105 protein-coding genes, 2 tRNA genes and 1 pseudogene (2 of these 108 cut by a window edge) are annotated in these 113684 nt (G+C 65.5%); 49 read left to right on the top strand and 59 right to left on the bottom strand.

Annotated features, from left to right (window positions below; translation table 11 throughout):
* Positions 1-746, top strand: the 3' portion of a protein-coding gene (locus EGD98_RS06610) for a DUF63 family protein (RefSeq protein WP_220587551.1). It extends 403 nt beyond the left edge of the window; 746 of the gene's 1149 nt are visible here — the last part of the coding sequence; its start codon lies beyond the left edge, outside the window; it ends in the stop codon at positions 744-746.
* A gap of 28 nt (positions 747-774) precedes the next feature.
* On the opposite strand, the gene EGD98_RS06615 is transcribed toward EGD98_RS06610, so the two are convergent.
* The 3 genes from EGD98_RS06615 to EGD98_RS06625 all read right to left on the bottom strand — a co-directional run bounded on the left by EGD98_RS06615 (position 775) and on the right by EGD98_RS06625 (position 5612).
* Positions 775-2478, bottom strand: a complete 1704-nt coding sequence (locus tag EGD98_RS06615; protein ID WP_220587552.1) for a YcaO-like family protein — start codon at positions 2476-2478, stop codon at positions 775-777.
* A 31-nt stretch (positions 2479-2509) separates the two neighbouring features.
* Positions 2510-3328 carry a transcriptional regulator TbsP gene (gene tbsP / locus EGD98_RS06620; RefSeq protein WP_220587553.1) on the bottom strand — a complete coding sequence of 273 codons (819 nt, stop codon included), beginning with the start codon at positions 3326-3328 and terminating at the stop codon, positions 2510-2512.
* Between the two features lie 208 nt (positions 3329-3536).
* A complete protein-coding gene (locus EGD98_RS06625; RefSeq protein WP_220587554.1) occupies positions 3537-5612 on the bottom strand; it encodes a CHAT domain-containing protein in 2076 nt (691 codons plus the stop codon).
* A 162-nt stretch (positions 5613-5774) separates the two neighbouring features.
* On the opposite strand from EGD98_RS06625, the gene glyA reads away from it, so the two are divergent.
* Positions 5775-7022, top strand: coding sequence for a serine hydroxymethyltransferase (gene glyA, locus EGD98_RS06630; protein ID WP_220587555.1), 1248 nt, complete (start codon positions 5775-5777; stop codon positions 7020-7022).
* An 81-nt stretch (positions 7023-7103) separates the two neighbouring features.
* On the opposite strand, the gene EGD98_RS06635 is transcribed toward glyA, so the two are convergent.
* The 3 genes from EGD98_RS06635 to EGD98_RS06645 form a co-directional block, all read right to left on the bottom strand.
* Positions 7104-7595, bottom strand: coding sequence for a redoxin domain-containing protein (locus tag EGD98_RS06635; protein WP_220587556.1), 492 nt, complete (start codon positions 7593-7595; stop codon positions 7104-7106).
* 398 nt (positions 7596-7993) lie between these two features.
* A complete protein-coding gene (locus tag EGD98_RS06640; RefSeq protein WP_220587557.1) occupies positions 7994-9439 on the bottom strand; it encodes a sulfatase family protein in 1446 nt (481 codons plus the stop codon).
* Complete coding sequence (locus EGD98_RS06645) at positions 9439-10896, bottom strand: sulfatase family protein (protein ID WP_220587558.1); 1458 nt, start codon at positions 10894-10896, stop codon at positions 9439-9441. Before EGD98_RS06645 ends, EGD98_RS06640 begins: the two co-directional genes overlap by 1 nt.
* 173 nt (positions 10897-11069) lie before the next feature.
* Between EGD98_RS06645 and EGD98_RS06650 the strand changes: the two genes are divergently transcribed.
* Positions 11070-11570 carry a hypothetical protein gene (locus EGD98_RS06650; protein ID WP_220587559.1) on the top strand — a complete coding sequence of 167 codons (501 nt, stop codon included), beginning with the start codon at positions 11070-11072 and terminating at the stop codon, positions 11568-11570.
* Between the two features lie 9 nt (positions 11571-11579).
* Here the strand turns inward: EGD98_RS06650 and EGD98_RS06655 are convergent, their stop codons facing one another.
* The gene (locus EGD98_RS06655) at positions 11580-13262 is read right to left on the bottom strand and encodes a sensor histidine kinase (protein WP_220587560.1); all 1683 of its coding nucleotides are present in this window, start codon (positions 13260-13262) and stop codon (positions 11580-11582) included.
* Between the two features lie 139 nt (positions 13263-13401).
* Here EGD98_RS06655 and EGD98_RS06660 point away from each other — a divergent pair, with 139 nt between their 5' ends.
* Entirely contained in the window at positions 13402-14295 is an 894-nt protein-coding gene (locus EGD98_RS06660; RefSeq protein ID WP_220587561.1) for a bifunctional methylenetetrahydrofolate dehydrogenase/methenyltetrahydrofolate cyclohydrolase, read from the top strand.
* Between the two features lie 64 nt (positions 14296-14359).
* Positions 14360-14725, top strand: a complete 366-nt coding sequence (locus EGD98_RS06665; RefSeq protein WP_220587562.1) for a DUF5789 family protein — start codon at positions 14360-14362, stop codon at positions 14723-14725.
* On the opposite strand, the gene EGD98_RS06670 is transcribed toward EGD98_RS06665, so the two are convergent.
* The 7 genes from EGD98_RS06670 to EGD98_RS06700 all read right to left on the bottom strand — a co-directional run bounded on the left by EGD98_RS06670 (position 14722) and on the right by EGD98_RS06700 (position 22802).
* Positions 14722-15441, bottom strand: coding sequence for a DUF7117 family protein (locus tag EGD98_RS06670; RefSeq protein ID WP_220587563.1), 720 nt, complete (start codon positions 15439-15441; stop codon positions 14722-14724). The two genes, EGD98_RS06665 and EGD98_RS06670, sit on opposite strands and share 4 nt — an antisense overlap.
* Positions 15442-15463: 22 nt before the next feature.
* Complete coding sequence (locus EGD98_RS06675) at positions 15464-16174, bottom strand: carbonic anhydrase (protein WP_220587564.1); 711 nt, start codon at positions 16172-16174, stop codon at positions 15464-15466.
* A 78-nt stretch (positions 16175-16252) separates the two neighbouring features.
* Positions 16253-17302: a flippase-like domain-containing protein gene (locus tag EGD98_RS06680; RefSeq protein ID WP_220587565.1), complete on the bottom strand. Its 1050-nt coding sequence runs from the start codon at positions 17300-17302 to the stop codon at positions 16253-16255.
* Between the two features lie 58 nt (positions 17303-17360).
* Positions 17361-18152, bottom strand: coding sequence for a 5'/3'-nucleotidase SurE (gene surE / locus EGD98_RS06685; protein ID WP_220587566.1), 792 nt, complete (start codon positions 18150-18152; stop codon positions 17361-17363).
* Between the two features lie 97 nt (positions 18153-18249).
* Entirely contained in the window at positions 18250-20259 is a 2010-nt protein-coding gene (locus EGD98_RS06690) for a hypothetical protein (protein WP_236039234.1), read from the bottom strand.
* Positions 20260-20649: 390 nt separating this feature from the next.
* On the bottom strand, positions 20650-22071 hold the full coding sequence (locus tag EGD98_RS06695) for a small ribosomal subunit Rsm22 family protein (protein WP_220587567.1): 1422 nt from the start codon (positions 22069-22071) through the stop codon (positions 20650-20652).
* Positions 22068-22802 carry a prephenate dehydrogenase/arogenate dehydrogenase family protein gene (locus EGD98_RS06700; RefSeq protein ID WP_220587568.1) on the bottom strand — a complete coding sequence of 245 codons (735 nt, stop codon included), beginning with the start codon at positions 22800-22802 and terminating at the stop codon, positions 22068-22070. The genes EGD98_RS06695 and EGD98_RS06700 overlap by 4 nt, the downstream gene beginning before the upstream one ends.
* A gap of 392 nt (positions 22803-23194) precedes the next feature.
* Between EGD98_RS06700 and EGD98_RS06705 the strand changes: the two genes are divergently transcribed.
* Positions 23195-23968, top strand: a complete 774-nt coding sequence (locus EGD98_RS06705; RefSeq protein ID WP_220587569.1) for a fumarylacetoacetate hydrolase family protein — start codon at positions 23195-23197, stop codon at positions 23966-23968.
* A 75-nt stretch (positions 23969-24043) separates the two neighbouring features.
* The gene (locus tag EGD98_RS06710; RefSeq protein ID WP_220587570.1) at positions 24044-25681 is read left to right on the top strand and encodes a GMC family oxidoreductase; all 1638 of its coding nucleotides are present in this window, start codon (positions 24044-24046) and stop codon (positions 25679-25681) included.
* On the opposite strand, the gene EGD98_RS06715 is transcribed toward EGD98_RS06710, so the two are convergent.
* Both EGD98_RS06715 and EGD98_RS06720 read right to left on the bottom strand, forming a co-directional pair.
* Positions 25678-26127 carry a transporter gene (locus EGD98_RS06715; RefSeq protein WP_220587571.1) on the bottom strand — a complete coding sequence of 150 codons (450 nt, stop codon included), beginning with the start codon at positions 26125-26127 and terminating at the stop codon, positions 25678-25680. The genes EGD98_RS06710 and EGD98_RS06715 overlap by 4 nt on opposite strands.
* Before the next feature lie 51 nt (positions 26128-26178).
* Positions 26179-26871, bottom strand: coding sequence for a chemotaxis protein CheC (locus EGD98_RS06720; protein ID WP_220587572.1), 693 nt, complete (start codon positions 26869-26871; stop codon positions 26179-26181).
* A 132-nt stretch (positions 26872-27003) separates the two neighbouring features.
* On the opposite strand from EGD98_RS06720, the gene hisC reads away from it, so the two are divergent.
* The 5 genes from hisC to EGD98_RS06745 all read left to right on the top strand — a co-directional run bounded on the left by hisC (position 27004) and on the right by EGD98_RS06745 (position 30591).
* Positions 27004-28086: a histidinol-phosphate transaminase gene (gene hisC, locus EGD98_RS06725; RefSeq protein WP_220587573.1), complete on the top strand. Its 1083-nt coding sequence runs from the start codon at positions 27004-27006 to the stop codon at positions 28084-28086.
* Positions 28083-28589, top strand: coding sequence for an adenylate kinase family protein (locus tag EGD98_RS06730; protein WP_220587574.1), 507 nt, complete (start codon positions 28083-28085; stop codon positions 28587-28589). Before hisC ends, EGD98_RS06730 begins: the two co-directional genes overlap by 4 nt.
* Entirely contained in the window at positions 28586-29194 is a 609-nt protein-coding gene (locus tag EGD98_RS06735) for a CDP-alcohol phosphatidyltransferase family protein (protein ID WP_220587575.1), read from the top strand. The genes EGD98_RS06730 and EGD98_RS06735 overlap by 4 nt, the downstream gene beginning before the upstream one ends.
* A gap of 127 nt (positions 29195-29321) precedes the next feature.
* On the top strand, positions 29322-29930 hold the full coding sequence (locus EGD98_RS06740) for a hypothetical protein (protein WP_220587576.1): 609 nt from the start codon (positions 29322-29324) through the stop codon (positions 29928-29930).
* A gap of 130 nt (positions 29931-30060) precedes the next feature.
* Positions 30061-30591, top strand: coding sequence for a multiprotein bridging factor aMBF1 (locus EGD98_RS06745; protein WP_220587577.1), 531 nt, complete (start codon positions 30061-30063; stop codon positions 30589-30591).
* On the opposite strand, the gene EGD98_RS06750 is transcribed toward EGD98_RS06745, so the two are convergent.
* Positions 30588-31145, bottom strand: a complete 558-nt coding sequence (locus EGD98_RS06750) for a response regulator transcription factor (RefSeq protein WP_328762241.1) — start codon at positions 31143-31145, stop codon at positions 30588-30590. The two genes, EGD98_RS06745 and EGD98_RS06750, sit on opposite strands and share 4 nt — an antisense overlap.
* Positions 31146-31256: 111 nt before the next feature.
* On the opposite strand from EGD98_RS06750, the gene tpiA reads away from it, so the two are divergent.
* Positions 31257-31904, top strand: a complete 648-nt coding sequence (gene tpiA / locus EGD98_RS06755) for a triose-phosphate isomerase (RefSeq protein ID WP_220587579.1) — start codon at positions 31257-31259, stop codon at positions 31902-31904.
* Between the two features lie 75 nt (positions 31905-31979).
* Here tpiA and EGD98_RS06760 read toward each other — a convergent pair whose 3' ends face one another.
* The gene (locus EGD98_RS06760) at positions 31980-33764 is read right to left on the bottom strand and encodes a helicase HerA domain-containing protein (protein ID WP_220587580.1); all 1785 of its coding nucleotides are present in this window, start codon (positions 33762-33764) and stop codon (positions 31980-31982) included.
* A gap of 211 nt (positions 33765-33975) precedes the next feature.
* Between EGD98_RS06760 and EGD98_RS06765 the strand changes: the two genes are divergently transcribed.
* Positions 33976-34323, top strand: coding sequence for a hypothetical protein (locus EGD98_RS06765; RefSeq protein WP_220587581.1), 348 nt, complete (start codon positions 33976-33978; stop codon positions 34321-34323).
* A gap of 25 nt (positions 34324-34348) precedes the next feature.
* Here EGD98_RS06765 and dinB read toward each other — a convergent pair whose 3' ends face one another.
* The 3 genes from dinB to EGD98_RS06780 form a co-directional block, all read right to left on the bottom strand.
* On the bottom strand, positions 34349-35728 hold the full coding sequence (gene dinB, locus EGD98_RS06770; RefSeq protein ID WP_220587582.1) for a DNA polymerase IV: 1380 nt from the start codon (positions 35726-35728) through the stop codon (positions 34349-34351).
* Positions 35729-35961: 233 nt separating this feature from the next.
* Positions 35962-36933, bottom strand: coding sequence for a patatin-like phospholipase family protein (locus EGD98_RS06775; RefSeq protein ID WP_220587583.1), 972 nt, complete (start codon positions 36931-36933; stop codon positions 35962-35964).
* 72 nt (positions 36934-37005) lie between these two features.
* Complete coding sequence (locus tag EGD98_RS06780; RefSeq protein ID WP_220587584.1) at positions 37006-38409, bottom strand: FAD-dependent oxidoreductase; 1404 nt, start codon at positions 38407-38409, stop codon at positions 37006-37008.
* 204 nt (positions 38410-38613) lie between these two features.
* On the opposite strand from EGD98_RS06780, the gene EGD98_RS06785 reads away from it, so the two are divergent.
* A complete protein-coding gene (locus EGD98_RS06785) occupies positions 38614-38973 on the top strand; it encodes a DUF7522 family protein (RefSeq protein WP_220587585.1) in 360 nt (119 codons plus the stop codon).
* A 44-nt stretch (positions 38974-39017) separates the two neighbouring features.
* Here the strand turns inward: EGD98_RS06785 and EGD98_RS06790 are convergent, their stop codons facing one another.
* The 6 genes and pseudogenes from EGD98_RS06790 to EGD98_RS06815 form a co-directional block, all read right to left on the bottom strand.
* Positions 39018-39299 (bottom strand): DUF8101 family protein, encoded by a 282-nt coding sequence (locus tag EGD98_RS06790; RefSeq protein WP_220587586.1) that lies wholly within the window; start codon positions 39297-39299, stop codon positions 39018-39020.
* Between the two features lie 85 nt (positions 39300-39384).
* Positions 39385-40116, bottom strand: a complete 732-nt coding sequence (locus EGD98_RS06795; RefSeq protein ID WP_220587587.1) for a hypothetical protein — start codon at positions 40114-40116, stop codon at positions 39385-39387.
* A 271-nt stretch (positions 40117-40387) separates the two neighbouring features.
* A pseudogene (locus EGD98_RS06800) lies at positions 40388-40731 on the bottom strand (DUF8148 domain-containing protein); the annotation flags it as partial.
* 122 nt (positions 40732-40853) lie between these two features.
* Positions 40854-41034 (bottom strand) — tRNA-Trp (locus EGD98_RS06805).
* A 50-nt stretch (positions 41035-41084) separates the two neighbouring features.
* Positions 41085-41312 (bottom strand): DUF5795 family protein, encoded by a 228-nt coding sequence (locus tag EGD98_RS06810; protein ID WP_220587588.1) that lies wholly within the window; start codon positions 41310-41312, stop codon positions 41085-41087.
* Positions 41313-41834: 522 nt separating this feature from the next.
* Positions 41835-42722: a DUF5794 domain-containing protein gene (locus tag EGD98_RS06815; protein ID WP_220587589.1), complete on the bottom strand. Its 888-nt coding sequence runs from the start codon at positions 42720-42722 to the stop codon at positions 41835-41837.
* A gap of 411 nt (positions 42723-43133) precedes the next feature.
* On the opposite strand from EGD98_RS06815, the gene guaB reads away from it, so the two are divergent.
* Positions 43134-44618 carry an IMP dehydrogenase gene (gene guaB / locus EGD98_RS06820; protein ID WP_220587590.1) on the top strand — a complete coding sequence of 495 codons (1485 nt, stop codon included), beginning with the start codon at positions 43134-43136 and terminating at the stop codon, positions 44616-44618.
* Positions 44619-44661: 43 nt separating this feature from the next.
* Complete coding sequence (locus tag EGD98_RS06825; protein WP_220587591.1) at positions 44662-45099, top strand: GNAT family N-acetyltransferase; 438 nt, start codon at positions 44662-44664, stop codon at positions 45097-45099.
* Between the two features lie 58 nt (positions 45100-45157).
* Here the strand turns inward: EGD98_RS06825 and EGD98_RS06830 are convergent, their stop codons facing one another.
* The 3 genes from EGD98_RS06830 to EGD98_RS06840 form a co-directional block, all read right to left on the bottom strand.
* On the bottom strand, positions 45158-45409 hold the full coding sequence (locus EGD98_RS06830; protein WP_220587592.1) for a hypothetical protein: 252 nt from the start codon (positions 45407-45409) through the stop codon (positions 45158-45160).
* A 586-nt stretch (positions 45410-45995) separates the two neighbouring features.
* Positions 45996-46069 (bottom strand) — tRNA-Lys (locus EGD98_RS06835).
* A gap of 119 nt (positions 46070-46188) precedes the next feature.
* Positions 46189-47223 (bottom strand): hypothetical protein, encoded by a 1035-nt coding sequence (locus EGD98_RS06840; RefSeq protein WP_220587593.1) that lies wholly within the window; start codon positions 47221-47223, stop codon positions 46189-46191.
* 167 nt (positions 47224-47390) lie between these two features.
* On the opposite strand from EGD98_RS06840, the gene EGD98_RS06845 reads away from it, so the two are divergent.
* Positions 47391-48845 (top strand): DHH family phosphoesterase, encoded by a 1455-nt coding sequence (locus tag EGD98_RS06845; RefSeq protein ID WP_220587594.1) that lies wholly within the window; start codon positions 47391-47393, stop codon positions 48843-48845.
* Here EGD98_RS06845 and EGD98_RS06850 read toward each other — a convergent pair.
* Positions 48842-49147 carry a PRC-barrel domain-containing protein gene (locus tag EGD98_RS06850; RefSeq protein ID WP_220587595.1) on the bottom strand — a complete coding sequence of 102 codons (306 nt, stop codon included), beginning with the start codon at positions 49145-49147 and terminating at the stop codon, positions 48842-48844. The two genes, EGD98_RS06845 and EGD98_RS06850, sit on opposite strands and share 4 nt — an antisense overlap.
* A gap of 121 nt (positions 49148-49268) precedes the next feature.
* Between EGD98_RS06850 and EGD98_RS06855 the strand changes: the two genes are divergently transcribed.
* Positions 49269-49709, top strand: coding sequence for an SRPBCC domain-containing protein (locus EGD98_RS06855; RefSeq protein WP_220587596.1), 441 nt, complete (start codon positions 49269-49271; stop codon positions 49707-49709).
* A 1-nt stretch (position 49710) separates the two neighbouring features.
* Here the strand turns inward: EGD98_RS06855 and EGD98_RS06860 are convergent, their stop codons facing one another.
* Positions 49711-50244 carry a DUF7504 family protein gene (locus EGD98_RS06860; protein ID WP_220587597.1) on the bottom strand — a complete coding sequence of 178 codons (534 nt, stop codon included), beginning with the start codon at positions 50242-50244 and terminating at the stop codon, positions 49711-49713.
* A gap of 194 nt (positions 50245-50438) precedes the next feature.
* On the opposite strand from EGD98_RS06860, the gene EGD98_RS06865 reads away from it, so the two are divergent.
* Entirely contained in the window at positions 50439-51125 is a 687-nt protein-coding gene (locus tag EGD98_RS06865) for a protein sorting system archaetidylserine synthase (protein ID WP_220587598.1), read from the top strand.
* On the opposite strand, the gene EGD98_RS06870 is transcribed toward EGD98_RS06865, so the two are convergent.
* Positions 51122-51904, bottom strand: coding sequence for an alpha/beta fold hydrolase (locus tag EGD98_RS06870; RefSeq protein WP_220587599.1), 783 nt, complete (start codon positions 51902-51904; stop codon positions 51122-51124). The genes EGD98_RS06865 and EGD98_RS06870 overlap by 4 nt on opposite strands.
* Positions 51905-52054: 150 nt before the next feature.
* Here EGD98_RS06870 and EGD98_RS06875 point away from each other — a divergent pair, with 150 nt between their 5' ends.
* From EGD98_RS06875 to EGD98_RS06925, 11 genes are all read left to right on the top strand, one after another.
* The gene (locus EGD98_RS06875; protein WP_220587600.1) at positions 52055-52300 is read left to right on the top strand and encodes a DUF7127 family protein; all 246 of its coding nucleotides are present in this window, start codon (positions 52055-52057) and stop codon (positions 52298-52300) included.
* Complete coding sequence (locus EGD98_RS06880; protein ID WP_220587601.1) at positions 52301-54562, top strand: CDC48 family AAA ATPase; 2262 nt, start codon at positions 52301-52303, stop codon at positions 54560-54562.
* A gap of 401 nt (positions 54563-54963) precedes the next feature.
* Positions 54964-55893 carry a hypothetical protein gene (locus EGD98_RS06885; RefSeq protein ID WP_220587602.1) on the top strand — a complete coding sequence of 310 codons (930 nt, stop codon included), beginning with the start codon at positions 54964-54966 and terminating at the stop codon, positions 55891-55893.
* A gap of 80 nt (positions 55894-55973) precedes the next feature.
* On the top strand, positions 55974-56792 hold the full coding sequence (locus tag EGD98_RS06890) for a cytochrome c oxidase subunit 3 (protein WP_220587603.1): 819 nt from the start codon (positions 55974-55976) through the stop codon (positions 56790-56792).
* Positions 56793-56916: 124 nt separating this feature from the next.
* The gene (locus tag EGD98_RS06895; protein ID WP_220587604.1) at positions 56917-57711 is read left to right on the top strand and encodes a hypothetical protein; all 795 of its coding nucleotides are present in this window, start codon (positions 56917-56919) and stop codon (positions 57709-57711) included.
* Positions 57708-58241: a PH domain-containing protein gene (locus EGD98_RS06900; protein WP_220587605.1), complete on the top strand. Its 534-nt coding sequence runs from the start codon at positions 57708-57710 to the stop codon at positions 58239-58241. Before EGD98_RS06895 ends, EGD98_RS06900 begins: the two co-directional genes overlap by 4 nt.
* Before the next feature lie 87 nt (positions 58242-58328).
* Positions 58329-59501 carry an outer membrane protein assembly factor BamB family protein gene (locus tag EGD98_RS06905; protein WP_220587606.1) on the top strand — a complete coding sequence of 391 codons (1173 nt, stop codon included), beginning with the start codon at positions 58329-58331 and terminating at the stop codon, positions 59499-59501.
* Between the two features lie 324 nt (positions 59502-59825).
* A complete protein-coding gene (locus tag EGD98_RS06910; RefSeq protein WP_220587607.1) occupies positions 59826-61082 on the top strand; it encodes an outer membrane protein assembly factor BamB family protein in 1257 nt (418 codons plus the stop codon).
* Between the two features lie 119 nt (positions 61083-61201).
* Positions 61202-62479 carry an outer membrane protein assembly factor BamB family protein gene (locus EGD98_RS06915; protein ID WP_220587608.1) on the top strand — a complete coding sequence of 426 codons (1278 nt, stop codon included), beginning with the start codon at positions 61202-61204 and terminating at the stop codon, positions 62477-62479.
* Positions 62480-62596: 117 nt separating this feature from the next.
* Positions 62597-63847, top strand: coding sequence for an outer membrane protein assembly factor BamB family protein (locus EGD98_RS06920; RefSeq protein ID WP_220587609.1), 1251 nt, complete (start codon positions 62597-62599; stop codon positions 63845-63847).
* 218 nt (positions 63848-64065) lie between these two features.
* On the top strand, positions 64066-65286 hold the full coding sequence (locus EGD98_RS06925) for an outer membrane protein assembly factor BamB family protein (RefSeq protein ID WP_220587610.1): 1221 nt from the start codon (positions 64066-64068) through the stop codon (positions 65284-65286).
* 58 nt (positions 65287-65344) lie between these two features.
* Here the strand turns inward: EGD98_RS06925 and EGD98_RS06930 are convergent, their stop codons facing one another.
* Positions 65345-65857 carry a DUF7979 domain-containing protein gene (locus EGD98_RS06930; protein WP_220587611.1) on the bottom strand — a complete coding sequence of 171 codons (513 nt, stop codon included), beginning with the start codon at positions 65855-65857 and terminating at the stop codon, positions 65345-65347.
* A gap of 1 nt (position 65858) precedes the next feature.
* Positions 65859-68126 carry a DUF6789 family protein gene (locus EGD98_RS06935; protein WP_220587612.1) on the bottom strand — a complete coding sequence of 756 codons (2268 nt, stop codon included), beginning with the start codon at positions 68124-68126 and terminating at the stop codon, positions 65859-65861.
* Between the two features lie 172 nt (positions 68127-68298).
* Between EGD98_RS06935 and coxB the strand changes: the two genes are divergently transcribed.
* From coxB to EGD98_RS06950, 3 genes are all read left to right on the top strand, one after another.
* Positions 68299-69096 carry a cytochrome c oxidase subunit II gene (gene coxB, locus EGD98_RS06940; protein ID WP_220587613.1) on the top strand — a complete coding sequence of 266 codons (798 nt, stop codon included), beginning with the start codon at positions 68299-68301 and terminating at the stop codon, positions 69094-69096.
* Positions 69097-69166: 70 nt separating this feature from the next.
* Positions 69167-69724: a DUF420 domain-containing protein gene (locus EGD98_RS06945; protein ID WP_220587614.1), complete on the top strand. Its 558-nt coding sequence runs from the start codon at positions 69167-69169 to the stop codon at positions 69722-69724.
* 45 nt (positions 69725-69769) lie between these two features.
* Positions 69770-70327, top strand: coding sequence for a DUF420 domain-containing protein (locus EGD98_RS06950; RefSeq protein WP_220587615.1), 558 nt, complete (start codon positions 69770-69772; stop codon positions 70325-70327).
* Between the two features lie 10 nt (positions 70328-70337).
* Here EGD98_RS06950 and EGD98_RS06955 read toward each other — a convergent pair whose 3' ends face one another.
* From EGD98_RS06955 to EGD98_RS06980, 6 genes are all read right to left on the bottom strand, one after another.
* Positions 70338-71042, bottom strand: a complete 705-nt coding sequence (locus EGD98_RS06955; RefSeq protein WP_220587616.1) for a DUF2270 domain-containing protein — start codon at positions 71040-71042, stop codon at positions 70338-70340.
* Positions 71043-71179: 137 nt separating this feature from the next.
* On the bottom strand, positions 71180-72622 hold the full coding sequence (purF, locus tag EGD98_RS06960; RefSeq protein WP_220587617.1) for an amidophosphoribosyltransferase: 1443 nt from the start codon (positions 72620-72622) through the stop codon (positions 71180-71182).
* Between the two features lie 9 nt (positions 72623-72631).
* Positions 72632-72805, bottom strand: a complete 174-nt coding sequence (locus EGD98_RS06965; RefSeq protein ID WP_220587618.1) for a 50S ribosomal protein L37e — start codon at positions 72803-72805, stop codon at positions 72632-72634.
* Positions 72802-72984: an LSM domain-containing protein gene (locus tag EGD98_RS06970; protein ID WP_220587619.1), complete on the bottom strand. Its 183-nt coding sequence runs from the start codon at positions 72982-72984 to the stop codon at positions 72802-72804. The genes EGD98_RS06965 and EGD98_RS06970 overlap by 4 nt, the downstream gene beginning before the upstream one ends.
* A gap of 78 nt (positions 72985-73062) precedes the next feature.
* Positions 73063-74217: an AI-2E family transporter gene (locus tag EGD98_RS06975; protein ID WP_220587620.1), complete on the bottom strand. Its 1155-nt coding sequence runs from the start codon at positions 74215-74217 to the stop codon at positions 73063-73065.
* A 127-nt stretch (positions 74218-74344) separates the two neighbouring features.
* Positions 74345-75403: a M20/M25/M40 family metallo-hydrolase gene (locus tag EGD98_RS06980; protein WP_220587621.1), complete on the bottom strand. Its 1059-nt coding sequence runs from the start codon at positions 75401-75403 to the stop codon at positions 74345-74347.
* A gap of 159 nt (positions 75404-75562) precedes the next feature.
* On the opposite strand from EGD98_RS06980, the gene EGD98_RS06985 reads away from it, so the two are divergent.
* Together EGD98_RS06985 and EGD98_RS06990 are read left to right on the top strand one after the other, a co-directional pair.
* Positions 75563-75823 (top strand): hypothetical protein, encoded by a 261-nt coding sequence (locus EGD98_RS06985; RefSeq protein WP_220587622.1) that lies wholly within the window; start codon positions 75563-75565, stop codon positions 75821-75823.
* A gap of 43 nt (positions 75824-75866) precedes the next feature.
* Positions 75867-76817 carry a zinc-dependent metalloprotease gene (locus EGD98_RS06990; RefSeq protein WP_220587623.1) on the top strand — a complete coding sequence of 317 codons (951 nt, stop codon included), beginning with the start codon at positions 75867-75869 and terminating at the stop codon, positions 76815-76817.
* Between the two features lie 9 nt (positions 76818-76826).
* Here EGD98_RS06990 and EGD98_RS06995 read toward each other — a convergent pair whose 3' ends face one another.
* Complete coding sequence (locus tag EGD98_RS06995) at positions 76827-77195, bottom strand: hypothetical protein (protein ID WP_236039236.1); 369 nt, start codon at positions 77193-77195, stop codon at positions 76827-76829.
* Positions 77167-77712, bottom strand: a complete 546-nt coding sequence (locus EGD98_RS07000; RefSeq protein WP_220587624.1) for a hypothetical protein — start codon at positions 77710-77712, stop codon at positions 77167-77169. The genes EGD98_RS06995 and EGD98_RS07000 overlap by 29 nt, the downstream gene beginning before the upstream one ends.
* A gap of 117 nt (positions 77713-77829) precedes the next feature.
* On the opposite strand from EGD98_RS07000, the gene EGD98_RS07005 reads away from it, so the two are divergent.
* The 8 genes from EGD98_RS07005 to EGD98_RS07040 all read left to right on the top strand — a co-directional run bounded on the left by EGD98_RS07005 (position 77830) and on the right by EGD98_RS07040 (position 89042).
* Positions 77830-80532 (top strand): DUF4129 domain-containing protein, encoded by a 2703-nt coding sequence (locus EGD98_RS07005; protein ID WP_220587625.1) that lies wholly within the window; start codon positions 77830-77832, stop codon positions 80530-80532.
* Positions 80529-81431 (top strand): DUF7269 family protein, encoded by a 903-nt coding sequence (locus EGD98_RS07010; RefSeq protein WP_220587626.1) that lies wholly within the window; start codon positions 80529-80531, stop codon positions 81429-81431. Before EGD98_RS07005 ends, EGD98_RS07010 begins: the two co-directional genes overlap by 4 nt.
* Positions 81431-82738, top strand: coding sequence for a DUF58 domain-containing protein (locus tag EGD98_RS07015; protein ID WP_220587627.1), 1308 nt, complete (start codon positions 81431-81433; stop codon positions 82736-82738). Before EGD98_RS07010 ends, EGD98_RS07015 begins: the two co-directional genes overlap by 1 nt.
* Entirely contained in the window at positions 82739-84184 is a 1446-nt protein-coding gene (locus tag EGD98_RS07020) for a DUF7519 family protein (protein WP_220587628.1), read from the top strand. It begins immediately after the preceding gene.
* Between the two features lie 105 nt (positions 84185-84289).
* Positions 84290-85636 carry an AAA family ATPase gene (locus EGD98_RS07025; RefSeq protein ID WP_220587629.1) on the top strand — a complete coding sequence of 449 codons (1347 nt, stop codon included), beginning with the start codon at positions 84290-84292 and terminating at the stop codon, positions 85634-85636.
* Between the two features lie 44 nt (positions 85637-85680).
* Positions 85681-86055 (top strand): DUF2237 family protein, encoded by a 375-nt coding sequence (locus EGD98_RS07030; protein WP_220587630.1) that lies wholly within the window; start codon positions 85681-85683, stop codon positions 86053-86055.
* Positions 86045-86263, top strand: coding sequence for a hypothetical protein (locus EGD98_RS07035; protein WP_220587631.1), 219 nt, complete (start codon positions 86045-86047; stop codon positions 86261-86263). The genes EGD98_RS07030 and EGD98_RS07035 overlap by 11 nt, the downstream gene beginning before the upstream one ends.
* 52 nt (positions 86264-86315) lie before the next feature.
* Complete coding sequence (locus EGD98_RS07040; protein WP_220587632.1) at positions 86316-89042, top strand: AAA domain-containing protein; 2727 nt, start codon at positions 86316-86318, stop codon at positions 89040-89042.
* A 13-nt stretch (positions 89043-89055) separates the two neighbouring features.
* On the opposite strand, the gene EGD98_RS07045 is transcribed toward EGD98_RS07040, so the two are convergent.
* Both EGD98_RS07045 and EGD98_RS07050 read right to left on the bottom strand, forming a co-directional pair.
* Entirely contained in the window at positions 89056-90639 is a 1584-nt protein-coding gene (locus EGD98_RS07045; protein ID WP_220587633.1) for a PH domain-containing protein, read from the bottom strand.
* A complete protein-coding gene (locus tag EGD98_RS07050; protein ID WP_220587634.1) occupies positions 90636-91097 on the bottom strand; it encodes a PH domain-containing protein in 462 nt (153 codons plus the stop codon). The genes EGD98_RS07045 and EGD98_RS07050 overlap by 4 nt, the downstream gene beginning before the upstream one ends.
* A 150-nt stretch (positions 91098-91247) precedes the next feature.
* On the opposite strand from EGD98_RS07050, the gene EGD98_RS07055 reads away from it, so the two are divergent.
* Positions 91248-92255: a spondin domain-containing protein gene (locus EGD98_RS07055; protein WP_220587635.1), complete on the top strand. Its 1008-nt coding sequence runs from the start codon at positions 91248-91250 to the stop codon at positions 92253-92255.
* Between the two features lie 76 nt (positions 92256-92331).
* On the opposite strand, the gene EGD98_RS07060 is transcribed toward EGD98_RS07055, so the two are convergent.
* Positions 92332-92955 carry a beta-class carbonic anhydrase gene (locus EGD98_RS07060; protein WP_220587636.1) on the bottom strand — a complete coding sequence of 208 codons (624 nt, stop codon included), beginning with the start codon at positions 92953-92955 and terminating at the stop codon, positions 92332-92334.
* 69 nt (positions 92956-93024) lie between these two features.
* Positions 93025-95763 (bottom strand): ATP-dependent helicase, encoded by a 2739-nt coding sequence (locus EGD98_RS07065; protein ID WP_220587637.1) that lies wholly within the window; start codon positions 95761-95763, stop codon positions 93025-93027.
* Between the two features lie 112 nt (positions 95764-95875).
* Here EGD98_RS07065 and EGD98_RS07070 point away from each other — a divergent pair, with 112 nt between their 5' ends.
* Both EGD98_RS07070 and EGD98_RS07075 read left to right on the top strand, forming a co-directional pair.
* Positions 95876-96712 (top strand): helix-turn-helix domain-containing protein, encoded by an 837-nt coding sequence (locus EGD98_RS07070; protein WP_220587638.1) that lies wholly within the window; start codon positions 95876-95878, stop codon positions 96710-96712.
* Positions 96713-96900: 188 nt separating this feature from the next.
* Positions 96901-97662, top strand: a complete 762-nt coding sequence (locus EGD98_RS07075; RefSeq protein WP_220587639.1) for an MBL fold metallo-hydrolase — start codon at positions 96901-96903, stop codon at positions 97660-97662.
* A 3-nt stretch (positions 97663-97665) separates the two neighbouring features.
* Here the strand turns inward: EGD98_RS07075 and EGD98_RS07080 are convergent, their stop codons facing one another.
* The 6 genes from EGD98_RS07080 to rqcH all read right to left on the bottom strand — a co-directional run bounded on the left by EGD98_RS07080 (position 97666) and on the right by rqcH (position 104701).
* Positions 97666-98823, bottom strand: a complete 1158-nt coding sequence (locus EGD98_RS07080; protein ID WP_220587640.1) for a sensor histidine kinase — start codon at positions 98821-98823, stop codon at positions 97666-97668.
* Between the two features lie 106 nt (positions 98824-98929).
* Entirely contained in the window at positions 98930-99997 is a 1068-nt protein-coding gene (locus EGD98_RS07085; RefSeq protein WP_220587641.1) for an mRNA surveillance protein pelota, read from the bottom strand.
* A gap of 38 nt (positions 99998-100035) precedes the next feature.
* Positions 100036-100761 carry a DUF4013 domain-containing protein gene (locus tag EGD98_RS07090; RefSeq protein WP_220587642.1) on the bottom strand — a complete coding sequence of 242 codons (726 nt, stop codon included), beginning with the start codon at positions 100759-100761 and terminating at the stop codon, positions 100036-100038.
* Between the two features lie 129 nt (positions 100762-100890).
* On the bottom strand, positions 100891-101631 hold the full coding sequence (locus tag EGD98_RS07095; RefSeq protein ID WP_220587643.1) for a DUF4013 domain-containing protein: 741 nt from the start codon (positions 101629-101631) through the stop codon (positions 100891-100893).
* Positions 101632-101753: 122 nt separating this feature from the next.
* Positions 101754-102455, bottom strand: coding sequence for a DUF4013 domain-containing protein (locus EGD98_RS07100; RefSeq protein ID WP_220587644.1), 702 nt, complete (start codon positions 102453-102455; stop codon positions 101754-101756).
* A 104-nt stretch (positions 102456-102559) separates the two neighbouring features.
* Positions 102560-104701: a ribosome rescue protein RqcH gene (rqcH, locus tag EGD98_RS07105; RefSeq protein ID WP_220587645.1), complete on the bottom strand. Its 2142-nt coding sequence runs from the start codon at positions 104699-104701 to the stop codon at positions 102560-102562.
* A 91-nt stretch (positions 104702-104792) separates the two neighbouring features.
* Here rqcH and EGD98_RS07110 point away from each other — a divergent pair, with 91 nt between their 5' ends.
* A complete protein-coding gene (locus EGD98_RS07110; protein WP_220587646.1) occupies positions 104793-105170 on the top strand; it encodes a truncated hemoglobin in 378 nt (125 codons plus the stop codon).
* A gap of 44 nt (positions 105171-105214) precedes the next feature.
* Here the strand turns inward: EGD98_RS07110 and EGD98_RS07115 are convergent, their stop codons facing one another.
* The 4 genes from EGD98_RS07115 to EGD98_RS07130 form a co-directional block, all read right to left on the bottom strand.
* Complete coding sequence (locus EGD98_RS07115; protein WP_220587647.1) at positions 105215-106543, bottom strand: glycerate kinase type-2 family protein; 1329 nt, start codon at positions 106541-106543, stop codon at positions 105215-105217.
* Positions 106544-106568: 25 nt separating this feature from the next.
* Positions 106569-107603 (bottom strand): NAD(P)/FAD-dependent oxidoreductase, encoded by a 1035-nt coding sequence (locus EGD98_RS07120; protein ID WP_220587648.1) that lies wholly within the window; start codon positions 107601-107603, stop codon positions 106569-106571.
* Between the two features lie 51 nt (positions 107604-107654).
* Positions 107655-108368 carry an MBL fold metallo-hydrolase gene (locus tag EGD98_RS07125; protein ID WP_220587649.1) on the bottom strand — a complete coding sequence of 238 codons (714 nt, stop codon included), beginning with the start codon at positions 108366-108368 and terminating at the stop codon, positions 107655-107657.
* Positions 108369-108687: 319 nt separating this feature from the next.
* Positions 108688-110346 (bottom strand): tRNA uridine(34) 5-carboxymethylaminomethyl modification radical SAM/GNAT enzyme Elp3, encoded by a 1659-nt coding sequence (locus EGD98_RS07130; RefSeq protein ID WP_220587650.1) that lies wholly within the window; start codon positions 110344-110346, stop codon positions 108688-108690.
* Between the two features lie 141 nt (positions 110347-110487).
* Between EGD98_RS07130 and EGD98_RS07135 the strand changes: the two genes are divergently transcribed.
* The gene (locus EGD98_RS07135) at positions 110488-111264 is read left to right on the top strand and encodes a hypothetical protein (protein WP_220587651.1); all 777 of its coding nucleotides are present in this window, start codon (positions 110488-110490) and stop codon (positions 111262-111264) included.
* Positions 111265-111272: 8 nt separating this feature from the next.
* Here EGD98_RS07135 and EGD98_RS07140 read toward each other — a convergent pair whose 3' ends face one another.
* Complete coding sequence (locus EGD98_RS07140) at positions 111273-111761, bottom strand: cupin domain-containing protein (RefSeq protein WP_220587652.1); 489 nt, start codon at positions 111759-111761, stop codon at positions 111273-111275.
* Between the two features lie 39 nt (positions 111762-111800).
* Positions 111801-113684, bottom strand: partial view of an OB-fold nucleic acid binding domain-containing protein gene (locus EGD98_RS07145; RefSeq protein WP_220587653.1) — the 3' portion only. The gene runs 348 nt beyond the window's last position; only the last 1884 of its 2232 coding nucleotides appear in the window; its start codon lies off the right edge, out of view; the stop codon is at positions 111801-111803.

Genomic DNA, 113684 nt, shown 5'->3' on the forward strand with positions numbered 1-113684 from the left:
TGGGCGGCGCGCTCCGGGTCGTCGAGGACGGCACTGACAGGGCGGTCGGCGCAGGTGTCGAACCCCTCGTGCAGTACCCCCTGAGCTCCGTCATCATCAGCCCCGTCATCTACGGGACCGTCTTCCTCATGACGCTGGTCTCCTTGCTCGCCTGTCTGGAACTCGACCGCCGTGGCGTCGTCGACAGCTACTACCGAGCGACCGCCGGCGTCGGCGTCGCGCTGGTCGTGGCGACGATGGCCTACCTGACGATGGGGGCGCTGACCACCGACTACTCCACGCTGTACCTGTCGGTGCTCGTCTCGACGGTGGCCATCGCGTCGGTGCTCTCCTACGGACTCTACTGGCTGTTCGAGAACTACGCCCCCGAGGTCAACAGCGGCACGGGCGCAATCGGCCTGCTGGTCATCTGGGGCCACGCCATCGACGGTGTCGCCAACGTCATCCTGGCCGACTGGCTGGACGCCCTCAGCGTGCCGCTCACGTACTACCCCAAACACCCAGCCAACGCCTTCATCATCTCGACGACAGAGGCGCTCCAGCCGGCCGGGCTGACCGCCGCCATCGGCACGTCCTGGCCCTTCCTCTTCGTGAAACTCGCCGTCGCCTCGCTCGTGGTGTGGCTGTTCAACGACGAGTTCCTGGACGAGAGTCCGCGCTACGCGCTGCTGTTGCTCATCGCCGTCACCGCGGTCGGACTCGGCCCCGGCACCCGGGACATGCTGCGGGCCACGTTCGGTATCTAAACTGGGACCGTCCCACCCACCGTGACAGCTACGGGAACGGATGGTGGGCCCGGTCGAGCCGCGGTTCGAAGCCGAGCTCGTCGGGCACCCGCTCGGCTCGCTCGCCGAAATACGGTTCGTCGAAAAAGAGCGGCTGGGCCGTCGGTGCGAGGACCCGAACGGCTTCGAAGCCCAGCTGTTCGAGGTCTCGCGTCGTGAGCCGGGTGGCGTACGGGTCCAGCCCGGCCTCGGTAACCCGTCCGACGAGCATCTCGAGCTCCGCCGCCCCCTCGTCCGGGACGGTATCGGGACCGATACTCGCCAGCGGCACCGCGGTCTCGGCCTCGAGGAGTGACGCGGCTTCGTCGGGGCGGCCCGCGTAGTGACCGATGGCACCGGCCGCCTCGCCTGCGCCGTCCCGACCCATCCCACGGAGTTCGAGCCAGTTCTGCAGGGCCTCTTCGAGCGCCCCGACGGCTGCGTCGGCCGGGTCCAGCCCGGCGGCCGACCCCAGCGCGAACTCGGGCCAGTCCTCGCCCCGCAGCGCCACGGCGACGACGGGGACGTCGACGTCCTGTGTGAGCAACACTGCCGTCGCTTCCAGCCCCTCAGACCGAGCACGCCGCCGAAGCACGTCGTAGGCCTCGGTCTCGACGACAATCTCCAGTGGGTCGTACGTCGAGTACCACGCGAGCATAGCGGCGTCGCGCTCGATGACTTCGTACAGCCCCGACAGCAGCGCCTCGGTCTCCGTACTGCCCAGTCCGAGCCCGGTCGTCACAGGTGGTCTGACCGCCTGCGACGGCGGTGGATAGAGCACTGTCTCGGCGGGCACGTCGACCTCGGCACCGCTTTCCAGATGGTCTGCGGGGAGCCACTGTAACACTTCGTCGACGCCGCCATCGTCGGGCCGGACGAAGCTGGTAGGCATGACCGCGTCCGCGACGTCGGCCGCCGTCCCCATCGGCAGGTCGTCCGAGCGGTAGACGCCCGAAGCGTAGCGCTCGTAGCTCTCGCCCAGTGCCTTCATGAAGGCCGTGTCCCAGTCGCTCGCGACGCCGGCGGCCTGCTGTGACGCGCTCACGTCGCTGAACCGTTCTGTGTCCCCGACAGTCGTGAGGTAGTACGGCGCCGGAAACGACTCGGCCTCGCCGACCTCGCTGACGATGCCGACACGGTCGTCCAGTCCGCCCTCGGCACGGGCGAGGGCGTCTCGCTCGTACTCCGGCTCCGACTCCCGAAGCGTCCAGGTCCGCGTCCCGCCACAGTCACAGCCCGGGACCGGCAGGAACTGCCGTTCGCTGTAGGGCAGTTCCACGAGGGTACCGGCGAGGGGTCCCGTCCCCGAAAGGGCCTGTTCGATGCGCCGACCGGCGACGGCGCCCGCGAAGCGCTGTGTCCCGCTGTCCGGGGCCTCCGTCGGGGACTGTCCCTGGTCCACGTTCGCCCGGACACGCTCGGTGAGACAGTGATAACAGCCCGTCTCGGGCCCGAAACCGGCGACGGCGGCGTCCACGACCGGGACGCCGCCGACACCGCCGAGTTCGACTGCGACCCACGTCGCCCCCAGTTCCCTGGCTCGGTCGCTTGCGGTCCCGAATTTGTCTGAGGTGACCTGGTCGACGACGACCGCGAGGTCGGCCGGTCTGACGAGCGGGTCGTCGGCCCGACGCACGCTGGCGTGGCTGTCGGAAAGCGCCGCGACGAGAGACTCGACCGCCGGGCCGCTCCCGACGACTTCGACAGTTGTCATAGCCGCACAGAGACGACAGGGGGAGAAAAACCTAGGCTGCCAGCAGGCTCTGGGCGACCGTCGCCAGCTCGTCGCCCTCGGCGTCTTCGAGCCGCTCGTCGCCCAGCATCAGACGGAGGCGCGGTCGGCCCACGTCGATGGGGACCTTCTCCGTGTCGATGAGGCCCATGTCCTCTAGCTTCGTCTTGGTGCGCGAGAAGGTCGCCTTGCTCGCGAGCCCGACGTCCTCGCCCCACTTGCTGATGTCGTACAACAGCTCGTTGTTCCGGGCCGCCACCAGCAGGCTGATGGTCACTTCGTCGAGGCCGTCACCGTCGCCCCTAGCGGTCGCCAGCGAGCCGAGGACGCTGTCGAAGTCGTCGGCGGTCTCGGCACCGATCTCCGATTCGAGTGTCGTCCGGACACGCGAGATAGCGGGCGTACGCAGCGAGTACGCCTCGGCCGTCTCCCACGTGTTCTCGTAGTACGCCTCCGCATCGTCGACGAAGGTATCGTCGTCGGTGCCGAGCCCGCCGACGACGTCGCCGATAGTGACGAGCGCGTAGACGCCGTCGGCCGTGACGGCGACGGAGTGGTTCGGGACCGTCTCGAGCAGTCGCATCGAGAGGGTGTCTTCCTCGACGAGGTCGGCCGCCATACTCGCGACGAGGAAGTCGTCCATCACGTCTTTCAGGGTTCGTTCGTCGGCGAGCACGCGGACCTCGGCACCGACCTCCTGGCGGTCGAGCGTCGTCATCAGGGCCGAGATGGTCTCCTGTGACGGGTTCACCACGTAAATCGGTGAGTCGGTCTCCTCGAACACCGAGGACAGCATCGAGCCGATATCGTCTTGCAGTAGGGTTGTACTCATTGACCTATACTGTCTATTGACGGGTAAAACATTTAATTTCATCGGCCGATTATCATTGATTTCGCCGCCTCGACTCTCATTTCGACTATCAAATCAGTACAAATATATCTATCAGTTACCAATATTATGTACGTCTACTTGACAATAACAACGGGCCTTCACGATAAGCAGCTCGTATTCAGCCAGCCTGCAACTGGTATGTAAGTCGCTAAAAATCCGGGTCCAATCTCGCAGCGAGGTCCTCGGACCAGTGGAAGTCGCCCTCGAAGATGACTGGCAGGGAGTTCGACTCGAGTGTCTCGACGAGCGTCGCCGCGGAGACGGTGTGTTCGGTCGCGGTCCCGTTCAGGGCCATCTCGCCGTCGACGGGGAGGTCGTAGCTCTCGCCGGCCCCCTGTGGCGTCATCACCTCGCAGGTGAGGTTGTAACCGCTATCGGCCTCGCGTACCATCACGACGACGGGGTCCGTCGGCCCCGGCAGCAGCGCGTACGTCCCGTCGCCGACGACGGCGTAGTCTTTGCTCATCATGATGCGACGCCGGGCCAGCTGCAGCGCGCGCTGGATGCTGAATCCGTTCGAGAGCAGCCTCGCGAAGGCGGTCCCGACCATCGCCGCGTGGCTGTCGAGGACATCTGCGAACGTGACGGCCCCGGCCACGGAGCCCTGCTCGATGAGGTCCAGCCCCTGCTGGTAGGAGCCACAGGCGTTCAGGAAGAACGTGCGGGTGCGCGATTCGGATAGCGACGACATCGAGAGGGTCCCGTCCGGGCAACAGAGGCCGTCATCCTCGCAGTGGCCGATGAAGTGGACGAAATCGTTCTCGGACTCGAACACGTCCGCGAGCGCGCCCGTCGTCAGCTGGTCGGAGACGGTGACGTCCATGGGGAGGTCGGCCGCCCGATATATCTCCGAGACGGCGTGGCGTTCGTCCGACATCTCCATGTCGTTTAGCACCACGGACAGCTGGAGTCGGTCGGTCTCTTTTTTCCGATAGCGGTAGCGGTTCTCGTAGGCCGACGGGGTCGTCTTGAACGCGTCTATGGGGGTCCCGGGCGCGAGCCAGCCCTGGACACGTCCGACGCCGCCAGTCGGTTCGACCATCGCCGTTTTTTCGGCTGCTCCCCGGGTGTACGAGTCCGAGAGGGTCTTCTCCAGGAGGTCACACCGCTCCAGTTCCGAGCCGTTCGAGAGGTAGATGAGCGAGAGCTTATCGAGCAGGAAGGGGAGACAGCGGGCCCGTTCCAGCGACGGTTGCGTATGCGTCGAGAGGTGCCACTCCGGTACCGCGGCGTCGACGGCGTCGGTCGGCGTCGACAGATACCGCTCCAGACGCCCCGCCGGTGACAGCGACCGCACTGTCTCCGGGTCCAGCGAACACCGCTCCAGTAGTTCGGGGTCGGATTCGGGGTTCATCCGTCGGACCAGACAGTCCAGGTAGAACAGTCGCTGGACCATCGACCCCACCTCGTCCTGGAAGTCGGGGAACGGACCGAACTCGTAGTGGACGTCGGTGCCCGCGGCGGTGAGGACGGCCCGTTTCCGGTCGCCGACTGTCACGTCGGCGCCCAGATAGTACGCCAGCGGCGCCAACACGAACAGCGATTCGACACAGGCCGGCGCCCGCAGTTCGATACCAGTCTCGGGCATCGTGTTCGCCAGCTCGGTCGGAATCGTCGTGTCCTCGCCGGTCGTCAACAGCGGCGGGTGGCCACGCTGGCCTGGATGGGAGCGCGACGGACTCAGCGTGTGATGGGCCGCGCTCATATGTGAGATACCCGTCGCCAGTCCCTGGGGCGTTTCCGGCACCTGGATGTGGGCCGGGCCAATCGACGTCGACTCACCGACGCCGACGGATAGCTCCTGTGAGTCCCACAGTGACAGCACCGTGTCGCCCTTCGTAGGGCGCAGCGAAGCGGGGCCGTCGAAGCGGACGTGGATACGCCCCTGCTGTGCCGTCAGGGGATTCTCACCGCGAGTCCCGTCAGCGGTCTGGACAGTGACCGAGAGTAGATACGCTCCCTCCGGTAGTTCAGACGCGCTAGTCAGTGTATACTGTGCGTCACAGTCCAGCGCAGCTACGGTGGGTTCGGTGCCGGGAACGCGGAGGCGGGCGGTCCGCCCGCGCACGCAGTTGGTCGTCGCACGCGGAATCGTCTCCGGCGGACACTCCCGCCGCTCGTTCAGTTGCGCAAGGACTGTCGATGCTCCTGAGCGGTCCTGACGTGCAGTCTTGGCCGCAGTCCTCTGCTCCGCAGCCGTGCCTGCCACCCCCCAAGAGACCATGTGCTATCTACTGTGGGCTTATTCATTATATACGTACTGATACTCAGGTAAGCATTTCCTACTGACAGAATGGGCCTTCTACTCCGGGTGAAAATCTGCCAGCTGCTCACACGGTCACGGACAAAGGGTAGATTATTGACGGGCCGGTCCCGACCCACTCACATGAGCTACGACACCGTCCGCGAGACGGACCCTGCAGTCGCAGACGCCCTGGTTGGCGAGCGGGCACGCCAGAACGACACGCTGGCCATGATTGCGAGCGAGAACCACGTGTCCGAGGCGGTCATGGAGGCCCAGAGCTCCGAACTCACCAACAAGTACGCCGAGGGCTACCCCGGCGAACGCTACTACGGCGGCTGTGAGTTTGCCGACGACGTCGAACAGCTGGCAATCGACCGCGCCAAGGAGCTGTGGGGCGCCGACCACGTCAACGTCCAGCCCCACTCGGGTTCGCAGGCCAACATGGGCGTCTACCTCGGCGTCCTCGAACCCGGCGACAAGATTCTCTCCCTGGACCTGACCCACGGCGGCCACCTCTCGCATGGCCACCCCGCGAACTTCGCCGGTCAGGTGTACGAGGTCGAGCAGTACGAGGTCGACGAGGAGTCGGGCTACATCGACTACGATGGCCTGGCCGAACACGCCGAGGAGTTCGAGCCGGACATCATCGTCTCGGGCTACTCCGCGTACCCGCGCGAGGTCGACTTCGGCCGCATTCAGGAGGCCGCCGACGCCGTCGACGCCTACCATCTGGCCGACATCGCGCACATCACCGGGCTCGTCGCCGCGGGCGTCCACGAGTCGCCGGTTGGCGTCGCCGACTTCGTCACCGGCTCGACACACAAGACCATCCGGGCCGGTCGCGGCGGCATCATCATGTGCGACGAGGAGTACGCCGACGACATCGACGCCGCCGTCTTCCCCGGCTCACAGGGCGGTCCCCTGATGCACAACGTCGCCGGCAAGGCCGTCGGCTTCAAGGAAGCGCTGGAACCGGAATTCGATGAGTACGCCCAGCAGACCGTCGACAACGCCGTCGCACTCGGTGACCGACTCAAGGAGCACGGCCTCGACCTGGTCTCGGACGGCACCGACAACCACCTCGTCCTCATCGACCTGCGTCCCTCTCACCCGGACACGACCGGCAAGGACGTGGAGGCGGCACTCGAAGAGGCTGGTATCGTCCTCAACGCCAACACCGTCCCCGGCGAGACCCGCTCGGCGTTCAACCCCTCGGGCATCCGCGCGGGCACCCCGGGTCTGACGACGCGTGGCTTCGACGAGGAGGACTGCCGCGAGGTCGCCGACCTCATCTACAAGATTGTCGAGGCGCCCCACGACGACGACGTCGTCGCCGAAGTCGGCGAGCGCGTCGACGAACTCACCGACGAGTACCCGTTGTACGAGTAACTCGCTGCCTGCTGGTACTGCTTTCCTATGTCCGCGTATGCGGCGATAGGAGGCAGCTCGGATAAGCGCGAGAACGACGTTCTAGGCCCGAATCTGTGATATCGTGTCGTTGAGAGCCTCTATCGGGCCACTGTCCCACTCGTCCCAGTTGTCCTCGGCGACCCACTTCCAGCGGACAACTCGGTCGCTGTCGATAAGAAATATCGATCGCTGGGGAACACGTCTGAGGCCGTCTTTCTCTTCGTGGAGGACGCCGAGCTCTTCGATAATCTCCTCTGCCGTGTCGCACAGCAGTGGGTAGCCGATACGGTTGTCTTCGATGAACTGCTGGTGTGAGTACGGGCCATCGCCGGAGATTCCGACGACGTTTACGTCCTCGTTGATTCCTAACCACTCCAGTTCACTGATATCACAGACCTGATCCGTACAGACCGGTGAGTAATCGTACACGTAGACGTTCAGGACTGCGACGGCATCGTCGGTCAGTTCTGACAGCGTAAACGTGTTGATTTCGCCGTTTTCATCCACTCCCTCAAGAGTGAAATCGGAAAGGGTATCCCCAGGACTTAGCATCGTCCCTGTTAAACACTCTCTAAATAATAAAGGGTATGCCCAATACGATTATTCTGTGGGGAAATCCAAATCTTATTTTTCTTCCTGTGAAATACTGTTCGATATATAACTTTCAACGAACGATTTGTTCGCAACGTGTTAGGACTGATTAACCAGTTCACTATCGTTCGTCGTGACACACCTGTTAGTTTGATAACCCCGCTGAGCGGAGCTGGCACGCGGAACGATGAGGGTGAAGTTTTCGACCGCCGCCAGGACCGGTCCCAGCGCATGGACGAGCGTCACTGCCTCCGGGCCTGTGTTCGGTTGGTCTACAGATTACCTGTCGTCTCGGGTAACCACGGTCACGGCCGGGCCGTGAATTGGCCGAGGGACGGCTGAAAAGCCCGATAGCACGACTAGCTCCCCCGGAGATGCCGTGCGGTAAACTGCGCGATAGGGTCGCCGGTCTCCTGCATCCATTCGGCCAGCTGTTCCCGCAGGCGCGACCGAACGTCCCGGTAGTCCGGGTGGTCGACGAGGTTCTGTAGCTCGGCCGGGTCGGCGTCGAGGTCGTACAGTTCGTCGATATCGGGGGCGTTGAAGACGTACTTGTAGCGTTCCGTTCGGACCATCCGCTGTGAGTACAACCCCATCTCGTCGCCGTGGTACTCGCCGAAGACGGCGTCCCGCATCTCACGGTCCGAATCGTTCCGGAGCGCTGGCCAGAGGCTCCGGGCGTCGAGACCCTCGGGCACCGCCTCCTCGGCCGCTTCCAGAAACGTCGGCATGAGGTCCATCAGCGAGACAGGGTCGTCACAGACACGTCCCTCGCCGGCCACGCCCGGCCCGCGCACGACCAGCGGGATGCGGTAGGTGTCGTCGTACATGAACGGTCCCTTGTTCCACTGGCGGTGGCCGCCGGTGAAGTCGCCGTGGTCCGAGGCGTGGACGACGAGCGTGTTCTCGGCGATACCCAGTGCGTCGAGTTTCGCCAGAATGCGGCCTATCTGGTCGTCGATATGGTGCATGAAGCCCATGTACAGCGTCCGAAGGCGGTCCCACTCCTCACGGTCCAGCTCCTCGACGCCGCGATAGCCGCGGTAGTTCGCCTGTACCTGGGGTTTGCCGTCGAACGTCTCGGCGTCCGACGGCCAGGGGTCGAGCGCCGCTGGGTCGTACATCGAGGCGTACGGTTCCGGGACGAGATAGGGGTGGTGCGGGCCCTGGAAGTCGACGCGGTGGAAGAACGGGTCCTCGCCATCGGCGAGTTGTTCGAGCCGCCTGACGGTCAGTTCGGCGTTGAAGGCGGACCGCGTCGCCTCGGCCGGAATCGGTAGTGTGCCGCCGAGCAGGTCACGCGAGTCGCCGAAGGTCGCGTAAACCGGGTCGCGTGGCTCGACCGCCTCGGGGTCGACGCCGTAGTCGCGCTGGTAGCTCTCGAACCCCGACTCCAGGTGGGCGTCGTGGTGGTCGTCGCCCCCGCCGACGTAGTCGAAGCCGAAGTCCTCGGGCGTCTCCGTCCGGCCGACGTGCCACTTCCCGACGTAGGCGTTCCGGTAGCCCGCCTCACGGAGCGCCGTCCCGAACGTCGGGGTTGTCTCGGCGAGGTCGGTCCGGACGGCGTCCGGTTCGTGGACGTTGTTGAGTATCCCGTGGTTGTGGGGGTACAGCCCCGTCAGTAACGAGGCGCGGGCGCTGCTGCAGATGCTGATAGGGGTAAAAGCGTGGCTGAAACGGACACCGTCGGCGGCGAGTCCGTCGATGGCCTCGGTCTCGACGGGGACGCCGTCGGGCGCTACGAGGTCGTGGCGCTCCTGGTCGGTCAACACCAGGAGGACGTTCGGTCGCGTCGTGTCGGCCATCAGAGGTAGCCCAGGTCGGCGAGCCGGTCTTCGGTCGCGTCCGAGACGTCGACGCTGCCGTCGGTATCGGCCTCGTCGAAACTCCCCAGCCACTCGTCGAGCGTGGCCGCCAGCTCGGCCGTCCGTCGGGGGTTCGCCGCCGAGATGTCGTTTCGCTCCCCCGGGTCACCGCGGACGTCGTAGAGCCATTCGGTCCCGTCGGCGGCACGGACGAACTTGTAGGCGTCCGTCCGGACGGCCCGCAGCGTTCGCTGGTAGTCGTAGAGCTGCTGGGGGACGTGGTCGAACTTCTCCTCCAGGACCTCGATTGCCGGCTGTGGGCGCATATACTCGGCGATGACCTGCGACCGGGGGTCGACACCGCCGGTCGGATGGAAGGACAGCGCCTGTGACGCCGACCGCAGGTCGGGGGCGTCGATACCCGCCGCGTCCAGCAGCGTCGGGGCCAGGTCGGCGACCTGGACCAGCCGGTCGGTGCGGACGTGGCTCGCCGAGAACGCACCGCCGTGGACCACGAGCGGAACCTGCAACACCGTGTCGTAGAGGCTGTACTGGTGGCCCAGGAAGCCGTGTTCGCCGACGTTCTCGCCGTGGTCGCTGACGGCGACGAACAAGGTGTCGGTCCACTCGCCGGCGGCCTCCAGTACGGCCCGAAGTCGCCCGACCTGGGCGTCGAGATAGGATATCTCGGCCCGGTAGAGCGCACGAACGACCGCCCACTCCTCGTCGGTGTAGTCGAACAGACCGACGTCGTACTCGCGGGGGTCCTGCCGCAACGCCAAAGCGCGGTCGTAGCTCCACCCCTCCGGGAGGAACTCGCGGGCGTAGGACGCGGGCGGGCGATACTCCAGGTGTGGCTCGATACAGTTGGCAAACAGGAAGAACGGGTCGTCCGAATCGCGTCCGTCCAGCCAGTCGGCCACCCAGTCGACCGTCGCGGCCGCGCCGTCGTCGGGCTCGCCGCCGACTGTCACCAGCCGGCGGAGCCGCTCGAAGGTCGGTCCCCCGAGGCGACTCCGTCGGACGGCGTTGGTCGCCCGGTGGCCAAGCGGGCCGGCGCCGCTCCAGGCGTCGGTCCGCTCGGAGTCGTCACGAAATACGTCGAAGCCGTCGGTGAGACCGAACTCGTCGGTTATCCAGACGTTGTTCGAGACGCCAGCCGTCTCGTAGCCGGCGTCGGCGAAGGCGTCCACGATGGTCGGGAGCGAGCCGTCGAAGTAGGTGTGGTCGGCGTGGGCACCGTGTTTCGACGGGTAGGTCCCGGTAAACATCGAGACGTGGGAGGGGAGCGTCCAGGGCGCCGTAGCGAAGGCGCTCGTGTACTCGGCGCCGGACTCGGCAAGCGCGGCGAGGTTCGGGGTCAGGGCGGGGTCTGCGGGCACCGTCTCGCCAGCCCGCATCGTGTCCATCACGAACAGGACGATATTGGGGTCGTCCCGGGCGGCTGTATCGGTCATACGCCGTCACCCACCAGTGACAGCAAATCAATATGTTGGAACACAATCAAGTTGTATCAGTCATTCTGTTAGAGCCTGGTGCTTGCAGGTGACGGCCGTTTTTAACCGAACCGCAGGACAGCGACGGCACACACCCGCCGGTGATTTTTGTTTCCGGGCTGAGAACGAAGCGTATGGACAGGGCGACACGGAGAGCTGTGCTCGGTGGCGGGGCGGTCCTGCTCTCGGCGCTTGCCGGCTGTTCGAGTTTCAGCGTCGAGCAGGGGACCGAAACCGGCGGCTCCGGGAGCGACGCACAGAATCTCGACCTTCGGGAGGCCAACGTCACCGAGGTGACTATCGAGGACCAGGGCGACGGAGCGTACCGCTTCGACGTGACGCTCTACCACGACGATGACGGCGAAGACGGCTACGCCGACTGGTGGCAAGTCGAGACTCTCGAGGGCGAGCGGCTGGGTCGCCGGGACCTGTTGCACGCCCATAGCACCGAGCCGTTCACCCGCTCGGAGACGATATCAGTCCCCGGCCGCGTCTCCTGTGTCGTGGTTCGGGGCCACGACCAGACCCACGGCTACGGCGGTCGGGCGTTGACCGTCTCATTGCCCGGCGGCGAGGTGAACGCGGTCGACCAGGGGAGCGACCGGCGGGCGGTCGACGAGACCGACTGTCCGTGACTCCTGGCCTCACTCGGCGGCGTCGAGGCCCGTAATTTCGAAGCGCGCGCCGCCGGACACACTGTCCTGGACGTGGATGTCCCAGCCGTGGGCTTCGACGATATCCCGAACGAACGTGAGCCCGAAGCCGGACCCGTCCGTCGCGGTCGTGTAGCCCTGCTCGAACACCTCGTCGCGTTCGGCCTCGGGTATCCCGGCGCCATCGTCCGCGACGAAGAACCCCTCGACCCCGCCCGCAGTAGACGCCTCGCCCAGCGGGCCGACACGGACGGTCAGCGCGGCGTCGTTGTGCTCAAACGCGTTCCGATAGAGGTTCTCGAAGACGTGGAGGAGCCGATTCCGTTCGGCCTCGACGACTGTCTCCTCGGCGAAAGCGTTCTCGAAGGTCGCTCCGGGCGTCTTGAGGTGGCTCCAGGCTTCCTCGGCCGCCCCGCGGAGCAGGACTGGCTCCGTCTCTTCGACGGTCTGTCCCGCCCGTGCCATCGCCAGCAGGTCGTCTATCATCGTCTCCATCCGTTCGAGGTTCTCGGCCATCGGGTCGGCGTGGTCCGCAGGAACGTCGTCTCGGGCGAGTTCGAGATGCGAGGTGACGACCATCAGCGGGTTCCGCAGGTCGTGCGAGACCACGCCCGCGAACTGATTGAGCCGCTCGTTCTTGCGTTCCAGTTCCAGTTCCCGCTGCTTCTCGTCGGTTATGTCGTGTAACACGACCACGCGACCCCGCTCGGAGATGCCCTCGATGGGGACCGACGACATGGAAAAGTAGTACTGAGTGCCGTTTATCCGGCCGTCCACTGTCGTCTCCACCGTCGGGCCCGCCTCGAACTGCGAGCAGATATCCTCGGCGATACGACCGAAAAACGACGCTGCAGGCAGTCCGACGTAGTCGTTCGGCTGGTCGAACAGCTCACGGGCGGTCCGGTTACAGTCGACCACGCGGTCGCGCTCGTCGAGGGTGACGACGGCGTCGTGCATCTCCCCCATCGCGGTCCGACGGGCGATGGGCGCGATATCGAGGAGCCGTCCCCTGAACAGCACCACGAGGAAGACGAACGCGGTCACGAGAAATCCCAGCGGGGTGAAATCGTACGGGGCCAGCAGTGCGTCGCTCACCGCGAGTGCGTTCATGACGAGCAGGGGAACGACTGCGAGAGCGAGGAGGGCGGCCTGGCGTCGTCGCAGCCCCGTCGTGGTGAGCGCCTCGAAGACGAGGATGCCCAGGCCCGACAGCACGATGGCGTTCCCCACGAGCGCGTGAATCCAGAAGCCGGTCGCGTACACCGGGAGGACGACAGTGCCAGCCAGTCCGGTCTCGGGGGCCAAGAAGAGATAGTGCCACGGGTTCGTCCACAACAGCGCCTGCATCAGGAGTATCCAGCCGCCGAGACCGGCGACAGTCCAGCGACGCACCGTCACCCACGTCGAGACGGTCATCGCGAGCAGGAGCCACGTCGCCGCAGCGAGTTCCGCACCGAGAATGGCGACGTTGTAGGCGGCAAGTGAGAGTCTCGGTCCGGCTGTGAGGTTCGTCGCCGCCAGTGCGAACGACCAGAGGGCGATGGCGACGACGAAGGCGGCGAAACTCCGACTCGCCGGTTGCTGTCGGTTGGACAAGGCCAGCCGCAGGAAAGACAGCGAAACCAGGCCGCCGAAAGCCTGTATCGCGGCGACTGTCCAGGCTTCGGCGACCATTGCTGGTAGTTCACGTCGAGTGGCTATCCACTTGTACTCTTTTGCTGTCTCGTTGACTCATGGCCACTGCGGCCGGGGTCACAAGACCCCCCCAGAGCGGATAGTGACCCTTTTGCCCCGGGAGCGTCCCCAGTCTGGTATGACCGAGATTATCGACGGCAACGCCGTCGCCCAGTCGATTCGGGACGACCTCGCGACGGCCATCGACCAGCTGGCCGACGCGGGCCACACCCCGACACTGGCGACCGTGCTGATGAGCGACGACCCCGCCAGCGAGACCTACGTCTCGATGAAACAGTCCGACTGCGAAGAGGTCGGTATCGAGGCGCTGGACATCGAAATCGACCCCGAGGCCGACGCCACAGAGCTGTACGATACGGTCTCCGACCTGAACGACGACGACGAGGTCAACGGCATCCTCGTCCAGATGCCCGTCCCGGACCACGTCTCCGACCGGCAGGTGCTGCGCGCTATCGACCCCCGGAAGGACGTGGACGGCTTCCACCCGGAGAACGTCGGCCGCCTCGTGGCCGGCGACGCCCGGTACAAGCCCTGCACCCCCCACGGTATCCAGAAGCTCATCGAGTCCGCCGGCGTCGACACCGAAGGGAAGGAGGCGGTCGTGGTCGGCCGCTCGGACATCGTCGGCAAGCCGATGGCGAACCTCCTCATCCAGAAGGCACCTGGTGGTAACGCGACGACGACGGTGTGTCACTCCCGGACCGAGGACCTCGCCGAGAAGACCCGGAACGCGGACATCCTCGTGGCCGCCGCCGGCGTCCCGGAGATGATAGACGGCGAGATGATAGGCGAGGGCGCGACGGTCATCGACGTCGGTATCAACCGCGTGGACGCGGACACGGAGAAGGGGTACGAGCTGGTCGGCGACGTCGACTTCGAGACCGCCGAGGCGAAAGCCGACGCTATCACCCCCGTTCCCGGCGGCGTCGGCCCGATGACCCGCGCGATGTTGCTGTACAACACGGTGAAAGCCACTGGCCTGCAACACGACGTCGACGTGGACCTGCCCTGAGCCGGAGAAACGCCCTTTCGCTCGCAAGCCCTAGACTGGCGAGGCGGGTCGCCGTACCGCCGCCATGGACGACCCCGAACACGTCGAAGGTGTGGACTTTACAGGCATCAATCCGGTCCTCGAAGATATCTCGTATCCGATCACGACCGCGGAACTCGTCGACCAGCACGGCGACCGCGAAGTCGAGCGGACGAACGCGGAGCCGGTTTCCGTCGAGGAACTGCTCGGATACATCGACGACACCTTCGACTCCGACGAATCGGTCCGGCAGATGATTCTTGCACAGATGCCCCGGGACAGCGAGGGGCGGACGAACTACTCCGACCGCGGCGGCGCGACCCCGGTCGAGACCGAGGCCGCCAGAGCGGCCACCGAACAGACCACCGCCGACCTCGAACAGGGGCAGGCAACGGACGACCGGCGGGACTAGAGCACGTCCCCGTCCAGCCCGGAAAGCCAGTTGTCCGCGGTGACCGCAGCGTTCTCGTCGCCGTTGATATACCGCCCGAGGTCGCGGGCGGCGTGCATCAGCCGGTTCGCGTCGGCGGGGTCGACGTCGCCGTCCAGGGCCTCGATTCGTTTTCGGTGGTCCCGAATCCGCCCCGAGAGCCGCCGTGCGTGCTCGTCCGGGTTGTCGTCGAGGTAACTCCGGACGTCGCGCTGGTAGCTGTCGACGGCGTCGGCCATCGCCAGCCCGAACGCCGCGCGGAACGCGTCGGGGACGGCCTCGTGGCCGGGCCGCTCGCCACGGTCCGCGCCGCCGAGGAGGTCCAAGACGTACAGCTCCGCGGCGTCGCTCGGGCGGGCCCGCCGGGCGAACGCAGCGGCGACCGCACCCAGTTCGACGGCGGCGACGAAGGTCTCGTCGAGCGGTTTCAGCCTGCCGGTGTCGATGAATCCTCGTTTCCGGGTGTACGTCCGGCAGGCCTCGGCGGCTTCCCGGGCGAGTTCGTCGGTCGTCACCTCGTCTACCTTGTTTCGAAGCGGCGTCAGGTCGAGTTCGACCGGGCTGTCGGTGTGTTCGGTCGGGTCGTCGACGCCGACGCTGTGGACGCTCCCACACTCCGGACAGGCGACGCTCCCGCTGTCGTAGTAGGACCACCGGGTCCCACAGGACTTACACTCGCGGTCCCCACGGATTTTCATACCGACCATCGGGTCGCCGCCCTCAAGTTTGTTCCGCGGTGAGGGTCCGGCCGTACTCCCAGAGGCGACCGATGCGGTCGGCGATGTCGGGGTTCTCGTCCTGCAGCGTCGCCACGTCGGTCTCCCCGTCGACGTTGATGACGTGGACCTTCCCGCGCTGGTCCGAATAGACGTCCTGGAAGTCGTAGACGGCACCGACGACGGTCACGTCCTCGGGCACGTCCTCGCTCTCGACGAGACGGCTGACCTGGTGGTCGACGTTGTACTCGACGAGGTGGTTGATGGCGGCCACGTCGGAGAGCTCATCTTCGGGCAGGACGTCCAGTGCCTCCTTGAGATGTGGTTTGAGCTGTTCCAGGCAGTATTTCACCCCGCGGGGCTGGATGACGTCCTCGGTGAGATACTGGAACGCCGTCGTGACGGCGCCACAGCCGGTGTGGCCGACGACGACGGCGACTTTGGTGTCGGTGTTCCACAGCGGGAACATCACGTCTCCGGAGACGAGATGGCCCATACTCGTGGGCTGTGTGACCCGGTTGCCGATGTTACCGACGGTGAAAATCTCGCCGGGCACGTCGTTGCCCCACATGTCGTCCTGCAGGACCCGCGAGTCGGAACAACAGATAGTGACCGCGTCCGGGAACTGGGTGTTCTGGATGTCGTCGAAGCGCGCATCGGGTTTCTCCGCGTGCTCGGTGTTTCGCGCCAACATCTCGACGACGGTCTCGTGCATACGGTACCCGAGACGCGCCACGGATTATATTCTTTCGTGATATTTGCCGCCGTCTCGTGGTTCCGTGCCCATCCCCGTTCAGTCCAGTGCGTGCCAGACGGTCGCCGAGAGATACAGCGAGGCCAGCCCGCCGGCGGCGACCACCAGCCAGTAGGTCACGAGCCGGAAGACGATGACGCCAGCGGCCACGACGGCCGGCGGCGAGGTGACGACCACCGTGATGGCAGCAGTCAGCCCGATCTCGGTGCTGCCCAGCCCGCCGGGAGTCGGCAGCAGCGTCACCACTCCGGCGGCCGGTGTCAGAAACAGCGCGAACCCGAGCGGTATCGGCGCGCCGACCGCCAGCAAGCCCACGTACAGTGCCATGGAGAAGGCGAGCCAGCCAAGCACCGCCACCGTCGCTGCGACGACGAGTCGGCGGGTCTCCCCCGTCGCCGTGCCAAACGCCGTCAGGAACGAGTCGGTCCCCGAGCGGACGCGGTGAGGGGCGAGTGAGCGGTTCACACGGACCGAGATGCGTCCGATGGTCGCCCTGAGGAGCCACGCCACACGCTCGACGACGGTCCCGACCACGTGAATCCGATAGGCGAGGAGGGCGCCACCGACGGCGAGCGTGAGGACGCTGACGGTCAGTACCGCGAGGATGAGCGGTTTCGACAGCCCGGCGTACGGACTGACGAGCAAAGAGACGAGCCCTATCATCGCGACGCCGACCGACCCCACGAACACCAGCAGTTCGCTCGCGGTGACCGCGGCGAAGACGTCCCGGAACCGACGGTCGAGGTCCTCGGCGATGACGTAGGCCAGTATCGCCGACCCACCGGCGTTGCCAAACGGTAGCACCTGTTTCCCGAACGTCCCCGAGAGGTAGCCAAGCTGGATGCGCCGCCGCGGCAGCGACCCGTCGACACCCTCCAGAATCGTCGTCGTCGTCAGGCTCCAGCACAGCTGGGCCAGCAGGGAGAGCACCGCCGCCAGCGCCACCAGCCCGATATCGGCGTCCGAGAGGGCACCGAGAATCGCGTGCACGTCGAGCGTGAGGAACAGCCCCCCGAGCAAAACGACTGCCAATCCCACCCCGAGCAGCAGCCGACCGTACCCGGCTCGCTCCTTCGAAACCGTGGCCATCCTCTGTTCCTGCTTTACCGAGGCCTATCAATCCAGTGGGTCGTGGCGGACGGTTGAATCAGTCCGTGGGGTCGTAGTCGTCTGCCAGTTCGTCGAGGGCCTCGTGGTGTTCGGTCGTGTGGGGGGCCGTCAGCGGGGAGACGCTGACAGCCCCATCGACGACGGCCCGGCGGTCGGTCCCCTCCGGGTCCGGGATGTCGCCGCTCGCCATCTGTTCCCAGATACGATCGTGGAGGGTGACCGAGTCACCGTTGCGCTCGGCCGTCATCTCGTACTCCAGCGAGGGGCGCGTGACTTCAAGCGGTGCCGGCCCCCAGTCGGCGACGGGTGCGTTGACGTTGAGGTAGTCACACTGGTCGAAGACGCCGGCTTCGAGCCCGTGGTGGGCCAGATACCGTGTCGCCCGGACCGCCTCGTCGTACCGCAAGTCGCCGTCGTCTATCGCCGTGAAGTCGGTGTCCTCACGCACGGGGATATACATCGAGACGGCCATCGCCGGCACGTCGAAGAAGGTCGCCTCGACGGCGGCGCTGACGGTTCCGGACCGCCCGAGCACGTACGCGCCGAGGTTGGCCCCGCGGTTACAGCCCGCCACCACGAGGTCGGTCTCGGGCACCAGCGACTCCAGGCCCGCCACGACGCAGTCCGAGGGGGTGCCATCCACCGCGTAGCCCATCTCGTGGCCCCAGACCTCGACCTCGTGGGAGAGTTTGCGGCCGACGGCGCTCTGGTCGTCGGCCGGGGCGACCGCCACTACGTCGCCGACCTCCGAGAGTCCCTCGTACACCGCCCGGAGTCCCGCGGCCTCGATACCGTCGTCGTTCGTCAGCAGGATGGTCGGCTCGTCCATACGCCGTCTGTGGTCCTTGGTAGCAAAAAGCCACTGACTGGTAGCAGGTGTCACGTGGGCGAACCAGCGCGCTTGCTACACCGGCGAACGGCTAGCCTCATCGTGTCCAGGACTTTCTGAGCACCTCGTAAGACTGTTTGCGCCGCTCGGAGTATTCTGGCTGGGACCACGTCTCCCAGCCGTACTCGCTCGTTGCCAGCCTATCGTCGGACTGGCCGGGGGCCGAATGCGTGAGGTTCGTCGCACCGTCGACGGCCCGGGCCGCTCCCGTTCCGTCGGGTCGATACGTCGCCGCGCCGACCGTCACGGTATCGAAGGAGACGGTGTCGAGTCCGTCCGCCCAGGCCGACGCTATCCGTTGTTTCGTCGACGGGTCGGCGACGTTGAGGAGCACCCACGGGAGTCTGAGTTCGATCGTTCGGTCCGACTCGTCGACGTGGACGTCGGTGAGCGAGTCGTAGGCAGGGTCCGATGGGTCGCCGTTCCCGTACGTTAGTTGTCCCGTCTCGACGGCCTCGAAGGGCACCCGTTTCCCCGTCGGTGGGACCGTATACCCGCGGTTTATCGGTTCCCTGACCGGGACGTAGCCCGCGCTCCCGTCGCGGTAGTCGTCCAGGGCGAGTCCGGCTTCGGAGCCGAACTCTCGGGCGAAGGCGTCGTACGAGGAGTGGACCAGCAACCGCGAATCTCCCGGGCCACGGAGGTTGACAACGAAGTCTGCGAGTGCTGTCGCTTCGGTGTTACATGGGAGACCGGTCTCGACTCCGCGCAGCCCGACGGTGAGCAAGACGCCGACACGGTCCCACTCCACGGGTGCCGACATCGTGCCGAGGGTCACTCGTAACGCGAGTCCCTCCGCGCTGTGGGAGACACGCACCTCGTCGAGCCGCCTGACGGACGCTACCTCTGTCCGAGTCGTCGGCTCGATGCGGGCCGCGTCGCGCCACTCCGAGGCCCTCCCCGACAGCGAAACGGACCCGTCGGGGTCGAACGCCAGGAGGCCGAACTGCTGTTCCGGTGTCTCGATGTTCGACCAGTAGGGACGTCGATGGGGGACGGAACGAGCGTCGAGGTTCCACGTCCGCTTGAACCACTCGTCTTGCCATGTGAACGCGATACCACCCGCGGTCTCCGCTTCGACGATATCCTCGTACATCGCCGCGACCATCTCGCCCTGTGCCCGCTCGGAGTGGCGGCCCTGGTCGCGGCCGTCGACGTCGCGGTGTGCGATGCCCCGCGAACTCGGCACCCCGAACTCCGCGACAAGCAGCGGGAGGTCGGTCTCGTCCGCGAGGTCGTCGAGGTAGCCGGCGTAGCTGTTGTGCTCGCCGCGGTGGTCGACATAGTTCACGTACGCCGGCGTCTCGTTGAGCAGGTCAGGGTAGTACGGGTAGACGTGATACGCCGCGAACGCGCCGGGAGCAAACGCGTCCGTCGTCGCGACCTCGTCGGGGTCGACAGCGACTGCGTCCTCGCCCGCGAACGGTTCGTACGGATGCTCCAGCGGGTCAGTCGTGACCCAGTTCACGAATCCCACTGGTGCCTGCGTGCCGTAGGTCGTGCTCCCGTGGGCGGCAACCGTCTCGAGTCGCGCCGCGAGCCACCGTTCGAACGCGGTGCCGTCGCTCTCGACGTACGACCCCGCATAGCTGCCCTCGCCGAGCCGCCGATTGGTCTGGGCTACGACACTGGGGGGCCACTCGATGCCGAACAGATAGCCAAGCAGCGCGTCGTGGACGTCTGCGTCGTAGACGCCGTCCGCGTGCCCCGCCCGTTCAGGAAGCGTCGTCGACCCGTGGACGACGTCGACTGTCCGCCGTAGCTCCCGATCGACCGCGTCGGAGACGCCAGTCGCATCGGCCGCCCGGACCAGCGGATCGTGTGGGACCCACGTGCCCTGCAACAGGTACAGCGGGCTGTCGGCAGCGGCGTTGTACGCCGACAGGGCCCGGTAGAACGCCGGTGGATGGATCGTGTACGTCCGAATCACGTTGGCGATAGCGCCGATATCCTCGAGCCAGCGGTCGTACTCCTCGCGGGTAATCGCCGCCGAGCCGGGGAAGTAGCCGGGTTTGGCCATCCCGATGTTGAGCCCACGGACGGTCATTGGTTCGTAGCCGCTGTCGGTGCGGCGTTCGAATCCCTCCTCGCCGACCCGTACGGACGGTCGGCCAGCGGTTCCGTTCGGGGAATCGGGCCCCCCTTCGTCTCGGCCGTCTGTCTGTGCAGACTCTGTGCTCGAACGGACCGCTGTTCGGGTTTCGGACCCGCCGGAGCAACCAGCCGTATATACGGCCCCGGTCGCACCGAGCGTCGTCAAAAACCGGCGCCTATCCATACACCATACATTCGCATATGGTTATAAAAACGGTGGCCCGGAATCGAGTGATACGCACCGGCCTGGAGTCGAATAGACCCGGTCTTCACGGGTGCGACAGCCGTGACTCGAGTTTCCGGTAGATGTCGCTGCTGGTCCCGACGCTATTCTGCCGGTGCTCTATCGCGCCCGGTCGACCGTCGTCTCGCCGTCGACCACGACGTTGTAGGCTTCCTCGTCGTCGTTCCAGAGGACGAGCGCGTTCTGAATCGAGAGCAGGTCGCCGTACGCCGCAGTGCGCAGATCGTCGTTCAGCAGCGATTCGTCGGTGACGACGGCGAAGTGGTCGGTCTGCTGGCTGCCATCGCCCAGGAGGTAGAGCGGGTTGGACTCTTCCTCGGAGAGGTCGTGGCTGAGTTTGATTGCGAGGAGGTTCACCCGGTCGGTGACGTAGTTCTCGGCGTCGGCCATCGGCGCGTGGCTGGAGCGGTCGGGTGTGATGTCGATAGCACGCTCGCCGTCCAGCCGCAGGACGCTGTAGGCGTACTGCACGTCAACGTTGACGAACTCGCCACGGCCACCGGCCGGGTCGTCGAGGCGCTTCTGCATCGCTGGCACCTCGATATCGCGCTTCACATCGAAGGACCACGACTCGCTCTCGGGAGAGTGGTGGGGCCAGAGCCGGACGGTCGGTGCGTACACCGTCGCGGGCCCGTCGTCGGCGACGGCCCGCTCTATCCCGCGCAGGCCGGTGGCGGTGTTTCTGTCCGCTGGCTCCAGCGCCAGGACGGTGCCGTCTTCGGCCAGCCCGCCGAGATACCGGTCGAGAACGGCCGCGGGCTCGTCGAGTTCGTTCAGCACGTTGCTGAACAGAATCAGGTCGAACGGACCACCGTCGGCGACCGCGCTGTCGAGGTCGAACGCCTCCGCAGTCTCGCGGTGGACCGTGACGTCACGGCTCCCATCGGCCGGACCGAGGACGGCTTCCAGCACGTCGGCGGCCGCGCTGGGCTCGACGGCGTGGTAATCCAGCAGGCCGCCGGCCGCCTCGACCAGGTCGGAAAGGGCCAGCGCGGGCCCACCGACGCCCGCGCCCACATCGAGAACGCGCAACTGCGAGGGGAGCAGGCTATCGGCGGCCAGTTCGGCCAGCGCGTACGTGGCGACGGCGTAGTAGTCGGGCAGGTGGTAGACGGCATAGCCGTGGGCCGACAGGGCGTCGTACTCGACGGCCTCGCGGTGGAGATACCGCTCCTTGATGTCCCGCACCCGCTCGCGGAGTCGGTCGCCACTCGCCCCCTCGGCCCACTCCTCACCGTAGGCCTCGGTCAGGAGCGCCTCGACACGCTCGGCGTGTTCTGGCGGAAACCGCTCGACGCCGTGGACCGACACCGAGAGCGGCCCCTCGGGGGCCGGGACGAACGTGCCGTCCTCCTGTTCGACGAGGGCGAGGTCGACGGCCTCCTCGCGGAGCACTTGCCGGACGACGGCGGGGTGGGGCTGGCCCTCGACGTACTCGAATATCTCCTCTGGGTCGAGCGGGCGGACCGAACGGAGGTACTGGGCGTTTTCTCGTATCTGCTGTCGTGTTTCGGGGTTCATGATAGCTCGTCGTACAGCTCGACGAAGGTGTCGTGGTCTGCCTCGGCCAGCTCACGGGCCGCGTCGGCGACGGCGTCGGCACCGTCGAAGGCGTGCTGGATATCGGCGTAGACGTGCGCTTCGCCGCCCAGCACCTGGTCGACGAGTGACTGGAGGCCCGCGGAGACGGGCGTGTGGAAACGCTCTGGGACGTCGTCGCTTGCAATCGCGTAGGCCAGCACGGCGGCGTGGGCCGCCGCCTGGACCGACTCCATCGCGCTGTCGTGTTCCGCGGACGTCGTCTCGAAGGTGTCGTTGCCGCCGGCGACGAGCGCGTCAAGCACGGCGTCGACGGCGTCGCCGCGAGCGGGCGCGACCACGGCGATACTCCCCGGCGCGTTCGCCGGGGCAAAGAGCGGGTGGAGGCTCGCACGCTGCCGGTCCGGGACCGTCTCGGCCATCGCCGCGAGCGGGTCGGTCATGCTCCCGGTCACGTCGACGACGGCCTCGGACGCCAGTGGTGCGTACTCGTCGATGGCCACGCGGGCGACCGGCATCGGCACGGCGAGACAGACCACGTCGAACCGCTCCCCGGTGTCGGTGGGGACGGCTCGCCCGCCGACACGGTCGGCGGCGCGGTGGGCGGCGTCGCTGTCCGTGTCGGTGAAGGCGACGGCTGCGTCGGCGTGGTCCCGTAGCGTCCGGGCGAACCACTGCCCCATCGACCCGGCACCGACGACGAGGACGTTCATGTCGCGAGCGTAGCCCGTGGCCTCTCAAAAGCGGTTCGGTCGGTCCGCAGAGCCTCGGGTGGTCAACCGAAATCAAGGGTTGAACAGCCAGAAAGCCCCCGTCCTCTCAGCTCCCGCGACTCGCTGTCGTCCGAAAGGCGCTTTGCGCCTTTCGTGATCACGAGAGAGCTGCCTTCTCTCGGACGACAGCGAGGCCCCCGACCGGAGCCAGCCGGGGCTTTCTGGCTATTCACACTCTTAGTCGATCGCCCGAACACTGCCGTCCAGGGCGCCCGAGCCGGCAGCGAATGGTACAGACGCCGAGTCGCTGTTAGACTCCTGTCGAATCCCGTGCGGGCTGGCAACTACATCGCTCCTAAACGCTTATCCGTTGCCGCCGAGTCGCCAGAAACATGAAACGCGTCCGATTTCGCGACTCCGCCGGGAACGTCCGCGGCGGCCGCTGGGCCATCGAAGACGGGGAGCCCGTGGTCACTGCGGCCGCCGGGCCCTACGGCCGCATCGCGTTCGGGGACGAGAGCTACGACCCCGGGGAGGTAGATATCCTCCCACCGTGTGAGCCGACGAAGATAGTCTGTCTGGGGCGCAACTACGCCGACCACGCCGAGGAGATGGGGAGCGATATTCCGGAGCGGCCGATGCTGTTCCTCAAGGGACCGAACGCCGTCGCCTCCCACGGGAACAAGCTGACCATGCCCGCCGGGAAAGAACGCATCGACTACGAGGCCGAGCTGGGGGTCGTCATCGGAGAGCAGTGCAAGAACGTCTCCGAGGCCGACGCGTTGGACGTCGTCGCGGGCTATACCTGCGTCAACGACATCTCGAACCGGGACGACCAGAACAGGGAGCAAAACTGGGTCCGCGGCAAGGCCTTCGACAACGCCTGTCCCATCGGTCCGATGGTCGCGACCCCGGAACACGTCCCCGAGGACGCCACGATAGAGTGTCGGGTCAACGGCGAGACGAAGCAGTCCTCTTCGCGTGATAATCTCATCTTCCCCGTCGAAGAACTCATCGCCGAGATAACCGAGTATATGACCCTCGAACCCGGCGACGTCATCGCCACCGGGACGCCGGCGGGCGTCGGCCCGCTGGAAGACGGCGACCAGGTGGAGGTCGAGATCGAGGGTATCGGCACACTCGAACACAGCGTCAAGATGCCGTAATTCCCGAAATCAGCGGCGGCAACTATCGCCTTTCGATGGCAACGCCTAAGTTTAGGTTTGCCTAATCGGTACGCGATGCAACGAGCGCCAACCGACCGGGCGGACGTCTGTATCGTCGGTGCGGGCCCGGCGGGCGCCCTCGTCGCGAACCAGCTTGCGAGCGACGGCTACGACGTGACGATACTCGAGGCCGGCCGTCGCTTCGACTTCGACGAACGCCAGGGGCAGATGGAGCGGTCGATTCGACCCGGCGAGCCCGGTGACATCTGGGAGATGGGCGGCGAGCGCGACGACTGGTCTAACACCGGTGAGCGCACCTACCCGCTGAACGTCGCCCGCGTGAAAGGCGTCGGCGGGTCGACGCTCCACTGGCAGGGGATGGTGATGCGGATGCATCCCAACGACTTCGATGGCAGCCACGACAACGACGACCCGGCCTGGCCGATCGATTACGACGACCTGCGGCCCTACTACGCCGAGGCCGAGACGGCGCTGGGCGTCGCAGGGACCGGCGACAACCCCTTCGCGCCCCCGCGGGAGGACCCGACATGGCCGATGCCGGGCTTCAAGCCGTCCTACAGCGACTCGCTGTTCGAAGAGGCCTGTTCGAACCTGGGTATCGCGATGCACTCGGTCCCGAACGCCCGCAACTCCGAGTCCTACGACGGCCGGAGCCAGTGTGTGGGCTACGGCACCTGCCAGCCGGTCTGTCCCTCCGGCGCGAAGTACGACGCGACGGTCCACATCGAGGACGCGGAGGCCGCGGGCGCGACCGTCATCGACCGGGTCCCGGTCCAGCGCCTCGTTACCGACGGCGACGGCCGGGTCAGCGCCGCCGTCTACGTCACCCCCGAAGGTGACGAGTACCGCCAGGAAGCCAGGGAGTTCGTCCTCGCGGCGGGCGGTATCGAGATTCCGCGCCTCCTGCTGCTGTCGGCGAACGAGGACCACCCCGACGGGCTCGCGAACTCCTCGGGCGCGGTGGGTCGGTACTTCATGGACCACCTCTTTGCCGGCTCGGGCGGGACCCTCGACAGACGCACCCGCCAGAACCACGTCGGCTTCATCACCAGCGAGAGCCACCAGTTCTACGACGACCCCGGCGGTGCCGTCGAACACGTCGAGACGGGCGAGACGTTCGTCGCCGAGAGCGACGCGGCCTACTCGCCTATCAAGCTGGAGTTTCTCAACTACGCCGGCCCGTCGCCGGTCGAAATCGCGCTCAACGGCGACGACTGGGGCGACTCGATGCTGGGCGAGCTCCGGGCGGCCTACGGCAACAGCATCGCCATGGGCGGGCTGGTCGGCATGCCGCCCCGACGTGAGAACCGCGTCACGCTCGATACGACCACGACGGACGACCACGGCAACCCCGTCCCCGACATCAAGTGGTCGTGGGGCGACCGCGTGCGGCGCTCTATCGCTCGGGCCAACGACATCCAGCATACAGTCCTGAACGAACTGGGCGTCGATATCGAGTGGACTGCGAACGTCGAGAGCGGCTCCGGTCCGGCCTACCACCACATGGGGACGACCCGGATGGGCACCGACCCCGACGAAAGCGTCGTGAACCCGCGGATGCGCAGTCACGACCTCTCGAACCTCTCTATCGCCTCTTCCTCGGTGTTCGTGACGGCGGGGTCGATGAATCCGACTCTGACTATCGCCGCACTGGCGCTGAAATGCGCCGACCACGTCGGCGAGCGGCTCTAGAGCCCCAGGAGGAGTCCGGCATCGACCAGCAAGAGCAGTGCGGCCACCGACGCGCCCAGCAGGAACGGGCGGGCGTCGGCGGCGGGCTGGCGAACTTTCTGCTGGTCGGTCCCGTCGGCGAGTTTCGACGCACCGACCTCGACGAGTCCGGACAGCACGAACCACAGGCCGACCATCGAGAGCACGAGGTAGCCCCGCGTGGAGCCAGTGAGACTTTCGACCGTGTACAGCGCCCCGGCGAGGTGGCCACCGGAGAGGAAGAGTAGGAGCGAGCTCGCTCTGGAGACGGTCTTCAGTTTCCCGGTCATCGCCGAAAGCGACCCCGCTCGGAGGTCGCCGTCAAGCGCCGCCGGAATAACGGCGTAGCTGGTAAACAGGACGGTGCCGGACCACAGCCCGGCGAAGACGAAGTGGACGACGTACATCGCGGTGTCGATGAGACTCATACGCCCGGGTTAGCTCCCTCCACCTTCAACGTCATGCATTCGTTCGCCCTGTCACTCACCCGCCTCGTCGAAGATCTTCACCTCGGCGTCCATGTCCAGCTCTTCCACGTCCGCGGCGTCGACACTGGTCGGCTGGCCGGTCTCGACGTCGCGGTCAAGCTGGTCGATGAGGTGGACGAAAGAGCCGGGGTCGGGCACCAGGAAGATGCGAAGCGAGAAGGCCACGTCCGTCTCTTTGATGTCGACCAGCGAATCGAGCACGATGGTCAGGGAGTCCCGGCGGACGTGTGACATGGCCGCGTCGGCGATGGCCGAAGCGTCGTCCGCTTCGACCGTCGGCGTCCCCATATCGATGGTCGTCTCCAGGGTGTCGGCGATGCCGTCGATAAAACCGGAGGTCAGTATGTTACACATCTCCTGGAGGGCCGAGGACTGTAGCTGGGTGAACTCGCCGTCCACGGGCGTTCCGGTCATCAGCCGCGCAATCTCCGCCGCGGTCTCCGTCGAGAACGTCATCAGGAAGACACCATAGGGCGGTTCGGTGAGCCGGATGCGGGCGCTGTGAATCTGCTCCGCCCCCATCTCCATCACGATATCGTCCGGCTGGACGAACGAGAGGCTCTTGATGTCGACGTTGGCCTCGACGCCGGCCAGTTCGGCTAGCGACCCGGCCACCTGCTCGGCACCGTCCTGGATGAGGTCAGTGATGAGCGAGAGCTTCCTGACGTCGATGAGCAGTGGCATTCTCTACCTGATACTCACCACAAGCTCTCTTACCCTTTCGGCCACGGGTATCGCTCGTGATAACGAGCGCGCACACGCGACGCGTCGGCCCACATGTGCACGTTTAAGCCGCCCGGCCCGCTTGGCCCGTATATGAACCCACGGGACCTCTCCGCGCACACCGCCTACCGGGCGGGTCGCGGTATCGAGGAAGTCGCCCGAGAGCTCGGTCTGGACCCCGACGCGATGGTGAAGCTATCGTCGAACGAGAACATGTTCGGTCCCAGTCCCCGAGCCGTCGAGGCCATCCGCGAGTCCGCCGAGCGGATGCACTCCTATCCGAAGGCGTCCCACGCCGACCTGGTCGAGCGCCTCGCCGAGATGTGGGACGCCGACCCGGAACAGGTGTGGCTCGGCAACGGCGGCGACGGGGCCCTTGACTGTCTCGCCCGCGCGATGCTGGACCCGGGACAGCGAGTCCTGGTCCCGGACCCCGGCTTCGCCTACTACCCGATGAGCGCTCGCTACCACCACGGCGAGGTCGAGGAGTACACCCTCTCGAAGGCCGAGGACTTCGCCCAGACCGCCGACGCGGTGCTGAAAGATTACGACGGCGAGCGCATCGTCTACCTGACCAGCCCGCACAACCCCACAGGCAAGGAGTTCACGACTGAGGCCGTCCGTGAAATCGCCGAGCGGACCGACGACGAGACGCTGACACTGGTCGACGAGGCCTACGGTGAGTTCACCGACAGCCCGAGCGCGCGGCCGCTACTCGACGAGCGCGACGACGTGGCGCTCCTGCGGACGTTCTCGAAGGCCTACGGGCTGGCTGGCGTCCGCCTGGGCTACGCGCTCGTCCCAGAGGCGTGGGCCGACGCCTACGCCCGCATCAACACGCCGTTCTCCGCGAGCGAGCTGGCCTGCCGGGCCGGTCTCGCGGCGCTTTCCGACGACGACCACGTCGAGCGCAGCGTCGAGACGGCCGCGTGGGCCCGCGAGTACATCTACGACGAACTCGACGCTCCGACCTGGGAGAGCGCCGGCAACTTCGTGCTCGCCGAGGTCGGCGACGCCGCTGCAGTGGCCGACGCCGCCCAGGCCGAGGGCGTCATCGTCCGTGACTGCTCCTCCTTTGGTCTGCCCGAGTGCGTCCGAATCACCTGCGGGACGGAGGAAGACACGGAGCAGGCCGTCGCTGTCCTCAACGACGCTATCGCGGAGGTCGGGCAGTGAGAGTCGCCGTCACCGGGACCCCTGGGACGGGCAAGACCACGGCGACGGAGCGGCTTTCGACCGACCGCGACGTGATTCACCTCAACGACGTCATCAAATCGGAGGGGTTCTCGACGGGCACCGACGAGGAGCGTGGCAGCCTCGTCGCAGACATGGACGCGGTCGCGGAGTGGCTCGACGGCCGCGAGGACGCGATAGTGGAATCGCATCTCGCGCACAACTTCGACGCCGACAGAGTGGTCGTCCTGCGAGCCCATCCTGAGACAGTCGTTTCCCGGCTCCGTGAGCGCGGGGACTCGGACTCAAAGGCCTACGAAAATGCCGAATCCGAGGCCCTCGACGTCGTCCTCTCGGAGGCCGTCCACCACCACGGGACCGAGAACGTCTACGAGATAGATACGACCGACCGCGACCCGGAGGCAGTGGCCGCCGAGATAGCGGCCGTCGTCGAGGGCGAGCGTGAACCGAGCGCCGGCACCGTCTCCTACGTCGACTGGCTATGACACTCGATAGATTCCGCCACGTGGCCGACCGCGCCCTGGACCCGTTCGTCGGGGCCGCCCGAACGGTGGGCCTCTCACCCAACGGCGTCAGCGTCATCGCCTTCCTGCTCGCCGTCGCCGCCGGGGGCGTCTACGCCGTCGCCGCCAGCCAGCCGCTGCTGTATCTCGCGGGCGCAGTGCTGGTCTTCCTGAACGGCTGGCTCGACCTCGTCGACGGCGCGCTCGCCCGGGAACTGAACGTCGCCTCCTCGGCCGGCGACCTGCTCGATCACGTGCTGGACCGCTACGCCGACATCGTCATCATCGTCGGCCTGGCGGCGGGCGTCGGGCAGTGGGCGCTGGGCATCGCCGCCGTCACCGGCGTCCTGATGACCTCCTATCTGGGCACCCAGTCACAGGCAGTCGGCCTGGACCGCGTCTACGGCGGGCTGCTCGGCCGCGCTGACCGCCTCGCGCTCGTCGGCGTCGTCACTGGCATCGCGGCGTTCGTCCGCCCGACCGGGCTCGGACTCGACCCCGTCGGCTGGCTGCTGGTCGTCTTCGCCGTCGTCGGCCACCTGACCGCGTTCCAGCGGTTCTACTACGCCATGAAGGCACTGGATTGAGTTTGGAAGTTCGGTAATAACGGAGGCACTACCGGCGCCGGGTCGTGGTTTGCCCCGCCCGCAGTACGGTGAGCGAACACGGCACTGACGAGACAAGGTATTTATTTCAGGTGCCACATCGACGTTCATGAAGTCGTTTCCAGGGGTTGGTGTCGCATTTCGACTGGCCCCTGCGGTGGTCGTCTTCGCGGTAGCGGGCGCCGTCGCTATCGTCGCCGTCGTCGAGAACGTCGTCGACTGGAACGTCGCCATCAGTATCGTGTTCATTGGCGGTCTGTCACTGGCGTTTGCGCTCGGCGCCGCACGGAACCACCGTGAGCAGTTGGTCGTCATCGGCCTATTGCTGGCACTCGTGGTGCTGTTCGTGGCTGCGGGCGTCCAGGAGGCGACGACTAGCTTTCTGGGAGAGGGCATCGCGATGATGCTCGCTATAGGGTTCCTTCCCCTGGCGATGCTGCTCTCGATTCCACTGTATCGGGCCGGTGATACGTACCGGGGAGCGCCTGCCGACCGCAGCCACAGGCTCCTCCTGACAGCCGCGTCTATCCCCTGGATGGGCGGTGCGTTCGGGTACTTCTTCCTCCAGCAGTACCTGAGAGCGACCCGGTCGCTGTATAGCCCGAAAGACCTGTTCATACGGTCCCTTTTCGATATCTGGCCCACCGTCCTCATCCTGATTATCGGTGCCGGCTTTGTCTACGGTGTCCACCGGATGACCGGAGCCGACCCGACGTAGCTGTCCCGCTACTGCGTGGCTATTGCTCGTCTCTGCCGACCGTCCGTTCGAGCGCGCAGACGATTCCGACGACTGACAGCCGTCCCGGCCCAGCGCACCATTTATACGGGACCATCTCGAAGCTCGCCGTATGGTTCAGTGCGAGATGTGTGGCAAGGAGGTTTCCTCTCCGAGCCGCGTCAAAATCGAGGGGGCCGAACTCGACGTCTGTGACGAGTGTACCGACTTCGGTACCGAGCTCAAGACCGAGGACTCCTCCTCGTCCACGTCGACGAAGTACTCTACCTCGTCGAGCGGGTCCAGCGGCTCCAGCGGGTCGTCCTCGTCGTCCTCGTCGAGTTCCTCGGGCGGCGGTCGCCGGCGGGATATGTTCGACGAGATGGACGAGATCGCGCAGGACTTCGACGACCAGATACGGTCGGCCCGGGAGTCCAAGGGGCTGAGCCAGAAAGAGCTGGCCCAGCAGTTAAACGAGAAGGCGAGCCTCATCCGGAAACTCGAACAGGGCAACTCACTGCCCAGCGACGACGTGCGAAAGAAAATCGAGAAATCGCTGGGTATCGACCTGAGCGCCGGCGGAAGCGCCGACGACGAGGAGTGGTCGGGCGGCTCCAGTGACGGAAGCTACACGCTGGGTGACGTCGTCCAGCGAAAGGATTAGAGCCGCAGGTCGTTCTCTTCGACGTCTAGGTCGGCAGCCAGCTCGTCGACGCGCTCGGCTATCTCCGCGATTTCGTTCTGGAGCTCGCGGTACCGCTGGCTCCGTTCCAGCTCCGTCTGGGTTTTCTCTACCTGCAGGACGTTGCGCTTGAGCTTGCGGGTGGTCAGCGCCTGGAGCTGTTCGTTGTAGGCGGCTATCTTCTGGAGGCGCTCGACGACCTCCGAGAGCTCCTCCCGGGTGACCGGCTTGACGAGGTAGTCGTCGACGCCCATCTCGATGATGTCGAAATCGGGGTTGACCGCAGTCACCATCGCCACCCGGCAGGGCAGTGACCGCTCCTCGATCTCTGCCAGCACCTCGTTGCCCGAGACGACCGGCATCCGGCGGTCCAGCAGGACGACGTCGATGTCCTCGGAGAGGCGGTCGATGCCCTCCTCGCCGCTGTAGGCGGTCAGCACGTCGTAACTGTCGGCAAGATAGTCGGTGTAGAGGTCCGCGAGGTGCTGTTCGTCCTCGACGATGAGTACGGTCGGAGGGGCGTCGCCTGAGCTCACGGCTTGTCTCTCGGTTGCTACAGGCCGCAGTATCTTAATGCTCACTGCTTCGGGACGGGACAGGACCCGGAACACGCAATCTATTTCCCGCCGGCGTTCGCGTCTTCATCCATGTTCGTCCTTGTCAACCTCAAGGCGTACCCGTGTGACCCGATAGAGGTAGCCACCGCCGCTGCCGACGTGGCCGACGACTCCGGCGTCCGCGTCGCCGTCGCCCCCCAGGCAGCCAACATCGAGTCCGTCGCCGAGACCGGCGTCGAGACCTGGGCCCAGCACGTCAGCCCGAACGAGCACGGCAGCCACACCGGCTCCACGCTCGCCGAGGCCGTCGCCGACGCCGGCGCCGTCGGAACCATGCTGAACCACTCCGAGAACCGCCTCAAGCTGGCCGACATCGACGCGTCGCTCGACGCGGCCGACCGCGTGGACCTGGAGACCATCGTCTGTGCGAACAACCCCGAACAGATCGGCGCCGCTGCGGCGCTCGGTCCCGACGCCGTCGCCGTCGAGCCGCCGGAACTCATCGGCACCGGCACACCAGTCAGCAAGGCCGACCCCGACATCGTCACCGGCGCCGTCGACGCCGCCGCCCGCGTGGACGGCGACGTGGACGTGCTCTGTGGCGCCGGCATCTCGACCGGCGAGGACCTCGTCTCCGCCAGCGACCTCGGCGCAACCGGCGTCCTGCTTGCAAGCGGCGTCGCGAAGGCCGACGACCCGCGTGCAGCCCTGGAAGACCTCGTCGAACCGCTGAACTGAGGCGCCGTCGACCTGGCAAACCCACACTTCTTTGGGCCGACCGACGGGGAGCTCCGGCTTCGAGAAATCGACCGGTCAGCGCGTCTCGTCGTCGACGATGGTCCGCTCTATCTGTGACGCGTACTCAGTGGCCGTCTCGTCGTCGATGCCCTCGCCCTCCTCGCGGACCAGCGCCGACAGCCGGTAGTCGTACTTCCCGCGACCAACGTGCTCGACGAGTCCACGGAGCCGAAGCGTTCGGTTCCGAGCGTAGGCGGCTGTCCGGTCGCCCGACCCGCCAGCGGAGAAGTGGGCGTTCAGTGGCGTTCCCGGGCCGTGTTCCTTGTAGTAAGCGAGCATCCGCTCGGTCTTCTCGTCCAGGTCGCGGATGTCGGCCTCGATGTCCCGAACCACAGCGGGCTTTTCGGTTTCTGGTTCGGCGGACTGCGCGTCACCAGCCGACTCGGACGGCGTCTCCTCCTCGGCGACGGCCGCGAGCGCCGCCTCCAGGGCCGCGTCGGAGCTTCCCTGGGTCTCGTCCTGGGTATCGGAACCGTTCTTCGTCGCGCCGTCGGCGCTGGCCCCCTTCGCTGTGGCGCTGTTGCTCGCCTCGCTCCCCCCGTTCATCGCGACGTCGTCGTCGGCGAACGCGCTGAAGGCGTCGCCGAAGCCGCCCCCGGAGGTCGTATCAGGCGCGTCGTCCTCCGCGTCGGTGTCGGCTGTCTCGTCGCTGGCCGTCGCGGTCCCGTCGCCGTTGTCCTTTGGCTGGGGTTCAGCGAACCGCTCGTGCGTGCGTCGCATCTCGTCTTTCGCCGTGCGGCCCGGATTCGCCCCCTCGACGTGGCCCAGCAGGGCGTCGGTGAACTGCTCGGCCATCCGCTGGAGGTCCCGGGCGTCCTGGAGCTCGGTCTCCAGCTCGGCGATGCGGGAGTTCTTCTTGTCCAGTTCCTCGCGTAGTTCCTTGATACGGCTCTCGGTGGCCTGTTTCTCCTCGCTTATCGTCTCGAGTTCGGAGACGAGGTCCTCGCTGACGGATTTCAGTTCGGGGCGCTCGAAGTCGTCCAGCCCGGGGGTCGCGCCGGCGTCGAAGGTCTGCTTGCGGTGGAACTGCACCCGACGGACCTGCTCGGCCCAGTCGGTCATCATAAAGGCCTCACCGTCGTCTAAGTCCTCGACGGCGTCGGCGTACTGGCTGTCGAGGATGCGCCCGACCACCTTCGTGTCGTTGTTCCACGTCAAGCGATGCCACACCAGCCAGTCACACTGGGTAATGTAGTCTTTCTTCACGTCGGCCGGGCGCTGGCTGATGCCGACGATGCCCAGGCCGTGTTTCCGGCCGCGCTTTCCGATCTTGATGAGCATCTTCCCGACCTCGCCCATGCTGCCCTGCTCGGGAATCCACTCGTGACACTCTTCGACCAGCATGAGGAACGGCTGTTTCTGTTTTTTGGCCTTGGCGAACAGCTGTTTTGCGACCTCGGTCAGCAGGCTCTCTGCTTCCTCCTCGTCGAGAAACGAGGAGACGTCGAGGATGATTGGGACGTTCTGTTCTAACGCGAGCGAGGCGATTTTTCCGGCGTGCTCTTCGGTGACCTGGATGTCACACTCCTCGTCGCCCCCGACGTGGAGAATCTCGTACTCCTCTTTGAGGCCGTAGTACTCGCCGTCGATGTCGACGATGAGGAGGCCAAACCCGTTGTCAAGTAGCTTCTCGGCGACGACGCTCGCGGTGTTGGATTTGCCCGAACCGGACTTGCCGGTGATGAACCCGCGGCCGGTCAGTAGCTCCACCACCGGGATGTCGACGGACAGCCCGGGGTCTTCCATCCCGCCGGGCCCGGCGCTCGTGTCGGCCACGGTGATGTGTTCAGTCTCTGCCATGCGTTCTTGTCCACAGAGAGCGGTGCAGGCCCCATAACTCTCCGTCAGACGAGCGTCAGCGGGGCGATACGTTCGGTGCCGCGAACGGGTGGTAAACGCCGATTTGGGGAGTCGCTGGCGTCCATACCCTCCAACCGTCCGTATGGTGGGCCGTGACAAGGGCTATGTTGGTGGCGTGTCTCCGTTGACCCGAGCGCGGGAGTGGGACTGTATGGCACGCTACGAGACGTTCGTCGAGGACGATACCGTGTTCGTCGGCACGCCCGAGGGCCGGCTCGATGTCGGCCCGCTGGAGGATATCGTCACCGCAGTGGGCGGTCCGGCCTGGACTATCACCTACGCCGAGAGTCAGAAAGAGCGGTATCCACAGATGGACACCTCCGACGAGGGGCTCGTCGTCGACGTGGTCGATATGCTGTCGGCGATGACACACAGCGCGCAGTTCGTCGAGACGCTCGCGGCCCATCCGACGACGGTCCCCGAGGAAGATACAATCTCTCCGAGAGCGGGGCTGTTCGTGGGCAAGCTGCTGGAGAATCTGGAGAACGGGGTTTCCTGACTGCCGGGCCGCTTGCTCTGAGTGCCTACCCGAAGTCGCCCAGCGACGCCTGCCCGTCCGGGTCCTGCTCAGAGGTGTCCACCTCTCCGGCGGTTTCTGGCGTCGCGTCGTCGCTCGCGTCCGTCCCGTCCTCGCTCGCGCCCGTCCCGTCACCGTCGAAGGCAGTCAGACTCGCCTGCCCGTCTGCCGTCGGCTCCGGTTCCAGCTCTGTGCGGTCTGGCCCGGCGGCAGATTCAGCAGTCCCCCCGCCAGTCGCGCTCTCGAACCCGGTGAGGCTGGCCTGCTCGCCGGCCGAGAAGTCCAGGTTCGAGACGCGGACGCCAAGCTTCCGCACCGGACGGTCGGCGAACTCTCCCAGTAAATCGAGCGCGATGGACTCGACGAGGTCGGCGTCGGCGACGGGACCCGGCAGCGAGCGTGCGCGGGTGTTGATATCGAACGGCGGTTCGACCACTTTGATGCCGACGGTCTGGTAGCGAGCGCCCTTGCGGCCCGCCCGATCCGCGACGGCTTGGGCGAGCGTGGTGACTTTCCGGCGTTTCTCGTCGGTAGCCTCGACGGCCTCGGTGAACGCGGACTCGCGTGAGAGGCTCTTTGGGTCGCCACGCGGCGTCACTTCCCTGGTATCCTCCCCACGGGCGTACCGGCGTATCTCACGGCCGCGCTCGCCAAAGCGGTTCTCGAGGACCTCCGGGTCTGCCTCGGCGAGGTCGCCAGCTGTCTCGATACCGAGTTCGGCCAGTTCACGGGCGGTCACGGGGCCGACACCATGGACCTCCTCGACCGGCAGGTCGGCGAAGAACGTCCGTACCTCGCCCGGCTCGACGACAACCTGTCCGTCCGGCTTCTCCCGGTCACTGGCCACCTTCGCGGCGCTCATGGTCGGGGCGACGCCGACGCTGGCGACGACGCCAACCTCGGACTCGATTGTCGCCCGCAGCTCGCTCGCCCACTCGGCGACGCCGTCCCAGCCGACAGTGTCGGTGATATCGAGGTACGCCTCGTCGATACTGACCTCCCGGACGGTGTCGCTCTCGGCGTGGAGTATCTCCTTGACCTCCGCAGCGACCGACTCGTAGTAGTCCATATCGACCGGCCGGTAGATGCCCGTCGCCTCGGCGTCCTCGTCTGCCGCGGCGTCGTCGGCGTCGGCCCGCCGAGGGAGCCGTTCGAGCGCCTCGGAGATGGCCATCGCGGACTCGACGCCGTAGGCCCGGGCCTCGTAGCTCGCCGTGGCGACGGCACCGTGGGTCTCGCCGCCCTCGTAGCCCATCCCGACGACCAGCGGCTCGCCGGCCAGGTCGGGGTCCCGTCGCTGTTCGCAGGCCGCGTAGAAACAGTCCATATCGACGTGGGCGACCACCTGGTCGGGGCGGGCGGTGCCGGGCAGTCGCGCGGCGTCCATAGCAAGGTGATACACGTCGTCTGTGAAAACCTCTCCGTCCGCGGCCGCGCCGGGTAGCCGCGAGGCTCGCCGGTTGTATCAGGGGGTACTGGTTGGGTGCACTATGCCACATCCAGGCCCCCCAACGTTGGGATTACGTGGTCCTCTAATGAACTTTTCCTTTTTCGACAGGTATTGCCGCCGAACCCGTGGCGTATCGACGGTTCCGGGCACACTCTGGCCGACTACTTCCGTCAGTCGCGTTCCCTCGGGGGTGTCCAGAGCTCCGACGCCCGCTCCCGGCCGTACTCGAACAGGTCGTCGATGAGCGCTGGGTCCCGGTCCAGCTTGGAGTGGTAATCCAGGTCCCAGTCGAGGGTCACTTCCCGGACGTCGATGCGTTTGTACCGGTCGTCGGTGATGACGTCGTTCGCGATGAAGCGGTTGATGACCCCGACGGTGTGTAGCTCCTGCTCCAGCGAGAGGTTCCCGGCGAGTTCGTTCCGGCGGTCGAGAATCTCGTTCATACTCCGTGGGACCGTCCGAGTCCGTCGGGGGTTGATGCGGACGAGCCAGATCTCGTCTGGCTTCTCGTCGGGGTCGTCGGCCGCCGTGAAGTGGCGAATCGGTGGGTTCTGGGCGAAGAGACCGTCCCAGTAGTAATCGCCGTCGATTTCGGTCGCCTCGTAGATGTTTGGGATGGTCGCCGAGGCGACGACCGCGTCCAGCCCGCCGTCGCCGTTCTCGAAGACGGTGAACTGGCCGCTCAGCACGTCGACGGCACTGATGTAGAGGTCCGGTGACTCGCCGGCCGTGACTGACTGCTCGATGTCGACGTAGCGGTCGAGCAGCCGCCGGAGATAGGCCCGGCCAAAGTCCGAGGCCGGGTTGTAGTACGGACTGACCGCGACCGAACCGAACTCGTCGGTGAACCGGTTCGCGAACACCAGCCCAGCGTTGAGCCCCCGTTCGAGGACGGTCTCGGCCGAGATATCCTCCCAGAACCCCGACAGTGAAGCGAGGGCTGCCTCCGGGTCGGATCGCCGGAGACCCTGCCAGGCCAGCATCGCACAGACGGCGCCCCCGGAGGTGCCACTCAGGGCAGTGACGTCGTAGTCGGCCGGACTGTGCCGTATCACACCGGAGAGGACGCCGGCGGTGAAGGCGGTGTGACTGCCACCGCCCTGGCATGCGATGGCGACGCGCCGTGTCTCTGTGCTGGCCATCAGCCGGGATACGCCGGCCAGGAGAATAGTTATCTATCGCTTACACCGCGACCGACTGCGGGGGACGACGAGTTAGTCGTCGGTCGCTGGCACTTCGTCGACGGTGTCCGAACCCGTGGCGCTGGGCGCCTCGGCGTCGTCGGCGTACGGGAAGTGCCCGATGGTGGCCTCCCGGAAGGCCTCCTCGTCGAACTCGTACTCGCCGTCGAGGAACTCTAGGAGGGTGTGGGTGTCCCGCTTGGCGTTCTTGAGACACGTCGAGGCACCCGGCGACGGTGTGATGTTGAAGATGACGTCGTCGCCGACGATCTTCGCCTCGCCCATGTCCAGCGATTTGGCTTTCGTGTCGACGATCTGCGGGCGGACGCCGCCGTACCCCTTCGCACGCTCGATGTCGTCCAGTTCGACGCTCGGGACGACCTTCTGGACGTGCGGGAGGAACTGTCGCGGCCCGACCTCCGGGAGGTCATAGAGCAGGTTCCGGAGGACGTACGGCAACAGCACCTTATCCGAGAGGATGTTGGCGTAGCTGAGGAACGATGCGGCGTTCAACCCGAACACGTCGATGAAATCGGAGACAGTCGAGATGTTGCCCCGCTCCAGGGCCGGGACGAGCTTCGCCGTCGGGCCAAAGCGCGTGATAGAGTCGTCGTGGACGTCGGCGTCGCCGTGGACCGCCGCGAAGGGCAGCTTCTTCATCTGCAGGGTGTAGACCTTCCCGTTCAGCAGGTCGTCCGCCAGGAAGAAACTGCCCGCGACCGGGAGCAGGACCTTGTCTTCGCCGTAGCCAAGCTCCTTTGCCATCTGGAGGCTGTGGGAGCCGGCGGCGACGACGGTCGCGTCACAGTCGAAGCGGCCGTCGTCGGTCTCGATGGTGTAGCCGTCCAGCGTCGGCGTGATGTCCGTGACCTCCGTCCCGGTGTAGACGTCGACGTTCGCCTCCTGTTCGGCCTGCTCGACGAAGGACTTCGTCGTCTGTCCGTAGTCGACGACGTAGCCGTCGGGCGTCTGGAGCGCGAGCATATCGACGTCGGGCTCCCGACCCTCCAGGACTTTCGGCTCGATGTCCGCGATCTCGTCGCGGCCTATTGGTCGGAGCTTCGGGAAGAGGTCGCCAAAGCCCTCCTCGTGGTAGCGCTCTTCGAGCTGTGGGACCTCTTCCTCGCCCACTGCCAGCACCATCTTCGAGCGCTTGGCGTGCATCTCCCGCTCCGGGTCGTGATTTTCGAGATAGCCCGCCAGGAGTTCGGCGCCCTCCTTGACCTCCTCGGCTTTCTCGAGCGTGTAGTTCGTCTCGATGTCGCCGAAATGCAGCGTCTGTGAGTTGTTCGTGTGATGGGAGTTGATGGCCGCGACCTCCTCTTCCTTCTCGAGGAGCGCGATGGAGTCGATATCGGTGAACTTCGCGGTCGTGTACAGCAGCGATGCACCGCTGATTCCCCCGCCGACGATTACCAGATCGTATTTCCCTGACATACTTTCTCTCACGCTACCTGAACGCGTGTCCTCCAGACTGATAACTCATATTTTCTCGGCTCGCATTTGTACAATCACCGAACACCCCATCGACACAGTGTGTAGACGTGTGTCTCCCCGGCCTGTCACGCTACTTCTCGGTGGTTTTGACGGACCGCTCTGGAAACCCGTGTTTTTATTCCTTCTTTGTCTATATGTTACCGTATGGCACTCCTCGAAGCGCTCCAGAACGAGGTCGGCGACAATCTCAGAGCCGTGGCGACCTACGAGGAAAAAGAGTGGGAGATAATCTACGAGCGCGAGGATATCGAAGCCAAACCCCGTATCTTCGAGAAGATACACCGGGAGCTGATTCTGGAGGGGATGGGCACCGAGTATCTGGAGGAGGTCTTCGGCGTCGGCGACCTCAACTGCACCATGCACAGCTTCGAGGAAGCGATGTGTTTCCACTTCGTCCGCGGGTCGCTGCAAGGGGTGTTCATCTCTATCGAGCCGGACGCCATGGTCCCCCTCGAGGAGTTCGTGACCATCTGCAAGGAGAGCGAGATAGAGCCGCCGCGGTGAACTGGCCGGCCGAGAATCCCCTCTCAATCGCAGTGACCGTCCGACTACCCCGACTCCGGCAGTCGCTGGGCCATCGCCCGCACGTACTCGACTGCGACGTCTGCGTCGACGCCGTCCGCCGGTGCTATCGCGTCGGTGACCGCCCCACAGCCATGCAGTAACTGCGCCCGGCGGTCGCTCTCCGGGAGCTTGTTCTGACTGACCCTCGTGGCCGTTTCGATGGTCCGTCGAGCGGTCTCGAACTCCCCGGCCTGTATCGCCGTCTCGGTCTCCTCGAGGAGCTGGGAAAGGACTGCGTGTACGTCACTCGGGAGGTCGTCGGGCACGATTCGAAGTCGGAGGGCGCCGTGATAGAAGTGCGGGCCTCGAACGCAGCTATTCCGACTGGTCTGGTGTGAAAGGCCTGAGAGGTCACCGCTCCTGTTTTATTTCGTCGACGTACTGCTCTGGGCCGTCCATTCGTATCCGTATGTGCGTAATCTCCTGGTGGAGTCCGGACTCGTCGTCGAACGCACCGACCTCCTCCCCGTCGATGAACAGTCGAAACTGGCCCCCGTCGGTCTCGATTCTGTAATCGTGGACATCTCCGTCGTGGTCGTAGCCCGGTTCGATCATCGTCGTCTCCTCCCCGTCCTCGTTTCGCAAAAGTGCGACGTTGTTATCGACGTAGTCCTTCCCGATACCATCGGGCAACTGTCTGACTGTGAGAGTGTACTTGTCCACGTTAGCATCCAGATTGTCCTCGGGTAGGTCGACGAGAAATTGGAACCGGAGGCCCCGTCCCCCCTCGTTATTCTGGACATCGTTGAACTGCCACGCACCGGTGAATCCGGATTGAATCGAGGTAGCCGCGAAGTCGTTCGACCGCCTCTCCGCTGTGAGTCGACTCGCCTCTATTGAGAACGCACCATCCAAGTCCCACCCGTTGTCCGCCAGTTCTGCTCCGGAATAGTCGAAATCCTCTTCGAAGGTCTCGGCCCCCACTTCGGTGCTGGTCGCTTCCTCCCCATCGGTGGTGTTCTCTTCCCCATCATCTTCCAACTCCGCCTCTAACTCCCCCAGAGAACAGCCGGCGAGACCAGCGACACCAACGGCCCCCAGCGTCGTCAGATACTGTCGCCGATTCGGCAATTCCCCATACATTCCAAGATGGCGGGAGGTAAATAAAAGGCGGTGAGGTCCGATTGGTGGGTCGGTTCAGTCCGCTGTCGGCTTGTGGCCCTGTTCGAAAACGCCATGCTCATCCTGGCCGGAATCTTGGTGAGCTGTTTGTAGTCGTTCAGCCGGCTGGAGAACGAGCGAGAGTAGCCCATCCATCGTCACCCTGCACGTACAGCGTAGTTCCGACGTTCCTGACCGTCGTTCGATTCGAAGAACTCACAGCGGTGATCGCAATCTCGTCGCCGCGTCCGACATCGCTGGCATCAGGCAGGGAACCAAACGTGGCACTCAGGTACTTGCCGAGGTACGCGCCAGCTGTAGATTCCATATCGTGGCCGTCGTCACCGAACTCTATCAGCTCGTGCGAGCGGGTGCGGTCGCGTACCCATTCTTCGCCGCGGTCGTGAACTCCGAAGCGGTACCAGTCGACGAAGCCTTGCTCGTCCTGGAACTCGGGGTCGAGGTCGTCCAGGTCGTCGCGATAGGTCAGCGGGTACACGTTGACAATCTCACCCTGGCCGTAGTCGGCCCACTTCTTCGCCAGCTCCGGTTGTCCCAGAGCCACGGCATTCTGTCCTTTTCACGAGTCTTCATTTCGCTAGAATAGGGTCGGATGGATTTTCACCCGACTGCGAGACTCACTGCGTTCGTCTCGCGTGGTTCAAATCCCTCCTCGTCAACGATACAGTGCGCTCACCAATTGTGAGCGCACAGAATAGTGGGGTCGGAGGGATTTGAACCCCCGATCGGCTGATATCTCCAACCAGCGCCTCGGAACTCCAGAGGGTCATCGTCGCGGGCCGGTGATCAGCCGGTCGCTCAGTATATCAGCCCTCGGATTGTCGTCCCTGGCGCGTGGCCTCTGGAGTCAGCCGCCTTCCCGGACTAGGCCACGACCCCGCACTCCGTCGTATGCCGATTAGTACTAAAGGGATTTCGATTGCGGGACGTTATTCTCGGTCCGTCTCCGACCAGTCGCACTCCTGGCACTTGTAGCCCGTGACGAACTCCAGCGCCGTGGGCATGTAGCCCACAGCAAGCACGTTCTCGCCACACTCCGGGCACTCCCGGTCGGCGTCTTCGATCGGTTCTGCGTCCATTACGCTCTCGCCTTCGATGAGTTCGGCGAGGCTCTCGGGGGTCTGCATACGCCCCTGTACCACGCGGTTGTCGGCCATACCGGAGAGCGGAGCGTCGGCCGCCTAAATCTTCCCCTCTGTATTAGTTTTGATGTGGACTGCGGCATGAGTTGCTACGAGCCAGTACTCCGCCTGAGGTACTGCAGTCTATACGAAGACTCGGCGCCAGAAAGCCCCCGAGCTAAGGACTCCCGCGACTCGCTGTGCTCCTCGGTCGCTTTGCTCCCTGCGGTGCTTGCGTCGCCGGGGTTCGTCCTTAGCTCGGCCCCTTTCAGTCCCACCCGTAGCCGGTTACGCAAACAGCCCTGGGTGGGGCTGAAAGGGGCGGCAGGCTCCGGGAAGGCGGGCGACGTAAGCACTGGAACGAACGGAGTGAGTGAAGCGCGCAGCGAGCCCCCCGACCGGAGCCTGCCGGGGCTTTCTGGCCGTTCGCAAGTCAGTCGGCAGCCGTTGCTAGCGGGGCTTTCTGGCTGTGAGTAAGCCGACAGGAAGATACTGCTAGCTGAGCGTTCTGACTCTCAATAGTAGCCCTATAGTCTCAAAAACTCAAATCTACGTTTCCTAGAGCCACGGCGCGCGTTCCTGGTCGGGGTCGTACTCCACTTTCGCGCCGTCGTCGGTGCGCTCGTCGGCCGCCACACCTTGGGAAGCCCCGCCGTCGGAGAACGCCGCGGTGAGGTCCACCGCGTCGGGGTGGTAGTCCTGGTGACGTTCGCGGGCGTTCTCCGGGTCGAAGGACAGCAGGGCGGTCACACCGAGGACAGCCAGCGCGACGGGTGCCTGCGTGGGCATTAGCCCGACGACGGAGAGGGCGAGCACGCCCAGGGCGACGGCACTGCCGAAGCGGAACCGGTCGATGTCGACCGCGTTGCGCAGCCACGGGCTGGCGAGTGCGACCACGAGCGCGAAGCCGACGCCGATGGCGGCAGTCGCCCCGGCGCGGGCCAGCATCTCGGGGTTGGCCTCGACCACCAGCTCCGCGCCGGCGGGGTCGACACTGGCCAGCAGGCCCAGGCCGACGATGATGGCGGGCCGGGGCAGCAGCTCACCGATGCGAGCGCTTGCGGTCTGGGCCGCGATGGCCAGGATGACGATGCCGGCGAAGCGCTCGAACGTCGCGAGGTGGACGACGCCGGCGATGGTCGGCGCGATGGCGGCTTCGAGTATCGCCACCGGAATCAACACGGCGCCGATGAGCAACACGGCCTTGGCCTGCTGGCGGGGCGTGCCGTCCATCTCGGCGAGGACGACGGCGACCATCGCGGAGCCGCCGAAGACGAGCAGGCCGACCTCGAGCATACCGGTCCAGGTCGTGAGCGCGCCCGCCAGGACGAGCACCGGGAAGATACCGTCCACGAGCGGGAGGCCCATCACAGTCGCCAGCAGGCGGCCGCCACGGCCGACCTGCCGCTCGATGTCGAGCGCGACCGGGTGTCTGGAGCTACTCATCGCGTGTTAGTGCTGGGGATACCCCGATTCCCCTCGGGTGGCTGCCGCGTGGTCGACACCGCCAGAGTGGCGATTCCACGTCCCAAAGCCCACCGAAAATGTGTTTGCCGACGTCGTAGCACACGGGGCTTTTCGGTCGGTGAGGTCGCTGGTGGGGTGGGAGCAGCGCATATCTATAATTAACTTTCAAAAGGGTATAAGCGTTGTGTGAGAAACGGGACCACACGCCGTGAAATGTGGGAAATAGACACATACAACTGGACGAGTGTAGCGGCAAGCTGGTGTAAGTGAAAACAATCCACAAACGGACCGCCACATTAGACAGGCCCTCACAGTAATCACGGTATGCGAGCCCACCACAGTCCACAGGAGTCTCGCAACGTTTTTGGCCGGCGGTCATGGACGACTTACATGGCGAACGATTCCGAGCCTTTCTCCGAGAAACTCCGCGTTCCGGAGGCGCTGACCTTCGACGACGTACTGCTGCGGCCGAAAGAGTCCCGGGTCGAACCGGACGAAGCCGACACGGCGACACGCGTCTCGAAGAGTGTCGAGCTGAACGTCCCCGTCCTCACCGCGGCCATGGACACTGTCACCGAGAGCGACATGGCTATCGCGATGGCCCGCCAGGGCGGGCTGGGCGTGCTCCACCGCAACATGGACGCCGACGAGATGGCCGCCGAAATCGAGCGTGTCAAGCGCTACGACGAGCTCATCATCCGCGACGTCGTCACGGCTCACCCAGAACAGACCGTCCGAGAGGTCGACACGATGATGGACCGGAAGGGCGTCTCCGGCGCCCCCGTCGTCGACGACGAGACCGGCGAAGTCCTGGGTATCATCTCCGGGACCGACATCCGGCCGTACCTCGAGGTCGGCGAGTCCGACGCCGTCACCGAGGCCATGACCGACGAGGTCATCACCGCCTCCGAGGACGTCACCCCGCGGGAAGCGCTCGAACTGATGTACGACCACAAGATAGAGCGCGTCCCCATCGTCGACGACGAGAACCGCCTCGTCGGCCTCATCACGATGCGTGGCGTCCTGAAGCGCCGCGAGTACGACGACGCCGCCCGCGACGACGGCGGTCACCTCCGCGTCGGCGCCGCCGTCGGTCCCTTCGAGGTCGACCGCGCCGAGATCGCCGACGAGGCCGGTGCCGACGTGCTCTTTATCGACTGTGCTCACGCGCACAACGCGAACGTCATCGACAGCGCCCGCGAGATCAAACAGACCGTCGAGGCAGACGTCGTGGTCGGCAACATCGGCACCAGCGAGGCCGCCGAGGCCGTCGTCGACTTCGCCGACGGCGTCAAGGTCGGCATCGGCCCGGGCTCTATCTGTACGACCCGCGTCGTCACCGGCGCCGGGATGCCCCAGATAACGGCCGTCTCGCAGGTCGCCGACGTGGCGAGCCAGCACGACGTCCCCGTCATCGCCGACGGTGGCATCACCTACTCCGGTGACGCCATCAAGGCCATCGCCGCCGGCGCGGACGCGGTGATGCTCGGCTCGTACTTCGCCGGCACCGACGAGGCCCCCGGCCGCGTCATTCAGATGAACGGCAAGAAGTACAAGCAGTACCGCGGCATGGGCTCGGTCGGCGCGATGTCCGAGGGCGGCGGCGAACGCTACCTCAAGGAAGACGACGAGGACGAGGACTACGTTCCCGAGGGTGTCGAGGCCGCGACCCCCTACAAGGGGTCCCTCGCGTCCGAACTCCACCAGCTCGTCGGCGGGATGCAGTCGGGCATGGGCTACGTCGGTGCCGAGACCATCCCCGAGTTCAAGGAGCGTTCGGAGTTCGTCCGCGTCTCCTCGGCCGGCCACCAGGAGAGCCACCCCCACGACGTGATGATTACGGACGAAGCGCCGAACTACAGCCCCGACAACTGACCACCGGCACAACGTTCTCTAGCGCGGGCGCCACAGTTTTCGTATGACCGACTACACTCGCCACTTCGGCAGTGACGCCGACACTATCGAGATGGCCCACGCCGTCCGGCGCCGCGTATTTATCGAGGAACAGGGTGTCGACGAGGCCGTCGAGATGGACGGCCGCGACGACGCGGCCACACACGTCGTCCTCACCGACGGTTCCGACCCGGTCGCCACGGCCAGGTTCCGGTTCGCCGACCCGTCGACGGCCAAAATTGAACGCGTGGCGGTGCTGCCCGACTCCCGCGGCCAGGGGCTCGGCTCCCGTGTCATGGACGCCGCCGAGTCCGCTGCCGTCGACGACGGCGCGACCGTGGCAGTCCTCCACGCACAGGTCAGTGTCCGTGGGTTCTACAGGGAACTGGGCTACGAGCCCGTCGGGGAACAGTTCGAAGAAGCCGGCATCCCACACGTCGAGATGCGAAGGCGGCTCGGTTGAGACAGTCCGTACTTGGTGCCAGCAGCAGCCGAGAGACGTTCCCACAATCCGTGCGCGACTACTCGCGGCCGGCCACCAGATAGACAATCGGGACCACGACACATAGCGGCAGGAACGTAAACCCGAGCATAAACATCCCCAGGAAGTTCATTATCGCCCAGATGGTGGCGGTGTCGTTGCCGCGTTTCTTCGCGTCACTGTACACCCAGTAGCTGACGCCGATCGAAACGACGAACAGCACCAGTATGCCGAGGAGAATAAAAATGAAGAGCGTGCCCATGCCCGGCACCTGTAGTAGCTGGAAGAGCATTAGTTTCCGTTTTGTTTAAAACTGAAAATAATTTGGGGTAACTGCTAACCGGATAGTCGACCCCAGGAAAGGGAGCCTACCGGGAGTGAGCAATCGCGAAGCGATTGCGAGCCTCGACGGACTGTCCTTCGGTGTTTGAACCACGGCCGGAGCGACGCTTCCCTGATTCAAATCCTACTGTTGTTTCCACTGCTCACTGCCGTTCGCCGTGGCGTCAAGCCGCCACGAGCCTTCGCTCACTCTGTTCGCGAAGACGCAGGGAAACGGGTCGGAAGGGACTGAGCGAACCCGAAGGGTTCGCGAAGGTCGATAGGCGAGCGGAGCGAGCCTATCGGGATTTGAACCACCTGCACTTCGCTCGCTACCGCTCGCTCGTGCCATCGTTCAAATCCTACTGTTGTTTCCACTGCTCACTGTCGTTCGCCGTGGCGTCAAGCCGCCACGAGCCTTCGCTCACTCTGTTCGCGAAGACGCAGGAAAACTGGCTGGAAGGGATTTGAACCACGGTCAGAGCAAAGCTCTTCCCTGATTCAAATCCTTCCGCCCGGTTCGCGAGCCGCCTCACTTCGTTCGGCGGTCCGCTGTACGGGCCGGAAGGGATTTGAACCCTCGACCGACGGCTTAAGAGGCCGTCGCTCTGCCAGACTGAGCTACCGGCCCTGCGTGTATCGATTACGGAGGGGTTTGTATATACGTTTCCTTTCCACCCGGCGGCTGTTCCGTCTACCCCCCGGAATCTGGGGCATCCTGCCCGCCGGAGTGGACCGAGTACGGGGCAGTCAGTAACTGAAGTCGTACTCGATCGTGTCGATCTTGCCGGTCACCGTGGCCGTGTTGCCGTCGGTGTTGATCTTGATGTCCCGGAGTTCACTGAGGTTCCCCTCACCGGTGTCGTTCGCTTCGACCCACTCCTCTATGTCGCCTTCGTTGACATCGCCCTCGCTCCCGAAGACGAAGACGTACTGAATTTTGGTCGTATCGCCGTTGAAGGTATCCGCCTGGCCGTACCCGATGAGCCCGTCGAACTCCCGCGAGCGAACGTCCTCATCTGGACCGTCTTCCGAACCGACCTCGTCATCGTAGAGGTCCAGCGAGATGCTGACTCCCTTGTCGGTCGAATCGACCAGCGTCTTGAACTCCTCGTTGTTATCGACGAGCCGATTGTCGCCGCTTTCGCCAGTGTCGATAATGCCCTTGGCGACGTCCTCGGCCGAGACCGAGTCGGATTCGTTGCCATCGTTGGACACGCGGTTCCCTTGGACGATGGTCCCGTCGCCGATGGCGTACGCTCGCCCGGGCTCTTCCTGGTCGGCCCGAACGTATATTTCGTAGCCCTCGTGTGTGGTCTCGGACTCGTACTCGTAGCCTGCTGTGCTGTCGTCGTTGCTGCCGAACCCGGAGTCGGTAGGCGTCTCCCTGCTGGATTCGAGTTCCGCTTTGATGCTCTCCGTGTCGAACGAACCAGTGACGATGCTACCGTCGGGAACGCTCATTCCCATGTTGATGTTTTCCGCTCGAATACCGAGCTGCCGGGAGCTGTTACTCTTGAGGCTCAGCAGAAAGTCCTCGTTGAGGTTCCCGCTGTTAGAGAGCGCCTTTTTCGTACTGAAGGCGAAGACGTCGATCCCCTCGGCGTCGCTCTCGAACGTATCCGGCTCGTACACCCAGTTGGAGTAGCTACTGATACCAGCGCCGCCACCGCCGGGAATGAGGTCCTGAATCGCGCTACAGCCGGACAAGCTTCCGACTGCGCCCAGTGCTGTCGCCCCCGCCCCCACTCGCATCAACTTTCGTCGTGTAATATCTTCGGACATTGTGGTCTTGTGTTTATTCACACTAATATAATCCTTACTACTCAAGTCCGATACAGTACCGAAACGAACGATGCGAGACACGAATTCGGTCACGGAACCGTAGTTGCTGTCGTGACAGACTGCGGAGACGGTGTAATATAAGTGTGTGCCGACCACACTGCTTGCCAATGAGTGCTGCCAGTGGCATTACGATGGCGTCGATGTCTACCTACGCCATCCTCGGGTGCGGGAGCGTGGGACACGCCGTGGCGGAGGAACTCGTCGACGAAGGGAAAGACGTCCTGATTCTGGACGCCGACGAGGGCCGCGTCGAGGCGCTGCGCGACCAGGACCTGAACGCCCAGCAGGCCGATATCGGGGACGAACACGTCGCCGAGACAGTCCACGACCGGGACGTTATCCTCATCATGTCACCGGACGTGACAGCCAACGCCGAGGCAGTCCGGAACATCCGCGCGGCCGACGGCGAGCAATTTATCGTCGCCCGCGCGGACGACCCCGTCTCGGCCGACGAACTGACCGAACTCGGCGCCGACGTGGTGATCAATCCCTCGGCGGTTATCGCCGACTCGGCGCTCCGTGCGCTGGAGACGGGCGAACTGGAGTACAAGGCCTCGCAGCTTGGCGACGTCATCGACGCCACGGAGGAGCGGATGGCGATTCTCATCCATCGCTCGCCGGACCCGGATTCCATCGCATCGGCGGCGGCACTGCGGGCCATCGCGAGGAGCCGCGACGTCGAGGCGGATATCATCTACGAGGGCGAAATCGGCCACCAGGAGAACCGCGCGTTCGTGAACCTGCTGGGCATCGAACTCGCCTCTCGCGAGGACGTCGAGCTGTCCGCGTTCGATACGTTCGCACTCGTCGACGTGGCGAAAGGGGGTGAGGTGAGCGTCGACGAGATCGACATCATCATCGACCACTACGAGCACGACGAGGAGTACGACGCCGCGTTCTCCGATATCCGGCCGAACGTCTCCGCGACCTCGACGATTCTGACGAAGTACATCCAGGAGCTGGACCTCACGCTCGACCAGACCGTCGCCACGGCCCTGCTATACGGTATTCGCGCCGAGACACTGGATTTCAAACGCGACACGACGCCGGCGGACCTGACCGCCGCCGCCTACCTCTACCCCTTCGCCGACCACGACACGCTGGAACAGGTCGAGTCGCCGTCGATGAGTCCGGAGACGCTGGACGTACTCGCGGAAGCGATACGGAACCGGGAGGTCCAGGGGAGCCACCTCGTCTCGAACGCGGGCTTCATCCGCGACCGTGACGCCCTCTCACAGGCGGCCCAGCACCTTCTCAACCTGGAAGGGATCACCACCACTGCCGTCTTCGCTATCGCCGACGACACCATCTATCTGGCCGCCCGCTCGAAGGACATCCGCATGAATATCGGCAAGGTGCTCGCCGACGCCTTCGGCGGGATGGGTGAGACGGCGGGCCACTCGACGGACGCCAGCGTCGAGATTCCGCTGGGCATTTTCACCGGGCTGGACACGAGCGACGACAACCGCGACACACTGTTGGAACTGACCGAAGAAGCAGTCAAACGAAAACTGTTCGAGGCGATGGGCGTCGATAGCGGCGAAGGCTCGAACGGGAACTAGGCCGGGACCTCTTCTTCGTCCGTCTCGTCGTCGGGTTGGTGGAGTCGCTCCACGATGTCGTTGACGATGACCACGTCACCGACGGCCTGAACCCAGCGGTACGGAATGATGACCCCGCGAGCGCTCCGTGCCTCCGAGGAGAACAGTTCGTTGTTCAGCTGGTGCAGCGCCAGGCCGGTGACAGTCTGTCGTTCCAGGTCGAGGCGGATGTCTTCGACTTCGCCGACGAAGACCCCGTTTTTCGAATACACTTCCCGCCCCACCAGCGTCGTAATCTCCTGAGGAATCTTCTCAGTTTCCATACCCCGTCTCAGTACCGGGCGGGTATTAAATGTTCATTGCGCGTCAGACGGGCGTCCTCGGTTCGGACCCTGACTGCACAGTGTCCGGGGCCTTTTCACCGCTGAGACCGTAGCCAGCCTGATGCCCGAGGTCAGCGTGTCCGTCGAGGTCCCGGCCGCCCCCGAGACTGTCTGGTCGGTGTTGACCGACACCGAGGCCTACCCCCAGTGGAACACGCTGCTCTCGGTACGTGGCGAGTTCGCCGTCGGCGAGACCGTCGCCGTTCGGCTCTCGATTCCCGGCCTTCCGACCGTCCCCATCTCCCCGGAGATTACAGCCGTCGAGCCCGGGCGGGCCCTACGGTGGCGCTCGCGGCTGTTCGGTATCGAGGCCGACCACGCGTTCCTGCTTGAGCCACTCGAGGACGGCGGGACGCGGTTCGTTCAGACCGAACAGTTCAGCGGGGCGATGGCGGGGCCGGTCCTGGCCCGGTTCGAGCGGCGGATTCGACGCGGATTCGAGCAGATGAACGTCGGACTGTGCCGCCGAGCCACAGAACTCACCGACGACGCCACGCGCTAGCTCAACGGCGGTCCACTTCGGTGTCGACGCTCAGGCGGAGCCGGTCGCAGGTTTCCTCGCCGACGGCGTCCCCGACCAGCGTGTATATCCCTGTGATGTCGTGGTCCTCGGCCAGTTCCGTCAGATGGTCCACGAAGCGGACGACACGGTTCTCCGCGGCGTACATGAGAAAGACGTTGAGGTTCTCGACGAGGAGATAACCGCTCTCGCCGAGGGCCTCGAAAGCCCTGGAGAGACGCATGCTCAGCCCCGTGAGGTCGTCGGGAACCAGCGGGTCACAGGTCCACATCGGCCCCTCGTACTCCGTCTCGGCGCCCGATATCGGGATGTGGGCGACGGCCGAAAGCTCCGCGCCCTCCTCTGCGAGCCGGTCAGCGACGGTCGCTGAGGGCTTCGAGGAGACGACGATGACGTTCCGGGATGCGTCGGCCGGCAGGTGGGCTATCGGTGATTGCATGGACGACAGTGACAGGAGGAGCTGTGTCCCCTGCTCCAGCGACAGCTCCGGCTGGAGGGCGTCCTCGTTAGCACTCACTCCTCGCCACCCCACTCCCAGGCCCTGACGCTACTCCCCACATGGATACTACCCTTGTTGTTCAGGATTCAGCCCGGAATATAAATAATTTGTGTGTACAATAATGACAGTTGGAGTGATACGTGGCCCAGAACGCGTCTCGAACGGCGGTCCGCTTTCGACTCTTTCATGTAGCCGGTGGTCCACCGCCAACCATGAGCTTCAGGGTGCATCGCCGACTCAGCCGGGCCGACTCCGTAACGCTGTGTAACGCGGTCGTCGGCTTCGCCGCCGGGGTCGTGGCGTTTACCGACCTCCAGCTTGCCGCGCGGCTCATCCTGCTTTCGGTCATCGTCGACGCGCTAGACGGTATCACGGCCCGCAATGGGGAAAGCTCCGACGTCGGCCCGCTGCTTGACTCCATCACTGACGTGCTCTCGTTTGGCGTCACGCCGAGCCTGTTCGTCTACGTCGTGTTACGGTCGAACTACGGGGCGGTCGGCGAGACGACCGCGTTCGTCTCCGTCGGCCTGCTCGCCGTCGCCTCGCTGTACGCCGTCTTCTCTATCCTCCGGACGGCCTTTTATACGACCTACTTCGACGGCGCCGAGGAGCGGCCCGGGATGCCAAACTCCCTGGGAGCGATACTGCTGGCGACGGCCTATCTGGCCGGTGTCACCGACCCCGTCGCTATCACGGTGGGTGCGACCGCGCTCGCGGTCGCACAGGTCTCGCCCTTCGATTACCCCAAGCCGGGAGTCAAAACGGTGGGGCCGATGGGCGTCGTCCTCTTCGGGGCCGTCGTGGCCCCGACCGAATTCGGTCGGGCTGCCCCCCGCCTGATGCTCGCCATTGCGCTCCTGTTTTTCGCCCTCGGCCCGCGCTATTACTGGGCCGATTAGTCCCCGAGTACGGCTCCGAGAAAGCCCTCGACAGCACGGTTGAACGCCGATGGCCGCTCCAGCATCGCCAGATGCGCGGCGTCGGCGACGACGGCGAACTCCCCCTGTGGAAGCTCCATAGCGAGAGCCTCGTGGTCGCTCCTGGGCGTCAGTCTGTCGTGTTCACCACACAGCGCCAGCGTCGGCGCGTCGATAGCCGAAAGCCGGCCGGTCACGTCGAACTGGTCGCAGGTCCGGAAATCCCGGCGAGTGACGCGACGGCCGACAGCGCGGAGCTGGTCCCGAGACGGGCCACGGAGTGACTCGTCGTTGGCGTGAAAGAGTCGGTCGCGTCCGTGGAGAAAGTCGACGGCTCGCTCGAAGTCGTCGTCGAGCCACGCCAGGAGACCGTCGAAGACTGGTAACGTTGCCCCAGTCCCCGCCAGAACGAGTGCGTCGGGCTGCCAGTCGGACTCAAGGGCGACCCACTGGGCGATTGCGCCCCCGAGTGAGTTGCCCACCAGCACGTCGGCGTCGGTCACGCGGGCGACGGCGACGACGTCCTCGGCGTACGCCTCGAGTGTCTCGCTGCCCGGGGTGGTCGACACGTCCTCGGAGTCACCGTGGCCACTCAGGTCCAGGGCGACAGCCGGATGGGCCGGTCCCTCGGGTCCGTACTGGTGGCTCCAGAGCCGATGTGTCCCACCACTCCCGTGGACGTAGAGCGCCCCCGGACCCGAGCCGTCGCCGGGAGCTTTCCGATAGGCCGTGGTCCGCCCGTGGTGTGCCACAGTCTCCATACGCATACGTACGCGAGCCCAGTGAATAAAAGGCTCCGTGACGTACCGTTTCTGGTGTGAACCGCATTCAAGCAACTATCTGATATTCGACGCCATCTGCCGGTTATCGGCGAAAGGTTTATATACTTATCGCACTTACTTGTAGTTAGCATGAACACAGACCAACAGTTGTTCGACGAGATGTCCGTCCGCCGATTCGAGTACGACGACAGCGTCGTCCTCGCGGCGGACGTGGGCGTCGCCGACGACACCACCGTGGACGTCGTGGACGACACTGTGATTCTCGTCACCGGTGACGAACAGTACGAACAGCCCCTGCCCGACGAGAGCGACGCACGGGCGTTTATCAACAATGGCGTCCTCACTATCGAACTGTCAGACGAGGAGGCACACTAGATGAAACTAACAGTCAAACCCTTAAAGCAGAAAGACGCAGGACGCGGCCTCGCGGCCATCGACCGGGCCGCCATGGACGAGATGGACCTCGAGAACGGTGATTACATCGTCCTCGAGGGCAAGAACCGCGCCGTCGCCCGCGTGTGGCCGGGCTACCCCGAGGACGACGGTAACGGTATCGTCCGCATCGACGGCCAGCTTCGCCAGGAGGCCGGCGTCGGCATCGACGACTCCGTGACCGTCGAGAAGGCCGACGTCAAGCCCGCGACCAGCGTGACCGTCGCCCTGCCCCAGAACCTCCGGGTCCGGGGCAACGTCGGCCCGATGATTCGCAACAACCTCAGCGGACAGGCCGTCACGCAGGGCCAGACCGTCCCCGTGAGCTTCGGCCTCGGACCGCTCTCCTCGATGTCCGGCCAGAAGATTCCGTTGCGAATCGCCGAGACGGCGCCGTCCGGAACCGTCGTCGTCACCGACTCGACGGAGATTCAGGTCAGCGAGAAGCCCGCCGAGCAGATACGTGAAGGCGAAGGCGCGGCCAGCCCCGAATCGCCCGACGTGACCTACGAGGACATCGGCGGCCTGGACGACGAACTCGAACAGGTCCGCGAGATGATCGAGCTGCCGATGCGCCACCCAGAGCTGTTCCAGCAGCTCGGCATCGAGCCGCCGAAAGGGGTCTTGCTCCACGGCCCGCCCGGCACCGGGAAAACCCTGATGGCGAAAGCCGTCGCCAACGAGATCGACGCGTACTTCACGACTATCTCCGGCCCGGAGATAATGTCGAAGTACTACGGCGAGAGCGAAGAGCAGCTCCGTGAGGTCTTCGAGGAGGCCGAGGAGAACTCCCCCGCTATCGTCTTCATCGACGAGATCGACTCTATCGCGCCCAAGCGCGGCGAGACCCAGGGCGACGTGGAACGTCGCGTCGTCGCCCAGCTCCTCAGCCTGATGGACGGGCTCGAGGAGCGCGGGCAGGTCATCGTCATCGGCGCGACCAACCGCGTCGACGCCATCGACCCGGCGCTGCGCCGCGGTGGCCGCTTCGACCGGGAGATCGAGATCGGCGTCCCGGACAAGGAGGGCCGCAAGGAGATCCTGCAGGTCCACACCCGCGGGATGCCCCTCTCCGAGGAGATCGACATCGACAGCTACGCCGAGAACACCCACGGCTTCGTCGGCGCCGACCTCGCCACGCTCACGAAGGAGTCGGCGATGAACGCGCTCCGGCGCATCCGCCCCGAGCTCGACCTCGAATCGGAGGAAATCGACGCCGAGGTCCTGGAGAAACTGGAGATAAGCGACGACGACGTCAAGGACGCGATGAAGGGCATCGAGCCCTCCGCGCTCCGTGAGGTCTTCGTCGAGGTCCCCGACGTCACCTGGGACTCCGTCGGCGGACTCGAAGACACGAAAGAACGGCTCCGTGAGACCATCCAGTGGCCCCTGGAGTACGGCTCCGTCTTCGAGGCGATGGACTTAGACGCCGCCAAGGGCGTCCTGCTGTACGGCCCGCCGGGCACGGGGAAGACCCTGCTCGCGAAGGCCGTCGCCAACGAGGCTCAGTCGAACTTCATCTCCGTGAAGGGGCCCGAGCTGCTGAACAAGTTCGTGGGCGAGTCCGAGAAGGGCGTCCGCGAAGTGTTCGCCAAGGCCCGAGAGAACGCCCCGACGGTGGTGTTCTTCGACGAGATCGACTCCATCGCCGGCGAGCGTGGCGGTGGCCAGACCGACTCCGGTGTCGGCGAACGGGTCGTCTCCCAGCTGCTGACCGAACTCGACGGTATCGAGGAGATGGAGGACGTGGTCGTCGTCGCGACGACGAACCGACCGGACCTCATCGACAGCGCGCTCCTGCGCCCCGGTCGCCTGGACCGCCACGTCCACGTCCCGGTCCCCGACGAGGAGGCCCGCCGGGCCATCTTCTCGGTCCACACCCGCGACAAACCGCTGGCCGACGGCGTCGACCTCAACAGTCTGGCCCGCCGGACCGACGGCTACGTCGGCGCCGACATCGAGGCCGTCTGCCGCGAGGCCTCGATGGCCGCGACTCGGGAGTTCATCAACAGCGTGGACCCCGAGGAGATCGGTGACTCGGTCTCCAACGTCCGCGTGACGATGGACCACTTCGAGCACGCGCTCTCGGAGGTCGGCCCCAGCGTCACCGACGAGACCCGCGAACGCTACGACGAGATCGAACAGCGCTTCGACACGGCCGAACCCGACCTCGAAGAGGACAAGGTCGGACGGACGTTCCAGTAGGACCTTTTTATCGCTCGGGTTCGCGCTTCGCGCGAACCGCTCGCGATAAAAATCTACGCTAAAAAGGCTGCCTCAGCGGGCTCCGCCCGCTTCGGCAGTGAACCGCGGCGCAAAGCGCCGCGGATGCTGACCGCGTATTGCTTCCGGTCTCTTGGCTCCGTTGAATCACCGGAGAGCGTGCTTTCGGTCGATAGAACGAGAGTTTGAAGCGAGAAACCGCCGTTGGTCCCCCGCTTCACGAGCAACGTCTTTCAGTTATCTATGTCTGGTAACGAACGTTCGAGAGCCCTACGGCGCATATAATACGATTCAGGAACGGACTGACCGGTAGCACGTATCGCACATCGGACGCTATCTTTCGCTGCAGAAAGACTTTATAAACATAGTAGAAACGTCGAAATATGGACCGGAGAGAATACGTCGCCGCGACGGTGGGACTTCTGACTGCGGGTTCCGCCGGCTGTCTCCGCCTTTCGTCAGCGGACACCGGAACACCGAGCGCTAACCGGACAGCAGCGGCGGCGACCCAGACACAGACGGGGACCGCACCCGATAGAGGGGACGAAGAGACGAACGCCCGAGCCGATACGGTTCCCGAGTGGGCTGGCTGGATTCCGGCCAGCGGACTCCAAAACAGCGGCAGATCGCTGTTCAGTATCGACGTGGAGACGGCCGCGGCGTCGTTCCCTTCGGAGGACATCGAACGGTACGAGATAACCGACACCAGCACACGGTACGGCGGTGAGACGGAGGTCACCCGGGAGGTCTTCGTAGAGAACAGCTGGGGGAACAAAGGGGCATACGTGTACTTCGGGTCGTTCACCGAGGAAGCCGTGTTATCCTACTGGAACAAGCGGTCGCCGGACTCGGAGTACCGGGGATTCGCGATTATCTCAGACAAGATCGGTATCAGCGAGAACGTCGTCATCAATAACAAAGCCTACGACTGTCTCGACGCCAAGTACGGCGATACGGCGGCGCTCGGGAGCCGTGAGTCCGGCTGGGAGCGGGTCCTGGCTGCGGCGGCCGGCAGCACTATCATCGAGGCACAGGCAGGCGACCTGTTCGAACTGCGGGAATCGACACTGCAGAGTGACGTGCAGTTGAGCGCACGGACTATCGACCCAATCAGTACGGAGACCGCGAGCGTCCAGTGCTATCTCCTGTTCGACTCGGCGTCGACGGCGTCGTCAGTGGTGCAGGACGAACAGCAACCGTTGGTGGCTGATATCACCGACAACGGCGAGACGCTGGTCTCGCTCGAACAGCAGGGCCCGATGGTCGTCGGGACCTTCGAGAGTCCGGAGTTCTACTACGGGTATCCCTGGTGACGACGCGTATTTCGAGCCACCGAGATTGCAGCCACGCCAGCAAGCCAGTTATTTAACGACAGCGTCCCCAGCTACTGGTAATGTCCGGTTGGCTGAACACCGCTGGCGGTCACGCCGAAGAAGACCACGACGGAGAGCACCACGAACACCGGAGTCGGTGGCCACTCATCGCAGCCATCGGCGCGGGAATGCTGTATCTCGGAGCCGGATTCTTCTTCGTCGGCCCCGACCTCGTCCCCGTATTGATTCCCGCCGGGCTCGCCGGCGTCGGAATGGTGGGGATGCTCGCTGGCCTCTTTGGCTGGGCCTACGAGGCCTTTCTCGCCCCGGCAGCCGGTCACGGCACCGGTGGGGCCGACCTCTATACGACGACGATGATACTCTTTCTGGCCTCCGACCTGTCGACGTTCTCGGCGGGCTTTATCTACTACGCGTTCGTCCGGGCCGGCGCCTGGGAGGCGAGTCACGGGCTGCTCACGCCACTCGTGTTCATCAACACCGCCCTGCTGGTCGCCAGCAGCTTCACTATCCACTATGGCCACCACGCGCTCGAAGCGGGTGACCGCAAGAAGTTCCTCGGCTTGCTCGGTGCGACGCTGGTACTCGGCGTCGTCTTCCTCGGTGGGCAGGTCTACGAGTACTACGAGCTGCTCGTCGTCGAAGGGTTCTCGCTGACGAGTGGCGTCCTCGGCAGCGCGTTCTACGGTCTGACTGGGCTACACGGCCTCCACGTCGCGCTGGGCGTCCTGCTCATCGCCATCGCCTTCGGCCGGTCGCTTCGTGGCGAGTACGGCCCCGGTAACGACACCGCCATCAGGACGACGTCGCTGTACTGGCACTTCGTCGACGTGGTGTGGATCTTCCTCGTCGTCGTCCTCTACGTCGGCGCGTCTATCTGAGCGCGGCGCGGAAAACGGTTCTCGACGCGCTACCAGACGTTGGTTGCCACATCCAGCGTTCTCGGCTTATAATTAATCATGCTTCAATCAGTAATTATAAGATTGTAGTCGTTGGATTTAGGGTATGACAAATATCCGACGCGGGTCCCTCGTCGGGAGCGTCTTCGACGCGGTTTTCAGACCGTCCGAGTTCGTCTCGGTCCGCGAGGAGTCAGAGTTTCGCGACCGGTCGACGCTGGCGCTTCGGCTGGCCGGACTCACAGGGTTCTACCTCTGGAACGTGTTCCTGTACGCGACCCCGCTGACACTTGCTGGTATCGGATTCACTTCGACTGCGGCCGCGCCGGAGTGGTTTGCCGGCCTCACTGCTGGGGTGGTCCAGACCCCTGACACGCTCTGGCGGTTGCTCGTCGGCCTCGTACAGAACTCCGCGTTCCTGACCATCGCGACCGGGGTCGTGCTCGTCTCCTATCACGGCTCAGTCGCCCTGGTCACCGGGCCGGGCGGGGTGTTGAAGAGCTTCCACACGGTCGTTTACACCACGGGCGCCTACCTGGCTGCCCTCTTTACCGGGGTGATGTATCTCAGTACGACGCCGGGGCTCGGCGCGGCTGCATCGCTAGTGTTGAACCTCCAGAAGAAGGGGTTCTATCTGGTCATCGACTGGCTCGGCGCCGACGTGGGGCTCCCGGGCGGGCGGCCCGACGCCGTCGTCGTCGGAACGATATCGCCGACGGGGCAAGCGATACTGGCCCTGCTGGGCGTGGCAGCTGTCTACTTCCTGTACTCGCTGTACCTCGGTGCCCGAATCAATCACGAGATGTCACGGTCCCAGGCCACCGCTGTGCTGACGGCAGTCGCGGCGGCCCCGGTCATCTACATCGTCGGGACGGTGCTGTACTCCACGGTGATACTATGACCACACAGGTCCACCGCGTGAACGGTGACGCTGAGGCGGCTGAGGAGGATGACGAGGCAACCGAGGAGTCAGACCAGTGGGCGCTGCACCGCGTCCACCCCAGCACCAAGCCGGTCGCGATTCGTTTCGTCGCGTATCTGGTCGCTGGCATCGCGGCTGTGCTCGTCTTCTTGGACAACCCCGAGCTGCTCGGAAGCCGGGACGTGACCAATATCGGACTGCTCATCACGCAAGTGCTTGTGGTGATAGCGCTCGTGCGCCAGGTGGTCAAGTTTGTCCGGCTGCGTCACACCGAGTACATCGTCACGGAGGGGATGGTGACGATAGCCTACCAGCTGCTCGGGCGGTCGGAGACGCGCCAGGTCCCCTTCGAGCGCGTCCGCAGCCACGAGCTGCGGCAGGGTCGCATCGAGAGCCAACTCGACCTGGGCACCATCACGCTCAACCAGGGCCTCGGTGGCATCGCACTCGCCAACGTCCCGAAGCCGTTCGACGTCTACGAGAGCATCCGGGAACAGACGGAACTGTAGTCCCTGGGCTGGGGCGGTTCGTCGCACAGAAAAATTTGCGGTCTCATAGACGCTGGTTTTATTATACGCCCAGAGTGAGTCGAAAATATGGACCGGCGTAGCTTGCTCGCCACGACAGCCGGGTTCCTGACAGCGTCATCGGCCGGGTGTCTCCGCCTCTCGAACCAGGAGACAGCGACAGTCACGCCGTCGGAAGCGGGGACTGACACCGAGACGGAATCCGACGGGGAAAAGTCGGGCCCCAGTCCGGGCTCACCGATGTTCCAGTACGACGCTGCGAACACGGGGACGAACACGGATGAAACCGGACCGCAATCCTCCGTCGAGGTAGAGTGGTCGTACGGGGAATCCACTAGCATGCTTTCGCCGCCGGCAGTCGTCGATGGGACCGTCTACGCCGCGGACGGCGCAGAGGTGTTCGCGGCGTCGGCCGACGACGGCAACAAGCAATGGAGCTTCGATACAGAGAGTACTGTATTTTCGTCACCGGCAGTGGTCGATGGCACCGTCTACTTCGGGAGTTACGATTTCAGCCTGTACGCGGTGTCGGCTGCGGATGGCACGGAGCAATGGTCGTCCGATATTTCCGTGAGTTCGTCGCCCGCAGTGGTCGATAACACCGTCTACGTCGTGAGTGGCGAGGGTAACGTGTACGCGGTATCTGCGGGGGCCGGCTCCGAGCAATGGTCGTACGAGACAGGGGTTGCGACTTCGTCGCCCGCAGTGGTCGATAACACCGTCTACGTCGGCTTTGCCGACGGCACCGTATCCGCGTTATCGGCGGCCGACGGTACCGAGCAATGGTCCTTCCAGACTGGAAATCCGGTGCATTCGTCGCCGGCGGTGGTGGATGGTACGGTCTACGTCGGAAGTAACGACCACCATGTGTACGCGATATCGGCGGCGGATGGCATCGGGCAATGGTCGTACAAGACCGGGGATGCCTGGCGGTCGGATGTGAGTGCGTCGCCGGCAGTGGCCGATGGCACTGTCTATATCGGGAGTGACACCGGCAGTGTGTACGCTTTGTCGGCCGAGGACGGTACCGAGCAATGGACCTTCGAAACTGGAGATTTGGTACAGTCGTCGCCAGTAGTGGTCGACGGGACCGTCTACGTCGGGAGCGACGACAACAATCTGTACGCGTTGTCGGCTGCTGACGGCTCCGAGCAATGGTCGTATGATACTGGGAGCCGAGTCGACACGTCGCCGGTAGTGGTCGATGACACCATCTTCTTCAGCGGCGGCGCCCTGTCGTAACAGTAGCCGGTCCACTGCTGTCCCGGAGTCAGTGGGGTAGCGACTGGTTGCAGTCCGCACACCGATCGAGTATCGGGCGGCGACCATGCCGAAGGTGATTGTGAACACGCTGATAGCTGCGGTTCGAGGGCGGCAGGTCAGGTATCTGTCGGGATTACTGAGGCGTCGGAAGCTCGTATCGTTGGTGAGCGGCCGTTCGAGATGAACCGTCACATCCGCGATCAGACGAAACTGTGAGAGCCTTTTCAGAGGAGTAAAATGACCGTCTGCGCCGCTCTATTTCGTTCCCAAATTTCTTATTACAATAGTGAATCTAGAAAATTTATGGACCGGAGGAGCCTTCTCGCCGCGACAGGCGGGCTACTGACTGCGTCATCGGCCGGGTGTCTCCGCCTCTCGGAGCAAGAAACCGGGGCAGCCACGCCGTCGGAAAACGGAACTGACACCGAAACGGAATCGGTCGAGGAACAGGAGACACCGACCGAGGAAGAGACCGACCCGGACGAAGAAATATCGGGCGATATTTCCGGGGCACCGATGTTCCGGTACGACGCTGCGAACACGGGGACGAGCCCGGACGAAACTGGCCCCAAAAACGCCGTCGAGGAACAGTGGTCCGCCAACTCTCTGGGCCAAGTGTATTCGTCACCGGCAGTGGTCGATAATACCGTCTATATCGGGAGCAGTGACGGCAGTGTCTACGCGTTTGCTGCGGCAGACGGCTCCGAGCAATGGTCATATGAGACTGGCGACCACGTAGTTTCGTCGCCGGCAGGGGTCGATGGCACCGTCTACGTCGGGAGTGAGGACAACACCGTGTACGCGCTGTCGGCCGACGATGGCGCCGAACAATGGTCGTACGGGGCTGCGGGAATCGTGAACTCATCGCCAGCAGTGGTCGATGGCACCGTCTACGTCGGAAGTCACGACGCGAATGTGTACGCGCTGTCGGCCGACGACGGCACCAAGCAATGGTCGTACGAAACTGGGGGTTCCGTGGCTTCGTCGCCGGCAGTGGTCGATGACACCGTCTACGTCGGGAGTAGCGACGGCAGTATGTACGCGCTCTCGACCGACGACGGCACCGAGCAATGGTCGTACGAGACTGGGGATGGTGTTGGGTCGGCGCCGGCAGTAGTTGACGGCACCGTTTACTTCGGGAGTTACAGGGCCCGCAGCGATAGCGGCGGTGGTGCTGTGTACGCGTTGTCGGCTGCGGATGGTACAGAGCTGTGGTCGTACCAGACGGAGGGATATGTAGGTTCGTCGCCGGCAGTGGTCGGTAACACCGTCTACGTCGGGAGTTACGACCGTTCTGTGTACGCCCTGGCGACCGACGACGGTACCATGCAATGGTCGTACGATACTAACGATGCCGTGGCTTCGTCGCCGGCAGTGGTCGATGGCACCGTCTATATCGGGAGTCAGGATGGCAACGTGTATGCGCTGTCGGCTGCGGATGGCACCGAACAGTGGTCGCACGGGGCTGGGGGCAACGTATTTTCGTCGCCAGCAGTAGTCGATGGCATCGTCTACGTCGGGACTTCCGACGGCACTGTGTTCGCGTTGTCGGAACAGTAGCCCGACCTGCTACGTCGCGAGTTCAGACGGAGTCCATTCTGACTGGCGTCGCCTGAAAGTCTGCGGGCGTTTGTGGTGTAGTGGGAACTCTTATTGCAACAGTATTGGAGTGTTAATTTATGGACCGGAGAGCGTTCCTCGCCACGACGACCGGGTTACTGACCGCGTCATCGGCCGGGTGTCTCCGCCTCTCGGAGCAAGAAACCGGGGCAGCCACGCCGTCGGAAAACGGAACTGACAACGGGACGGATTCGGGCGAGGAAACGACGACACCGACAGAAGTTGAGACGACCGAGGAAGAGCCGGAATCGGAGGAAGAAAAATCGAGCGACATTTCCGGGGCACCGATGTTCCAGTACGACGCTGCGAACACGGGGACGAGCCCGGATGAAAGTGGCCCGAAAAACGCCGTCGAGGAACAGTGGTCCGCCAACTCTCTGGGTCCGGTGAATTCGTCACCGGCAGTGGTCGACGGCACCGTCTACGTCGGGAGTAATGACAACAGTGTCTACGCGTTCTCCGCCGCAGACGGCTCCGAGCAGTGGTCATATGAGACTGGGGGTGAGGTGTACTCGTCGCCGGCGGTAGTCGATGGTACCGTCTACGTTGGGAGTGGCGACGGCGCTGTGTACGCGCTGTCGGCCGACGATGGCGCCAAACAGTGGTCGTACGAGACTGGGGCACAGGTGAACTCGCCCCCGACAGTGGTCGATGGCACCGTCTATATCGGGAGTCATGATTACAACGTGTACGCGTTGGCGGCCGAGGACGGCACCGAGAAATGGTCGTACGAGACTGGGGGTTCCGTGTCTTCGTCGCCGGCAGTGGTCGATGGCACCGTCTACGTCACTAGTGCCGATACCACTGTGTACGCGTTATCTGCCGCGGGCGGTATCGAGGAATGGTCGTATGACACTGGTGGTGATATCGGCGAGGGGTCATCGCCGACAGTGGTCGACGGCACCGTCTACGTCGGTCGTTCCGGGAACGGCAGCGATAGCGACGGTGGTCCTGTGTACGCGTTATCAGCTGCAGATGGCACAGAACAATGGTCCTTTGAGACTGGAGATTCAGTGGCATCGACGCCGGCAGTGGCTGATGGCACCGTCTACGTCGGGAGCAACGACAACACTGTGTACGCGCTGTCGGCTGCCGACGGGACCGAACAATGGGCATTCGAGACTGAGGACCTTGTGATTTCGTCGCCGGCAGTGGTTGATGGCATCGTCTACGTCGGGAGCCGGGACAATACTGTGTACGCGCTGTCGGCCGACGACGGGACCGAACAGTGGTCGTACGGGACTGGGGGGTTCGTATTCTCCTCGCCGGCAGTCGTCGACGGCATCGTCTACGTCGGGGATTTCGACGGCAATTTGTTCGCGTTGTCGGAACAGTAACCCGGCGTTACTTCGCGGGTACAGACGGAGCCCATCCTGACTGGCATCGCCTGGAAGTCTGCGGGCGTTTGTTGTGTAGACGGAACTCTTAATGCAACAGTTGTCAAATCCTAATTTATGAACCGGCGTAGCTTCCTCGCCACGACGGCCGGGTTCCTGACAGCGTCATCGGCCGGCTGTCTCCGGCTCTCGGAGCAGGAATCCGGGACAGCTACGCCGTCGGAAGAGGGGACTGTCACCGGGACGGAATCGGTCGAGGGAACGACGACACCGACCGAGGAAGAGTCGGATACAGACGAGGAGGGCCCAGGCGACATTTCAGGCGCACCGATGTTCAAGTACGACGCTGCGAACACGGGGACGAGCACGGGTGAAACTGGCCCGAAAAACGCCGTCGAGGAACAGTGGTCGTATGAGATCGGAGAAAGGTTGTATCGACCGCCTGCCGTGGTCGATGGTACCCTCTACTTCGGAACTGCCGACGCCAATGTGTACGCCTTCTCGGCGATGGACGGTAACGTGGAATGGTCACACGACCCTACGGATTATTCCGATTTGATAGTTTCGACGCCTGCAGTGGTCGATGGGACCGTCTACGTCGGAACCGACGCCGGTACCATGTACGCACTGTCGGCCAACGCCGGCACCGAGCGATGGAAATATCATGCTGGTGGCTTGTTGCGTTCGCCGCCGACAGTGGTCGATGGCACGGTCTACTTCGGGACGGTAGACGACGGTGTGTACGCGTTAGCGGCCGACGACGGTGCCGAACAGTGGACGTACGAAGTAGGTCTGTCCGTGTATTCGTCGCTGGCCGTAGTGAACGACACCGTCTACATCGGCAGCTATGCCGCGGTATCGGCCGAGGACGGTACCGAGGTATGGTCCGGCAACTCCGATGTCACGCAACCGCCGACACCGGCAGTGGTCGATGGCACCGTCTACGTCACGCGTACCTACGTGGTAGACGGTGATTTCGTCGGTAGAGTGTACGCGGTGTCGGCAGACGACGGCACCGAACGATGGTCACATCAAAAAGAGAAGGACATACCGAGGTCTCCAGCAGTAGCCGACGACACTGTCTACGTTGGCTGTAACGACCACCACGTGTATGCATTGTCGACGGCCGACGGCACCGAGCAATGGGCATACGACACCGGGGCAAAAGTGGACAGTACGCCAGCAGTGGTTGATGGCACCGTCTACGTGGGGAACGACGAAGGGACGCTGTACGCACTGTCGACCGACGACGGCACCGAGCAGTGGTCGTATCAAACGGGTTCGCCACTGTCCTCGCCAGTAGTGGTCGATGGCATGGTCTACGTCGGGACTGAAGACGGCACCGTGCACGCGCTGTCGGAACAGTAAGCCGACGTCCCGTCGAAGAGCCTGAACCGACTCGCCGGCAGTGAGAACCGGATTTCCCGCAGTACTCCACGTTCGCCCGCTCTTCCAGATCGACGTCTGGGACAGCATCCGGAAACAGGTTGAACTGTAAACCCCTCGGCAATGGCTGTTCGTCGCACCGAGAAATTTTCGCTCTCAAACGCGCTGTTTTTAATGTGATTACAGAGTGATTCGAAATTATGGACCGGCGAAGTTTGCTCGCCACGACGGCCGGGTTACTGACCGCATCATCGGCCGGGTGTCTCCGCCTCTCGAACCAGAAGAGGGCGACAGCCACGCCGTCAGAGGCTGGGACTGAGGGTGAGACGACACCGGACGGGGAAGAGACGGAGCAGGACGAGGAAATTTCGGGCGACATCTCGGGGGCACCGATGTTCCAGTACGACGCTGCGAACACGGGGACGAGCAAGGACGAAACTGGCCCGCAAACGCCCGTCGGTGAACTGTGGTCCTTCGAGACCGGGGGTTCGGTGGAAGCGCCGCCGGCAGTGGTCGACGGGACAGTTTACGTCGGAAGTCACGACGCGAATGTGTACGCGTTGAGAGCCGACGACGGCACTGTGCAATGGTCATCCGACGCATGGGAGGATGTGCGTTCGTCCCCGGCAGTGGTCGACGGGACCGTCTACGTCGGGGAAGCCACCGTGTTCGCGTTGTCGGCGGCCGACGGCTCCCAGCAATGGGAGTATAGCACGGAGGGTAACACGACGTCGTCGCCGGCAGTGGGTGACGGAACCGTGTACGTGGTAACTCACGCCGGGAACGTGTACGCGCTGTCGGCGGCAGACGGCACCGAACAATGGATATCTCAGACAGGAGCTTCTGTCACGTCATCGCCGGGAGTGGTTGACGGTACCGTCTACGTCGGTGGTGGGGACGTTTTCGCGTTGTCGGCGGCCGACGGCACCCAGCAATGGAAGCACAGCACGGGGGGGTACGTGAACTCGTCGCCGGCAGTCGTTGATGACACCGTTTACGTCGGGGACCAGTCCGACAATGCTGTGTACGCGTTGTCTGTGGCGGACGGTAGTGAGCGATGGACATCCCGGATTGGAGCTTCTGTGTCATCATCGCCAGCAGTGGTCGATGACACCGTCTACGTCGGGGGCACTGTCTACGTCGGGGACAACGAGGACACTGTGTACGCGTTGTCGGCGGCAGACGGCACCGAAAAATGGTCCTACCAGACTGAGAGTGGCGTGAATTCGTCGCCGACAGTGGTCGATGGTACCGTCTACGTCGGGGATGACCACGGTACTGTGTACGCGTTGTCTGCTACGGACGGTACCGAGATATGGTCACATCGAGCGGGTGGGCGCCTGGCCTCACCTGTGGTGGTAGATGGTGTCGTCTACGTCGGGAGTTACGGTGACACTGTGTACGCGCTGTCGGAACAGTAGCCCGGTCACGACGTATATCCACCGCTACCGTCCGTAGACTACGAGAACGGACGTCGAGTCACTCCACGTTCGCCCGCTCTTCTAGTTCGACGAGCTTCCGGTAGATGGGCGGGCTGAGGATGCCGATGACGCCGAAGATGATGGCGAAGACGCCAAGCGGGAATTGCAGTTCCGGCGCGACAAAGCAGGGGTTCTCCGCGACGACGGTGGCGTAGTGCTCCTCGCCCTCGTAGACGATGATGGAGCCGTTCCGAATGGTGTCACCGTTGGGGAAGTCACCGGTGACGCGGGCTTCCCCGATCGGGTCGGCCAGCGCCTCGTCGAAGGCCGTCTGTTCGGCCTCGGAAAGGTTCTCGTAGTAGAGCGTCGGGAGCGTTCGGGGTCGTGATTCGTTGAACCGCTCGGTGGTCTCTTCGGGGCCCTCGACTGCTACGGTTGGTGAGTCACAGGTGGTGATGTCCTCCTGGATGATGGCGTAGCCGCCGGGGACCGCGGCGCCGATGCCGACGGCTACGACCAGGACGCCCACGAACGGCGCGATGTACGTAAAGAGGATCGACTCGTCGCTCATCTCAGGCCCCCATGTCGGTCCGTCGGGACCGCAGGAACTGGAAGGTCACTGCCAGACCGAGCCCGTAGGCCCAGTGGGCGACGAAGACGAAGGTCAGGTAGCCGACGAAGGCCAGCCCCTGCTGGTCCGTGTAGAACGCGACCGAGAACCCGGTCGCGACCAGCGTCGCGAACACCAGCCCCGTCTCGAACATCCGACGCCCGGGCAGGAACTCCTGGAAGGAGAGGAACAGAAGGGGCCAGATGATGGTCCCGCCGGCGAGGAACAGCGCGGCGCCGATTATCGCACTCGTTCCCAGCCCGACCAGCTCGGATATCTCGGCGAAGGAAGCGGGGTCTAACACACCGATGACGATGGCGGTCCCGATGCCGCCCGTCATCAGGAAGGTTCCGATAAAGCCCGCGACAGCGGCCATCGAGGCGTTCCGGTAGACGTTCTGGGCGACGCTGCCGACGCCGCCGAGCAGCCCCATCGGCTCCAGTTCCGGTGCGTACGAGCGGCGGGTGGTCTCGGGCTGGGCCGGCTCCATGTCGTACTTCTCGACCATCCGCTCCTCGAACCACTGCCACTCGCGGGTGAACTGGTTCGTCGCCTTCAGGTTCCACGGGTCGGTGGACTGGACCACGTCGCCGCGCCAGTACGAGACAAGCATATTGTAGAGCCACATCACGGCCGAGAGGCCGATAACGTAGGAGCCGACGGTAGCCATCTGCTGTGCGAGCTGGTATTCGGGCGGGTAGATGGCCTGCCGGCGCGGCAGCCCCATCCCGCCGATGACCAGCAGAATCATGAACGTGACGAAGGCCCCGACGATGAGCAGCCCCGACTGGAACTTCGCCAGCCGTCGGTCGTACCATCGGCCCGTCAGAATCGGGTACCAGTAGTACGACGAGGCGATCATCAGCATCGGGATGATGCCGACGACGATGAGGTGGAAGTGGCCCACCACGTAGTACGTGCCGTGATACAGGATGTCGATGGGGATGACCGCGAGGAAGACGCCGGTGACGCCGCCGATGATGAAGGTCCCGATACCGCCCGCACAGAGGATAAACGGCGCCGAGAGTTTGATGTCCCCGTCCCACATCGTCGTGAGCCAGTTGAACACCTTGATGGCGCTCGGGACGGCGATAGCGATCGAGATGGCCATGAAGGAGGCCTTCAGTCGCGGGTCGACACCGGAGGTGAACATGTGGTGGGCCCAGACGCCAAAGGACATCACGGCAAGCCCCAGCGTCGAGTAGACGATGAACTGGTAGCCAAACAGTTTCCGGCCGACGAACTTCGGCAGGATGAGACTCATCAGCCCCGTCGCCGGCAGGAAGAGGATGTACACCTCGGGGTGGCCCCAGAACCAGAACAGGTGTTGCCAGAGCACCGGCCCGCCACCCTCCGTCGCGAAGAACGTCGTTCCGAGGTTCCGGTCGAGCAGGAGCATCACGAGCGCACTCCCCAGCAGCGGGAAGGCAAACAGCGCGATGGAGCTGGTGACCAGCATATTCCACGAGAAGATGTCGAGGTTGCCCCAGGTCACGCCGTCTGCCCGCTCGTAGATGACCGTCGCGATGAAGTTGATGGCGCCCACGGTCGTCGCGATACCACTCAGGTGCAAGCCGAGCAACAGAAGGTCAATCTGGGGGTTGGGCTGGACCACTGAGAGGGGCGCGTACAGCGTCCATCCGACGCTGACCTCACGGAGCGAGAGGAAGAACATTATCTGATCGTCGGGCAGGAAGATACTGAGGACCTGCCCGCCGATCTGGACGATGAGCCCGAAGCGGGCCATCAACAGCGCGGGCGGGAGCAGCCAGAAGCCGATGGCGTTGACCCGCGGGAACGCCATGTCGTCGGCCCCGATGAGCAGCGGGAGGAAGTAGTTCCCGATGCCGAAGAAGACGGGCAGGACGAAGAAGATGAGCATCGTCAGCCCGTGGGTGGTAAACAGGGCGTTGTACGTCTCGGGCGTCCAGATGTCCGCTGGCGGCGTCAGCAGTTCGGTGCGGAGCATCATCGCGTCCATCCCGCCCCAGAGGGCCGCGATAGTGCCGAAGGCGATGTAGAGGATGCCGATTTCGCGGTGGTTCGTCGTCGTCAGCCAGCGCAGCGCCTCGTCCTGGAGGCGGCCGAGTTCGAACTGGAGCTCCTCGCGAGTGAGGTAGCCACCGTCACTGGCCGGCCGGGCCTTGTACCGCGCCCGGAACCAGATAGTGAGGATACTCAGGGCGAGGACGGCGAGTGCCGACCCTTCGATGACGGCCCGGTTCATCATCGGTGAGTCGTCGTCAGAGCCGCAGTAGTTAGCGTTTCGGTCGGTGAAAGCATTACTCGATTCTCACGGAGCCACCGACATAAAACTACGCGACGACGGTCGGTATGTGGCGGGCTGACAGCCGGGCGCAACTGGCCAAGCTATTTGATACCCCCGCCGTAAGTTGTCTCCAATGCGTCTCAGTCGCGCCCTGTCCTGGCTCTGCGTTCTCACCCTCGGTGTGGTGGTGTTCAGCACGCCCGCGGCCGCCCAGTCGGTAAACCGGGCGGCCATCGACGAGCTCAACGAACAGCTACTCTACGTCGCGCTGCCGCTGACGCTGTTCGTGGAACTGATGCTCGTCTACGCCATCTATCGGTTCCACAACAACGACGACCCCAGACCGACCGTCGACGACCCGGCGCTGGAGGTCACCTGGACCGCAGCGACCGGCGCTATCCTCGTGTTCGTCGGCGTCTCTGGCTTTTTCGTGCTGGCGAACCCCTACATCTCGCCGGCCGCGGCCGGTGCCACCGACGGCGGGGACATGAGCGACGACATGGAAGTCGACGTGCTGACCTACCAGTGGGGGTACGAGTTTAGCTACCCCGATTCGAACGTGACCACGAGCGAGACGCTCTACCTGCCGAACAACACCGACGTCACGTTCCGGCTGCGGTCGAGTGACGTGATACACTCGTTTTACATACCGGATTTTGGCGTCAAACAGGACATATTCCCAGGTCAGGAGACGGTCGCACGGACCCAGGCCACTGAGACCGGTACTTACCGGCTCTACTGTGCGGAACTGTGTGGTTCGGGCCACGCGCGGATGCAGGCCGACGTCGTCGTCTTGAACCAGTCTGCGTACGATTCCTGGCTCGACGACCAGCGCGAGTCCGAGGCAGGGAACACGACGACCACACCCACCGCGGGGACGGCGACCGACAGCGGGAACGCCACCGCCGCCTCGGTCGCTCGACCGGCCTGAACCCGGTACTCTCTGTGTGGGGTCCTCTCCCACACAATTGATTTTACTGAGCCGGGCGGAGTATTTTAATATGCAGCAGGCGCGCCACCACGTGCCCCAGCTCACCGGGGCCCTGACAGCGGTCTCGTTCGCTATCGTGCTGGTCGTGATAGCGGGGGCCGTACCGTCGACGCTGTTCCCGCGCGCCCCGACGGCGGTTATGGCTGTGATACCCCACGCTATCGCCACCGTCAGCGCTGTCGCCATCGGGACGATTCTCGGGGGGCTCCGGGCCATACGGGCGGGCAATATCGACCGCCACCGGACGCTGATGGTGGTCAGCTTTCTGCTGTTCGGGCTCTTCCTGACCGTCGACTTCTACCGGCTGGCGGTCGTCGGTCCCACGGCCTTTGCGGGCCCAGCGGTCGTCGAGACCTATCTCTATCTCCCGCTGCTGGTCAGCCATGCGGTGGTCGCGTTGCTTACCTTCCCCGCAGTGTACTACGCGCTCCTCGTCGGCGTGACGACCCCCCGTGGGGCACTGCCAGCGACCGGCCACGCCAGGGCGGGCCGGGTGGCGGCGGCGTGCTGGCTCCTGACGTTTGGCTCCGGGCTCGTCATCTACGCGATGTTGCACCTCCTGTGGTAGGCGGAGTTCACAACCCACATTATCCGGTATCGCTAACCGACAGCTATGTTCGACGTACGCGAGCAGGTCCCCGCACTCACCGGCGTCTTGACGGTCGTCTCGCTGGCACTTGTCTTCGGTGCGGTCGGCGGGGCCATCCCGAGCGCACTGCTGCCCCGCGTCCCGGATTCGGTCCTCGGAGCCATTCCGACGGTCAATGCCGTCATCAGCGCCGCCGCCATCGGGACCATCGTCGCCGGTATCCGGGCGATTCGTCGCGGTGACGTCGAGCGCCACCGCCGACTGATGGTCGCCACCTTCGGCCTGTTCGTGGCGTTTCTCGTCCTGTACCTCTATCGTGTCACCTTGCTGGGCCCGACGGACTTTGCCGGGCCGGCCGTCGTCGAGACGTACGTCTACTTCCCGCTGCTGGCCATCCACATCCTGCTCGCTATCGTCGCCATCCCCGCAGTCTACTACACCCTCTTGCTGGCTGCGAGCTACCCTGTCTCGGAGCTCTCGCGGACAAACCACCCGCGTGCGGGAAAGGTGGCGGCGACGCTGTGGCTGATTTCGTTCTCACTGGGCATCGTCGTCTACCTCATGCTATATCTGATCTGGTGAGTGAGACGCGTCAGCGCTTCCACTTCCCGGATACGTCACCGTGGTACTCGCCACGCGCCTCGCGCTCCTGTGGCCAGAACGTGATGGCAGTCACCACGAGAAAGAAGACCGCGACAGTGACGAGGACGAGCTCACCGGCGAGGCCCGGAATCGAAGCGGTCTCGACCCACGACTGCTCGGGCGTGTACAGCGAGATTCGGAACGCCCACGCGACGCCCAGAAGGACGTACAGCGGGTAGTAGACCTTTCGGAGCCGTCGGGAGAGTGCCTCCCAGTAGGACACTTTAAATGTCGGCGTCCGGAGGTCGGCTGCGAGTTCCCGTCGCCACTCCGCCATGGGTGCCGCATCGGGGTCCAGTGAGTTCGCGAAGAGGTTCTCCTCCAGGACGCGGATACGGGCCCGACTCGCGTCGAAGGCCCGATAGCGCCGGACGTCGAAAAAGAGGAACAGCGTGACACCCAGTATTCCGATGAGCAGGAGATACGCGGCGACGTCGCCGCCCTGAAACGCCAGCGCGAGAACGGCAGTGACGAGGACGATGGCCCAATCGATGGTCAGGTCGAGCCGCGACAGGAGGCTCCCACTCGTCGATACTTCCCCCCGGTAGTAGTGTGGCATCACAGAGAGGAACTCCTCGGCGTCCGTGGCGGCCGTCTGGCCGACTTCTCGAGCCTCCTGGTCGGTCGCGTCGAACTCGGTGTCGTCGTCGGTCACGGTCGGCCCTCTCTGGCGGTTCGGTCGGTCTGTCGTACGTGCATACACGTTAAATGTATGACAGGACAGAAACCACTGTCGGATGCTGCGACCGCTGGTGGTTCGTGGCGGCGAAAATACGGGAGTGAAACCCCGATCTAGTCGTCCGCGGGCTTCGGTTGCCCGCTGATATCGGGGCGGACGACGTCGCGGTCGGTCTCCTCGCCCTCGATGTCGTAGGGGTACTCCCCTGTGACACAGCCCAGACAGAGGTCGGCCTTGCTGGCCTCCAGCGTCTCGGCGATGGCGTCGATAGAGAGATAGGACAGTGAGTCGGCACCTATCTCTTCGCAAATCTCGTCAACGGACTGGTCGCCCGCGATGAGCTCGTCCCGGGAAGCCATGTCGATACCCATGTAACAGGGGGCGATAATCGGCGGGGCGCCGATGCGGACGTTGACTTCCTCGGCGCCGGCGTCTTTGAGCAGCTGGACGAGCTGGTTCGAGGTAGTCCCACGGACGATGGAGTCGTCGATGATGGTGACTTTCTTCCCCTCGATGGTCGATTTGATGGGGTTGAGCTTCAGACGGACGGCGCGTTCGCGCTCGTCCTGGGTCGGCATGATGAACGTGCGGCCGACATAGCGGTTTTTCATCAGGCCCTCTGCGAACTCGATGTCCGACCCGTCGTCCTGGGCGGCCTCGGCGTAGCCCGAGGCGAAGGCGCGCCCGGAGTCGGGCACCGGGAGGACGACGTCGGACTCGACGCCCGATTCCTCCCAGAGCTTGCGGCCCAGTTCGCGTCGCACCTCGTAGACCAGACTCCCGTCGATGGTGGAGTCCGGTCGCGCGAAGTAGACGTGTTCGAAGAAACAGTGGGCCGTGTTCTCCTGCTCGATGAGCTGGTAGGTGTCGTAGCCGGTGCCGTCGTCGTGGAGGACGACGAGTTCACCGGGGCGAACGTCCCGAATCAGCTCCCCGTCGAGCGTGTCGATAGCGGCCGATTCGGAGGTGAGCACGTAGCCGTCCTCGAGTTCGCCGATGACCAGCGGGCGGTTGCCCTGCGGGTCGCGGACGCCCATCACGGTCTCGTCGTGCATGATGGTCAGCGAGTACGAGCCGTGGATGCGCTCCATCGTCCGCTTGACCGCGCGGACGAGGTCCTCCTCCAGCAGGTTGCGGGCGAGGTCGTGGGCGATGACCTCGGTGTCACCGTCGCTCGTGAAGGCGTGGCCGAGGTCGGCCAGCTCGTCGCCGATTTCCTCGGCGTTGACGAGGTTCCCGTTGTGCGAGAGGCCCAGCGAGCCGGATTTGAACGAGACGGAGAAGGGCTGGGCACAGCAGGCGTTGACGCTGCCCGCCGTGGGGTAGCGGACGTGGCCGATGCCGTTCGAGCCGTTCAGCGACTCGAGGTCGCCTGGTTCGAAGGCGTCGCCGACCAGTCCCATCTCGACGTGGCTGTGCTGCTGGAAGCCGTCGTGGGTGACGATACCGGCGGACTCCTGGCCGCGGTGCTGGAGGGCGTACAGAGAGTAGTAGAGGGGCCGGGCGGCGTCTCGGTCTTCGAGTGCAATACCAACAACGCCGCACTTCTCGTGCATGGTGATGAGTTATTCGCCGGCTTTCGACTGCCACTCGTAGTCACGTCGTTTCGCCGATTTACCGAAGCCACACGACGAACAGACTTTCTTTTTTGTGTGATACGATTTGTTGCCACACCGTCGACATTTCGTATGTGTCGTGGTGTTCTTCTTGCCCTGGCTCGGGGTTCCTGCACCAGTCATGGGTTGATGGACACGACGTTATCGCCGCGTATAATCGTTGTGTCTTCGTCTTCAATTACGAGATTCATGTGCTGGTCGTAGCCAGTCAGCGTGCCCTCGAATATCTCGCCGCCCTTTAGCTGTACAGTGACGGCCTCGCCGAGCGACGCTTCGAGCACGTCCAGCGGTCGTCCACTCATGTTCGGTTGGCATCGTGACTGGCGCTTAAACGTACCGCTTGTCGGGCGGGAATTGGTCAAACACCGAACATCCGACTGTTAGGCGGGGTCGCTGTCGACACCGTCGTCGGCGTCGTCGTGTTCGGCGCTCCCCTCGGATTCCGCGCGTTTCTCCAGGTCCCGTGCTGTCGGCGCCGGTATGGCTTCGACGCCGTCGCCGTCGATTAACACTGGGAGGACCAGCCGTGCGAAGTGGTAGATGACCACGAGCAAGAGCGGGCCCAGGAAGAGCCCGTACCAGCCAAACAGCAGCGGTCCGATGATGTACGCGATCATGACCAGTCCCACGTGGAGGTTCCGTCCCGAGACGTACGGTCGGAGGACGAGGTCCGGGATGAAGTCCACGAAGACGACGGTCGCGGCGACGAAGACCGTCGGGAACCACAGCGGATTCCCCATCAGGACGGCCCGCGCGAACAGGCCGATGGCGAGGGGCACGTAGACGAGTTTCATCCCGACAACGGGGATCAGACTCGCGGCGCCCGCCAGCACGGCTATCAACGCGGGATAGGGAATCGGTTCGGCGGGCGCGAAGACGTTCAAAACCGTGTAGACGAACGCGGCCACGACGGCGATGGCGATGGCGTTGAGGATGTTGCCGAAGAAGACGCTGCTGAGGTCCTCGTCTACCTCCCGCAGATAGACCGTCAGGAACTCCTGCTGGTCGTCGAACGTCTCCCTGACCCATCGGCCGAGACGGTCGTCGTCACGGAGCAAGTAGAAGGCGACGGCGAGCGCGATGAAAACGTTGATGAGCGCGGTACCGACGATGGGGATATACCCCAGCGCCCCCTCGGCGACCAGCTGACCGGCGTTGAGAAGGTCCGGGTTCTGCAGCAACGTGGCCGGGTCTTGGACCACCTCCGAGACGTTCACGTACGGTTCTACCTGGTCGGTCAGTGGCCCCAGGTCCACGGTCCGCTGGAGCCGTGCCAGTTCCTGGGTCGCGATGGCGAGGGTGTAGGCCATCAGCAGGACGACTGGGACCGCGAGTACGAGGAGCGCTGTCGCCGCCGCGATGGACGGCCTGAACTGCGGCCTGAACCGGCGGTAGGCCGGCCGGGCCACGTAGTACAGGAAGAGGCCGAGCACGAACGTTCCGATGTAAGTGAGCACGACCCACCCGGTGATGGCTCCGAGGGCGAGCGCGACCATCCACCACGCGAGGCGGCTCCTGGAGTCTGGCCACTCCATGCTACGAAACAGGGCCCCGTCCCAGCAGAATCCGTCGCACAATCCGCCGACAGCGAGCGGCGAGCATGCATGACCCGTCGGGCCCCACGCCGTTGGTTATAACTCCGCTACCGGTGGTAAGGTCGACTTACACGTCGACTTCGAATGGGGCGTGCTCGTCGGCGCGGACGGCAAACCCCGCAAGCAGGTCCGCCATGGCGTCCAGATCTGCCTCGTCGATGACCTCGACGGGCGTGTGCATGTACCGATTCGGGAGCCCGACGTTGACCGACGGGATGCCGCCTCGGGAGGTGTAGAAGGCGTCGGCGTCGGTGCCGGTCCGGATGCCGGTCGCCTGCAGCTGCACGTCGATGTCGGCCTCCTCGCCGGTCGCCCGCAGCGCCTCGACGACGACAGGATGGTTGGTGCTGCCCCGTGAGACGACCGGGCCCTCCCCGAGTTCGACGCCGGTCGAGCGTTTGCCCGGCGAGTCCGGCGAGTCCGTCGCGTGGGTCACGTCCGCGGCGATAGCGACGTCGGGGTCCAGGTCGAAGCCGACCATCTTCGCCCCCTGGAGCCCGACCTCCTCCTGGACCGTCGAGACGGCGTGGACGGTCGCCTCGACGTCCTGCTCGGCCGCGCGTCGCAGCCCCTCGGCGGCCGCCCAGATGCCGATGCGGTTGTCCATCCCGCGGGCCGAGAGCCGCCCGTTCTCGAGTTCAGTAATCGTCTGCTGGAACGTGATGGGGTCGCCGCGGTCGACCAGCTCGGCGAGCTCGTCGCCGTCGGTCGCACCCACGTCGACGTGCTGTTCGGCGACGTCTGGAACGCCATCGTCGTCGGCCTCACGCAGGTGGATAGCCGTCTGGCCGACCACGCCGTCAACGGGGCCGTCGGCGGTGTGAATCGTGACGTGTTGGCCTCGCGAGACGGTCTTGTCCGAGCCACCGATGCGGCCCATGCGCACGTGGCCGTCGTCGGTCAGGTCGCGGACGATGAAGCCGATCTCGTCCCCGTGGCCAGCCAGTGCGACCTCGGTGTCGCCCCCCGAGAGCGTCGCGACGGCGTTGCCGTAGTCGTCCGTTCGAACCTCGTCGGCGAACTCGCTCACGTAGTCGACCCACACCCGCTGGCTGTTTGCCTCGTAGCCCGACGGGCCGGGCGTCGAGAGCAGGTCTTCCAGTAGCTGCCGTCGTCGTTCGTCCATACCCCGCTTTGGCCACCCCCGGTCATGAATATCCGGGTATCGTAACAATTGAAACGGTTCACACACCGACCGCACGACTGCAGTGCGGTCGGGTGTGTTTTGATTTTTCAATGGCTACGATAGCACAACCACTAAGAGTCAAGCGCCCGATGTGTCAGTATGGTTGACATTACGATATTCGAACTGCACCTCGACGGCTCGGAGTTCACGGCCAACGCCCCCGGTGTCGGGGGCAGCGACGACGCAGAAGCAGACGAGAGTGACTCCGGCGGCGCCCCGCTGGGCCTGTTCGCGGTCCTGGCACTGGTCGGGCTCGTGGTCGCGGCCGTGGCCGCGAAGAAGCTGGGCGGCGACGACGAGGGGACCGGTATCGAGGTCGGCGGCGACGACGAGACGACCGGTATCGAGGCGGAAGCGTAAGCGCCAGGAGAAGGCATATCACGCCCCGAACCGTTTACCGTGTATGGGATTATATCACAGTGTCCGCGCCGTCGCCGGAGCGACGGGTGACGGACCGATAGACTGGAATGCGGTCGCCGAGGCCGCCAAGGAGTCGACGGAGCCCGGCGACCTCACGCTCTCGGACGCCGAGACAGAGGGGTTCACCACGGACGTCCGCGACGCGCGCGACCGGGTCCGTGAGGTCGGCGAACTCGACTTCGACCTGCCGGCGACCGTCGAGATTCAGAACCGCCACCACTGGATCGACGCCAACGTCGCGACCTTCGAGCGCGTGATGGCGCCCATCGAACAGCAGGCCGAGTACATCCCGGGCGTCGCCCGGGTCGTCAACACCGGCTCGATGGCCTTTGCGCTCTCGTTCCTCGGGAACAACGTCCTTGGCCAGTACGACCCGCTCTTGCTCGCGGACAACGACGACCACGCGCTGTACTTCGTCCGGCCGAACATCCAGCGCGTCGCCGGTCAGCTCGGCGTCGAGGGCGACCGCTTTCGCCGCTGGATCGCGTTCCACGAGGTGACCCACGCCGCCGAGTTCGGTGCCGCGCCGTGGCTCTCGGAGCACATGGAGGAGACGATGGAGGAGACAATCGAGAAACTCTCCAGCGGTGAGCTGGACCGGGACTCGCTGGGCGAACTCGACACCACGATGACCGCCGTCGAGGGGTACGCCGAGCTGCTCATGGACCGCGCCTTCGACGACGAGTACGACGACCTCCGCCGGAAGGTCGACGAGCGGCGGAAAGGCCGTGGTCCGGTCGCCCAGCTCGTCCGACGGTTCCTCGGTCTCGGTATGAAACGCCAGCAGTACGAACGCGGCAAGGCCTTCTTCGACGAGGTCGCCGATATGCGGGGCGTCGCCGCCGCGGGTCGGGTCTGGGACTCGCCGGAGACGTTGCCGACCGACGACGAGATAGAGACGCCCCGTATGTGGGTCGAGCGCGTGCTGGACTGACGGCTCTCGTTATCGCTGGCCGTTCCGGTCGGTCGCTCGCTCTTCTCGCTGTGCCGACTGTTCCTCACGGCGCTCTTGTAACTTCTTGCCGGGTTTCGGACCGCGTTCCCGGTCGTCCTCGTATGGCGTCTCAGCGATGCTGTCGGGGAAGGTAAACTCCGCGAGGGCGCCGCCGACGAGCGTCGCGGCGACGCCGACACCCAGCGCGACCAGCGGGCCACTGGACCCCCAGAGTGCCACCAGCGTCATCGAGACGCCGACGAGCAGCGCGAAGCCGACCTTCAGCCGGACGAGGAACTTCTCGCGGTCCGCCTTCGTTATCGATGGGCCGACCATCAGCGGGCACCCATCAGTAGAATCCCCGCTCGACGTCTTCATCGATGACGTCCTCGAACTCCGCCTCCAGCAGCTGTTGGGCCTCCTCGAAGGTGTCGGTCAGCTCGTCCATCCGGTCGGGGCGGTCGTACTGGTCGTACTCCATGGGGCCGTAGGCGGGCGAGTCCATGGCGTCGAGCATATCCTCGATAAGCGCTCGCGGCGTCGTCGGCGCGTCGGCGTGGGTTTCCAGCACCGTCTCGAGGTTCTTGGCCTTCTCCTTCGCGTCGTCCTCGTCTTCCGGCCCCCGTTGCACCCCGAAGACGCCGGTGCCCTCGTCTGGAAACAGCGGGTCGATGTCGTCGTCTATCTTCCGGGCGACCTGGGACCCGACGCCCTGGACCGACATCGGGTTCTTCGCGTAGGTCTTCAGCTGGTACACCCCCGCGGAGGGGTGGCCGATGTACATGTCCTCGCCGATACCCCCCGCGCGGTCGCCCCCGACGGCACGCCACCCGCCGGGGTCAGCGTTGCTGTCCATCACGTCTTCGATGATGTCCTGCCAGTCGCGGACGCGCATACGCCGGCCTTGGGTCCCGGCCAGAATGAAGCCATCGGTCAGCAGATGCCGGGGATTGATTACGGTGCCGTTGCCAGTGATATGTAACACCGACTACCGAATCAGAGGGGTCTACGCGTGGGAACTACAGGCGGCGACGGCGGTGACAGCGGCGTCGACAGCCGCCAGCTTCTCCTGGTCGGCATCTGTATATTCGGGTTGATAGCGGCCGCGTTTCTCGCACCCGTCGTCGACGCGGGCGGTCTCGGCGGTGGCGGCCCCGGCGAGGGCGATGGTGAGGGCGAGGGCGAGGGTGAGGGTGAAGGTGAGGGTGAGGGCGATGCCGATGAGCGGGGCGAGATCGGCACAGTAGCGCCCAGAACCGTCGACGGCGAGCGCTCGCGGCGTACTGATGGCGAGCGCCGCCGTGGCGCCGAGGAGAACGACACTCGCTGGGTCACCGACGACGACGGCACCCGGTGGCGTATCGAAGAGAACGGCACGCGGTGGGTCAGCGACGACGAAGGCCCCCGCAGGGTCGTCGAGAACAACGGGACGCGGTGGGTCTCCGAGGAGAACGGCACCCGTCGGGTCGCAGAGCGCAACGGCACGCAGTGGGTCGTCGAGGAGAACGGGACGCGGTGGGTCAGAGACCGAAACGGGACCCAGTGGGTCGCCGAGAAAAACGGGACGCGGTACGTCGTCGAGGAGAACGGGACGCGATACATCGTCGAGGAGAACGGGACTCGCTGGGTCAGCGACCGGAACGGGACCAGATGGGTCGCCGAAGAGAACGGAACGCGGTACGTCGAGGAGGCGAACGGAACGCGATACGTCGAGGAGGCGAACGGAACGCGATACGTCGAGGAGGCGAACGGAACGCGGTACGTCGTCGACGAGAACGGGACTCGCCGTCCGGGCGATGCCAACGACACCCGGTGGCCGACCGACGCTAACGACACCCAGTGGCCGACCGACGCCAACGACACGCAACGGCCCGTCGACCGAACACCCCCGCCCGAGCCCCCACAGACGGGGTGTGTAGCAATCGTGAGTGGGACACCGAAGCCGGGGACCCAGACCACAGTGCGCGTGACGGTCGACACCCAGCCGTCGGCCGGCGTTCGGGTCTGGTTCAACAATCGGTTCGTCGGTCGCACAGACGACAGTGGCGCAGTGACCGGGACCGTTCCGTTCGTGACAGAACTGGACGTTACGGTGGAGTCTCCGACCGACGAGCCGTGTCGGTTCCCGCGCCGGGGGAACGGATCGGGGGCCGAGTCGGCTATCGGTAGTGGGGCGGCCGCCGCGGTCGGTCTGGGGGGCGCCGGGGCCGACCCAGCAATCGGTGTCACCGGTAACGACGCCGCGGTCCGAACCGACCAGACCAGCCAGTCCAACGCCCGAGGAGGCGTCAACAACTCCAGCCAGTACGACCTTCCGAGCAACGTCACCATTCGCGTCAACGGCGACCCGGTCGCGGGGTCGACAGTCACTCTCACCGCCACGGTCGCGGGGGTGGCGATGCCGAACGCGAGCGTGGCGGTCGACGGCACCCAGGTCGGGCGGACAGACGAGAACGGCCGGTACGAGTTGACAGTGCCGGACAGGGACCGAATCGAGGTGACAGTCAGTCGCGGCGAGATACGCGGCAACACGACCATCACCATCCCGCGGCTCTCGGTTCGCTTCGTGCCGCGACCGGTCGTCCCCGGGCAGCGAGCGACCGTCGTGGTGACACGTGGTGGCGACCCCGTCGAGAACGCCTCGGTGACCCTCGACGGACAGCGCCTGGGGACCACCGGGCCGAACGGGACGGCCTCGTTCGGGCTGCCGCTGTCGGTCAGTGGGGCGGTAACGGCCACCGTCGGCCCGCAGTCTGCTACTGCCCCGCTGTGGCTGGCCTACTGGCTCACCGCCAGTCTGACACTGTTGCTGGCATTTCTCACAGCAGTTACGACGGCGGTTACCGCCCGATGGCGCGGTTGGGGAGCCGCCCAACGGCTCGCGTACGTGTGGGCCGGCGTCTGGACGCTGTTTGTCGGCTACGTCCTCGGCAGGCGTCTCGGGCTGGCTGTCGGGGCGGTTGCAATCTTGCTCGTCGCGCTCTATCGCTATCGACGGGCCCTCTCCTCGGGCGGTGCGACGACTGTCGGGTTAGTCGGCGCGTTCCTCCAGTGGTGCAGTCGCGCCGTATTGTGGGTCGTCGAAGCCCTCGAATCGCTGGTGGACTGGGCCCGGGCGGGCGCCCAGCGACTCGCGGCGTGGCTGCGAACGTTGCCGACCTCGCTCTCGGGGCTCGCGGCGCGGCTGGCCGCCTGGCTCCGTTCGGTCCCCGCCAGCATCGGGGCCTGGCTGCGCTCGCTCCCGCTGGGTGGCGTCGCCGCAGTGGTCGGAGCCGTGGCTCTCGTCGCCGCCGCCACCTACGCCTTCGGTGGGCCCGGCTTCCTGGCCGCCGTTGCAGTGGTCCTCCTGGCCGGCCTGGGCTGGTGGCTCAGCCGCCGGGAGTCGGCGTCCCCGGCGGTCGACGATGCCGACGAATCGGTTACGGCCGGCTCCGACCGGTCGACCGACGACGTGGCGGTGGCGCCGCTGCGGGCCCTGTGGCGACGGCTCGCGAGCTGGGTCCTGCCGGGGACCTGGCAGACGAAGACGCCCGCCGAGGTGTCGCGGGCGGCGGTCGAGCGCGGACTGCCCCGTGGACCGGTCGAGACGCTGACCGAGGCGTTTCGCGACGTCGAGTACGGGGGCCGGCCCGAGGAGGAGCGACAGTCCAAGGCCCGGACAGCCCTCGACGAAATTGAGCGCGCCCACGATGCAGACGAGGAGGAGCGAGAATGAGACGGCTCACAATCGTGCTGGTCGGCCTCGGGACGTTGCTGGTCCTGCTGGGCGCTGGCTTTGGCCTGCTGTCCAGCGACCCCGCCACCAGGATACCGAGCTGGATCGCCGTGGTCGGTGGGTTGCTGGTATTCGGCCTGGCGCTCTGGAAGCTCGTGCGCTCGCCGGGCGGCGGGGAGTTCGCCGACGCTCCCTGGAGCGAGGGCGGCGCCATCGTAGCGGAGCCGCCGGAATCGACGCGGAAGACGGACCCCATCTCGGGGACCGCGCTGTCTGACGTCATCGAGACGGCCGCGAGCGACGCCCGCCAGGACACCGTACAGGCGGGGCTGGCGACGGTCAGAACACCGCTTCGGGAGACCCTCGTCGCGGCACTGCGCCGGGGCGGCTGGGAACGGGACCGTATCGAGGCGGCGCTCGCCGACGGGTCCTGGACCGACGACCCCGTCGCCGCGGCCGTCCTCGACGAGTCAGTCGTCCCTCCGGAACGGTCGCTCCGACGGCGGGTCTGGGCGTGGCTCTTCCCCGGGAACGCGGTCCGTCACCGGACGGCCCGCGCCGTCGGGGCCGTCGCCCGGGCGGCCGACGGGTCGCTGCCGCCGGTCGTCGGCCAGCAGGCCCCCCGGCCGATGCCCGTGGTCGAACCGACGCTCGACGACCTCAAGCGGGCCACCGACGGGAGCCTGCGGCGGGCCGTCGAAGGGGGCGCGTCGGTGGGTTCCCCCGAATACGAGAAAGACGGCCCCGACGGGGACTCGGCGGCCCCGGACGACACCGACGCGACACCGGAGCGCGAGAGGGACGGGTCGACCGCGGACAGTGACACACGGAGAACCGGCGAGGAGGGCGAGGACAACGCTGTCGCGTGGCCGGGCGAGCGCTCGGGAGGTGACGACTGATGGCCCGGCGGGTCCGCTGGCGCGGCGCGGTGGTCGCGACCGTCCTGCTGGGCTTTGTCGGCGGTATCGAGGGGAACGGGACCCTGCTGCTGGCTGCGACGATTCCGCTGGCCTACGTGGCCTACGGCTCGGTGTCGACGGCCTCGGTGCCGGAGACCCTCACCGTCACCCGGCAGCTCGACCCGCGCGTCGCACCGCCGGGCCACCCGGTGACCGTCACCCTCGCCGTGACCAACGACGGTGAGCGGACGGTCTCGGACCTGCGCGTGGTCGACCCCGTTCCCGAGGACCTCGCAGTGATGAAAGGAACGCCGAGAGGCGGGCAGACGCTCGAACCCGGTGAGACGCTGACGCTCTCCTATCTGGTCGTGGCTCGCCGCGGCGAGTTCGACTTCCCGCCGGCCCGTCTGCGGGTCCGGGGCTCCGGCGCGGGGGCCGTGGCGACGGCCGACCGAACGCCAGCGGGTGACACGCGACTGGTCTGCCGGCTGGACGCCGACGCGCCGCCGCTGTCAGACGTCGGCGACAAACGTGTAGGACGGCTCACGACGGACTCGCCCGGCGACGGGCTCACCTTCCACTCGACCCGGGAGTACCGCCACGGCGACCCAGCCGGCCGCATCGACTGGCGTGGCTACGCCAAGCAGGGAGAACTCTCGACCATCAACTACGACCGGCAGGTCTCGGCGACGGTCGTGTTCGTGCTGGACGCCAGGAAGGCCGCGCGGGTGGCCGCCGGGCCGGGCCGCCCGACGGCTGTCGAACTGGGCGCGTACGCCGCGACGCGGGGCCTCAACACACTGCTGGGCGCCGGCCACGACGTCGCCGTCGCCGTCGTCGGCGTCGACGGTGACGGGCCGGGCGGGCTGGTGTGGCTGCCGCCGGGCAGCGGGAGCGAACAGCGCTCGCGGGCCATCGCGGTGCTTGGCGAGGCCATCGACGCGGCCCCGGCGAGCGGGCGAGACCCGACCCGGCAGGCCCGCAAACTCGGCGGCCTGGTCGGGCGGGCGGCCCAGTTCGTGCTGGTCTCGCCGCTGCTCGACGACGCGCCGGTCGCGATGGTCGAGCAGTGGTCCGGGTCCGGCCAGTCACGAACAGTGCTCTCGCCCGATATCGTGGCGTCGAACACGGTCAGTGGCCAGTACGAACAGGTCCAGCGCCGGACCCGGCTGGCCCGCTGTCAGGCCGGCGGGGCCCGGACCATCGACTGGCGGCGCGGGACGCCGCTGCCGACCATCCTCGAAGCGACCTTCGCCGTCGAGGCCCACCGGGCCGGCGACAGCGTCCGCGCGGGAGGTGGGGGCTGAATGGCCATCGGAGGGACGCGCCTGGACAATCCGTCCGCCGTCGGTGACGAGGGCCGACCGCGAGGGGCCAGCCTGACTGTCATCGCCGTCGTCGTCGTCGCGGTGCTCGCCGCCGCCGGCTACCTCGTCGGCAAGCCGCTCATGTTCACCTCGTTCGCGCTGTTCGTCGGGTTCATGTCGGCCGGGATGGCGCTGCTGTCCCGGGACCGCCTGCAGTCCACAGTGCTTGGCCACCTCCTCTTTCTCCCGTCGGCCGTGGTCCTCTCCGCGCTGGTCGGCGCCAGCGGCCTGCTGGGCCTGGCGACTCCGGGGGTCGCCGCGCTCGCGGTCGGGGCCCTGGCCGCGATGTTCGGCGTGGCCGCCGGCTGGAACGACGCCTTCGACCGGTCGACGGTCAGGACGACGCTCGTCGAAAGCGGGCTCTCGTACCTGCTGTTCGTCGTGTGGCTTGTCGTCCTGGGTGTCTTCGTCGGCCTCGGCCTTCTCGGCCGAGGGGTAGTGCTGTCGCTCACGCGAGGGGCCGGTTCGGTCGTTTCCTTTTTCGGCCTGTTCGGACTGCTCGCCATCGCAGCCTTCTGCCTCTACGTCGCGGTCCGGGCGTTCCCAGCCATCGAACTGACGCCGGTCCACCGCCGGGACGCCGCGAGAGCGCGCTATAGACGGCTCAAATCCACATTGCTCCGGCTGACGGCGGTCGCTGGTATTGCCGTCGTCGTCGGCTTCCTGGGCCTGGTGACCGGGACGATACAGCCACTCCTGTCGGTGCCGTTCGTCGGCGGGCCGATAGTCGTGCTGACCCGGCTGACCGCGATTCCGCTGGCCTCGGTCGCCACGCTGGCCCTGATTATGGCGGTACTTGCCTGGGTGACCCGCCGGGCGACCGCGGGCTTCGAGAACCTCTCGACCCGGACGGTCGGAGCGGCCGTCGCAGCGGTCTGTTACTCCGTCGCCTTGCTGGCTTCTATCCCTACCTTCCTCCGGCTGGGCTACATTGGCGTCGCGTTCTTCTACCTCGTCCCGGTGCTCCCGCTGCTCGTTTACCTTGGCCTCGTGGGTGTCGTGATTGGCTTCGCCACCGGGATGCTCCCCGGCCGAGCCGCCTCGCCGGCAGTCGTCGCGGCCGGGCTGGTCGCGATGGGACTGGGCGGCGCCATGTACGGGTTCCCGTCACTGTTCGTCTTCGCTGCAGTGACGGGCGCGCTCGTCACCTGGGACGTGGGGACGTTCGGACTGAGCGTCACCGCCGAACTGGGGCACATCCCGGAGACGCGTCGACTGGAGCTGTACCACGGCGTCGTCGCGGTCGGCATCGGGCTGGTCGCCGTCGCCGGGCTGACCGTGATAGACCTCGCGCGTCGGTCGGTCGGGTCGGGGATCGGGTCGCCCACCACGATGGGGCTGGCGGTCCTCGGCGTCGTGCTGGTGGCCGTCGGGCTGCGGGGGTAATCGCGTTCTATCCGCGCCACTGGAGCAGAAAAAACCCGGCAGGGCCGGATAGCGACTCGCTCGCGGATGACACACTTTCATGAGAGCGGCGGCCGATTCACCGGTATGAACGAATCGAGCCTGACGCCCGAGGCGGCCGCCGGGCGCTGTCGGGACATCGTCGACAGGGTGGAGGAGGCCGTGGTCGTCGAGCGGCGCGTCCTGTACGAGACACTGGCGGGCATCATCGCTCGCGGTCACGTCCTCGTCGAGGACGTCCCGGGGACCGGCAAGACCGTCCTGGCCCGCGTCCTCGCGGAGTCACTCGGCCTCACGTTCACGCGCATCCAGTTCACGCCGGACCTCCTACCGGCTGACGTCACCGGCTCGAACATCTACAACGAGCACGAGGGGAACTTCGAGTTCGCAGAGGGCCCCGTCTTCACGAACGTCGCGCTGGCCGACGAAATCAACCGCGCGCCGCCGAAGACCCAGGCCGCCCTGCTTGAGTCGATGGAGGAGCGCCAGGTCAGTATCGACGGGACGACCCACGACCTCCCCGAGCCGTTCGTCGTCATCGCGACGCAGAACCCGGTCGAGCAGGAGGGGACCTTCCGCCTGCCCGAAGCCCAGCGGGACCGCTTCAGCGTCAAGACCTCGATGGGGTATCCCGACGTCGACGGGGAGATGGGGCTGCTGGAGATGCGGGCCAATCGACGGACTCTCGCGCCCAGTGTCGACCCGGTCGTGACCCCCGAGACGGTGCTCGAACTGCAGGAGCTGGCGGAGGACATCCGGGTCGACGAGAAGGTGCGCCGCTACATCGTCGACCTCGCCCGGGCGACACGGGCGGACGACCGCACGGAGATCGGCGTCTCTCCCCGCGGGGTCCAGCGTGTGTTCGAGGCGGTGCGGGCAAGCGCCGTCATCGACGGTCGCGAGTACGCCACGCCGGAAGACGTAAAGCGGATGGCCCGGGCGACGATGAGCCATCGGCTCATCCTGACGACCGAAGCCACCGTCGAGAACGTCGACCCCGACGACATCGTCCAGTCGGTGCTCGACAGCGTGGACGTGCCCGCCGTCTCGCCGGACGCACCGTCCGTCTCGGCCAACGGGGAGGCGAGTGTCGAGGGCGGGGCCGAACAGCTCGCCCCCAATGGGGTGAGCGACGACGGTGACGGGAGCCGTCCGAAGACGGCCGTCGAGCAGGCCGACAGCCAACCGGCGCCAGGAAACCAGCGGGACGACGGACAGGACGAGCAGGCCCAACCGGTCACCGACACCCCAGCCGACCAGCCCGACGACACCCCTGCCGACCAGCCCGACGACACCCCTGCCGACCAGCCCGACGACACCCCTGCCGACCAGCCCGACGACACCCCTGCCGACCAGCCCGACGACACCCCTGCCGACCAGCCCGACGACACCACCGACGCCGAGCTAAACGACCTGTTCACGGACGACGAGTAGTCGTCCGGCCCAACGGTTTTGCCTCGCCGACCTGGAAGGCAACCATGGAAAGCGAGACCAACGTTCTCGGTGAGGAGCTTATCGCCTGCTCGATGGACCCAACGACGGGGTTCATGCGGGACGGCTACTGTTACCCGCTGCAGCGCGACCCCGGTCGCCACGAGATCTGTGCCGTGATGACCGAGGAGTTCCTGCAGTACAGCAAAGCGCAGGGCAACGACCTCGTGACACCCCGCCCGGAACTGGAGTTTCCCGGCCTCGAACCGGGCGACCGCTGGTGTCTCTGTGTCCCCCGCTGGATAGAGGCCCACGAGGCCGATACCGCACCGCCGGTCGTCCTCGAGGCCACGAGCGAGGACGTCCTCGAAGACGTCTCCCTGGAGACGCTGCGGGAGTACGCACACGGCGATGGGGAGTGACGAGGACGAGACCCCGGCGAATCCGCCAGTGCAGTTCTACGGCATCTCTCTACGGACGCTGATACTCGCGGCAATCGCCCTCTATCTGGGGTCGCTGGCCCGCTTCGCACTGGTGACTCTCGTTCCGGGCCCGTTCGAAGTGTGTCACGGGAGACCGCCCGGACACTGCCACTTGACGTGGTTTGGCAGCGTCTCTCACCAGCACTGACCGACGCGGTCAGCCGGTGACCGACAGCGTTTTTCCGACCCCGCTCGTGGCTATGGCCGTGCAATTGCGCGGTGTCGTCGTCGACGTCGAGGACCCAAAGACCGTCACCACGGACTACGGCGAGAGCGAACTCTGCGAGGTGACGCTGCGACCCGATAGGGGCGCCGGCGAGCCGACGACCGTGACGCTGTGGGGCAAGTGGACCGAGACCGCCGAGTATCTCGACGCCGGGATGGAACTGGCCGTCTACGACCCCGACGAGCGCCAGTACCAGGGCGAGACCCAGTACTCCGTCGGCGGCGACTCGACTATCGTCGTCGAGCCATCCTTCCTCGTCGACGTGACCGACATTCGGGCGTGGGTGCAGTGTCCCCGGATGTACTACCTCCGAAAGCTGGACGGGGCCGAACTCGCCTACCCGCTCGTCAAGGGGACCGTCGTCCACGAGGTGTTCGGGGACCTGCTGCGCGGGCGAGACGTGGAGGACGCCATCGAGGACCAGGTCCACGAGGCCGGGCTGGACATCGGACTGCTGGGTCGGACCGCCGACGGCGTGGCAGGCGACGTCCGCGACCACGCGAAAGCCATCGAAGGGTGGCTGAATCAGGGCACTCTCACGGAGAAAGACCAGTGGCGCTCCGAGATGACGCTCATCTCCGAGCGCTACGGGATGAAGGGACGGGCCGACGCCGTCCGCCGGGGGATGCCGGTCGAACTCAAGACCGGGAAGAACACCAAACGCGAACCGCGCTTCCAGGACAAGATTCAGGCGACCGCCTACGCGCTGATGCTGGGCGAGCGGGCGGCAAAGTCGCTTGACGCGAGCGCGGTGATGGCCGGCGACGGCGGCGCGACACAGACGCCCATCGACGCGGCGCCCGACACCGGAACCTTGCTGTATACGAAGAACGCTGCCGTCGAGCGCACCGAGGAGAGCGGCGACCTCTCGCCGGCCAAAGAGTTCTCCATCGGCGCCGGGCTGCTGAAATACGTCATCAGGACTCGCAACGCCATCGCGGCGATGGAACACGAGACGGGCGTACCGACGGGGTACGAGGCCAACGCCAAGTGCGAGTACTGCTTCGAGCAGGACACCTGCATGGCCGTCTCGGGCCGGCTGGACCAGGAGTCAAAAGCCGGCCAGGTCGGCGTCGCAATCCCCGACGAGGAACGCGAGTACTTCGAGCAGTTCTACCGGGCTATCGAGGCCGAACGGCGCGCCGTCCACCGCGAGTACGCCAAGCTCTGGGAACAGACCCCCGAGGAACGGGCCGACGACGACCGCGCGCTCGTGGACCTGGAGCCGACTGGCCGCACCGAACTCGACGGCGGCCAGTGGGAGCTCCGTGCGAAAGGCACCGGCGCCGTCTCGAAGATTCGCGAGGGCGACTACGTGATGGCGAGCGACGGCGACCCCGTCAACGGCGACGCCGAGCTGGGGCGGGTCCAGCGGTTGAGTGACGGCGAAATCGTCGTGACGACCGACGAGCCACTCGACCTGCGGCGGCTCGACGTCTACCCCTCCGAAATCACGACCGACCGGCTCCAGAACGCGCTCCACGACGCCTTGCTCACCCAGCCTCCGGAGCGCAAGGACGTGCTCTTTGGCCGGCGCGAGCCCGCATTCGAGCCCGTCGAGGAGACGTTCATCGACAACAACGACGCCCAGAACGAGGCCTGCCAGCTGGCCGTCGGCGCCGAGGACTTCGCGCTGGTCCACGGGCCGCCCGGCACCGGGAAGACCTACACGCTGGCGCGGATGGTCCGGGCCCTGGTCGAACAGGGTGACCGTGTCCTCCTCTCCGCGTTCACCAACCGCGCCGTCGACAACGCCATCGAGGCCCTCGAAGAGCAGGGCTTCACCGACATCGTCCGCGTCGGCACCGAGAGCGGGGTCCGCGAGGATATGCAGAAGTACCGATTAGAGCAGTCCGGCGACCCCGACGAGTGTGCCGCCACCTTGCAGAACGCCCAGGTGGTCGCGGCGACGACCGCGACCTGTGGCGGGACGGCGATGCAGAGCCAGTCCTTCGACGCGGCCGTCGTCGACGAGGCCGGCCAGCTGACCGAGCCGGGGACGCTCGCGGCGACGACGCTCTCGGACCGGTTCGTGCTGGTCGGCGACCACCAGCAGCTCCCACCAGTCGTCCAGTCAGACGACGAGACGCTCTCGACGTCGCTGTTCCAGCGGCTCATCGAGGAGTTCCCCGACGCAGGTGTTATGTTGGACCGCCAGTACCGGATGGCCCAGCGCATTCAGGCCTTCGCCTCGCGGGAGTTCTACGACGGCCAGTTGCGCCCGGCAACGGGCGCGGTGGCCGCCCAGCGAATCGACGACCTCGACGGCGTCACGATGGACGGGCTGCCCGCCCATCTGCGCGACAGCGTGGCCTTCGTCGACCCCGACGGTAGCCAGACCGGCAACACCAATCCGGCGGAGGCCGACGCCGTGGCCGAGGTGGTCGAGGCCTACCGGGCGGCCGGCGTGCCCGCCGAGGATATCGGCGTCATCGCGCCGTTTCGCGCACAGGTCGCCGAACTGAACCGCCGGCTGCCCGACGTGGCAGTCGACACGGTCGACCGGTTCCAGGGGTCGAGCAAGGAGGTCATCGTGGTCTCGTTCGTCGCGACCGGCACGCTCGAAGGCCCCATCTTCGAGGACTACCGGCGCATCAACGTCGCGCTCACCCGGGCGAAGAAGGCGCTCGTCCTCGTCGGCGACGCCGACGCGCTCGGGACCGACCCGGTGTACGGCCGGATGGTCGAGTGGGCACGGTGACCGCGGGGGTCGGTCAGGCGTCGCGGTCGTGTTTTCTCGCCAGCAAGTCGCTGTAGAGTCGTTCGCGAAGGATGTCCCGTAGCTGTGCGGCGCGTTCGTCGTCCACGTCGTAGGCTCGGGCCGACCCGCCGACGATGGCGCTCGTCGACGCCGTGTCCGCCGTCACCGTCGCGAGGTCGCGCCGGCGCTGGAACGGCGAGCGGCCGACGAACACCGTCTGGACCCGGTAGTACGGGACGATTCGGGTTGTCTGTCGCCAGAACCCCGTCCGCGTCGCCAGTACGTCCTCGTCCAACGCGATGCCGCGGTGTCGCCACCGGAGGTGCGCGGCGGGCGGGACGACGAGGAAGAGTCCAAGCAACAGCCACCAGTAGCCACTGGCGAGCAGGAACGTATCGACGGCGTACCCGATGGCGGTTACGACGCCGGCGACGATTGCAAACCGGGCGGCGTACCGACGACGGGCCCGCGTCGGCGCGCGCTCGAAGTCGAGGTCGCCGAACGGTTCGATGTCGTGGGCGAGGTCGTAGACGACGGGCCGGGGTGCCATCGGGATGGCGACCCCCTGGCCCGACTCCCGGTTGCCGCCGCTGTAGCCCGCCGTCTCGACGACGAGGGTGGCGAGTCCGAACCGGCGCATCACGACGTTCTCCCGTATCGAGACCGTCTGGACCTTCGACAGCGGGATGGTCCCGCTGTAGCGACGGAGCAACCCCCGCTCGTAGCGCAGGTCGTCGCCCTCACGGACGAGGGTAAAGCCGTAGTACTCGATGACCGTCAGGACGACGCTCAACACGAGGGCGGCCACCAGGAACTGCAGGGCGGTAAAGACCACCAGCGCAACCAGCTGTGGCGGTCCGAGCGCGTCGAGCACGGGAAGGGAAACCGTACTCCGCCCACCGACCAGTCCCAGATTGAACCGGACGACGGTCAGCAGGGCGTCGATACCCAGTGGCAGCCCGATCAGGAGCAGGACCGGTGCGGCCGGCCGCACCGAAACGAGTGCGTAGGTCAGCAGGTCCCGGGTCGAAAAGTTGAACAGCTCCTCAGTGTCGGAGCGCCCGGCCCGCTCGTCGGTCCGGTCGGTGGGCTCGTCGGCGGCCCCGACAGGCGGTTCGACTACCGTCTCGTCCGTGGTCTCCTCGCCCGCTCTCTTGTCTGTCTCACCGTGGCGCTGGACGAGCCGGCGCAACCGCTCTGCCTCCGCCTCGTCGACGGCGTTGAGTGTCGCCTCGGTGGTGGCGCCACCCGCAGTCTCGAAGGCCACGACGCTGAGCCCGAGTACGCGGTTCACCACGCCCTGCCTGCTGTCCACGTTCTGGATGCGCCCGAGCGGTATCTCCCTGGACTGTCGAGCGATAACGCCCGATTCGACCCGTAGCGTATCCCCTTCGATTTCGTACGTGAACCGGTAGTATCGCGCCATCGCGAAGCCACCGAGGACCAGGGCCAGCGCCGGAATTAGCAGCGGGACGGCTGCCGCGGGGAGGCCGAGGAGCCCGGCCAGCGTGGTCCCGGCGATGACGCCGAAGAAGGCGCCCTGGAGCAGCCCGCGGCCGACGCGCAGGGCGCCACTGAGTGGGTGGAGCCGTCTCATACGGCGTCCGTGGCCTCGCTCTCGCCGGCGAGGTCACGCAGGCGTTCGCGCAGTTCGGTCGCCCGCTCGGGTCGCAGCCCCGGCATCGTGATATCCGCGCCACGTGAGCCAGCGGTGTAGATGACGACGCTTGCGAGCCCGGCGGTTCGCTCGACAGGGCCGCGCGTGGTGTCGACGTGCTGGACCCTGACGTACGGGACTGACGTGTCGGTTCGTGTCACCACGCCCCGGACGAGAAAGAGCGCGTCGTCCTGCAGCTCGAACCGCCAGATGCGGTGGGCGAAGACGGCGTGGGCGGCGCCCAGCGAGGCCAGAATCACCCAGCCGGCGACGGCGAGTTCGACCGGCAAGGAGAGGACGAGTCGGTCCGCGACGACGACGAGGCCGACGAGAACCAGGCTACCGAGAGCCGTCCGACCGGTCCACAGCAGCCTGACTCGCGGGTGCAGCGACTCCATACCATGTCGTGGGCCGAGAGCCGGATTAATCGTACGGACCGGATTGCGCGGGGGAGACCGACTCCGAAGAGAGTCTGGGGGAAATTGGAACAGAGTCGTCCCCAATGTAGAAAAATGCCTATTCAAACCCCCTCCGTGGGCCCAGACGCAATGTCAGACAGTTCGACTCGACGGAAATTTATCGCCGCGACGGGGAGCGCGGCCGCGCTCGCCCTCGCCGGCTGTAGCGGCGACACCGGGGGTAGTGGCACCACGACCGGGACTGCCGAGAACATGACCGAAGCGGGGACGATGGACGATCAGATGACCGAGGACGGCATGATGGAACAGCGGACCGTCACCGTCCGCATCGAGAACGTCGCGCCCTCGGATTTCTACGGCGCAGACAGCCACACCGGCGGCGGGATCTGGATAACGCCCGGCGCCTACGCGGTCCACTCCGGTGACAACCCCATCTTCACGGAAGGCGAGGCCGCCTCTATCGGCCTCGAAGCGCTGGCCGAGGCCGGGCCGCCGACGGGCTTCGAGGGCGAACCGGGCCTCGTGGACGAGCTCGGCGGCATGAACGACGGCATGGGTGACGACGGCGACTCGATGGACGACAGTGAGTCGATGGACAACGGTATGAGCGGCACCGTCGCTCACTCGGGGGCCTACACACCCGAGAACACCGTCGCGGACCCGAACGACCCGATGGGCGAGGTGCCCGGCGCACCGCCCATCGCCCCCGGTGGCGCCTTCGAGTTCGACGTACAGGCCACGCCCGGCCAGAAGCTCTCCTTCGCGAGTATGTTCGTCCCGTCGAACGACATCTTCATCTCGCCCGGGGCGGGCGGCATCCCGCTCTGGCCCGAGGAGGGCGAGCCGGTGGACGACGACGTGACCGACAGCGTCTACCTCTGGGACGCCGGGACAGAACCCAACGGCGAGCCCGGTCAGGGGCCGGACCAGGCGCCCGCACAGGACAGCGCGACCCAGGGCGGCGACGAGGGCGGTGTCGTCCGGCGACTCAACGATGTCGACGACGGCTACAGCTACCCCGACGTGAGCAACGTCATCCGGGTGACGCTGACACCCCACGAATCCATGGACGGCGGCGGCATGAACGACGGCAACGAGATGGGCACCGAGACGATGGGCGACGACTCGATGAATTAAGCCCCCAGCCACATCCTGCCGATGCAGAACGGTCCTGGTCTCCCGCAGTTGCTATCCGGCGGCCCTGCGCGGTGCCTTACACTCGTTCGCTGATTTCCTCACCGATTCGTTCGCCCGGTCGACGCAAGTGGCCGCTTTCGACCTCGTAGACGTAGCCAGTCACCGTGACGTCGTCCGGAATCAGCGGGTGGTCCGCCAGATACGCGACCTGTGCCGTACAGGCCTCGTCGATGTCGTCGGTCATGCGAACCCACTCGGCGATTGACGCGTCACCGATGTTCAAATCGGGCAGCGCCGGGTCGAGGTCCACGTCGTCCATCTCGCCGCCCACAGTGGCTTCCAGGCCGCCGACGACGTCCTCGTCCGCGGCACTCATCATCCCGCAGTCGGTGTGGTTGACGACGATTATCTCCTCGGTGTCGAAGAACTGGAGCGTCAGCGCGGCCGACCGGACGACGTCGTCGGTGACCTTGCCACCGGCGTTACGGAAGACGTGCGCATCACCGAGTTCGAGGCCCAGCACCTCCTCGACCGGGATGCGCTCGTCCATACAGGCGAGGACGAACAGTCGCTTGTCGTTCGGAATGTCCTTGCGGCGCCGGCGCGCCCAGTCGTCGCGGGCGTCGACCGACTCGTCGACCCACTCGTGGACGTGCCCGGCTTCGGGCGGGTCGCGGTCTTCGTGTGTGTGATGTGCCATCGATTCACTGTTCGAGGCCCCGCACAATCACTTTTGTCACCAGTAAGATAGGAACCGCACAGACCGAACTCAGTCGTCCACTGCGACGGCGTCGTCGTCCTCGATCTCGTCCATCACCCGGCGGTGAAACTCCGCGAGCACGGCGGACTCGTCCTCGGCCAGCACCACGTCGCTGGCCAACAGGGTCGCCAGCCCGAACGCGCGCGGCGACGGCGAATCCACGCGAATCGTCCTCACCGCGACCGTTCCTCGCTCGATATCGGTCAGCACGTCCTCGATAGCGGCGACGTTGAGCTTGTCCTGGAGAATCTCGCGGTAGGTCTCCTCGACGACGGCGAAGTCGCCGAGGTCTTCGGCGAAGCCAAGTAGCATCTCCGCGGAGACCTGCTGTTCGCTCGCGGATTTCTCGTACCCCTTGTACCGCTTGAGAATCATCAGCGAGCGCGTGGCGTTGATACGGAAGTACCGCTGGAGCAGGTCCGTGCCGGAAAGGGCCGCCCGCAGGTCCGCCCGGACGTCGACGGGGTCGATGTCCCGTATGATGCGCTTGATGTCGACCTTCCGGTTGAGCGGCATCGAGAGGGTGAAACCGTTGTCGGCGACGGCGACCTGGACGTTGGCGTTGGCGGCCTGGGCGATTCGGTAGGCAAGCAGGCGCGAGAAGCCGTCGTTGAACCGCCGGCCGTAGTTGGAGTGGACGTGGTAGTGGCGTTCGTACTCGTCGTGGTCCATCGCCTCCTCGACGACGAGCCGTTCGTCCGTCGCGACGCTCTCGGCGCCGGCGTAGGCGACCTGTTCGCGGAACATCCGCGCGATAGCACGGACCGAGTTCTCGTCCAGCGGGAAGGTTCTGAGCCAGTTGCGGACCTCCGAGAGGCCGCCCGCTTCGAGCTTTGTGAGCAGGTCACGCTGGAACTGTAGTATCTCCCGGCCCAGGTCATACGAGAGCGGGAGCCGCTCGGAGAACCACGAGGGGACGTTCGGCCGGGCCGCCGTCGGGTCGACGTACACCTTCGAGCCGCGCCGGTACCGGTACTCGTAGTTCGACCCGCCCAGGACGAAGACGTCGCCCTTTTCGAGTTTGTCGAGATAGGACTCGTCCAGTTGCCCGACCCACTCGTCCCCGCTGCGGGTGATGACGTCGCAGGTAAAGGAGTCAGGGATGGTCCCGATGTTGGTCATGTAGATGACCCGCGCCAGCCGCCCGCGCTTGCCGACGAGGGGTTCGCCCACGTCGTACTCGTCATAATGGTACTCGCCGTCGGGCGGGTCGTTGGTGTCGCGCCATATCTTCGCGTAGACGTTCCTGTCCTCCATCCCGGGGTAGTCGGCGGTGAGATACCGACAGAGCTGTTCCCACTGTTCGTCCGTGTAGTTGCGGTAGGGATACGCGCGTTCGAGGATACCCCTGACCTCGGCTTCGGGCCGGACCTGATTGATAGCCATCCCGTAGACGTGCTGGGTTGCGACGTCCTGGGCGTTCTCCGGGATGAACACCCGGTCAACGAAGCCGTCGGTGGCCTTCCCCAGCATCACCGCACACTCTATCAGTTCGTCGCGGTCCAGTGCGACGACACGCCCCTCGACGGTCTCACCGAGCTGGTGGCCGGCACGGCCGACGCGCTGGAGCAGTGCGGCGACGGATTTGGGCGAGCCGACCTGCACGACCAGGTCGATGTAGGGCATATCGATGCCGAGTTCGAGGCTCGTCGAGGTCGTCACCACGTCCAGCTCGCCCGCTTTCAACGCGCCCTCTATCTCGTGGCGTTTGTCCTTCGAGAGCGAGCCGTGGTGACAGCCCGAGTTATCCTGGTCGTAGTCGTCGTACCGCTCCCGGAGGTTCTGGAGGACCCGTTCGGCACCCGAGCGGGTGTTCGTGAACACGAGCGTGTTCGTGTGGTCCTGGACCTGGTCGTGGAGCTGGCGGTAGAACCGGTCGGTGACGACGCTGCTGGGCGTGTCGATGAGGTCGTCGGTCGGACAGGAGAGTTCGACGTCCAGGTCCCGGACGAAGCGGGTGTCGACGATCTCGTAGGGCCTGGGGTCCCCACCGGGCTCCTCGCGACCCACGAGGAACTCCGCGACCGTCTCCAGCGGTTCGACCGTCGCCGAACAGCCGATTCGCGTAGGCGACCCCTCGGCCATCTGTTCGAGTCGCTCCAGGGACACCGAGAGGTGGGTACCGCGTTTGTTCTCCGCCAGGCTGTGAATCTCGTCGACGACGACGTACTCCACCGTCTCGAGTTTCTTCTGAAACTTCGGCGAGTTCAGCAGTATCGCCAGCGTCTCCGGGGTCGTGTTGAGGATGTGCGGCGTCGTCTCCAGCATCGCCTGCCGGTCGGCGCTGCTCGTGTCGCCGTGGCGGATGGCGTGGCGAATCTCGACGGACTCGCCCCGTTCGTCCAGCTTGCCCGTGATGCCTTCGAGCGGGACCGTCAGGTTCCGGTGGATGTCGTTGGCCAGTGACTTCAGCGGCGAGACGTACAGACAGTAGACACTGTTGTCGAGGCTTTCCTCGCGAGCCTTCGTAAACAGCTCGTTGATAATGGCGGTGAAGGAAGCGAGCGTCTTCCCGGAGCCGGTCGGGGCACAGACCAGTGCGTTCGTCCCCTCGTGGATGAGCGGAATCGCCTCCGTCTGGGGCGGCGTAAAGAAGCCGCCGTTGTCGGGGACGAACTCGCCGAACTGCTCGACCCACCACTCCGCGACCACCGGCGCGAGCCGTTCGAGCACGTCGGCGTCGCCGATATCGACCGACGCCGCGTCGAAGGCGGGGTCGGTGGCGGCGAGGCGCTCGCGCGGGTCCATCGTCTGGATAGAGGTTGGCCCGGACAGACAAGTGGGTTCCGCACGTGGTGGCGGTCGAACTCCGACTGCCGTCTCCACGAAATTCATTACGCTGGCCGTTCCTGACTGCGATATGTCTCTCCTGCCCTCCCGCGGCCCCGACACGAGCGACTCACAGGACGGTGAGTTACAGGTCGTCGGTGTCGACGAGGACATCGACGCCGTCCTCGACGCACTCTCCTCGGAGACTGCTCGCGACATCCTCAACGCCGTCTACGACGAGCCCGGGACGCCCTCCGAACTGGCCGACCGCCTCGATATGTCCATCCAGAAGGTCTCCTACCACCTGGAGAAGCTAGAGAGCGAGGAGCTCATCGCGGTCGCCGGCACCCAGTACTCAGAGAAGGGCCAGGAGATGACGGTGTACGAGCCGCCGGAGGACCCACTCGTCGTCTTCGTCGGGACGCCGGACCGCAAGCGCACGCTGCGGTCGCTGGTCGAGCGACTGGTCCCTGCTATCGGCCTGCTCACGGCGGCGAGCGTCATGGTGCAGGCCGTCTTCGGGACGATTCCGGGGCTTTTCGGTTCGCCCGAGAGTCCCACTGGGTCCGGCACCGAACCCGAGGTCAGTGGTGGCACCGGCGGCGCCAACGAGACGACGAACACCACTGAGTCGACCCCGGACCCAGACTCGGACGGGCCCCAATCGGGAGCGGAATCGACCGAAGCCCCGGAGCCGACTGACGGCGGTGGTGGCGTGGAAATCATGGAGACCAACGAGCAGCCGACCGAGACGCCGACACCGGACGCTGAGCCGTCCACACCGGTCGAGATGGCCCAGGAGGCAACAGATACTGCGACGGCCGTCGCGAGCGGCGGCGGGTTCGACCTCGAACCGGGCGTCGCGTTCTTCCTCGGCGGCCTGCTGGTCATCGCCGTCGTCGGCGTGACGTGGGCCTACACCTCGTGAGCCCGCCTTTCGGTCGCTAAAAGCGTTTTTTGACTCTACGGTTGGCTTTTGATACGCCCGACCGTAGCCATAGACAGGCCGTCGACCGACACGACTGCCCACGTGTCCTGCCAGCCCCGCGACGGCCATCCACTCTACCGCCCCGCTGGCGCACCAACCAATTTGGCCCTCCCCCCCGTAGCCGAGCTATGCGACTCACCTTCCTGGGGACAGGGGCCGCGTTGCCCACCGGTAGCCGAGCGCAGTCCGGGACACTGCTCGAAACCGACGCGGGCGCCCTGCTGGTCGACTGTGGTAGCGGCGTACTCGACGCGCTCGCACGAACCGACACGGGATACGAGGGCGTCGACACCGTCCTGTTGACCCACCACCATCTCGACCACGTTTCGGACCTCGACGTACTCATGAAAGCGCGCTGGCTGGCCGGCGAGACCGACCTGACAATCGCCGGGCCGCCCGGCACGACCGCGCTCGTCGAGGAGCTGCTGTCGGTCCACGAGTACATGCAAGAGCGCCTCGACCTTCGGCTGGTCGACATCGACGACCCGACGATAACGCTTGCCAGCTTCGACGCCGAGTGGCTGGAGACCCGCCACTCGATGCAGTGTTTCGCCTATCGGCTCACGCCATCGGCCGGCGGGCCCACCGTCGCGCTCAGCGGCGACTCCGAGGCGTTTCCGGAACTCGTCGAGTTCGCCGACGGCGCCGCCGTCTTCGCCCACGACTGCTCCTTTCCCGACGACGTCGACGTCTCGAACCACCCCACGCCGACGAGCCTCGGGCGCGCCCTATCGGCGGCCGACGCCGACCTCGGCCGCGTCTACCTGACCCATCTGTACCCCCACACCGAGGGGCGCCACGAGGAGATGCTAGCCTCGCTGGGTGAAGAGTACGACGGCGACGTTCGCTTCGCCGAGGACGGCCTCTCGATGACGGTCGAGAGCGTCTGAGGCTCACGCACGCTGGAGCGTCACGCGGAACTCCGCCCCGCCCATCTCGCTCTCGCCCACCGTCACCCCGCCGCCATAGGACTCCGTGAGCGCGCGGACGAAGCCCAGCCCGAACCCAGTTCCGGAGCTGTCGGGCCCCTTCGCACCCATCTCGAATATCTCCGCGCGGATGGATTCGGGGACGCCCTTGCCGTCGTCCGCGAACACGACGAGGATGGCGTCGTTACCCGTCTCGACGACCGAGATGTCCATCTTGACCGGCTCGTCGTTGTGGACGGCGGCATTCGAGAGGAGGTTCGTGAACACGGAGTCGAGCAGTTCGCCGCTGTAGACGCGGTAGTCGGCGGTCTCGGGGTCGAAATCGATCGTCAGCTCCGAGAAATTCGCGTCGACCTCGGTGACCGTCGCCTCGAGAATCGACCTGAGGTCCCGGGGTTCGGGCTCGTCTTGCTCTTCGAGCGTGCTCACGAGGTTGCCGACCCGTTCGATGAGGTCGGCGGAGCTCTCGGCGGCCCGCTGTATCTTGCCGACGTAGTCGGCGGTCTGGCCCTCGACCTCGCCCGCCACTGCGTCTGCGAAGCCGGCGATAATCTGGAGGTCGTTCCCCAGGTCGTGCCGTAGCAGGCGGTCGTACATCTCTATCATCTCCTTGCGCGTCTCGAGGTCCTGGCGCGCTCGCTCGAGGCGTTCGCGCGAGCGAATGTTACTGATAGCCGTGGCCGCGTGGGAGGCCAGAATCTCCAGTGGACGGCTGTACTCCTCGCCGAACGTATCCACGGAGGTCGAGCGAGTCACCAGAATCGCGGTCACCTCGCCGCCGACCTGTGCCGGGACTGCGAGCGTCGCGGTCACGTCTGAGTTCCCGTCCAGACCGGCATCGGCCCCCGTGGTGACGACGGTCTCGCCTGTTTCGAAGGCCTCTCTGGCGACGGGGCCGGGTTTGCCGCCCTGTGTCAGCCGCGGATTCGTGCTGTGGACCACTTCGAGCTCTCCCTCGCGGACCTCGATGAACGTGGAGTAGGAGAACTGGAACAGCAGCGACATCGCTTCCAGCGTCAGCGAGACGACCTCTTCGACGGACTCACACCGGTTGAGTGCTTGCCCGTACTTGTTGAGGTCCGCGACCTGCCTCGCGAAATCCTGCTGTTCTTCGAATGACATGGTATCGTGGCCCCCCAATTGTCTGCTATTACTCGGTAACAGTATAAAAAATGGTCCGGACGATTACCAGAATCGATACTTCGAACCGCCGTCCTCGGACGGACGCTCACTCGAGCCGGTACCTGAGCAACGCGGCGATACCGCCGAGGTTCGCGAGCTGCTCGCCGGGGGCGAACTCGGCCGAGAAGACCGTCACCGACCCGCCTTTCTGCTCGGTCGTCTCGATGATGCGGTCCGCGTCGACGTCCCAATCGCCCTCCCCGGCCCGCTCCTTCCGGAGCCGCTCGTCGAGGACGAGCAGGGTCTCGATGGCGCCGAAGTCGGCGGCTTTGGCGACCTCCTCGGGACCGTATGCCACCTCGCTTCCCTCGCCGATGCGGGCCATCAGCTCGTCGATGTGGTCGGCCTCCTCGGCGATGCGAGTCTGTTGCTGGACGTCCTCGACGGCGCCGCGTTTCAGCACCTCGTGGACGCCGCGGTCCCCGACAGCCGCGGTATCGACGACGGTTATCTGTTCGGCGATGTCCGGGATCGCGTCGCTGAAATAATCCAGTGCGTCTTGCTTGGTAAAGCCCGGTCCGGCGAGGATGTAGGCGTCGACGTCCTGGCGTTTCAGGACGTCCGAGAGTTCCGCGAACAGTTCGTTGCGCGGCCGGGCGTAGTCGCCCTTGCCCGTCGTCGAGGTGATGGTCGCGCGCTCCTCGGTCCCGTACTGGGCGACGGTGTGGACGTGGGCTTCACCCTCCTCGACCGTCGCGATGGCCACGTCAGGGTTCTCGGTGGATTCGACGGCTTCTTCGAGCCGGTCGTCCTGGTCTGGTTTCCAGCGTTTCTCGATTGTCAGTTCGGTGTGTTCCTCGACGTTGAGGGTGTGGTGAAAGCCCAACTGGTCCTCCCGGGAGCAGTCGGTTATCTCGCCGCCGACGCGCAGCCGGTTGGCGAACTTCGCGAACTCCACGTCGGTCACCTCGATTTCCAGCCACATCGGCTCTCGCTCGCCGCCCTTGTCACGGAGGTTGTCGTCGTTGCGTTGGATGCGACGGGTGGTGTCGCCGGAGACGTGGTCGCCGGGCTCGACGATGTAGGAGAGATGCCAGAGGTCGTCGAGCGTCTCGGGGACCAGTTCGACGCGCTCGCGACCCTCGCCGGTGGCCTGCCGGCTCTGTATCTGCATACCCGAACTCCGCCGCCGGGCCTCAAGTGCCCTGCTATTCAGACCGCGGGCTGGGCCTCCGGCGACTCAACGTCGCGGGACTCCGAGACCAGCGGGGTGTCCGCCACACCGGCGCCGATGGCGTAGGCGCTGGCGACGTTCCCGTAGAAACCGATGACCGGCACGAGGAGGATACCGACGATAGTGAAGAGGGCAGCGTATCCGGCGGCCTGGGCCACGAACGAGACGCCGAGTGCGACGAGCACGCCGATAGCGTAGCTCCTGTCGGTCCCGACCGCTCGCAACGTCGACGGGGAGAACGCGGCACTGAATTTCCCCGTATACGCGTAGGCCGCCAGGCCGGCCGGGAGCAGGTACAGAACGGTGAAAATAACGACGACTTCGACCAGCGCCGCGACCAGGACCAGGACCGCGCCGACACCCTGGAACATCTCACTGGTGCTGGCGGTCGGACCAGCGGCCAGAGCAATCGGAATCGCGACGGCGACTGCCAGCGCCAGATAGAGAAGCGCCGTGACGATTATATAGCCGATAATGATTCCAAACGCGGCGAGACCGTCGACGAACAGCCCGCCCCAGTCGTCGAACACCGGCGGCGTCTCGGTCTCACCCTGGCTCACTTGCCTGGTGACTCGGACCTGATAGCCGAAAGCGAGCACGCCGGGAATAATTAGCACGGCGAAGAGACTACACAGGCCACCGATGAGGAGCGTCTTCACTTTCTCTTCGCCCGTCCACGGATACTTGAGCGCGTCTTCGAACATTCGTATCACCTACCGCTTTCCCCGGTAGCCCACTCGGACCGTAGCGCCACGAGCGAGAGTTGCTAATTGCTCATCGTGGCGAACACCCCATAAAATTTGAGTCTCCGACCGGTGAATCAATGGCGGCCGTCAGGCCGCGGGCTCACTCATCGTCTCCTCGCTGTCACCCTCGAGCGGAATCGCCGCGATACCCCGCCCGATAGCGTAGGTGCAGGCCACCTGGCCGTAGAAACTGATGAACGGAACGAGCAGGATACCCACGATAGTGACGAGGGCCACGTTGGTCGCGAGCCCAGCGAGCATGTTGATAGCGAACGCGAACAGCCACGCTATCGCGTAGTCTCGATTCGTGACGATACTCCGGACCGTGGACGGTGAGAACGCCGCCCCGAGCGTGTCAGTCCGCACGTACGCCGCGACCGCGCCGGGCAGTAGATAGCCGGCGACGAGAAAGAGGACGCCGGCGAGCAGCTGGACGGCGAACAGCCCGAAAAAGCCAAGCAGACCCCCGGCGGCCGCGGCCCCGTCGCCCCCGACACCGGCACCCGCGACGAATACGAAAAACGAGGCGACCCAGCCCACGGCGACGAGCAGGAACGGTACCCCGAAGTAGACGGCGCCGATGACGAACGCGGACAGTCCATCGTTGAGCAGCTCGCCCCAGTCGTCGAACGCCGGTGCCGTCTCCGTCTCACCGGCGCTCACCGCTCTGAGTACCCTGACGTTGTAGCCGTAGACGAACAGTATCGGGACGAGCAGGAAGCCAAACATACCCAGTAACCCGCCGATAGCGACCCGCTCTACGTTTCGGTCACCCGTCCACGGGTAGCGAATCGCGTCCTCGAAATCCGGTGTCGTGTCCTGAGCCATCGGTGTGTATCTCGCCCCCGGTGTTGGAGACAGCTACCTATCTCCGCGAAGACGACTTACTATCCAGATGTCGATAGTATATAATTTACGAGATGTGTGTGGGCAAACGGCTGGACTGCCTGTCAGGCCGCGGGCTGGCTGGCGGGCGCCTCACTGCCGTCTTCGACGGCGGGCATCTCCCGCACCGCCGAGCCGATGGCGTGAGCGCCCGCGACGTTCGCGTAGAACGTGATGAAGGGTGCCAGCAACGCACCGACGAAGACGGCACCGAGCACGCCCGAGACGATACCGGCCAGCAGGCTGATACCGACGGCGACGACCCAGCCGGTGGCGTAGGTCTTGCTGAAGGCGTACACGCGGAGCTCGCCCGGCGAGAACGCCGCCCCGAGGCTATCGGTTCGCACCCAGGCGACGATGGCCGCGGGGAGGACGTAGGCGAGCACCAGCGAGACGACGGTCAACAGAGCGAGCGCACCGAGCGCGATGAGCGCGACCGCGAGGCCAGCGCCCTGGCCAGGCCCGGTGACGCCGAGGGTGGCACCACTCGTGACGACGGCGACGACAGCGATGACCGCAGGGACCAGCGAGTACGCCAGTCCGATGGCGAAGGCTTTCAGCCCGTCCACGAACAGGTCACCCCACTCGTCGAAGGCTGGCGGTTCCTCGTTGCCGTTCACGACCGTTCGCAACGTGCGGACGACGTATCCGAGCACGAAGAACGTCGGGACGACGAGGAAGCTCAGGAAGAGCAACAGGCCGCCGATAGCTACGTTTTTCACCGCGCTGTCGCTGTTCCGTGGGTAGTTTAGGGCTTCTTGAAACATGATGGCTCCCGATACCCGGCGGCGAGTCGCCCTGTCCGCACGGCTCGTCGTCTTGTACCTACGTACACTACGCCCGGCAACTATATAACGCTGCGTGAGCCGTGCTATTCGTCGACCATCCGGCTCCCGCCCGGCGGCAGGAACTCCTGAATCAGGTCCGGGCTGGCGACCTTCCGGACGAAGCTCTCGTCGGCGAATCGCGACTTGAACTCCCGGTAGAGCCGCTTTGCGATGTCGTTCTGGGCGTACTGGCCTGGCTCGATGACGATGCTCGTGGCGACGTCGCCCTCGATGGCCGCCGGTGGACCGCCGACGACCTGTGTGCGGTCCTCACACTGGATGCCGACGGCGACGCCCACCGGCGTGTCCTCGAAGTACGTCCGGTCGCCACGCACCGCGAAGCCGCCCTTCTCCAGATACTCCCCGCTCTCGGGCGTCTTCGAGACCTGGTCGGGGTCGACCATGTAGACGTCACCGGCGAACTTCCCGTCCTTCCAGACCGAGCTGTAGGAGACGGCAAACTGGGCGGCCTCCTCCAGCGAGGACTGCGGGAAGTCGACCTCTTTTGCGGATTCGCTCGGGCCGGTGGCCTTGAGTACGGTGACCGGACCGCCGTGGGCCTGCGCGTGGAAGAACTTGTCACCGCGTTCGAGATACTTCTGGACGAGCTGTTCGTTGTCGTCGGCGTCACGGCCGCCGATGACCAGATAGCCGTCGGAGGTCCGGAACCAGCGGAACTGCTCGTACCACTGCTCGTTCTTCCGGACGGGGATGGAGGCCTGGGAGAGCCAGTCGGTCGGTTCGTCGTCGCCCTCGTCGGCCTGGTCACCACCGCCGGCCTCGCCGTCGTCGGCCTCCCACTGGTCGCGCCGTTTTTTGACCGCTTCGAGGTCCTCGCGGGTGTCCTCGATGGCCGCCAGCGCACCCTCCTTCTTGCCCTCGATGCGCTTTGCCTCCTTGTACAGTTCGTCGGCGTTCTTCTCGACGCCGGTGTCCGCGTCGACCGTGACTCGGGTCCCGTCGATGTCCAACGTCACCGTCCCCTCGCTGCCGTCGACGCCGACGACGGCTTCTGCGGCCGGGATACCGCGGTCGGCACCCTCCGCAAACTTCGCCTCGATGTCGTCCCATGGAACGTCCTCGGTGCGGGCGTTCTGGACCGTCGAGAGCACGTCGTCGACGAGGTCGTAGCGGGCATAGAGGAGTTCGGCCTTCTCCCGTTCGGCCTGTGCGTCGGCCTCGAAGTCCTCGATGGCCTCCTGTTGCTGGCGGATGATGTGTTCGTACTTCGAGATCTCGCTCTCGAAGTCGGGCTTTGTCGTCTCGCCGCCCTCGACCTCCTCCTCGCGCTGGAAGTTGTAGAAGTAGTCGTCCAGCGCGGCGTTGAACGTCTCGAAGGGCTCGCTGTAGCGGTGGTCGTACTCCTCTAAGGCCACCGGAGTGGCGTCGACGCGGCGCCGTTCTGGCTCACCGTCCTCGTCGGTCGCGTCCAGGTCCTCGTAGTAGACCCGCGGGTCCAGCGGCCCGTCACGGAGCACGGCCGCAAACTCCGAGACAACCTCGTACAGCCGTTCCAGCTGGTCGTCGGTGAGGTCCTCGACCGCTTCGTGGTAGTCGATACCGGCCCGCGTACACAGCTCCTCGCCGTAGAGGCCGCCGAAGTTGAGCTGTGTCGCCAGGGTCCGCACGAGGTCGGCGTCGGACTCACGAATCCGCGCGACGAACCCGTCGTAGTCGACCGTGAGGGGATTGAACCGGGCAGAGGGGAATTCGTACTGCGAGCCCGGGGCGACGGTCCGGGACTTCAGCCGTACCGTCTCCAGACTGTCGATGACGTCGCCGTGACCGTCCAACACAGCGAGGTTGCCGTCGCCGAACAGCTCCGCGACGACCGTCGTCGAGCCGTCCTCACGAGAGAACTCCAGTTCGAGGATGCGGTCGAACTCGAACTGTTCGACACGAACGAGGTCGGCCCCCGACAGTCGGTTTCGGAGCATCATCGCGAAGTCGGGCGGTCGCCCGGGCGCGTCGGGGACGTGGTCGGCGTCGGCGACGTACGCGCCCTTCACGTCGCCGAGCTCGATGATGAACTCGACGCGGCCCCGGTCGAAGTCCCGCATCTTGAGCCGCACGAGGTCGTCCTCGGCGTAGAGATAGGCTTTGTCGAGCTTCGCGCCGGTGAACTCGCCCAGCTCCGTCTCCAGGGCGGCGAGGTCGACGCTCGTCAGCTCCCGCTTGTGGTCCATATCGGTGGCTGTCGGCGCCCGCCCTAATGCCTATCGGGACAGCACAGGTCCGCTTCAGAATCGTTTAGTCTGCGTGCGCTATAGTCGGCTCATGGCACAGGAGACGCTGTACGAGCGGCTCGGGGGCCACGACGGCATCCGCGCCGTCGTCGACGACTTCTACGACAGACTGCTTGCCGACGACGACATCGGCCCGTTCTTCGAGGGGTCGGACCTGGCAAAGCTCCGGCAGACACAGACCGACTTCCTCTGTGAGGCCGCCGGCGGGCCGGAGACCTACGACGCGGAGCCGATTCGCGAAGCACACATAGACGTCCCGTTCACCCCGGAACACATCCAGCGGGCCGTCGAGCTCCTGTACCGGAGCCTCGGCGAGTTCGACGTGGCCGACGAGGACGCCGACGCCGTCGTCGGAGCGGTCGCGGCCTACGAGCAGGACTTGCTCGCCGAGCCAGACCAGGACGACTGAGCCCGTCGCGGCCGTCGCTGTGTTTCGAGCCACGACACCCCATCTCAGTCGAGCGACTCGACGACGAGCACCCGGAGGTCGTTGACGTTCGTCCCCGTCGGCCCGGTTTCGATGAGCGCACCGCGCTCCCCGAGATAGGTGTTCGCGTCGTTGTCATCGAGCGCTTGTCGGGCAGCCCCGGGGTCGGTCACGAGGCAACCGTCGACGAGCGCCCCCGCGGCGTCGGTGTTGCCGTCGATACCGTCCGTGTCGACCGCCCCCAAGACCGCCTCGGACGGGAGTTCCAACGCGGCGGCGAGGGCGAACTCCTGGTTGGGGCCGCCACGGCCCTCACCGTCGACAGTGACGGTCGTCTCGCCGCCCGAGAGGACGACCGCCGGTGGCGTGACCGGGTTCCCCGTTGCGACCATCTCCTCGGCGACGGCGACGTGGGCCAGCGCGGCGTCCCTGGCCTCGCCCCGTATCCGCGAGGAGAGCACGAGCGTCTCGTACCCCCGCTCGCTGGCCGCCTCGCGGGCGGCCGCCAGTGCGGTCGTATTGGTGCCCACGAGATGCGTGGTGACTCCTTCGAACGCCGGGTCGTCGGGACCGGGCGTCTCGTCGATGGAGCCTGCGGCGCCTGCTTCCAGTCGTTCCCGAACGGGCTCCGGGACGGTGACGTCGTACGAGTCGAGCACGTCGAGGGCGTCCACGTAGGTCGTGGGGTCGGCCACGAGCGGCCCGCTGGCGACGACGTCGAGGTCGTCCCCGACGACGTCGCTGAGGACGAGCGCGGAGACGCGAGCCGGGGCGAGAGCGCGGGCGAGCTGGCCGCCCTTGTTCTCCGAGAGGTGTTTTCTGACGGCGTTGACCTCGTGGATGGATGCCCCACTCGCAAGCAGCGCGTTCGTCGTGGCCTGCAGGTCGGCGAGGCTGATGGCACTCGCCGGGGCAACCATGCACGCGCTGCCGCCGCCGGTGACGACGGCCAGGACGAGTGTCTCCGGGCCGACCGACGCCGCCCGGTCAAGCAGCGCTTCGGTGGACTCGACGCCCCGCTGACTCGGGACCGGATGGGCCGCCGGGCGGACGTCGACCACGGTCGTCGGCTGTGGGTTGTCGGTGACAACGATACCGCCGTCCAGCGCCTCGCCCAGGATGTCTTCGAGTACCGCAGCGACGTGGGCGGCCGCGTTCCCGCCACCGACGACCACCACCGACTCGTACGTCGAGAGGTCGTGGCTTTCGGCCCCGATTTCGAGGGTCGTGCCGCCGAACTGGAGCGCCGCTCTGACGACCCGCTCGGGATGGGCGGCTTCGATGCCGGCCTCGACGCAGGCCAGCGCGGTCGCGTGCGCTGCCGTCTCGGGGAGTGACTCTCGATTGTGAATCATCTGTGTGATACGCGACAGCGTCGTCTCAGAGTTCCTCGGCGAGCGTCTCACCGACCTCCAGTCCGTTGCGGACTGCAGCGTGGAGGCGCGGCGCCTCGGCCACCCAGTCGCCGGCGAAGTAGAGGTCGTGGTCGGCCGCGGGAGCGAGTGTCCCGCGGTCCACGGTGTCTTCTGGCTGGGCGTAGCGCCAGTGCTGGTGGTCGGTCCAGTCGGGGTCGGTCAGCCTGTCGTCGTCCAGCAAGTGGGCGGTCCGCTGAGCTATCTCCGCGAGTAGTCGGTCGGGATGCGCGTCGTAGTTCGCGACCGACCAGCCCTCGTTCATCTGGACCAGCAGGAGCGACTCGCCGTCGGGGACGTGGCCCGCCTTGCACTCCTCGCGGGCCAGCCAGCCGATGTCGTGGGCCTTGTCGCTGTTGACGGCGGCGTACCACGGCACGTCGAGTTCGAACGGGTAGTGGAGCATCCCGGAGATGACGGTCCGGTACGGGACCGAGGCGACGGTCTGGCGGAGGTCGCGGCAGTCGTCGTGGTCCCAGTCCGCCTCGCCCAGCAGGTCGGCGGTCTGTGGCGCCGGCGGCGTAAGCAGGAGGGCGTCGTAGTGCCCGTGGTCGATTCCGTCGGCGTCGTGGACGCGCCACCCGTTGGCCTGGCGGTCGAGGGTCTCGACTCTGACGCCGTTGTGGACGGTCGCTTCGGTTTCGGCGAACAGCCGCTTTGCCAGCTGTGTGATGCCGGATTCGTAGGTCCACTTGTGGTCGTCGCTGTCACGGCCTTCGCCGACCTCGCCGTCGCGTTCGAAGGCGTATATCGGCGCTTCGACGTCGACGAGACCGTCGGTCGGGAGGGTCTCGGTCACCAGCTCGGTGACGCGTTCGTCGTCGGCCTTGAGGTAGTTCGCGCCGTACTCGTAGGTACAGTCGTCGTTCCGGCGGGTTGCGGCGCGGCCACAGACGCCGCCGCTCTTCTCGAAGACAGTGACCTCGACCGCAGCGTCCCGCAGTGCGTACGCTGCTGCCGCACCCGCCCCGCCCGCACCGACGACGGCAAGCTTGGATGTCATATCTCGACAGTGGGACGGCGCGAGTAAATAACCACGAGCCGTCGGGCAGTGTCACAGCCGTCCGGCCAGCGCTCGCAAGGCGTCGTCGCCACCAGTCACCAGCGGGTCGCCGTGGCCCATGGCTGCCACGTCGAACCGCGGAATCCGCGCGGAAAGCGCGGCGACGCTCTCGCGCAACTGGGCCATGTCGTAGGAGTCACCCCAGAACGGCGTCGTCAGGCCGCCGTCGTCGCCGGCCCAGACGAGGTCGCCGAGAAAGGCCGCCGACGCGCCCTCGTGGTGGTACACCACGTGGCCCGGGTTGTGCCCTGGGGTGTGGTGGGCCGTGAACCCGCCGACGGTGTCACCATCGTCCAGCGGTTCGAGCCGGAGGTCCGGCAACGGGAACAGCCGACGGCTCGCCCGGTGGAAGAGCCCCTTGTGGTGGAGCCACTCGGGATGGGCGCGTCGCTCCAGCAGGTCGAGGTCGTCCCGGCCCAGCGAGACCGGGCCGTCGAACTCGGGGACCAGCCGGTTGAGACCGCCGACGTGGTCCAGGTCGTAGTGGGTGACCAGCACGCGGTCGAGGTCGGCCGGGGAGTAGCCCACCGCGTCGAGTTCCTCGCGAACGGTGGGTTCGTTCCACCAGAGCCCGGTGTCGACGAGCGTCAGGCTGTCGGGGCCGGCCTCGAACGCGCCCCCGTCGACGAGGTAGGCGTTCGAGGCCAGCGGCGGGAACAGGCCCAGTTCCAGCAACCAGACGCCCGGCCGAAGCTCTCGGACCATACGCGGTAAAGGGTATCAGCGTGGAAAACCACACCGCATCCCGTGAGAGTGTGACAGCCGCGGTTTCGGCTGGCAGGTCACTCCAGCCGTTTGCTCACGAGAACCACCTTTTTCTTCATCGGGTTTCCTCGCTCACTTCGCTCGCTGCAGGAAGAGCGTGGCGGCGTAGCCGCCACGTCATCCGGTTGCGGGCCGCTGGCCCGCAACCCGCTCGTGGAAAAACGTGGTTCTCGTGAGCGAAGCGAACGGGAGCTCGAAAGACGAGCGCAGCGAGTCTTTCGGTGGCGAAAAAGGCCGGCCCCCACTTTGTTCGGGCCAGTCAATCGAGACGCTTCGAGACATACGGGCCGTCCTGTTTGTACTCGAGCTTGTTCCGATAGTACTCACGGACGCCGATGCCGGAGATGACCGCAATCTTCGAGAAGCCGGCCTCGCGAGCCAGTTCCTCGGCTTTCGCGAGCAGGCGCTTGCCGTACCCCTTGTGCTGGTGGTCGTCGTCGCCGGCGGACTGGCCGACGCCGACCGAGTTGCCGTAGACGTGGAGTTCGCGGACGAGCGCAGCGTCGTCGAGTTCGTGACGGACCGGGCTGTTCGGGAACCGGAGGCGACAGAAGCCCACGAGCACGTCGGTGTCGAAGTCTTCGAAGGAGATGAAATGTTCCGTGCCGCCACAGGCCTCGTAGGTCATGACGTTCAGTTCCACGTTCTCGGCGACCTCCTCGGAGTGACCGGCCTCGCGACACCGGATACAGTCACAGGACCACCCGTGTTTCTCCATCTCCTTCCAGGCCAGCTGGCGGAGGTTGGACTTCCAGACGCCGCCCTCGATGAAGTCCGCCGGGATGTCGCGCTGGACCCGCTGGAGGCGGGTGTAGCGGGGAATCATGTCCTTGATCTCGGCGACGAGCTCGGCCGCCTCCTCGTTGTTCAGCGGGTCGAAGTCGTTTTTCTTCCACCAGTCGTAGGTGACGGTGCCCGGGACGACGAGCGTCGGGTAGATTTTGAGGTAGTCCGGTTTCCAGCGGGATTCGGAGAAGATGCGCCGGAAGTCCTCCAGACACATCTCCCTGGACATCCCCGGCTGGCCGGGCATCATGTGGAAGCCGACCTTGAACGCCGAGTCACGGAGCCGTCGGTTGGCGTCGATACTGGCCTGGACGCCGTGGCCGCGGTGCATCTCGCGGTTGATTCGCTCGAAGGTCGTCTGGACGCCCACTTCGACTTTCGTGCCCCCAAGTCTGAGCATCCGGTCGATCTGCTCGGGGTCACACCAGTCGGGCTTGGTCTCGAAGGTGGTCGCGACGTTTCGCACGTCAGCGGTCTCGTTCTCCGCGATGACGTCCTCCAGATACCGGAACTCGTAGTCGTCCTCTGCGAAGCTGATATCCTCCGCCGGCTGTGGGTCGGCCTCGGGGTCGAAGTCGTTCATCGCCTCGATGGCCCGCTTGACGAACCACTCCTGGTAGTCGTGGCTCCGGGCGGTCATCGTCCCGCCCATGATGATGAGTTCGGCCTTGTCCACGGGGTGGCCGATTTCCCGAAGCTGATTCAGCCGCAGGGTCACCTGGCCGTACGGGTCGTAGTCGTTCTGCTCGCCGCGTGCCGCGGCGGGCTCGTGGCCGGTGTAGGACTGGGCCGAGGAGAACTCCGAGTCCGGGCCGCCGGGACAGTAGAGACACTTCCCGTGTGGACACCGGTGCGGGGAGGTCATGATGGCGATAGGCGAGACGCCCGACGCGGTGCGAACGGGTTTGCGCTGGAGGACCTCCTCCAGTACCTCGCGGTGTTCCTGTGGCGCGTAGTCGAGCAGTTCGGAGTTCTGCGGGACCTTCGGGGCCGAGTACTCACGGCAGACGTCTATCTTGGCGCTCTCGACGTCGTCGCGTTCGACCTCGCCGGCGAGGATGCGGTCGACCAGCTCCGCACACACCTGCTGGAAGGCTTCCGTCTCCTCCGGGTCCTCCGTCTCCGTGCTCATCGCTTACCGGAACTGGTCGACACGGCCGAATAAGCGTGTCGCTCGGGCGTAAGTATCGAACGCTGGCCGGCCGGAGACTCGTACTCGGCGGGTCGGCGGAGACTAGCAACTTTTTTACACATCTGAGTTAACTCAAGCATTATGACCAAAGGAAAGAAGTCCCGGCGGTACGTCCTCGGTGCGACTGCAGGCGCCGCAACTGTCGGCCTCAGTGGCTGTCTGGGCGTTCTCGAAGAACAGATGTCCGACAGTAGCGACTCCGAAGGGGCGGACGAAGACGACGACGAGTCCGACGACGCGACGGAGACCGGAACGGACGAGAACAGTTCCGACTCGTCGGTCATCTACGCCGACGACTTCGAGGACGGGACCCTGGATTCCTACGATATCGTCTCGATACCGGGCGACGACGCCACAGAGACGTATCACATCACCACTTCGCCCAGTCAGGGCGAGTACGCCGTCCAGCACCGGACCGAGTCACATTACATGACACCCACGGAGGAGGTGAGTCTGGAGCCGCCACTTACATTCTCACTCGATTTCTACGTCGACGGCTGGTCGGGCATCGACATCGCACTCCAGCACGACGCGGCCCAGAACCTCACGTACCTCGTCAAGGTCCGGGACAACAACAACGGCCCGTTTATCGAGGTGGTGAAGAAGCGAAACGAGTTCGGGACCGGCGACTCGACGAAGCTTCGCAACGACAGAAACGAGAACGACGTATTCTCCACGAACGAGTGGGAGACGGTCAGTATCGACTGGGAAACGGACGGTACTATCACCGCCCGAATCTCGTCTACTGGCGAGTCTGTCTCCATTACCGACGACGAACTCTCTGGTAACCCGTTCAGACTCGTGGGGTACCACTACGACGGGTCGGCGACGTTCGACAACGTCGATATCCGTCGGTAGACCGGTCCTCACTCCTCCCAGTAGTCCAGCTCGGCGTGCCGGTCGAGATACGTCGATAGCGTCCGCTCGTCGCTGTCGCCGCCGGGCGCGCTTCCGGCGTATAGCCCGACCATATCCCGGTCGGGATAGACGGTGATGTCGGGTTCCTCCATCGTCCCGCTCATCAGCAGGCGGAGTCCGTCGTCGCCGGCTTCGATATCGTGGGCGCTCTCCTCGCCGGGCGGCAGGGCGACGTAGTCACCGGTCTCGAGGGCGTGTTCTGTCTCGTCGGGACCCAGAAAGAGCGTTCCGCTACCGTCGAGGACGAAGATAGACTCCTCGTTGCCCTCGTGATAGTGTCGCACCCACAGTCGCTTGCCGGCCGGCACCTCGTAGAGACTCGTTCCGAGCTTCTCGCCACCGGCGGCATCGGCCAGCTTCTTGCGCTTGAACTGTCGGTCGCCGTGGTCGTGTTCGGTCCACTCGAGGTCGTCGGCGTTGACGGGGCCGTCGCTCATACCGTGTCGACAGCGGATGGAAAGAAAAGTCCTGTGTCGTTACAGGTCGTCGGCGAGCCGTTCGAGCGTCGCGTCGAGCACGGCGTCGCGCTCGCCGGCCAGATAGCGCACGGAGCCGTCACGCACGCTTCGGGTGGTGACGCCGCCTTCCGGCACGCTCTCGTCGATGTCGGCGACCAGTTCGTGCAGGTCGAGGTCGGCGTCGGTCCGGACGTACAGCGTGTCAGTGTCGACGCCAACCACGGCGTCGACCTCGTCCCGGACCGAGCGGTGGAGTTCGTCCAGCAGGAGCGTCTCCGGCGGGAACTCGTACTGGTGGGAGTAGGCGTCCGTGTCCAGTACCGCGATGTCCGCCTCCGCGACCGTATGATACTCCAGATTGGCCACGGCGGTCGAGACCTCCTCGTCGACCTTCTCGCGGAACTGCTCGGCGACGTGGCCTGCCAGCCCGCCGACGTCGGTCTCGTCGTCGCCGAAGACGAGGTCGGTGATGAGCTCACGCTTGTCCTCGTAGGACTGGTAATGGGCTTCCAGCGCGACGGCCTCGCGCAGCTGGGCGAGCGCCTCGGCGTCGTAGCCGGCCTCGCTCGCGAGGTCGACGTAGGCCTCGGGGGCGCCCTCCCAGAAGCTCACCGCAGGGAGGTGCTGGAGGTCGTCGCGCACGTCGTCGTTGACGTGGGCCGCGACGTTGGCCGCGAGCGTCGTCGCGGTCGTGTCGGGCACGTTGGCCAGGCTCGGCGAGACGACAGCGTCGACGGCGTCGGTGACGGCGCCGTCGACCGCGATGTCGTCGACGACGACGGTGGGCGCCCCGTAGACGTTCAGCAGGTCGAAGCCGTCGAGGCTCTCGCGGGTGCCGCCGGCGGCGACGAAGACGAACAGGGGAAGGGCCTCGTCGTGGCGCTCGCGGTTGTCGAGCATCTGGGAGGCGTCCTTGGTGGCGTCGTCCATGTCGTAGACGCCACCCTCCAGCGGTCGGCGGTCGAAGTAGTGGTACTGAGCGTCGGCCCGTCGGTGCTGGTCAGTGACAAGCGGGAGCGTCGCGCGTTCGAGCGCGCTCCCCGCGAGATAGCCGTCGGCGGTGTTGGTGTGGCGGACGATGACCGGCCGCTCGGTGAGCACCGCTTTGCGAATCTCGGTGGCGGCCTCGACCAGGTCCTCCGAGAGGGCCTCGACGGTGCCGTCCGCGGCCAGGGGCTCGACGGCGTCTGGACGGGCCTCGTCGTCGAGGGCGTCCGCGAGGCGCTGTTCGACCGCGTCGCGCTCCTCGTCGTCGAGGACGGTGAGCGCCTCGGTCTCGACCTGCAGTTCGCCCCGTCGTTCGCGCACTTCGCCGTCGAGTCGGACGAACTCGCCCTCCTCGACGTCGGGATAGGCACGGACGCCTGCTTCGACGAACGCGGCGCAGTCGACGGTGCCGGTCTCGTCCTGTAGTTCGAAGACGGTCGGGCCGGAGGTCTGGCGGATGCCGACGACCTCGCCCTCGAGTCGGACGTCCTCGCCGACGTGGTCCGCGAGGGCGCCGACGGGAACCGTCTCCAGTTCGTCCTCGGCCTCGACGACGGCCGCGCCGCCGCTGGCGGAGTCCGTTTCGGTCGTCTCGTCGGCGGACTGCTCGTCGTCGCTGTCCGAACCGAACGAGCCGCCGGCTTCGGAGACACGGTTGTCGTCGCCCATCTGACTCACGTCACCCGCTTCCGGTTCCGCGGGCTCGGCCTCGGCTGTGTCCGCGTCGGTCTCGGCCTCGTCTGTGTCCGCGTCGGTCTCTGCCTCGACCGCATCGTCTTCGCTGGCAGTCTCGTCCGACGCGTCTGCGGACGTGTCGGGGGACTGAGCAGACGCCCCGTCCCCGTCAGCGTTTCCCGACTCGGCCTCGTCCTCTTCCTCCTCCAGCAGCGTCGAGTGGCCCACGTCGGGGTCGTC

Origin of the sequence: Haloarcula salinisoli, assembly GCF_019599405.1 — an archaeon.
Lineage (GTDB): Archaea > Halobacteriota > Halobacteria > Halobacteriales > Haloarculaceae > Haloarcula > Haloarcula salinisoli.

Coding starts and splice junctions, on each gene's coding strand:
- EGD98_RS06615 (WP_220587552.1), bottom strand. CDS start 2,478: ATGACAACTGTCGAAGTCGTCGGGAGCGGCCCGGCGGTCGAGTCTCTC.
- tbsP (WP_220587553.1), bottom strand. CDS start 3,328: ATGAGTACAACCCTACTGCAAGACGATATCGGCTCGATGCTGTCCTCG.
- EGD98_RS06625 (WP_220587554.1), bottom strand. CDS start 5,612: ATGGTCTCTTGGGGGGTGGCAGGCACGGCTGCGGAGCAGAGGACTGCG.
- glyA (WP_220587555.1), top strand. CDS start 5,775: ATGAGCTACGACACCGTCCGCGAGACGGACCCTGCAGTCGCAGACGCC.
- EGD98_RS06635 (WP_220587556.1), bottom strand. CDS start 7,595: ATGCTAAGTCCTGGGGATACCCTTTCCGATTTCACTCTTGAGGGAGTG.
- EGD98_RS06640 (WP_220587557.1), bottom strand. CDS start 9,439: ATGGCCGACACGACGCGACCGAACGTCCTCCTGGTGTTGACCGACCAG.
- EGD98_RS06645 (WP_220587558.1), bottom strand. CDS start 10,896: ATGACCGATACAGCCGCCCGGGACGACCCCAATATCGTCCTGTTCGTG.
- EGD98_RS06650 (WP_220587559.1), top strand. CDS start 11,070: ATGGACAGGGCGACACGGAGAGCTGTGCTCGGTGGCGGGGCGGTCCTG.
- EGD98_RS06655 (WP_220587560.1), bottom strand. CDS start 13,262: ATGGTCGCCGAAGCCTGGACAGTCGCCGCGATACAGGCTTTCGGCGGC.
- EGD98_RS06660 (WP_220587561.1), top strand. CDS start 13,402: ATGACCGAGATTATCGACGGCAACGCCGTCGCCCAGTCGATTCGGGAC.
- EGD98_RS06665 (WP_220587562.1), top strand. CDS start 14,360: ATGGACGACCCCGAACACGTCGAAGGTGTGGACTTTACAGGCATCAAT.
- EGD98_RS06670 (WP_220587563.1), bottom strand. CDS start 15,441: ATGAAAATCCGTGGGGACCGCGAGTGTAAGTCCTGTGGGACCCGGTGG.
- EGD98_RS06675 (WP_220587564.1), bottom strand. CDS start 16,174: ATGCACGAGACCGTCGTCGAGATGTTGGCGCGAAACACCGAGCACGCG.
- EGD98_RS06680 (WP_220587565.1), bottom strand. CDS start 17,302: ATGGCCACGGTTTCGAAGGAGCGAGCCGGGTACGGTCGGCTGCTGCTC.
- surE (WP_220587566.1), bottom strand. CDS start 18,152: ATGGACGAGCCGACCATCCTGCTGACGAACGACGACGGTATCGAGGCC.
- EGD98_RS06690 (WP_236039234.1), bottom strand. CDS start 20,259: ATGACCGTCCGTGGGCTCAACATCGGGATGGCCAAACCCGGCTACTTC.
- EGD98_RS06695 (WP_220587567.1), bottom strand. CDS start 22,071: ATGAACCCCGAAACACGACAGCAGATACGAGAAAACGCCCAGTACCTC.
- EGD98_RS06700 (WP_220587568.1), bottom strand. CDS start 22,802: ATGAACGTCCTCGTCGTCGGTGCCGGGTCGATGGGGCAGTGGTTCGCC.
- EGD98_RS06705 (WP_220587569.1), top strand. CDS start 23,195: ATGAAACGCGTCCGATTTCGCGACTCCGCCGGGAACGTCCGCGGCGGC.
- EGD98_RS06710 (WP_220587570.1), top strand. CDS start 24,044: ATGCAACGAGCGCCAACCGACCGGGCGGACGTCTGTATCGTCGGTGCG.
- EGD98_RS06715 (WP_220587571.1), bottom strand. CDS start 26,127: ATGAGTCTCATCGACACCGCGATGTACGTCGTCCACTTCGTCTTCGCC.
- EGD98_RS06720 (WP_220587572.1), bottom strand. CDS start 26,871: ATGCCACTGCTCATCGACGTCAGGAAGCTCTCGCTCATCACTGACCTC.
- hisC (WP_220587573.1), top strand. CDS start 27,004: ATGAACCCACGGGACCTCTCCGCGCACACCGCCTACCGGGCGGGTCGC.
- EGD98_RS06735 (WP_220587575.1), top strand. CDS start 28,586: ATGACACTCGATAGATTCCGCCACGTGGCCGACCGCGCCCTGGACCCG.
- EGD98_RS06740 (WP_220587576.1), top strand. CDS start 29,322: ATGAAGTCGTTTCCAGGGGTTGGTGTCGCATTTCGACTGGCCCCTGCG.
- EGD98_RS06745 (WP_220587577.1), top strand. CDS start 30,061: ATGGTTCAGTGCGAGATGTGTGGCAAGGAGGTTTCCTCTCCGAGCCGC.
- tpiA (WP_220587579.1), top strand. CDS start 31,257: ATGTTCGTCCTTGTCAACCTCAAGGCGTACCCGTGTGACCCGATAGAG.
- EGD98_RS06760 (WP_220587580.1), bottom strand. CDS start 33,764: ATGGCAGAGACTGAACACATCACCGTGGCCGACACGAGCGCCGGGCCC.
- EGD98_RS06765 (WP_220587581.1), top strand. CDS start 33,976: ATGGCACGCTACGAGACGTTCGTCGAGGACGATACCGTGTTCGTCGGC.
- dinB (WP_220587582.1), bottom strand. CDS start 35,728: ATGGACGCCGCGCGACTGCCCGGCACCGCCCGCCCCGACCAGGTGGTC.
- EGD98_RS06775 (WP_220587583.1), bottom strand. CDS start 36,933: ATGGCCAGCACAGAGACACGGCGCGTCGCCATCGCATGCCAGGGCGGT.
- EGD98_RS06780 (WP_220587584.1), bottom strand. CDS start 38,409: ATGTCAGGGAAATACGATCTGGTAATCGTCGGCGGGGGAATCAGCGGT.
- EGD98_RS06785 (WP_220587585.1), top strand. CDS start 38,614: ATGGCACTCCTCGAAGCGCTCCAGAACGAGGTCGGCGACAATCTCAGA.
- EGD98_RS06795 (WP_220587587.1), bottom strand. CDS start 40,116: ATGTATGGGGAATTGCCGAATCGGCGACAGTATCTGACGACGCTGGGG.
- EGD98_RS06810 (WP_220587588.1), bottom strand. CDS start 41,312: ATGGCCGACAACCGCGTGGTACAGGGGCGTATGCAGACCCCCGAGAGC.
- EGD98_RS06815 (WP_220587589.1), bottom strand. CDS start 42,722: ATGAGTAGCTCCAGACACCCGGTCGCGCTCGACATCGAGCGGCAGGTC.
- guaB (WP_220587590.1), top strand. CDS start 43,134: ATGGCGAACGATTCCGAGCCTTTCTCCGAGAAACTCCGCGTTCCGGAG.
- EGD98_RS06825 (WP_220587591.1), top strand. CDS start 44,662: ATGACCGACTACACTCGCCACTTCGGCAGTGACGCCGACACTATCGAG.
- EGD98_RS06830 (WP_220587592.1), bottom strand. CDS start 45,409: ATGCTCTTCCAGCTACTACAGGTGCCGGGCATGGGCACGCTCTTCATT.
- EGD98_RS06840 (WP_220587593.1), bottom strand. CDS start 47,223: ATGTCCGAAGATATTACACGACGAAAGTTGATGCGAGTGGGGGCGGGG.
- EGD98_RS06845 (WP_220587594.1), top strand. CDS start 47,391: ATGAGTGCTGCCAGTGGCATTACGATGGCGTCGATGTCTACCTACGCC.
- EGD98_RS06850 (WP_220587595.1), bottom strand. CDS start 49,147: ATGGAAACTGAGAAGATTCCTCAGGAGATTACGACGCTGGTGGGGCGG.
- EGD98_RS06855 (WP_220587596.1), top strand. CDS start 49,269: ATGCCCGAGGTCAGCGTGTCCGTCGAGGTCCCGGCCGCCCCCGAGACT.
- EGD98_RS06865 (WP_220587598.1), top strand. CDS start 50,439: ATGAGCTTCAGGGTGCATCGCCGACTCAGCCGGGCCGACTCCGTAACG.
- EGD98_RS06870 (WP_220587599.1), bottom strand. CDS start 51,904: ATGGAGACTGTGGCACACCACGGGCGGACCACGGCCTATCGGAAAGCT.
- EGD98_RS06875 (WP_220587600.1), top strand. CDS start 52,055: ATGAACACAGACCAACAGTTGTTCGACGAGATGTCCGTCCGCCGATTC.
- EGD98_RS06880 (WP_220587601.1), top strand. CDS start 52,301: ATGAAACTAACAGTCAAACCCTTAAAGCAGAAAGACGCAGGACGCGGC.
- EGD98_RS06885 (WP_220587602.1), top strand. CDS start 54,964: ATGGACCGGAGAGAATACGTCGCCGCGACGGTGGGACTTCTGACTGCG.
- EGD98_RS06890 (WP_220587603.1), top strand. CDS start 55,974: ATGTCCGGTTGGCTGAACACCGCTGGCGGTCACGCCGAAGAAGACCAC.
- EGD98_RS06895 (WP_220587604.1), top strand. CDS start 56,917: ATGACAAATATCCGACGCGGGTCCCTCGTCGGGAGCGTCTTCGACGCG.
- EGD98_RS06900 (WP_220587605.1), top strand. CDS start 57,708: ATGACCACACAGGTCCACCGCGTGAACGGTGACGCTGAGGCGGCTGAG.
- EGD98_RS06905 (WP_220587606.1), top strand. CDS start 58,329: ATGGACCGGCGTAGCTTGCTCGCCACGACAGCCGGGTTCCTGACAGCG.
- EGD98_RS06910 (WP_220587607.1), top strand. CDS start 59,826: ATGGACCGGAGGAGCCTTCTCGCCGCGACAGGCGGGCTACTGACTGCG.
- EGD98_RS06915 (WP_220587608.1), top strand. CDS start 61,202: ATGGACCGGAGAGCGTTCCTCGCCACGACGACCGGGTTACTGACCGCG.
- EGD98_RS06920 (WP_220587609.1), top strand. CDS start 62,597: ATGAACCGGCGTAGCTTCCTCGCCACGACGGCCGGGTTCCTGACAGCG.
- EGD98_RS06925 (WP_220587610.1), top strand. CDS start 64,066: ATGGACCGGCGAAGTTTGCTCGCCACGACGGCCGGGTTACTGACCGCA.
- EGD98_RS06930 (WP_220587611.1), bottom strand. CDS start 65,857: ATGAGCGACGAGTCGATCCTCTTTACGTACATCGCGCCGTTCGTGGGC.
- EGD98_RS06935 (WP_220587612.1), bottom strand. CDS start 68,126: ATGATGAACCGGGCCGTCATCGAAGGGTCGGCACTCGCCGTCCTCGCC.
- coxB (WP_220587613.1), top strand. CDS start 68,299: ATGCGTCTCAGTCGCGCCCTGTCCTGGCTCTGCGTTCTCACCCTCGGT.
- EGD98_RS06945 (WP_220587614.1), top strand. CDS start 69,167: ATGCAGCAGGCGCGCCACCACGTGCCCCAGCTCACCGGGGCCCTGACA.
- EGD98_RS06950 (WP_220587615.1), top strand. CDS start 69,770: ATGTTCGACGTACGCGAGCAGGTCCCCGCACTCACCGGCGTCTTGACG.
- purF (WP_220587617.1), bottom strand. CDS start 72,622: ATGCACGAGAAGTGCGGCGTTGTTGGTATTGCACTCGAAGACCGAGAC.
- EGD98_RS06965 (WP_220587618.1), bottom strand. CDS start 72,805: ATGACTGGTGCAGGAACCCCGAGCCAGGGCAAGAAGAACACCACGACA.
- EGD98_RS06970 (WP_220587619.1), bottom strand. CDS start 72,984: ATGAGTGGACGACCGCTGGACGTGCTCGAAGCGTCGCTCGGCGAGGCC.
- EGD98_RS06975 (WP_220587620.1), bottom strand. CDS start 74,217: ATGGAGTGGCCAGACTCCAGGAGCCGCCTCGCGTGGTGGATGGTCGCG.
- EGD98_RS06980 (WP_220587621.1), bottom strand. CDS start 75,403: ATGGACGAACGACGACGGCAGCTACTGGAAGACCTGCTCTCGACGCCC.
- EGD98_RS06985 (WP_220587622.1), top strand. CDS start 75,563: ATGGTTGACATTACGATATTCGAACTGCACCTCGACGGCTCGGAGTTC.
- EGD98_RS06990 (WP_220587623.1), top strand. CDS start 75,867: ATGGGATTATATCACAGTGTCCGCGCCGTCGCCGGAGCGACGGGTGAC.
- EGD98_RS06995 (WP_236039236.1), bottom strand. CDS start 77,195: ATGAAGACGTCGAGCGGGGATTCTACTGATGGGTGCCCGCTGATGGTC.
- EGD98_RS07000 (WP_220587624.1), bottom strand. CDS start 77,712: ATGCGCGTCCGCGACTGGCAGGACATCATCGAAGACGTGATGGACAGC.
- EGD98_RS07010 (WP_220587626.1), top strand. CDS start 80,529: ATGAGACGGCTCACAATCGTGCTGGTCGGCCTCGGGACGTTGCTGGTC.
- EGD98_RS07015 (WP_220587627.1), top strand. CDS start 81,431: ATGGCCCGGCGGGTCCGCTGGCGCGGCGCGGTGGTCGCGACCGTCCTG.
- EGD98_RS07020 (WP_220587628.1), top strand. CDS start 82,739: ATGGCCATCGGAGGGACGCGCCTGGACAATCCGTCCGCCGTCGGTGAC.
- EGD98_RS07025 (WP_220587629.1), top strand. CDS start 84,290: ATGAACGAATCGAGCCTGACGCCCGAGGCGGCCGCCGGGCGCTGTCGG.
- EGD98_RS07030 (WP_220587630.1), top strand. CDS start 85,681: ATGGAAAGCGAGACCAACGTTCTCGGTGAGGAGCTTATCGCCTGCTCG.
- EGD98_RS07035 (WP_220587631.1), top strand. CDS start 86,045: ATGGGGAGTGACGAGGACGAGACCCCGGCGAATCCGCCAGTGCAGTTC.
- EGD98_RS07040 (WP_220587632.1), top strand. CDS start 86,316: ATGGCCGTGCAATTGCGCGGTGTCGTCGTCGACGTCGAGGACCCAAAG.
- EGD98_RS07045 (WP_220587633.1), bottom strand. CDS start 90,639: ATGAGACGGCTCCACCCACTCAGTGGCGCCCTGCGCGTCGGCCGCGGG.
- EGD98_RS07050 (WP_220587634.1), bottom strand. CDS start 91,097: ATGGAGTCGCTGCACCCGCGAGTCAGGCTGCTGTGGACCGGTCGGACG.
- EGD98_RS07055 (WP_220587635.1), top strand. CDS start 91,248: ATGTCAGACAGTTCGACTCGACGGAAATTTATCGCCGCGACGGGGAGC.
- EGD98_RS07060 (WP_220587636.1), bottom strand. CDS start 92,955: ATGGCACATCACACACACGAAGACCGCGACCCGCCCGAAGCCGGGCAC.
- EGD98_RS07065 (WP_220587637.1), bottom strand. CDS start 95,763: ATGGACCCGCGCGAGCGCCTCGCCGCCACCGACCCCGCCTTCGACGCG.
- EGD98_RS07070 (WP_220587638.1), top strand. CDS start 95,876: ATGTCTCTCCTGCCCTCCCGCGGCCCCGACACGAGCGACTCACAGGAC.
- EGD98_RS07075 (WP_220587639.1), top strand. CDS start 96,901: ATGCGACTCACCTTCCTGGGGACAGGGGCCGCGTTGCCCACCGGTAGC.
- EGD98_RS07080 (WP_220587640.1), bottom strand. CDS start 98,823: ATGTCATTCGAAGAACAGCAGGATTTCGCGAGGCAGGTCGCGGACCTC.
- EGD98_RS07085 (WP_220587641.1), bottom strand. CDS start 99,997: ATGCAGATACAGAGCCGGCAGGCCACCGGCGAGGGTCGCGAGCGCGTC.
- EGD98_RS07090 (WP_220587642.1), bottom strand. CDS start 100,761: ATGTTCGAAGACGCGCTCAAGTATCCGTGGACGGGCGAAGAGAAAGTG.
- EGD98_RS07095 (WP_220587643.1), bottom strand. CDS start 101,631: ATGGCTCAGGACACGACACCGGATTTCGAGGACGCGATTCGCTACCCG.
- EGD98_RS07100 (WP_220587644.1), bottom strand. CDS start 102,455: ATGTTTCAAGAAGCCCTAAACTACCCACGGAACAGCGACAGCGCGGTG.
- rqcH (WP_220587645.1), bottom strand. CDS start 104,701: ATGGACCACAAGCGGGAGCTGACGAGCGTCGACCTCGCCGCCCTGGAG.
- EGD98_RS07110 (WP_220587646.1), top strand. CDS start 104,793: ATGGCACAGGAGACGCTGTACGAGCGGCTCGGGGGCCACGACGGCATC.
- EGD98_RS07115 (WP_220587647.1), bottom strand. CDS start 106,543: ATGATTCACAATCGAGAGTCACTCCCCGAGACGGCAGCGCACGCGACC.
- EGD98_RS07120 (WP_220587648.1), bottom strand. CDS start 107,603: ATGACATCCAAGCTTGCCGTCGTCGGTGCGGGCGGGGCGGGTGCGGCA.
- EGD98_RS07125 (WP_220587649.1), bottom strand. CDS start 108,368: ATGGTCCGAGAGCTTCGGCCGGGCGTCTGGTTGCTGGAACTGGGCCTG.
- EGD98_RS07130 (WP_220587650.1), bottom strand. CDS start 110,346: ATGAGCACGGAGACGGAGGACCCGGAGGAGACGGAAGCCTTCCAGCAG.
- EGD98_RS07135 (WP_220587651.1), top strand. CDS start 110,488: ATGACCAAAGGAAAGAAGTCCCGGCGGTACGTCCTCGGTGCGACTGCA.
- EGD98_RS07140 (WP_220587652.1), bottom strand. CDS start 111,761: ATGAGCGACGGCCCCGTCAACGCCGACGACCTCGAGTGGACCGAACAC.